This window comes from Coralliovum pocilloporae (assembly GCF_030845175.1).
Classification (GTDB): Bacteria; Pseudomonadota; Alphaproteobacteria; order Rhizobiales; family Cohaesibacteraceae; genus Coralliovum; species Coralliovum pocilloporae.
In genome coordinates, this window is the sequence record NZ_CP132542.1 from 689,600 (window position 1) to 804,942 (window position 115,343).

The 115,343-nt window shown below is 55.0% G+C and carries 111 protein-coding genes and 2 tRNA genes (2 of these 113 running past the window's edge); 54 read left to right on the forward strand and 59 right to left on the reverse strand.

Going from position 1 to position 115,343, the window contains the following annotated elements:
• The 6 genes from RA157_RS03240 to RA157_RS03265 form a co-directional block, all read right to left on the reverse strand.
• Positions 1-336: the 5' portion of a molybdenum cofactor biosynthesis protein MoaE gene (locus RA157_RS03240; protein WP_350335041.1), read on the reverse strand. It extends 135 nt beyond the left edge of the window; the window shows 336 of its 471 coding nt (coding positions 1-336); its start codon is at positions 334-336; its stop codon lies beyond the left edge, outside the window.
• 3 nt (positions 337-339) lie between these two features.
• Positions 340-591 (reverse strand): molybdopterin converting factor subunit 1, encoded by a 252-nt coding sequence (gene moaD, locus RA157_RS03245; RefSeq protein ID WP_350335042.1) that lies wholly within the window; start codon positions 589-591, stop codon positions 340-342.
• Positions 588-1,163 carry a CDP-diacylglycerol--glycerol-3-phosphate 3-phosphatidyltransferase gene (gene pgsA / locus RA157_RS03250; RefSeq protein ID WP_350335043.1) on the reverse strand — a complete coding sequence of 192 codons (576 nt, stop codon included), beginning with the start codon at positions 1,161-1,163 and terminating at the stop codon, positions 588-590. The genes moaD and pgsA overlap by 4 nt, the downstream gene beginning before the upstream one ends.
• 65 nt (positions 1,164-1,228) lie before the next feature.
• Positions 1,229-3,166, reverse strand: a complete 1,938-nt coding sequence (gene uvrC / locus RA157_RS03255; protein WP_350335044.1) for an excinuclease ABC subunit UvrC — start codon at positions 3,164-3,166, stop codon at positions 1,229-1,231.
• Complete coding sequence (locus RA157_RS03260) at positions 3,163-3,924, reverse strand: SDR family oxidoreductase (RefSeq protein WP_350335045.1); 762 nt, start codon at positions 3,922-3,924, stop codon at positions 3,163-3,165. The genes uvrC and RA157_RS03260 overlap by 4 nt, the downstream gene beginning before the upstream one ends.
• Before the next feature lie 37 nt (positions 3,925-3,961).
• Positions 3,962-4,909: a calcium/sodium antiporter gene (locus RA157_RS03265; protein WP_350335046.1), complete on the reverse strand. Its 948-nt coding sequence runs from the start codon at positions 4,907-4,909 to the stop codon at positions 3,962-3,964.
• A 296-nt stretch (positions 4,910-5,205) separates the two neighbouring features.
• Here RA157_RS03265 and RA157_RS03270 point away from each other — a divergent pair, with 296 nt between their 5' ends.
• Positions 5,206-5,841 (forward strand): outer membrane protein, encoded by a 636-nt coding sequence (locus RA157_RS03270; protein WP_350335047.1) that lies wholly within the window; start codon positions 5,206-5,208, stop codon positions 5,839-5,841.
• Between the two features lie 60 nt (positions 5,842-5,901).
• Here RA157_RS03270 and RA157_RS03275 read toward each other — a convergent pair whose 3' ends face one another.
• The 9 genes from RA157_RS03275 to RA157_RS03315 form a co-directional block, all read right to left on the reverse strand.
• Entirely contained in the window at positions 5,902-6,762 is an 861-nt protein-coding gene (locus tag RA157_RS03275; protein WP_434058465.1) for an AIM24 family protein, read from the reverse strand.
• A 9-nt stretch (positions 6,763-6,771) separates the two neighbouring features.
• Positions 6,772-7,374 carry a glutathione S-transferase family protein gene (locus tag RA157_RS03280; RefSeq protein ID WP_350335048.1) on the reverse strand — a complete coding sequence of 201 codons (603 nt, stop codon included), beginning with the start codon at positions 7,372-7,374 and terminating at the stop codon, positions 6,772-6,774.
• 31 nt (positions 7,375-7,405) lie between these two features.
• Positions 7,406-8,065, reverse strand: a complete 660-nt coding sequence (locus tag RA157_RS03285; RefSeq protein WP_350335049.1) for a ribonuclease T2 family protein — start codon at positions 8,063-8,065, stop codon at positions 7,406-7,408.
• A 9-nt stretch (positions 8,066-8,074) separates the two neighbouring features.
• Positions 8,075-8,923, reverse strand: coding sequence for a 23S rRNA (adenine(2030)-N(6))-methyltransferase RlmJ (locus RA157_RS03290; protein WP_350335050.1), 849 nt, complete (start codon positions 8,921-8,923; stop codon positions 8,075-8,077).
• 38 nt (positions 8,924-8,961) lie between these two features.
• Positions 8,962-9,318, reverse strand: coding sequence for a tRNA-binding protein (locus RA157_RS03295; protein ID WP_350335051.1), 357 nt, complete (start codon positions 9,316-9,318; stop codon positions 8,962-8,964).
• Positions 9,308-10,003 (reverse strand): TetR/AcrR family transcriptional regulator, encoded by a 696-nt coding sequence (locus tag RA157_RS03300; RefSeq protein ID WP_350335052.1) that lies wholly within the window; start codon positions 10,001-10,003, stop codon positions 9,308-9,310. The genes RA157_RS03295 and RA157_RS03300 overlap by 11 nt, the downstream gene beginning before the upstream one ends.
• A 77-nt stretch (positions 10,004-10,080) precedes the next feature.
• Positions 10,081-10,935 carry a pyrroline-5-carboxylate reductase gene (proC, locus tag RA157_RS03305; protein WP_350335053.1) on the reverse strand — a complete coding sequence of 285 codons (855 nt, stop codon included), beginning with the start codon at positions 10,933-10,935 and terminating at the stop codon, positions 10,081-10,083.
• Positions 10,932-11,432: a type III secretion system chaperone family protein gene (locus tag RA157_RS03310; RefSeq protein WP_350335054.1), complete on the reverse strand. Its 501-nt coding sequence runs from the start codon at positions 11,430-11,432 to the stop codon at positions 10,932-10,934. The genes proC and RA157_RS03310 overlap by 4 nt, the downstream gene beginning before the upstream one ends.
• Positions 11,433-11,614: 182 nt before the next feature.
• On the reverse strand, positions 11,615-11,866 hold the full coding sequence (locus RA157_RS03315; RefSeq protein WP_350335055.1) for an accessory factor UbiK family protein: 252 nt from the start codon (positions 11,864-11,866) through the stop codon (positions 11,615-11,617).
• Between the two features lie 168 nt (positions 11,867-12,034).
• On the opposite strand from RA157_RS03315, the gene lgt reads away from it, so the two are divergent.
• From lgt to RA157_RS03370, 11 genes are all read left to right on the forward strand, one after another.
• Complete coding sequence (gene lgt, locus RA157_RS03320; RefSeq protein ID WP_350335056.1) at positions 12,035-12,877, forward strand: prolipoprotein diacylglyceryl transferase; 843 nt, start codon at positions 12,035-12,037, stop codon at positions 12,875-12,877.
• Positions 12,874-14,001 (forward strand): class I SAM-dependent methyltransferase, encoded by a 1,128-nt coding sequence (locus RA157_RS03325; RefSeq protein ID WP_350335057.1) that lies wholly within the window; start codon positions 12,874-12,876, stop codon positions 13,999-14,001. Before lgt ends, RA157_RS03325 begins: the two co-directional genes overlap by 4 nt.
• 111 nt (positions 14,002-14,112) lie before the next feature.
• Positions 14,113-14,880: a peptidoglycan editing factor PgeF gene (gene pgeF / locus RA157_RS03330; RefSeq protein WP_350335058.1), complete on the forward strand. Its 768-nt coding sequence runs from the start codon at positions 14,113-14,115 to the stop codon at positions 14,878-14,880.
• A gap of 16 nt (positions 14,881-14,896) precedes the next feature.
• Positions 14,897-16,051 carry a M24 family metallopeptidase gene (locus tag RA157_RS03335; protein WP_350335059.1) on the forward strand — a complete coding sequence of 385 codons (1,155 nt, stop codon included), beginning with the start codon at positions 14,897-14,899 and terminating at the stop codon, positions 16,049-16,051.
• Positions 16,052-16,053: 2 nt separating this feature from the next.
• Complete coding sequence (locus RA157_RS03340) at positions 16,054-16,566, forward strand: hypothetical protein (protein ID WP_350335060.1); 513 nt, start codon at positions 16,054-16,056, stop codon at positions 16,564-16,566.
• 159 nt (positions 16,567-16,725) lie between these two features.
• Entirely contained in the window at positions 16,726-17,658 is a 933-nt protein-coding gene (locus RA157_RS03345; RefSeq protein ID WP_350335061.1) for a ribose-phosphate pyrophosphokinase, read from the forward strand.
• Between the two features lie 172 nt (positions 17,659-17,830).
• On the forward strand, positions 17,831-18,469 hold the full coding sequence (locus RA157_RS03350) for a 50S ribosomal protein L25/general stress protein Ctc (protein WP_350335062.1): 639 nt from the start codon (positions 17,831-17,833) through the stop codon (positions 18,467-18,469).
• Between the two features lie 32 nt (positions 18,470-18,501).
• Entirely contained in the window at positions 18,502-19,221 is a 720-nt protein-coding gene (gene pth, locus RA157_RS03355; protein WP_350335063.1) for an aminoacyl-tRNA hydrolase, read from the forward strand.
• Between the two features lie 34 nt (positions 19,222-19,255).
• A complete protein-coding gene (gene ychF, locus RA157_RS03360) occupies positions 19,256-20,353 on the forward strand; it encodes a redox-regulated ATPase YchF (RefSeq protein ID WP_350335064.1) in 1,098 nt (365 codons plus the stop codon).
• A gap of 135 nt (positions 20,354-20,488) precedes the next feature.
• Positions 20,489-20,938: a MaoC family dehydratase gene (locus tag RA157_RS03365; RefSeq protein WP_350335065.1), complete on the forward strand. Its 450-nt coding sequence runs from the start codon at positions 20,489-20,491 to the stop codon at positions 20,936-20,938.
• Positions 20,935-21,420 carry a MaoC family dehydratase gene (locus RA157_RS03370; protein WP_350335066.1) on the forward strand — a complete coding sequence of 162 codons (486 nt, stop codon included), beginning with the start codon at positions 20,935-20,937 and terminating at the stop codon, positions 21,418-21,420. Before RA157_RS03365 ends, RA157_RS03370 begins: the two co-directional genes overlap by 4 nt.
• On the opposite strand, the gene RA157_RS03375 is transcribed toward RA157_RS03370, so the two are convergent.
• The 6 genes from RA157_RS03375 to petA all read right to left on the reverse strand — a co-directional run bounded on the left by RA157_RS03375 (position 21,370) and on the right by petA (position 26,332).
• Entirely contained in the window at positions 21,370-21,960 is a 591-nt protein-coding gene (locus RA157_RS03375; RefSeq protein WP_350335067.1) for a hypothetical protein, read from the reverse strand. The genes RA157_RS03370 and RA157_RS03375 overlap by 51 nt on opposite strands.
• On the reverse strand, positions 21,960-22,505 hold the full coding sequence (locus RA157_RS03380) for an adenine phosphoribosyltransferase (protein WP_350335068.1): 546 nt from the start codon (positions 22,503-22,505) through the stop codon (positions 21,960-21,962). The genes RA157_RS03375 and RA157_RS03380 overlap by 1 nt, the downstream gene beginning before the upstream one ends.
• 22 nt (positions 22,506-22,527) lie before the next feature.
• Positions 22,528-23,403: an S-methyl-5'-thioadenosine phosphorylase gene (locus tag RA157_RS03385; RefSeq protein WP_350335069.1), complete on the reverse strand. Its 876-nt coding sequence runs from the start codon at positions 23,401-23,403 to the stop codon at positions 22,528-22,530.
• A gap of 227 nt (positions 23,404-23,630) precedes the next feature.
• Positions 23,631-24,482: a cytochrome c1 gene (locus tag RA157_RS03390; protein WP_434058485.1), complete on the reverse strand. Its 852-nt coding sequence runs from the start codon at positions 24,480-24,482 to the stop codon at positions 23,631-23,633.
• A 35-nt stretch (positions 24,483-24,517) separates the two neighbouring features.
• A complete protein-coding gene (locus RA157_RS03395; RefSeq protein ID WP_350335071.1) occupies positions 24,518-25,762 on the reverse strand; it encodes a cytochrome b in 1,245 nt (414 codons plus the stop codon).
• A 27-nt stretch (positions 25,763-25,789) separates the two neighbouring features.
• Positions 25,790-26,332 (reverse strand): ubiquinol-cytochrome c reductase iron-sulfur subunit, encoded by a 543-nt coding sequence (gene petA, locus RA157_RS03400; protein WP_350336148.1) that lies wholly within the window; start codon positions 26,330-26,332, stop codon positions 25,790-25,792.
• 285 nt (positions 26,333-26,617) lie between these two features.
• Here petA and RA157_RS03405 point away from each other — a divergent pair, with 285 nt between their 5' ends.
• Positions 26,618-27,082 carry a tRNA (cytidine(34)-2'-O)-methyltransferase gene (locus RA157_RS03405; RefSeq protein WP_350335072.1) on the forward strand — a complete coding sequence of 155 codons (465 nt, stop codon included), beginning with the start codon at positions 26,618-26,620 and terminating at the stop codon, positions 27,080-27,082.
• 10 nt (positions 27,083-27,092) lie between these two features.
• Here RA157_RS03405 and RA157_RS03410 read toward each other — a convergent pair whose 3' ends face one another.
• Positions 27,093-27,650 (reverse strand): TetR/AcrR family transcriptional regulator, encoded by a 558-nt coding sequence (locus RA157_RS03410; protein ID WP_350335073.1) that lies wholly within the window; start codon positions 27,648-27,650, stop codon positions 27,093-27,095.
• 113 nt (positions 27,651-27,763) lie between these two features.
• On the opposite strand from RA157_RS03410, the gene RA157_RS03415 reads away from it, so the two are divergent.
• Positions 27,764-28,534 carry an SDR family NAD(P)-dependent oxidoreductase gene (locus RA157_RS03415; protein ID WP_350335074.1) on the forward strand — a complete coding sequence of 257 codons (771 nt, stop codon included), beginning with the start codon at positions 27,764-27,766 and terminating at the stop codon, positions 28,532-28,534.
• 73 nt (positions 28,535-28,607) lie between these two features.
• Here the strand turns inward: RA157_RS03415 and RA157_RS03420 are convergent, their stop codons facing one another.
• Together RA157_RS03420 and RA157_RS03425 are read right to left on the reverse strand one after the other, a co-directional pair.
• Complete coding sequence (locus RA157_RS03420; protein WP_350335075.1) at positions 28,608-28,973, reverse strand: MmcQ/YjbR family DNA-binding protein; 366 nt, start codon at positions 28,971-28,973, stop codon at positions 28,608-28,610.
• On the reverse strand, positions 28,970-30,040 hold the full coding sequence (locus RA157_RS03425) for a hypothetical protein (protein WP_350335076.1): 1,071 nt from the start codon (positions 30,038-30,040) through the stop codon (positions 28,970-28,972). Before RA157_RS03425 ends, RA157_RS03420 begins: the two co-directional genes overlap by 4 nt.
• 137 nt (positions 30,041-30,177) lie before the next feature.
• On the opposite strand from RA157_RS03425, the gene hemF reads away from it, so the two are divergent.
• The 4 genes from hemF to RA157_RS03445 all read left to right on the forward strand — a co-directional run bounded on the left by hemF (position 30,178) and on the right by RA157_RS03445 (position 34,049).
• Positions 30,178-31,065, forward strand: coding sequence for an oxygen-dependent coproporphyrinogen oxidase (hemF, locus tag RA157_RS03430; protein WP_350335077.1), 888 nt, complete (start codon positions 30,178-30,180; stop codon positions 31,063-31,065).
• Complete coding sequence (locus RA157_RS03435; protein WP_350335078.1) at positions 31,062-32,069, forward strand: ADP-ribosylglycohydrolase family protein; 1,008 nt, start codon at positions 31,062-31,064, stop codon at positions 32,067-32,069. The genes hemF and RA157_RS03435 overlap by 4 nt, the downstream gene beginning before the upstream one ends.
• Positions 32,066-33,367, forward strand: coding sequence for a class I SAM-dependent methyltransferase (locus RA157_RS03440; protein ID WP_350335079.1), 1,302 nt, complete (start codon positions 32,066-32,068; stop codon positions 33,365-33,367). The genes RA157_RS03435 and RA157_RS03440 overlap by 4 nt, the downstream gene beginning before the upstream one ends.
• A 133-nt stretch (positions 33,368-33,500) precedes the next feature.
• A complete protein-coding gene (locus RA157_RS03445) occupies positions 33,501-34,049 on the forward strand; it encodes a hypothetical protein (RefSeq protein ID WP_350335080.1) in 549 nt (182 codons plus the stop codon).
• 5 nt (positions 34,050-34,054) lie between these two features.
• Here RA157_RS03445 and RA157_RS03450 read toward each other — a convergent pair whose 3' ends face one another.
• From RA157_RS03450 to RA157_RS03480, 7 genes are all read right to left on the reverse strand, one after another.
• A complete protein-coding gene (locus RA157_RS03450) occupies positions 34,055-35,104 on the reverse strand; it encodes a succinylglutamate desuccinylase/aspartoacylase family protein (RefSeq protein WP_350335081.1) in 1,050 nt (349 codons plus the stop codon).
• 111 nt (positions 35,105-35,215) lie between these two features.
• Positions 35,216-36,121 carry a 30S ribosomal protein S6--L-glutamate ligase gene (gene rimK, locus RA157_RS03455; protein WP_350335082.1) on the reverse strand — a complete coding sequence of 302 codons (906 nt, stop codon included), beginning with the start codon at positions 36,119-36,121 and terminating at the stop codon, positions 35,216-35,218.
• Positions 36,122-36,210: 89 nt separating this feature from the next.
• Positions 36,211-36,684, reverse strand: a complete 474-nt coding sequence (locus tag RA157_RS03460) for an ATP-dependent zinc protease family protein (RefSeq protein ID WP_350335083.1) — start codon at positions 36,682-36,684, stop codon at positions 36,211-36,213.
• Positions 36,665-36,949, reverse strand: coding sequence for a hypothetical protein (locus tag RA157_RS03465; RefSeq protein WP_350335084.1), 285 nt, complete (start codon positions 36,947-36,949; stop codon positions 36,665-36,667). Before RA157_RS03465 ends, RA157_RS03460 begins: the two co-directional genes overlap by 20 nt.
• 82 nt (positions 36,950-37,031) lie before the next feature.
• On the reverse strand, positions 37,032-38,249 hold the full coding sequence (locus RA157_RS03470) for a CCA tRNA nucleotidyltransferase (protein WP_350335085.1): 1,218 nt from the start codon (positions 38,247-38,249) through the stop codon (positions 37,032-37,034).
• A gap of 3 nt (positions 38,250-38,252) precedes the next feature.
• Positions 38,253-38,897 carry a CoA pyrophosphatase gene (locus RA157_RS03475; RefSeq protein WP_350335086.1) on the reverse strand — a complete coding sequence of 215 codons (645 nt, stop codon included), beginning with the start codon at positions 38,895-38,897 and terminating at the stop codon, positions 38,253-38,255.
• The gene (locus RA157_RS03480) at positions 38,897-39,499 is read right to left on the reverse strand and encodes a DUF1285 domain-containing protein (RefSeq protein WP_350335087.1); all 603 of its coding nucleotides are present in this window, start codon (positions 39,497-39,499) and stop codon (positions 38,897-38,899) included. Before RA157_RS03480 ends, RA157_RS03475 begins: the two co-directional genes overlap by 1 nt.
• A 220-nt stretch (positions 39,500-39,719) precedes the next feature.
• Here RA157_RS03480 and RA157_RS03485 point away from each other — a divergent pair, with 220 nt between their 5' ends.
• From RA157_RS03485 to RA157_RS03500, 4 genes are read left to right on the forward strand one after another with little or no spacing between them, the layout of a single operon-like run.
• Positions 39,720-40,727: an AAA family ATPase gene (locus RA157_RS03485; RefSeq protein ID WP_434058466.1), complete on the forward strand. Its 1,008-nt coding sequence runs from the start codon at positions 39,720-39,722 to the stop codon at positions 40,725-40,727.
• A 4-nt stretch (positions 40,728-40,731) separates the two neighbouring features.
• Positions 40,732-41,643, forward strand: a complete 912-nt coding sequence (locus tag RA157_RS03490) for a DUF58 domain-containing protein (RefSeq protein WP_350335088.1) — start codon at positions 40,732-40,734, stop codon at positions 41,641-41,643.
• Positions 41,640-44,390, forward strand: coding sequence for a DUF4159 domain-containing protein (locus RA157_RS03495; RefSeq protein WP_350335089.1), 2,751 nt, complete (start codon positions 41,640-41,642; stop codon positions 44,388-44,390). Before RA157_RS03490 ends, RA157_RS03495 begins: the two co-directional genes overlap by 4 nt.
• A 3-nt stretch (positions 44,391-44,393) precedes the next feature.
• The gene (locus tag RA157_RS03500) at positions 44,394-46,466 is read left to right on the forward strand and encodes a hypothetical protein (protein ID WP_350335090.1); all 2,073 of its coding nucleotides are present in this window, start codon (positions 44,394-44,396) and stop codon (positions 46,464-46,466) included.
• A gap of 41 nt (positions 46,467-46,507) precedes the next feature.
• Here the strand turns inward: RA157_RS03500 and RA157_RS03505 are convergent, their stop codons facing one another.
• Positions 46,508-47,041 carry a GNAT family N-acetyltransferase gene (locus RA157_RS03505; RefSeq protein WP_350335091.1) on the reverse strand — a complete coding sequence of 178 codons (534 nt, stop codon included), beginning with the start codon at positions 47,039-47,041 and terminating at the stop codon, positions 46,508-46,510.
• Positions 47,042-47,388: 347 nt separating this feature from the next.
• Between RA157_RS03505 and RA157_RS03510 the strand changes: the two genes are divergently transcribed.
• The gene (locus RA157_RS03510; RefSeq protein ID WP_350335092.1) at positions 47,389-48,366 is read left to right on the forward strand and encodes a glutathione S-transferase family protein; all 978 of its coding nucleotides are present in this window, start codon (positions 47,389-47,391) and stop codon (positions 48,364-48,366) included.
• Positions 48,367-48,377: 11 nt separating this feature from the next.
• On the opposite strand, the gene RA157_RS03515 is transcribed toward RA157_RS03510, so the two are convergent.
• A complete protein-coding gene (locus tag RA157_RS03515; protein ID WP_350335093.1) occupies positions 48,378-48,860 on the reverse strand; it encodes an NUDIX domain-containing protein in 483 nt (160 codons plus the stop codon).
• 89 nt (positions 48,861-48,949) lie between these two features.
• Here RA157_RS03515 and RA157_RS03520 point away from each other — a divergent pair, with 89 nt between their 5' ends.
• The gene (locus RA157_RS03520; protein ID WP_350335094.1) at positions 48,950-49,849 is read left to right on the forward strand and encodes a metallophosphoesterase family protein; all 900 of its coding nucleotides are present in this window, start codon (positions 48,950-48,952) and stop codon (positions 49,847-49,849) included.
• A 6-nt stretch (positions 49,850-49,855) separates the two neighbouring features.
• Here RA157_RS03520 and RA157_RS03525 read toward each other — a convergent pair whose 3' ends face one another.
• Complete coding sequence (locus tag RA157_RS03525) at positions 49,856-50,413, reverse strand: hypothetical protein (protein WP_350335095.1); 558 nt, start codon at positions 50,411-50,413, stop codon at positions 49,856-49,858.
• Between the two features lie 127 nt (positions 50,414-50,540).
• On the opposite strand from RA157_RS03525, the gene mtnA reads away from it, so the two are divergent.
• Entirely contained in the window at positions 50,541-51,635 is a 1,095-nt protein-coding gene (mtnA, locus tag RA157_RS03530) for an S-methyl-5-thioribose-1-phosphate isomerase (RefSeq protein ID WP_350335096.1), read from the forward strand.
• A 31-nt stretch (positions 51,636-51,666) separates the two neighbouring features.
• Here the strand turns inward: mtnA and RA157_RS03535 are convergent, their stop codons facing one another.
• Positions 51,667-52,452, reverse strand: a complete 786-nt coding sequence (locus RA157_RS03535; protein ID WP_350335097.1) for an alpha/beta fold hydrolase — start codon at positions 52,450-52,452, stop codon at positions 51,667-51,669.
• A gap of 182 nt (positions 52,453-52,634) precedes the next feature.
• Here RA157_RS03535 and RA157_RS03540 point away from each other — a divergent pair, with 182 nt between their 5' ends.
• From RA157_RS03540 to RA157_RS03550, 3 genes are all read left to right on the forward strand, one after another.
• A complete protein-coding gene (locus tag RA157_RS03540; protein WP_350335098.1) occupies positions 52,635-54,053 on the forward strand; it encodes a lipopolysaccharide biosynthesis protein in 1,419 nt (472 codons plus the stop codon).
• A gap of 60 nt (positions 54,054-54,113) precedes the next feature.
• Complete coding sequence (locus RA157_RS03545) at positions 54,114-55,106, forward strand: GlxA family transcriptional regulator (RefSeq protein WP_350335099.1); 993 nt, start codon at positions 54,114-54,116, stop codon at positions 55,104-55,106.
• 124 nt (positions 55,107-55,230) lie between these two features.
• The gene (locus RA157_RS03550; RefSeq protein WP_350335100.1) at positions 55,231-56,766 is read left to right on the forward strand and encodes a trimethylamine methyltransferase family protein; all 1,536 of its coding nucleotides are present in this window, start codon (positions 55,231-55,233) and stop codon (positions 56,764-56,766) included.
• Between the two features lie 83 nt (positions 56,767-56,849).
• Here RA157_RS03550 and cysQ read toward each other — a convergent pair whose 3' ends face one another.
• The 3 genes from cysQ to RA157_RS03565 all read right to left on the reverse strand — a co-directional run bounded on the left by cysQ (position 56,850) and on the right by RA157_RS03565 (position 58,754).
• Positions 56,850-57,623: a 3'(2'),5'-bisphosphate nucleotidase CysQ gene (gene cysQ / locus RA157_RS03555; RefSeq protein WP_350335101.1), complete on the reverse strand. Its 774-nt coding sequence runs from the start codon at positions 57,621-57,623 to the stop codon at positions 56,850-56,852.
• Positions 57,624-57,673: 50 nt separating this feature from the next.
• A complete protein-coding gene (locus RA157_RS03560) occupies positions 57,674-58,147 on the reverse strand; it encodes a response regulator (protein WP_350335102.1) in 474 nt (157 codons plus the stop codon).
• A 142-nt stretch (positions 58,148-58,289) separates the two neighbouring features.
• Positions 58,290-58,754 carry an Lrp/AsnC family transcriptional regulator gene (locus RA157_RS03565; protein WP_350335103.1) on the reverse strand — a complete coding sequence of 155 codons (465 nt, stop codon included), beginning with the start codon at positions 58,752-58,754 and terminating at the stop codon, positions 58,290-58,292.
• Positions 58,755-58,874: 120 nt separating this feature from the next.
• On the opposite strand from RA157_RS03565, the gene RA157_RS03570 reads away from it, so the two are divergent.
• Positions 58,875-59,156: a DUF6356 family protein gene (locus RA157_RS03570; RefSeq protein ID WP_350335104.1), complete on the forward strand. Its 282-nt coding sequence runs from the start codon at positions 58,875-58,877 to the stop codon at positions 59,154-59,156.
• 43 nt (positions 59,157-59,199) lie between these two features.
• On the opposite strand, the gene RA157_RS03575 is transcribed toward RA157_RS03570, so the two are convergent.
• The 3 genes from RA157_RS03575 to RA157_RS03585 all read right to left on the reverse strand — a co-directional run bounded on the left by RA157_RS03575 (position 59,200) and on the right by RA157_RS03585 (position 61,675).
• Complete coding sequence (locus RA157_RS03575; RefSeq protein WP_350335105.1) at positions 59,200-60,087, reverse strand: HpcH/HpaI aldolase/citrate lyase family protein; 888 nt, start codon at positions 60,085-60,087, stop codon at positions 59,200-59,202.
• A gap of 110 nt (positions 60,088-60,197) precedes the next feature.
• Entirely contained in the window at positions 60,198-60,662 is a 465-nt protein-coding gene (locus RA157_RS03580; protein ID WP_350335106.1) for a flavodoxin family protein, read from the reverse strand.
• Positions 60,663-60,667: 5 nt separating this feature from the next.
• A complete protein-coding gene (locus RA157_RS03585) occupies positions 60,668-61,675 on the reverse strand; it encodes an NADPH:quinone reductase (protein ID WP_350335107.1) in 1,008 nt (335 codons plus the stop codon).
• Positions 61,676-61,882: 207 nt separating this feature from the next.
• Here RA157_RS03585 and RA157_RS03590 point away from each other — a divergent pair, with 207 nt between their 5' ends.
• The 9 genes from RA157_RS03590 (at position 61,883) to RA157_RS03630 (ending at position 73,985) form a co-directional block, all read left to right on the forward strand.
• Positions 61,883-63,055: a homogentisate 1,2-dioxygenase gene (locus RA157_RS03590; protein ID WP_350335108.1), complete on the forward strand. Its 1,173-nt coding sequence runs from the start codon at positions 61,883-61,885 to the stop codon at positions 63,053-63,055.
• A gap of 27 nt (positions 63,056-63,082) precedes the next feature.
• Positions 63,083-64,105 carry a fumarylacetoacetate hydrolase family protein gene (locus tag RA157_RS03595; RefSeq protein ID WP_350335109.1) on the forward strand — a complete coding sequence of 341 codons (1,023 nt, stop codon included), beginning with the start codon at positions 63,083-63,085 and terminating at the stop codon, positions 64,103-64,105.
• Complete coding sequence (locus RA157_RS03600; RefSeq protein ID WP_350335110.1) at positions 64,089-65,048, forward strand: MBL fold metallo-hydrolase; 960 nt, start codon at positions 64,089-64,091, stop codon at positions 65,046-65,048. Before RA157_RS03595 ends, RA157_RS03600 begins: the two co-directional genes overlap by 17 nt.
• A complete protein-coding gene (locus RA157_RS03605; RefSeq protein ID WP_350335111.1) occupies positions 65,045-65,716 on the forward strand; it encodes a pseudouridine synthase in 672 nt (223 codons plus the stop codon). Before RA157_RS03600 ends, RA157_RS03605 begins: the two co-directional genes overlap by 4 nt.
• Positions 65,717-65,917: 201 nt before the next feature.
• Positions 65,918-67,696 carry a sulfoacetaldehyde acetyltransferase gene (gene xsc, locus RA157_RS03610; protein WP_350335112.1) on the forward strand — a complete coding sequence of 593 codons (1,779 nt, stop codon included), beginning with the start codon at positions 65,918-65,920 and terminating at the stop codon, positions 67,694-67,696.
• 524 nt (positions 67,697-68,220) lie between these two features.
• Complete coding sequence (locus tag RA157_RS03615; RefSeq protein ID WP_350335113.1) at positions 68,221-70,167, forward strand: PrkA family serine protein kinase; 1,947 nt, start codon at positions 68,221-68,223, stop codon at positions 70,165-70,167.
• A 99-nt stretch (positions 70,168-70,266) separates the two neighbouring features.
• Positions 70,267-71,574 (forward strand): YeaH/YhbH family protein, encoded by a 1,308-nt coding sequence (locus RA157_RS03620; protein ID WP_350335114.1) that lies wholly within the window; start codon positions 70,267-70,269, stop codon positions 71,572-71,574.
• A 43-nt stretch (positions 71,575-71,617) separates the two neighbouring features.
• Positions 71,618-73,147 (forward strand): SpoVR family protein, encoded by a 1,530-nt coding sequence (locus RA157_RS03625; RefSeq protein ID WP_350335115.1) that lies wholly within the window; start codon positions 71,618-71,620, stop codon positions 73,145-73,147.
• A 148-nt stretch (positions 73,148-73,295) separates the two neighbouring features.
• Entirely contained in the window at positions 73,296-73,985 is a 690-nt protein-coding gene (locus RA157_RS03630; protein WP_350335116.1) for a GntR family transcriptional regulator, read from the forward strand.
• 23 nt (positions 73,986-74,008) lie between these two features.
• On the opposite strand, the gene RA157_RS03635 is transcribed toward RA157_RS03630, so the two are convergent.
• Together RA157_RS03635 and mnmA are read right to left on the reverse strand one after the other, a co-directional pair.
• A tRNA-Met gene (locus RA157_RS03635) sits at positions 74,009-74,085 on the reverse strand.
• A gap of 275 nt (positions 74,086-74,360) precedes the next feature.
• The gene (gene mnmA / locus RA157_RS03640; protein ID WP_350335117.1) at positions 74,361-75,542 is read right to left on the reverse strand and encodes a tRNA 2-thiouridine(34) synthase MnmA; all 1,182 of its coding nucleotides are present in this window, start codon (positions 75,540-75,542) and stop codon (positions 74,361-74,363) included.
• 355 nt (positions 75,543-75,897) lie between these two features.
• Between mnmA and RA157_RS03645 the strand changes: the two genes are divergently transcribed.
• The 10 genes from RA157_RS03645 (at position 75,898) to RA157_RS03690 (ending at position 87,275) form a co-directional block, all read left to right on the forward strand.
• Positions 75,898-77,571, forward strand: coding sequence for a flagellar hook-length control protein FliK (locus tag RA157_RS03645; RefSeq protein WP_350335118.1), 1,674 nt, complete (start codon positions 75,898-75,900; stop codon positions 77,569-77,571).
• Positions 77,572-77,601: 30 nt separating this feature from the next.
• Complete coding sequence (locus RA157_RS03650) at positions 77,602-78,258, forward strand: flagellar hook assembly protein FlgD (RefSeq protein ID WP_350335119.1); 657 nt, start codon at positions 77,602-77,604, stop codon at positions 78,256-78,258.
• Between the two features lie 153 nt (positions 78,259-78,411).
• On the forward strand, positions 78,412-78,687 hold the full coding sequence (sciP, locus tag RA157_RS03655; RefSeq protein ID WP_350335120.1) for a CtrA inhibitor SciP: 276 nt from the start codon (positions 78,412-78,414) through the stop codon (positions 78,685-78,687).
• A gap of 308 nt (positions 78,688-78,995) precedes the next feature.
• The gene (fliF, locus tag RA157_RS03660) at positions 78,996-80,678 is read left to right on the forward strand and encodes a flagellar basal-body MS-ring/collar protein FliF (protein WP_350335121.1); all 1,683 of its coding nucleotides are present in this window, start codon (positions 78,996-78,998) and stop codon (positions 80,676-80,678) included.
• A gap of 11 nt (positions 80,679-80,689) precedes the next feature.
• Positions 80,690-81,727, forward strand: a complete 1,038-nt coding sequence (gene fliG, locus RA157_RS03665; protein WP_350335122.1) for a flagellar motor switch protein FliG — start codon at positions 80,690-80,692, stop codon at positions 81,725-81,727.
• Positions 81,728-81,729: 2 nt separating this feature from the next.
• A complete protein-coding gene (locus tag RA157_RS03670; protein WP_350335123.1) occupies positions 81,730-82,464 on the forward strand; it encodes a FliH/SctL family protein in 735 nt (244 codons plus the stop codon).
• A gap of 2 nt (positions 82,465-82,466) precedes the next feature.
• Entirely contained in the window at positions 82,467-82,799 is a 333-nt protein-coding gene (gene fliN, locus RA157_RS03675) for a flagellar motor switch protein FliN (protein WP_350335124.1), read from the forward strand.
• A 50-nt stretch (positions 82,800-82,849) separates the two neighbouring features.
• A complete protein-coding gene (gene flbD, locus RA157_RS03680) occupies positions 82,850-84,229 on the forward strand; it encodes a sigma-54-dependent transcriptional regulator FlbD (RefSeq protein WP_350335125.1) in 1,380 nt (459 codons plus the stop codon).
• Positions 84,230-84,263: 34 nt separating this feature from the next.
• Complete coding sequence (flhA, locus tag RA157_RS03685; RefSeq protein ID WP_434058467.1) at positions 84,264-86,378, forward strand: flagellar biosynthesis protein FlhA; 2,115 nt, start codon at positions 84,264-84,266, stop codon at positions 86,376-86,378.
• A 90-nt stretch (positions 86,379-86,468) separates the two neighbouring features.
• Positions 86,469-87,275 (forward strand): pentapeptide repeat-containing protein, encoded by an 807-nt coding sequence (locus tag RA157_RS03690; protein WP_350335126.1) that lies wholly within the window; start codon positions 86,469-86,471, stop codon positions 87,273-87,275.
• A 4-nt stretch (positions 87,276-87,279) separates the two neighbouring features.
• On the opposite strand, the gene RA157_RS03695 is transcribed toward RA157_RS03690, so the two are convergent.
• The 3 genes from RA157_RS03695 to fliI all read right to left on the reverse strand — a co-directional run bounded on the left by RA157_RS03695 (position 87,280) and on the right by fliI (position 89,622).
• Positions 87,280-87,720 (reverse strand): paraquat-inducible protein A, encoded by a 441-nt coding sequence (locus RA157_RS03695; protein ID WP_350335127.1) that lies wholly within the window; start codon positions 87,718-87,720, stop codon positions 87,280-87,282.
• A 137-nt stretch (positions 87,721-87,857) separates the two neighbouring features.
• Positions 87,858-88,268 (reverse strand): flagellar export protein FliJ, encoded by a 411-nt coding sequence (fliJ, locus tag RA157_RS03700; protein ID WP_350335128.1) that lies wholly within the window; start codon positions 88,266-88,268, stop codon positions 87,858-87,860.
• 31 nt (positions 88,269-88,299) lie between these two features.
• Entirely contained in the window at positions 88,300-89,622 is a 1,323-nt protein-coding gene (gene fliI / locus RA157_RS03705) for a flagellar protein export ATPase FliI (protein ID WP_350335129.1), read from the reverse strand.
• Between the two features lie 381 nt (positions 89,623-90,003).
• Between fliI and ctrA the strand changes: the two genes are divergently transcribed.
• Positions 90,004-90,705, forward strand: coding sequence for a response regulator transcription factor CtrA (gene ctrA, locus RA157_RS03710; RefSeq protein ID WP_350335130.1), 702 nt, complete (start codon positions 90,004-90,006; stop codon positions 90,703-90,705).
• A 159-nt stretch (positions 90,706-90,864) separates the two neighbouring features.
• Here the strand turns inward: ctrA and RA157_RS03715 are convergent, their stop codons facing one another.
• The 7 genes from RA157_RS03715 to RA157_RS03745 form a co-directional block, all read right to left on the reverse strand.
• Positions 90,865-91,734 carry a CheR family methyltransferase gene (locus tag RA157_RS03715; protein WP_350335131.1) on the reverse strand — a complete coding sequence of 290 codons (870 nt, stop codon included), beginning with the start codon at positions 91,732-91,734 and terminating at the stop codon, positions 90,865-90,867.
• Positions 91,731-92,945: a protein-glutamate methylesterase/protein-glutamine glutaminase gene (locus RA157_RS03720; protein ID WP_350335132.1), complete on the reverse strand. Its 1,215-nt coding sequence runs from the start codon at positions 92,943-92,945 to the stop codon at positions 91,731-91,733. Before RA157_RS03720 ends, RA157_RS03715 begins: the two co-directional genes overlap by 4 nt.
• Positions 92,946-92,972: 27 nt before the next feature.
• Positions 92,973-93,338, reverse strand: coding sequence for a response regulator (locus RA157_RS03725; RefSeq protein WP_350335133.1), 366 nt, complete (start codon positions 93,336-93,338; stop codon positions 92,973-92,975).
• 26 nt (positions 93,339-93,364) lie between these two features.
• A complete protein-coding gene (locus tag RA157_RS03730) occupies positions 93,365-93,838 on the reverse strand; it encodes a chemotaxis protein CheW (RefSeq protein ID WP_350335134.1) in 474 nt (157 codons plus the stop codon).
• Positions 93,835-96,615, reverse strand: a complete 2,781-nt coding sequence (locus tag RA157_RS03735; RefSeq protein ID WP_350335135.1) for a hybrid sensor histidine kinase/response regulator — start codon at positions 96,613-96,615, stop codon at positions 93,835-93,837. The genes RA157_RS03730 and RA157_RS03735 overlap by 4 nt, the downstream gene beginning before the upstream one ends.
• A gap of 258 nt (positions 96,616-96,873) precedes the next feature.
• Positions 96,874-97,515, reverse strand: coding sequence for a histidine phosphotransferase ChpT (gene chpT, locus RA157_RS03740; RefSeq protein WP_350335136.1), 642 nt, complete (start codon positions 97,513-97,515; stop codon positions 96,874-96,876).
• A gap of 176 nt (positions 97,516-97,691) precedes the next feature.
• Positions 97,692-98,189, reverse strand: a complete 498-nt coding sequence (locus RA157_RS03745; protein ID WP_350335137.1) for a YHS domain-containing (seleno)protein — start codon at positions 98,187-98,189, stop codon at positions 97,692-97,694.
• 129 nt (positions 98,190-98,318) lie between these two features.
• On the opposite strand from RA157_RS03745, the gene RA157_RS03750 reads away from it, so the two are divergent.
• From RA157_RS03750 to RA157_RS03760, 3 genes are all read left to right on the forward strand, one after another.
• Entirely contained in the window at positions 98,319-98,897 is a 579-nt protein-coding gene (locus RA157_RS03750) for a DUF1134 domain-containing protein (protein WP_350335138.1), read from the forward strand.
• Positions 98,898-99,068: 171 nt separating this feature from the next.
• Positions 99,069-100,301 (forward strand): coiled-coil domain-containing protein, encoded by a 1,233-nt coding sequence (locus tag RA157_RS03755; RefSeq protein WP_350335139.1) that lies wholly within the window; start codon positions 99,069-99,071, stop codon positions 100,299-100,301.
• A 120-nt stretch (positions 100,302-100,421) separates the two neighbouring features.
• Positions 100,422-101,462 (forward strand): trans-3-hydroxy-L-proline dehydratase, encoded by a 1,041-nt coding sequence (locus RA157_RS03760; protein WP_350335140.1) that lies wholly within the window; start codon positions 100,422-100,424, stop codon positions 101,460-101,462.
• 73 nt (positions 101,463-101,535) lie between these two features.
• On the opposite strand, the gene RA157_RS03765 is transcribed toward RA157_RS03760, so the two are convergent.
• The 6 genes from RA157_RS03765 to RA157_RS03790 form a co-directional block, all read right to left on the reverse strand.
• Positions 101,536-102,663 (reverse strand): polysaccharide biosynthesis/export family protein, encoded by a 1,128-nt coding sequence (locus RA157_RS03765; protein ID WP_350335141.1) that lies wholly within the window; start codon positions 102,661-102,663, stop codon positions 101,536-101,538.
• A gap of 316 nt (positions 102,664-102,979) precedes the next feature.
• Positions 102,980-104,377, reverse strand: a complete 1,398-nt coding sequence (locus RA157_RS03770; protein ID WP_350335142.1) for an aminotransferase class I/II-fold pyridoxal phosphate-dependent enzyme — start codon at positions 104,375-104,377, stop codon at positions 102,980-102,982.
• On the reverse strand, positions 104,378-111,904 hold the full coding sequence (locus RA157_RS03775) for an SDR family NAD(P)-dependent oxidoreductase (protein ID WP_350335143.1): 7,527 nt from the start codon (positions 111,902-111,904) through the stop codon (positions 104,378-104,380).
• A 343-nt stretch (positions 111,905-112,247) separates the two neighbouring features.
• Positions 112,248-113,183, reverse strand: coding sequence for an AraC family transcriptional regulator (locus tag RA157_RS03780; RefSeq protein ID WP_350335144.1), 936 nt, complete (start codon positions 113,181-113,183; stop codon positions 112,248-112,250).
• Between the two features lie 214 nt (positions 113,184-113,397).
• Positions 113,398-113,472: transfer RNA gene (locus RA157_RS03785), tRNA-Glu, on the reverse strand.
• A 63-nt stretch (positions 113,473-113,535) separates the two neighbouring features.
• Complete coding sequence (locus tag RA157_RS03790; RefSeq protein ID WP_350335145.1) at positions 113,536-113,904, reverse strand: hypothetical protein; 369 nt, start codon at positions 113,902-113,904, stop codon at positions 113,536-113,538.
• Here RA157_RS03790 and RA157_RS03795 point away from each other — a divergent pair.
• Positions 113,903-114,928, forward strand: coding sequence for an RluA family pseudouridine synthase (locus tag RA157_RS03795; protein ID WP_350335146.1), 1,026 nt, complete (start codon positions 113,903-113,905; stop codon positions 114,926-114,928). The genes RA157_RS03790 and RA157_RS03795 overlap by 2 nt on opposite strands.
• Before the next feature lie 122 nt (positions 114,929-115,050).
• On the forward strand, positions 115,051-115,343 hold the 5' portion of the coding sequence (rpoH, locus tag RA157_RS03800) for an RNA polymerase sigma factor RpoH (protein ID WP_350335147.1). The gene runs 616 nt beyond the window's last position; only the first 293 of its 909 coding nucleotides appear in the window; its start codon is at positions 115,051-115,053; the stop codon falls past the right edge of the window.

Genomic DNA, 115,343 nt, shown 5'->3' on the forward strand with positions numbered 1-115,343 from the left:
AGACTGAAAGGCTGCCCGACGATGGCGGGACGCTGTCAGGACAAGGACAATATCCGAACACGGATCAAGCTTGCCGTAACGATGGATGACTGTGATACCCTGAAGCGGCCAGCGCTCGGCGGCCTGCTCGGCCACACGCTGAATCTCGGCTTCAGCCATGCCCGGATAATGCTCCAGCTCAAGCGCATTCAGGCTACCTTCCTCATCCCGGCATATTCCAGTGAAGGATACAATGGCGCCGATATTCGTACGACCGGCCCGCAAAGCATTGCTTTCGGCAACACAGTCAAACGCCTCGGTCTGAACAGCAATCTTGATCGGGCAGTCATCACTCATTGTTCAGCCACCTGTCATGGGTGGGAAAAAGGCCACTTCACGCGCCTGCCCAAGCGGGTCTGCATGATCTGCGTGGGTCTGATCAAGCGCGACACGCACCAGTTCCGCCTGCTCAAAGGCATAGGCATAGGTTTCATCACGGGACCTGAGCCAGGAGAGCAGATCCGCTACTGTCTCAACGCTGTCCGGCAGTTCCACCTCTTCGTCTCCGACACCAATCCGCTCACGAATCCAGGCAAAATACAGCAGCTTCACTGGTTCTCTCCAATCAGATGGCTAACGCCAACCCTGAAATAGTCATACCCGGTATATAGGGTGATCAGAGCCGAAACCCAAAGAAGCCACAGGCCGATTGTCACCGTTCCTGGCAGCACAACCTCTCCAGCGGGTCCGACCAGCAGAAACCCAAGCGCAAGCATCTGCACTGTCGTCTTCCATTTGGCCACCTGGGTGACCGGGACACTGACGCGCAACTCGGCCAGAAATTCACGGAGGCCCGAGACAAGGATTTCCCGGCAGAGAATAATAATGGCTGCCCAGAGAGACCATCCGCTTATCGTTCCATCCGCCGCCAGCATCAGCAGGCAGGCCGACACCAGCAGCTTGTCAGCAATCGGGTCCAGCATCCGGCCAAGACTGGATTGCTGGGACCAGGCACGGGCCAGATAACCATCGAAAAAATCTGTAATCGCTGCAATGACAAACAGTCCGAGCGCCACCCAACGACTGAAGTCTCCCGGATAGTAGAAACAGGCGACCACTGCGGGCACCGCAAGAATGCGCCCGTAAGTCAGGATATTCGGTATGCTCAGTGCCGGATGGAACATGCAGACAGACGTTTCATTATTGGTATAGCGTTCAGGTTCTTAACTGCACCAAGCGCACGCCGCCGTCAACGCCCGCTACCATCACTATCATGAAAATAGTCATAGATATTTCGGGCCATCTGCTTGCTGATCCCCGGAACAGCTTCCAGGTCAGCGAGATTGGCACGGCTGACAGCCTTGGCTGTACCGAATGAACGGAGCAGCTCTCTCTTCCGCGCCGGCCCGATCCCAGGCACATCATCCAGCCCGGAGCGGGTCATCTGCTTGCTGCGCCGAGCCCTGTGCGAGCCGATGGCAAACCGGTGCGCTTCATCGCGCATCCGCTGCACAAAATAAAGCACCGGGTCGCGCTCCGGCAGCATGAATGGCTGCTTGCCGGGTACAAAGAACTGCTCGCGGCCCGCATTCCGGTCCGGCCCCTTGGCGATACCAACAAGAGCCACCCCTTCAACGCCAAGCTCCTCCAGAGTTTCACGAACCGCATTCAGCTGACCAAGACCGCCATCGATCAACAGAAGATCCGGCCAGAGAGATATATCATCCTTGCTATCCCTCTGATCACCCTTGGGGCCGGTCTCTTTCATCAACCGGCGGAAACGCCGCCCCAGAACTTCCCGCATCATGCCATAGTCATCACCGGGTGTCAGATCATCAGACTTGATGTTGAACTTGCGATAATGTCCCTTTGCAAAACCATCGGGGCCAACCACAATCATCGCACCAAGCGCATTGGTCCCCATAATGTGACTGTTGTCGTAGACTTCGATGCGGCTCGGCACAGAAGGCAGGTCAAATGACTTGGCAACCCCTTCCAGCAGACGGGTCTGCGACGATGTTTCAGCCAGCTTGCGCCCAAGAGCTTCCCGCGCATTGGACAAGGCGTGATCCGTCAGCATGCGTTTTTCACCACGGACAGGCACAAGACACTGAACCTTGCGGTCCGCCCGGTGAGACAAGGCTTCAGCCAAAAGCTCCCGCTCCTCATAATCATGGCTCAGGAGGATAGACTTCGGCGTCGGCTTGTCATCGTAGAACTGTGACAGGAAAGACCCGAGGATTTCACCCTCATCAAGAGACTTGTCTGCCTTCGGGAAATAAGCCCGGTTACCCCAGTTCTGCCCTGTCCTGAAGAAGAAGACCTGGATACAGCTCACGCCGCCTTCCTGGGCAATGGCAAACACATCGGCCTCTTCCACCGTATGCGGATTGATTCCCTGATGAGACTGAACATGACTGAGCGCACTCAGCCTGTCGCGGTAAACAGCGGCCTGCTCAAAATCCAGCGCTTCTGCGGCAGCCTCCATCTGCTGGGCCAGATCCTGCTTGATGGCCCGGCTCTTGCCATCCAGAAAGGCCGTTGCCTCAGAAACAAGCCGCGCATAGTCCTCAAGCGAAATCTCACCGGTGCACGGCCCTGCGCATCGCTTGATCTGGTAAAGCAGACATGGACGACTCCGCGCCTCATAGACCGCATCCGTACAGGTTCTCAGCAGGAAGGCCTTCTGCAAAGCTGTAATCGTCCGGTTGACAGCACCGGCTGAGGCGAAGGGTCCGAAATAGCGCCCCTTCCTTTTTCGCGCACCCCGATGTTTGACGATCAGCGGCGCATCGTGATCCCCCGACATGAAGATATAAGGAAACGATTTGTCATCCCGGAGCAGCACATTGAAACGCGGTCGCAGCCGCTTGATCAGATTGGCTTCCAGCAGCAGCGCCTCGGTTTCCGTCGTGGTCGTGACGAATTCCATAGTTGCTGTCGCCTGGATCATCCGGGCAATACGGTTCGACTGCCCGGCAATACGGGTATAGTTCTGGACACGCTTCTTCAGGCTGCGCGCCTTGCCCACATAGAGCACATCCCCGTCCGTATTGATCATTCTGTAGACGCCCGGTGAATTGGGCAGCCTGCGGACAAAATCCGCGATAACCTCAACGCCGGTCACAGGTGGCGTGTTCTCCACCGGTCCGGAGCTGACGACCTGATCATCATCTTTGTCCGTCATTCGGAAATCCCGACCACATCAGCTGTATACCAGTTCAGATGCTGACCACTGTCTACGGCGATCATCTGCCCGGTAACAGACGGCATTTCGATCAGATACTGGGCCGTACGTGCGATATCCATAGGCTTTGACGGTCGCTCCAGAAGAACACTGGACGCCTGTTTCTGGAAATCCGCCATGCTCTGTCTCTGATTGCTCAGTGTTGGTCCCGGCCCGATCGCATTGACCCTTATGGCTGGTGCCAGCGATTGAGCCATAGTCTTGGTCGCAGTCATCAATGCTGATTTTGACAGGGTATAAGAGAAGAATTGCGGCGTCAGTTTCCAGACCCGCTGGTCAATGATGTTGATGATCACCCCTTCAGCATCTCGACTTCCGACACTGGCGGCAAAAGCTTCTGCCAGGAAAACCGGAGCCTTGACGTGCAGCGCCATATGCGTGTCCCAAAGGTCCGGGTCAAGCCCGCCAAGCTTGTCATCCTCAAAAACAGAGGCATTGTTAATCAGCACATCAAGCGGTGTACCAAGGGCGCTTTCAGCCTGGCCGATCAAGCTGCTGACGGCGGCCTGATCCCTGAGATCCGCCTGAACCGAAACAGCCCGCCCACCATCGGCAACAATGTCCGCAACAACCGCTTCTGCATCAGCCTGTGAGCGATTGTAATGCACGACGATAGAATAGCCCTCTGATGCCAGATAGAGCGCAATCCGCTTGCCGATGCGACGCGCGGCACCAGTAATAAGGACAGTCTTTGACATGGTATTTCCCAACCAACCGAGTCGACCTCTAAGTAGATTAGGCTGATGTCCCGAACCAGTAAACCAGAGCAATATAGAGAATATAGGCACCGACAAACAGGCTGCCGGTCCTCCGGCCAATCGGACGGCAGGCAAACACGAACGGAACCAGCAACAGGGTTGTCGCAACCATAACCCAGATATCAAAACTGAGAATCTCGGCAGGAACCGGGACAGGAATGACGACGGCTGTTGTACCAATAATCGCGAGAATATTGAAAACGTTCGAGCCTATGACATTGCCAATGGCAACCGCCGCATGCTTTCGGATGGCTGCCATAAGACTTGTCGCAAGCTCTGGCAGAGATGTACCAAGAGCAACGACAGTCAAGCCGATTGCCGTTTCCGAGACGCCCCAGAGGCGGGCAACATGAACAGCCGCATCAATTGTAAGCTTGGCACCTAGGGGCAAGCCAACAAGGCCAATCACCAGGAGCACGATAACCAGGGTGAGAGATTGCGGTATATCGCCGACTTCATCCAGTTCGTCTCCACCCCCATGACCACTTCTGGCCGAATGGATATTCCAGAGCAGATAGAAAACCAGCAACCCCAGCAGCACGACACCATGAAACAGGCCAAGCGGCCCTGTGAACAGCATCACAACGAAAAGCGCTGTCACCATCAGCATGAAGCCGAACATCTTCTCGCAGCCGGACTTCGAACAATCCGTTGTAGCAATCAGAGCAGGCATACCGAGAACCAGCAGAACATTGGCAATGTTACTGCCAACAATATTGCCCACGGCAATACCACCGGATCCGGACAGGGCGGCTTCCAGGGAGATCACCAACTCAGGGGCGGAGGTGCCGAAAGCAACAACGGTGAGGCCAATGATTAATGGGGGAATACCAAGACGCTCGGCCACACCGACCGCACCGCGCACAAGCACATCGCCTGCCACAAACAGCATCACCAGACCGCCGATCAATTGCAGATAGATCATGTCCCCCGGCTTCTTTCTTCTGTTTTTCGACATGAACAGGCCATGGCCAGCTACAGTCAGCCAATGCCCCGCGGTGATATTGCTCTTCGGCGAAATATAGGAACTCTTACCCTAAACCAACAGATTTACACCCTTTCTGGAGCGCTTCAAATAAGCGTTATCCTGCCAGAATGCCAGACTTGTTTGGAAAATTTCCAAATTCCCGCCACGGACTCTCCACAGTTCCTCAATGATGCCGCCCTATTCCGTTTGCATAACCCCGTTTGAGGCAATCAATTTATATTTGGAGTAACGGAATGAAGAAACTGATTTGTACCAGTCTTATATTGCTGGCGGGTATCCAGATGAGCCATGCGGCCGACCTCCCATCAGAACCGGAATATGTCGCGCCGGTTCCCATTTCCAAATCAAAAGCCAATCTCTGGGACGGAGCCTATATCGGTGCCCTGATCGGGTATGGCTGGGCCCAGTTTGACAATACAGGGGTTGCAAGTCCGGATTCAAACGGCATCCAGGGCGGCCTCTTTGGAGGGTACAACTTCCAGGTCGACCAATATGTCTTCGGTATTGAGACTGACTTTGTTTTCACTGATTTCGAGAACCGCACAGGCACATTGACCGCATCATCGGACTGGACATCCACTGTCAGGCTGCGGGCCGGTGTCACACTGGACGAGACCATCCTGATTTACGGAACCGGTGGTCTGGCCCTTGCCGAAGCCGAGCTCGACAATGTGGCAGTCAGCCATAGCCAGGTGCTTTTCGGTTATACTATTGGCGCTGGTGTCGAGACGTTTCTTACGGACAATGTCATCTTCAGAGCAGAGTACCTCTACACCGATTTCCAGGATGACGACTTCGTGCTTGCCCCCGGCGTCAAAGGCGAATTTGACAGCCATTCCATCCGCATGGGTGTCAGCTATAAATTCTAGCAAGACAATGTCGGGGCATCTGATCACGATGCCCCGACACGGTTTTACGTGGCAGCAGGACTATCGGTTATCGCCGTCCAATATGTTGCCGATCCCACCGAGAAGCGACCCCTCGCCCACATCCCGGCCACCGGCCTGAGGAGCAGCCGCCCACATACGGCCAGCCAGACGGGAGAACGGCAGACTTTGCAGCCAGACCTTGCCCGGTCCCTGCAGACGGGCAAAAAACACACCTTCACCACCGAAAATCATCGACTTGATCGACCCGGCACGGACAATGTCAAAGTCCACATCGGCAGTATGAGCGGCAACACAGCCTGTATCCACATGGAGTTCCTCACCGGCTGCCAGCTCCCGTTCAACAACGGTACCGCCCGCATGCACAAAGGCCCAACCATCGCCATCCAGCCGCTGCATGATAAAGCCTTCACCGCCAAACAGGCCCGTCATGATCCGCTGCTGGAAGTGGATGCCAATAGACACGCCTCTCGCAGCACAAAGGAATGAGTCCTTCTGGCAGATCAGAGAACCGCCCAGCTCATCCAGCTTGATTGCCAGAATATGGCCGGGATAGGGCGCAGCAAAGGCAACCCTGGCCTTGCCTGAACCCTCATGGGTATAGACTGTGGTGAACAGACTCTCACCGGTAATCAAGCGCTTTCCTGCTCCCACAAGCTTGTCAAAAAGCCCGCCACGACCGGAGCCAGAAGACCCATCGCCAAACACCGTGTCCATGGTGATTGAGGCATCCTTGAACATCATTGAACCGGCTTCAGCAACCGCTGATTCACCCGGGTCCAGCTCGACCTCAACGAACTGCATCTCAGTGCCGCGAATCTCAAAATCAATGTCGTCTGCAACCTGACTTGAGCGGTTGTGTCGCGCGGTTGGCACAGATGGAACAGATCCGAAAACCATCATGATCTCCTGTTAACTTGGTCGCGTTTTGCCGAAAGACGGCACAGCTGCCTCAAAAGCATCCAGCCAGGCGACAAGGCCAGGCCAGGTCTCGCGCCACTTGCCGTCGAACCGCAGATCAAGATAACCGAGCACACACGCCAGTGCGATAGCATCAACCATCGGTGTTTCGCCGATCTCCGGGCGATCTGCATCAAGCGCGGCCAGGCCGCGTTCGATCTTGCCCGCCTGCAGAGACAGCCAGTCCGATGACTGATGCTCTTCTGCACGGAGGCGTCCTTCATAGACGGTCAATAACGCGGCATCGCAAACACCATCGGCAAGAGCGGCACGTGTCAGAACCTTATACCGGTCCGCCGTCTTCGGGATGATGTTGCCTTCAGCTGACAGACTGTCGAGATATTCAAGAATGATCCTTGAATCATAGATCGCACCCCCGTCTTCCAGGACAAGAATAGGAATCTTACCAAGCGGGTTCTGCTGCCTGAGGCTGTCTTCCGGATTGGTGGTGTCTGCCAGCTCTACGGTGATCCTGTCAGACAGGCCAAGGATCGCTGCGGCAATCTTCACCTTCCGGCCAAACGGAGACGGTGGAGAGGAACGAAGTATCATCATAGTCGGGGTCCTTCCGGGAGCATTCGGGAATTCAACGAACAGGTGGCATCACCACGCGACGCTTGCGGCAGGCGCGCGTATCAACAGCATGGCACGGGCGAAACTCCAGATCCCTGGTGAAACAGATCCGGACTTCCCGGAGGCGGCGCCGGTCACACGTCACGGCAATGCCATCCCCTGGCAGATCGGCATTGATCTTGAGAAAACTCTTTTCAACCTTGATCGGGTCAACAGTCAGATAACGATCAATCCGCGCGAATGCCTCGGGAATGCGCACTTTGTCATAAGCCTTCCGCAGATGTTCGAGATACCCGTCTCCCGACAGGCCCGAACACGTTCCATGCTTCTGCCACTCATGACGAACAAGGCCTGGGCTTGGGACAATATCCAGAACACTGTCCACTTGCGAGCGGGTCAGACGCCCTGCATCCCGGTCACAATATTGCGGCCAGCCGCGCTCATATTGAGGCCAGAGGCCGTGAACAACAAAGGAAAACCGGCGACCGGACGAACATTGGAGCCGATTTGCCCTGTCACCTGCAGCATCGCAATAGCTTGGAGACCAGGACAGGGCCAAAACATAATAGTCGAACTCTCCGGGCACCCCCCGCGATGAGCGGTCTGCAGCATGTGCATTGCCAGCGGAAAACCAAAGTGCCAGGGCCAGCCAGGATATCCAGAGACTGCGCATTCCGTTCCCCTATTCGCCTGCCAGCTCCGTCACAGTCCATGATGCACCGTTATCCTGCGCCAGCAGTGTTTTCAGATAAGGCAGCAGGATAGACAGTTCCTCACCAAGGTTCCATGGCGGGTTTGCAATCACAAGACCGGATCCGGCAAACACATCCCGCCCACTTAACGGCTTCACGGAGAGTTCCACAGCCAGCAGTCGCTTGATTTCACTGCGTTTAAGCGTCTCGTGGAACCGTCGGATCTGGGCTCTGTCCTTAACCGGGTACCAGAGCATATAAACACCATTCGGCCAACGTCTGTGGGCTTTGATAAAACCATCAGCCAGGTTGGAGAACTCGTCTCTGCTCTCAAAAGGAGGATCGACCAGAACAAGACCGCGTTTTTCTTTCACCGGCACGAAAGAGCCAAGCGCCAGCCAACCGTCCAGATGAACAATCCTGGCCTGATAATCATCCGTGAAATGACCCGACAAGGTCTCATAATCCTCAGGATGCAGCTCTGTAGCGGTCAGCCTGTCCTGTTTCCGAAACAGGGCACGGGCCAGAAGCGGCGAACCCGGATAGGCCATCAGTTCCCCGTCCGGATTAAGGTGTTCAATCACCGAGCGGTATGGCTGCAGCAGGTCCTTGACAGCGCCCGTGGGTTGGTCCGCCATAAACCGGCCAATCCCGGCTTGCCATTCTGCGGTCTTTCCAGCCTCAATACCTTTCAGATTATAGCGACCGATACCGGCATGGGTATCGACCACCCGAAACGCCTTGTCCTTGCGCTGGAGATAGGTAATGAGACGAGCCAGAACCACATGTTTTAGCACATCGGCAAAATTGCCCGCATGGTAGGCATGGCGATAATTCATGAAGACCGGCTCTTTTCTGTTTGAAAACGAGCCTGTGTTTAATGCATTCGCGAGCCGTTGGGAACAGGTCGTTCCGGCTGAGACAGCACAATCCGCCCTTCCGCGTCCGCATATCCCAGTGTCAGAACTTCTGACATGAAGGGCCCGATCTGTCGGGGCGGGAAATTCACCACCGCCATGACCTGACGCCCAACCAGACTGTCACGGGTATAAAGATCGGTAATCTGTGCCGAGGTTTTCCTGACACCTATCTCTGGCCCGAAATCAATCCACAGTTTGAAGGCCGGTTTCCGTGCTTCCGGAAACTCCTGTACATCAATGATCGATCCGACCCGGATATCAACTTTCATGAAGTCATCAAAAGAGATGTCCGCAGACAGCGTATCAGTGGGCATCAGCCAGATCCTCTTTCCGCTCATCGGAAGACTCTTCCGACTTGTCCTTTGTCCGGCCTTTCAGCATCCGACCGATGGAAAACGCCGTGGATACAAATGTTTCCGCCACACCTGACATACGGTCCATCCGTCTGAGAGCCGTATCACCCTGTTCCAGCATCCGGTCAAGCGCTGCCATGGTTCTTGCAAGACCAGGGTCATCATCATCGAGCCATGTGGAGACCACCCGTGAATAGCCAATCACCAGCCCCTGGGTCTTGAGGGCGCCTCTCCGGCCTCTGGTCTCGATCCCGGCTGCGGTCAGCATCCATGACATGGAACGCAGGGACAACCGGTTGAACCGGGCGGCAAGTGCCAGATCAGCCCGGGCGGCATCCATCAGCGCCCTGATAGCAGGCTTCCCGTCTTCAAGCAGTTCAAGACGCTTGATCAGCACGTCAAACAGACGGTCCCGTGCTGGTTCCTCGTCCATATCAGCATCAAGGTCAGACAGAACCTTCTGATCAATCTCTGCTGTAAAGTCAGCCAGAATATCCAGCCGAGAGCCATAGGCATCCCGTAAAGTGGCAAGATCAATACCAGCGCGTTCAGCAATAGCCCACCGGTTCGCAGCCTCCCATCCTCCATCTCCCAGGAGAGCGAGAAACGCCTTGATGACAGCAGTTCTGGTTTTCTTTGTTGCCATGACAACCTCTGGAACCCAATATCTGAACCTTATTCAGATCTTACGTCGAAACAAGCCTATCGGATCCTGTGAGGCAATCAACCGGCCAATTCTCGGGAGCGACGGGCTGCCGCAGCAACGGCGCGCTCCAGCAAGGGCTGGAAACCATCATCAGCCATCAGAACTGAAAGTGCGGCTGCTGTCGTGCCACCTGGCGATGTCACATTCTCCCGCAATGTTCCCGCAGCCAGATCTGATTGCCGGAGCAACTCTCCAGCGCCTGAGACCGTTTCACGCGCCAGACGCCGCGCCATATCCTCAGGCAGCCCGGCCGCCACACCAGCCTTCGCCAGTTCTTCAGCCAGCAGAAACACATAAGCCGGACCACTGCCTGATACGGCAGTCACCGCATCCATCTGCTCTTCAGAGCTAAGCCACTGAACAGAGCCAATACTCTCAAGCAGAGCATCAATGGTGGCCCGCATGTTGTCAGGGAAATGGTCATTGCCGATAACAGCCGAAATTCCCCGCCCGACCTGTGCAGGCGTGTTCGGCATAACCCGGACAACAGCCGTCTGATCTCCGAAGATATCTTCAAACTGACGAATAGGCGTGCCCGCAGCGATGGAAACAACAACGCTATCCGGCCCGGCAAGGGCCGCCAATTCAGGCAGCACATCAGCCATCATCTGCGGTTTAACAGCAACAAGCAGAACACTGGGCGTCACCGAAAGCCCTGTAACAGATTGCCTGACAGCGACCTTGTGACACTCGCAAAGAGACTGCATCTCTGAAGACAGGAACGGATCAACAACCGTGACCTGCTCTCCGTCAAGGCCGCCAGCCAGCCAACCGGCCAGCATGGCACCACCCATTTTCCCTGCACCAATCAGAACAAGCGGCAGGGAGCGGGATAAACTCGCCCCGGATGAACTCAACTGGGTCTGACTCATGCTTCTCCGGCCGTTTCAAACAAAGCACTCTCCACCGCTTCTGACGCTGTTTTCCCGGCCCAGACCACAAACTGAAATGCCTGATAATAACGCTCGCAGGCTTCCAGAGCTGCGGTCAGAAGTCCTTCAACCTGGGTTTCACTCGGCTCGGCTCCGCCAGTCAGCAGAAGCGCATGGCGATACATGACCACACCTTCCTGCGTCCAGAGATCGAAATGACCGACCCACAGTCTTTCATTCACAATAGACAAGAGCCGGACAAGTTCCGTCCGTCTGTGTTCGGATATCTTCAGATCAAAGGCACAGGCCAGATGAAGCGCCTCGAAATCCTCCATCCAGGAGAATGAGACGTGGTAGTCACTCCAAGTACCTGCAATGGAAATGGTGATTTCATCTTCACCGCTGCGCTCGAAACTCCAGTCCCGAATAGCAGCGACCTGCTCGATGATGTCTACCGGATGAAGGGACCGGTCGATGGGTATTTCGGTGAGGCTCATTCGCACTACCCCGCACGTTTAGCCACGCAACAACCCGCGCAACACTGAAACGGAACCCGAACCCCTAAAAACAACACATACGAATCAACAACAATTCCACACGAATCCCGTTCATGTGCGAATATATAGTGCTTTGCCCTGATCACACACACATTTTATGCGCTTGTGGACAGCTGGACGGATCAGTCCTTTGAACGGGCTTCCAGCTCTTCGATACGCGCCTTCAGCACATCGATTTCGTCCAGAGCACGTGCAGCCATATCCCGGACGGCCTCAAAGTCATCACGAGGCACCATATCCATATCAGACATCACCCGCTCGAGCTGGGCACGCATGGCTGTTTCCGCTTCCTTGCGCACACCCTGGGCAACACCTGCGGCGTCTGTCATCAGCTTGGCGAAATCATCCAGCAAACGATTGGATGTCTGTGTCATGGCTCTTCTCTCCATTTCAGAAGGTGGCGGCACAATGATCAAATTTGCGTGCCAGCGCAAGCCCCGGAATGTCGCATCCCCCGGCAAAATGCCAGGAAACGAAAGTTCAGCACTGCGACCAGCTCTTGCCAAGTCCGCTATCCCTCAATAGGACTTGTGCAAAGTATTATGAAAGGTGTGCCCGTGCCGGTTTTCGCCCTCCCCTTCCCTGCAATCGATCCTGTTCTGTTCGAGTTCGGGCCAATCGTGATCCGCTGGTATGCGCTCGCCTATATCGCGGGCATCTTCATCGGCCTGTGGTATGCAAAACGTCTGGCAGCCCACACGCGTCTTTGGCCGCAGAACACACCGGCCTATACACCGGTTGATCTGGATGACTTCCTGCTCTGGGCCGCGCTGGGGGTTATCCTCGGTGGGCGAGCCGGTTATGTACTCTTCTACGATTCAGGCTCCTATCTGGAAAATCCGCTCGAAATCATTGCCGTCTGGAATGGTGGCATGGCCTTTCACGGAGGGTTTCTGGGTGCCACGCTGGCCATGATCCTTTTTGCCCGACGGAGGGGCAAATCTGTCCTGAGCCTGTTTGATCTGTTTGCTGCGGCCGTTCCGTTTGGTCTCTTTTTCGGGCGCATCGCCAATTTCATCAATGGCGAATTGTTTGGTCGCGTAACGGATGTTCCATGGGCCGTGGTCTTTCCCCATGGCGGACCTCTGCCAAGACACCCGAGCCAACTGTATGAAGCCGGGCTTGAGGGGCTGCTGACGTTCGTTCTTCTGATGATTGCCGTAACACGCTTCAGAACGCTTCATACCCCCGGCCTCACCGCAGGCCTCTTCACCGCGCTTTACGGCCTGTTCCGCTTCACCGTCGAGTGGTTCAGAATGCCCGACGCCCATATTGGTTATCTGTCAGGCGGACTGACCATGGGCATGCTTCTGTCCCTGCCGATGATTCTGGCTGGCCTTGTTCTGATGGGCTACGCGAAGCGATCTGCCAGAGCCCGGGCATGACGGCCGCTTCAGAAGAAAAGACACCCGCTCTTCTGTCCTTTCTGGAAAACCAGATTGTCACGACAGGCCCAATCTCAGTCGCGGACTATATGACACTCTGCCTCGGACACCCGCAACACGGCTATTACGTGACCAGAGACCCTTTCGGCGCAGACGGAGATTTCACCACCGCCCCTGAAGTCAGCCAGCTCTTTGGAGAACTCATCGGCATCTGGCTGCTCAGCGTTGCCGAAACCCTGCCCGAAGCTGACACACTCAATCTGGTGGAGCTTGGCCCCGGGCGCGGAACCCTGATGGCAGACATCCTCCGCACCATCAGAAAACTGAACCCGGACCTGAAGAGAAGATTATCGGCCCATCTTGTGGAGATGAGCCCGGTTCTCAGAGAGTTACAACGCAAACGCCTTGCTGCTGAGGAGACCACTCTCCAATGGCACCATGATATCTCCACATTGCCGGAGAACGGACCGCTTCTGATCGTGGCCAACGAGTTCTTTGATGCCCTGCCCATTCGACAGTTCATCTATTCAGGGGCAGAGTGGCATGAACGCGGCATCCGGCTTTCAGATGACAGTCAACTGACCTTCTGCCACAAACCCGCCTCGCTTGACCCGACATTATTCAGAGATCTGCCAGACCCGAAAGCTGGCGACATCCTTGAGACATCTCCCACCTCTCAGGCAATCATCAGCGAACTCTCAGAACGGCTTCAGCAGCAGGGGGGTGCCGCTCTTCTGATTGATTACGGCTACACGGCACCGGGTTATGGAGACACGTTTCAGGCACTGTCAAAGCACCAGTATGCCGACCCTCTGACCGCTCCCGGCGAGAGAGATCTGACTGCTCATGTGAATTTCGCAGCCCTTGCAGAAACTGCCGGACAGGCAGGGCCTGCAATCCATGGTCCGGTGACACAAGGCGATTTCCTGTTGGAAATGGGCCTTCTGCAACGTGCCGGACAATTGGGTTATGGCAAAACGTCAGAAGAGCAGGATCGTATCCGTTCCGATGTGGAACGGCTGGCAGCGGACGATCAGATGGGCCGTCTGTTCAAGGTTCTGGCTCTTTCAGGGCCTGGCAAAAACAACCCGCCACCCGGCTTTGAAACATCACAATCATCGTGATGAGCAAAGCAGATACGGGCAGCAACAAATTACACATTTGATGAAAACGGCTTTTCATCCGTTCCGCAAATCCCTAAGCTCGCAGGTCGCGAAGCAATATTTGGCAGTTCCATGATTGAAGCAGACAGTCTGAAAACGGCCTCCGGCACTATACGCCATGGTTTCTTTACGCGGCAGAACGGCCAGTCGACGGGCCTCTATCACAGCCGCAATTGTGGTCTCGGCTCGGGCGACGAGCGAGAAACCGTTGTCAAAAACCGGGAATCGGTTGCCCTGGCACTGGGTGTCGATGGTGATAGTCTCGCAACACCTTATCAGATTCACGGCATCACTGTTCATGTGGCCGATGGCCCTGTTGCTGAAGAAGCGCGCCCGAAAGCCGATGCCATTGTCACCAAAACACCCGGGCTGGCCATTGGCATTGTCACGGCTGATTGCGGACCGGTTCTGTTTGCAGACCCGGACGCGCAGATAGTTGGAGCGGCTCACGCTGGCTGGAAAGGTGCTTCATCCGGTGTTCTCGAGGCAACCATAGACACTATGGTCGCACAGGGCGCTGAACGGCATCGTATCACGGCAGTTCTCGGGCCAACGATTTCCCAGCGCAATTATGAAGTGGGTCCGGAATTTGTTGAGCGCCTCCTGACGCTGGATGAAGATAATTCAGCATTCTTCATTCCATCCACCCGTGCCGACCATGCCATGTTTGATCTGCCGGGATATATTCTCAGCCGTTTACGTGGATGCGGTCTTGCGTCTGCAACGGCGACAGGTCATTGCACATATGAAGACGAAACTGCTTTCTTTAGTTATAGACGCGCAACCCACCGGTCAGAGCCAGACTATGGACGCCAGATTTCCGCAATAGCACTGCAATAACAGGGGAGGTGCTTTGATGGTTTTACATTTCAGTCAGGACGAGTTTGTTCGTCGGAAGTCACAGACCCTTGCTCAAATGGAAGCAAACGGTCTCGATGCATTGCTGATGTTTGCTCCCGAAAGCATGTACTGGCTCACCGGGTTTGACACATTCGGCTTCTGCTTCCTGCAATGTCTGGTGTTGCGCAAATCCGGCGAAATGACCCTGATGACCCGTGCGCCCGATCTTCTGCAGGCCAAACACACATCCGATATCAGCGACATCCGTATCTGGGTCGACAGGGATGAATCAGGCCCGGTCATCCAGCTGCGAGATATGCTTGATGATATTGACCTGCTGGGCTGCAAGCTCGGGGTGGAATACGGCACGCAAGGATTCACGGCCCAACAGGGTATCGCCTTTAACGAGCTGATGCGCAGCTTTGCCTCTGTTGAGGATGCATCCGACATCATCCCGCGCCTCAGGTCCGTCAAGAGCTTTGCAGAAATCGAATATATGCGTGAAGCCTCACGCCTGTCCGATCTGGCATGGAACGCTGCCCTTCAGGAAACCGCATCCGGTGTCAATGAAGGCCGGATCCTGGCTGCCATGCAGGGAGCTGTTCTTGAGAATGACGGTGATTACCCGGCCAATGAATTTGTTATCGGCTCTGGCGCTGATGCCCTGCTCTGCCGGTACAAGTCAGGCCGCAGGACACTGGATGCGCAGGACCAGCTGACCGTGGAATTCGCCGGAGCCTACCGGCACTATCATGCTCCGGGCATCCGCACTCTGATTATCGGTCGACCGACCCCCAGACATCTGGAATTCTATGATGCCTGTCGCGCCACGCTGACCCGGATGGAAGAGGCCATGCGTCCCGGCAATACCTTCTCGGACGTCTTCGTGGCCCATGCCAACGAACTTGATTCCCGGTCCCTTTATCCCAATCGGCTGAACGCCTGTGGATACAGTGTCGGTGCGCGTTTTGCACCAAGCTGGATGGACTGGCCGATGTTCTACCGTGATAATGAAGCCATAATTGAGCCTCATATGGTTCTGTTCGGACACATTATCCTGACAGACAGCGATACAGGCACAGCCATGTGTCTCGGTCGTACATATCTTACAACAGACGGCGCACCGGAACCCTTGTCGGATGCGCCTCTCGATCTCGTCGTCAAGGCATAGACATGCGTATTACAACACTCACGGCCAGTTTCAGTTTTCTGCTCACTCTGGCGGCCTGCAGCAGTGGATCGCTTCCCACTGCAGACATCAGTGTCGGACCGACCACCGCACCAGCCGCAGCCGCACCGGAAACCTTTGAAAACAGGCAGAATGCGGCTTATGTCTTCGAACCACTGGTCGGCGCACCCCAGGAAGTCGGCACACAGCTTTCCCAGAGACTGGCTTCTACCGCTGAACAGCGAGGCGTGAAAATCCTGCCTCCGACACTGGGTGAGCCAACCCACAAGATCAAAGGCTACCTGAGTGCGGTGAACAATGGTGCCGGAACTCTGGTCAACTACACCTGGGATATTCTGACGCCCGACAATCAGCGGGTGTTCCGCATCAGGGGAGAAGCGCTGGGAGACCAGTCGAGTGACCCATGGAGCGGGGTCACCTCCCAGACCGTTGCTGACATCGCATCTGACACGATTGATCAGATCAAACAATGGCAGACCAGAAATCCTCAACCATGATCCGGGAACACGGGCCCGTAAGCATCTGAATCTCTCATTCACCGGTTTACATCCGGGCCGTTCCGTGGTTACAAGGCGACCTCTCATCATAAACAGCGCATTCAGGCGGGAATGAAGGCTCTCGTGGGATGCTGAAACAGTACCGAGGGCATAAGGCCAATGAAACTGGTTGCCGGTAACTCCAATCACAAGCTGGCGGGGGCCATCGCCGCTTATCTGAATGTGGAAATGACGAACGCCTCAGTCCGCCGCTTTGCGGATCAGGAAGTCTTCGTCGAAATCCATGAGAACGTCCGCGGCGAGGATGTGTTTGTCATCCAGTCGACATCCTATCCCGCCAATGACCATCTGATGGAACTTCTGATCCTGATTGATGCTCTGAGACGCGCTTCTGCCCGCCGTATCACAGCCGTTCTGCCCTATTTCGGCTATGCCCGTCAGGACAGAAAGCCAGGCCCCAGAACGCCGATTTCTGCCAAGCTGGTTTCTAACCTGATCACAAATGCCGGTGCGGATCGCGTTCTGACGCTTGACCTGCATGCCGGTCAGATCCAGGGCTTCTTTGACATCCCGACCGACAACCTTTTCGCAGCACCGATCATGGCGCGCGATATCAAGGAACATTACACCACTGACAACGTCATGGTCGTATCCCCTGACGTCGGCGGCGTGGTTCGTGCTCGTGCCCTGGCCAAACGGATCGATGCTCCGCTGTCCATCGTCGACAAGCGCCGCGATCGTCCGGGCGAATCGGAAGTGATGAACATCATCGGTGAAGTGGACGGCAAGGATTGTATTCTTGTTGATGACATCATCGATTCAGGCGGCACGCTGTGTAATGCGGCAGAAGCTCTTTTGGCCAAAGGCGCAAACAGCGTAACAGCCTATATTACCCATGGCGTTCTGTCCGGCGGTGCAGTTGCCCGTATCACGTCTTCCAAACTCAAGGAACTGGTCATCACCAATTCCATCGAGCCAACGGAAGCCATCGAGGCCGCTCACAACATCCGGGTGCTGTCTCTCGACAATCTGCTGGGTGAAGCCATTGCACGGACGGCGGACGAACAGTCCGTTTCATCTCTGTTCGACTAGGTTCAGTCTGGCGGAAGTCTCTCGGATTTCCGCCAGATTCTGGCAATTGCGCGCTTGTCATCCTTCCCAGAGTGGATTATAAGCGCGCCAGTCCGTGTTGATCACCCTTGGAGGAGACACGGCAGGTGGGCCGCGCCGCGGCCTTTTTTATTTCTGTTTAAGGAGAATACCGATGGCTCAGACATCAGACCTGACCGCCACGGTGCGTGAACGGGCCGGCAAGGGGGCCGCTCGTGAAGCACGTCGCAACAACCTGGTACCAGCTGTAATCTACGGCAACAAGCAGGACCCGCTTTCCATTCAGCTGCCTTACAAAGAAACCGCAATGGCCATCTTTGGCGGCGGCTTTCTGACCAACGTCATCACCATCGACGTTGACGGCAAGAAAGAGAAAGTCATCCCGCGCGATTACCAGCTTGATCCGGTTCGCGACTTTGTCATGCATGTGGATTTCCTGCGTGTTGGCCGCAACACGGTTGTAACCGTTGAGATCCCGGCTGAATTCATCAACGAAGAAGAATGCCCGGGTCTGACCCGTGGTGGCGTTCTCAACGTTGTCCGTCACGCTATTGAAGTAAACTGCCCGGCTGACAGCATTCCGGACACCATCGTCTGTGACCTGAAAGGTCTCGACCTCGGCGACGGCCTGCACATCTCTGCAGTCAACCTTCCGGAAGGCGTTGAGCCGACCATCACCGATCGTGACTTCACCATCGCCACCATTGCCGCTCCGGCTGGCCTGAAAGAAGAGAGCGATGACGAAGACGGCGAAGCTGAAGCAGAAGCTGTAGAAGCACCGTCTGAAGACTAAGATCTGTTTGTGCCGGTCAACGGAGAGCCACCATGCTGATCTTTGCAGGGCTTGGTAATCCCGGTGCCAAATATGCGGGCAACCGGCACAATATCGGCTTCATGGCGGCGGACGAAATCGCCCGTCGCCATAACTTTGGCCCCTGGCGCCAGAAAATGCAGGCGGAAATCGCCGAAGGCCAGCTCGCAGGTGAAAAGATCCTGCTGATCAAACCCCAAACCTATATGAATGAGTCAGGCCGCGCCGTTGGCGAGCTCATGCGGTTCTACAAGCTTTCCCCGCAGGATATCGTCGTTTTCTATGACGAGCTTGACCTTGTCCCAGGTAAGGTCCGGGTCAAGACAGGCGGCGGCAGTGGCGGCCATAATGGCATCAAGTCCATCGATGCCCATTGCGGCAAGGACTATCATCGCGTGCGCATCGGCATTGGCCATCCCGGCTCCAGGGAACGGGTGCATGGATATGTTCTGGGCGATTTTGCCAAGGCTGACCAGGAGTGGCTGGACCCCTTGCTTGATGAAATCAGCCGCAACGCCGATTATTTGGCCCGCGGCGACGCCCCCGGTTTCATGACCCGGGTGGCCGAGGCAACGCGAACCTCGAAACCGGTGGCCTCGGAGACAAAGCCAGCTCAGAAGTCAAAACAGAAAAGTCACATACACCAGGCACGGACTTCCCAGTCTAAGCCGAGGATTCCTGAAAAGGGACCGATGGCTGACATGCTGAAGAAACTGTTTGGCGACAAGGATTAACGCCCCAACGGGCACAAGAACAGGACCGGGACCGATGGGTTTCAAGTGCGGTATCGTCGGATTGCCGAATGTGGGCAAATCCACCTTATTCAATGCTCTGACCAAAACTGCGGCAGCACAGGCTGCCAATTATCCGTTCTGCACAATTGAGCCGAACACAGGGGATGTTGGCGTTCCGGATCCGAGACTGAAAGACATTGCCTCGATTGCCAGTTCCGCCAATGTCATCCCAACCCGGCTGACCTTTGTTGATATTGCCGGCCTCGTGCGCGGCGCGTCCAAAGGCGAAGGTCTGGGCAATCAGTTTCTGGCCAATATCCGCGAAGTGGATGCCATTGCCCATGTGCTTCGTTGTTTTGAAGATGGCGATATCACACACGTGGATGGCAAGGTCGACCCGTTGGCTGATGCGGAGACCGTTGAAACCGAGCTGATGCTGGCTGATCTCGAAAGTCTTGAGCGTCGTGTGGCGGGTCTGCGCAAACGCGCAACCACTGGCGACAAGGAAGCCAAGACGCAGGTGGTTCTGATGGATGCGGCAATCGAACTGCTTCAAGATGGCAAACCGGCCCGTCTGCTGGATATTTCCGACGATCAGCAGAAGGATTTCAAGGCTCTGAACCTTCTCACCTCAAAGCCGGTTCTCTATGTCTGCAATGTGGATGAGGACAGCGCATCAGAGGGCAACGCATTCTCAAAGGCCGTACAGGAAAAAGCTGAGCAGGATGGGGCTGCATCTGTGGTCATTTCTGCTGCCATCGAAGCAGAAATTTCCCAGCTCTCCGATGAGGAGCAGGCTGACTTCCTTGAAACAATCGGCCTTGAGGAAGCTGGCCTTGATCGTCTGATCCGGGCCGGATACGGCCTTCTGGACCTGATCACCTATTTCACAGCCGGACCAAAGGAAACTCGCGCCTGGACAATCCGCAAAGGCACCAAGGCCCCGCAAGCCGCTGGTGTCATTCATACGGATTTCGAGCGCGGCTTCATCCGCGCCCAGACTATCGGCTTTGAAGACTACACTACACTGGGGGGCGAAAGTGCCGCTAAGGAAGCAGGCAAGGCACGCGATGAAGGCAAGGAATACATCGTCAAGGATGGCGATATCCTGCTCTTCAAGTTCAACACCTGATCGACAAGTTTCAAGGCGGCCTCTGAGCCGCCTTTTCTTCCCTTTCGGTACCCCCAACAAAGATCACCCATATCGACTTGAACCTGCTGCTGGTCTTTCCCATAAATGAAAGAGACCATTGGGAGCAGCCTCATCATGTATCGGACCTTTGACAGTTTCTCTGTCGGTGACGCCATAAGTCTTGGCACCTATGACGTTACACGCGAGGAAATCATCGAGTTTGCCTCGGAGTTTGATGCGCAACCTTTTCACCTTGATGATGAGGCTGGCAAAGCATCCATGCTGGGTGGCCTTGCCGCATCCGGCTGGCACACATGCTCCATGTTCATGCGCATGCTGGCGGATGGACTTCTGAAGAATTCAAACTGTCAGGGGTCTCCCGGTGTCGAACAATTGCGCTGGTTATACCCGGTCTATCCTGACGACACTCTGTCCGCCGAAGCAGAGGTCCTTTCAAGTCGCCTCCTCGAAAGCAACCCCCATCTCGGCCTTGTGACATTTCACTTTGTTATCAGGAACCAGAATAAAAAGCCGGTAGCGGAGCTGACCAACTCCATACTCTTCAGGCGCGGGGCAGAGCAATGAGCTATTTCGAGGACGTACAGATCGGCCATGAAATCATGCTTGGCGAGCATCACTTTACCGAGGACGCAATCACCGCCTTTGCACGGAAATACGACCCACAGGATTTTCACCTGAACCCTGATGCAGCTCGGGAAAGTGTGCTCGGGGGCCTTTGCGCATCCGGCTGGCACACAGCGTCTGTATGGATGAAACTGATGGTCGCTCACATGAAAAGAGAAATGAAGACAGCCGTAGCAGAGGGTCGTCCGATGGCAGCTCTCGGACCATCTCCCGGACTTCGGGACCTGAAATGGATCAAGCCTGTTTATGCCGGAGACACGATCACCTACAGCTCCACCATAATCGCCAAGCATGAAAGCCGCTCAAAACCTGACTGGGGTGTGATCGACAACCGGAATACCGGCACCAACCAGAATGGCGAATTGGTCTTCTCATTTATTGGCAGCGTGTTTATTCAACGCCGCCCTGATGTGAACAGCTAGCGTCATCAGCAAAAGCGCGCGAACAAACAGGCCCTGCAGGTGACTGGACAAGCTGGGAGCGCCATCAAGCAGCACAAGCGCCATAAAATCTGCCGCGCTGAGGAACCGAGCCACAATCTGGATTGGCAGACCATCAAAAAGAAACAGATAGTAGGTGTAGTAGACTTGGGGCGCGAGAGACAGGGCGAGCCAGCACAACACGACCGTCAGCGCCAGATCGCCCAGCACAGACAGAACAGCACTGTTTGTCAAACGGAGCCGTGAAAACAGCTTTCTACCCAACCAGGCTTTTAAAGCTGCAATGAAAATGATCAGCAGACAGGACAGAAGAAGCAATCCCGCCTGCCCTATGGGTGACAGGGTATAGGCAGAATCCCCCGCATAACCAGAGGAAACGGCATTCAGGAAAGCAGGTGACATCAGCGCAGAAACAGCAAGCGCCAGGAAGAGCCAGAGCATCAGCCGAAGCAGGTGCCCGAGCTGGTCATAGACAGCCACAAGGCCATCGCCTGTCCCCTTGCTCGCTGCGCTGTCCGCCATCAGTCCCCTTCAAAGTCAATCAGAGTATGAACGTCCACATCAATGGCACGCAGACGGTCTGCGCCACCAAGATCCGGCAGGTCAATCACGAAAGCGGCCGCAACAACAGTTCCACCACAACGGCGGATCAGCTCGATACCGGCCTGTGCCGTGCCACCCGTCGCGATCAGGTCATCGACCACCAGAACGCGTTCACCCGGCTGAATAGCATCCTCATGCATTTCGACCCGGTCCATACCATACTCAAGGCTGTAATCCTGCCCGATGGTCTTGTAGGGCAGTTTGCCCTGCTTGCGGATAGGCACAAACCCCTTACCAAGCTGATGAGCAACCGCCCCACCCAGGATGAACCCCCGCGCTTCAATCCCGACGACCTTGTCCACACCCGCGGTCAGATAGGGCCAGACAAGCTGATCAACGGCGGCACGCCAGCCAACCGGATCGGCAATCAGCGTTGTGATATCCCGAAAAATGACTCCCGGCTTCGGGTAATCAGGTATCGAGCGGATAAAGGTTCTGAGGTCCAGGGACTTGGCGTTTGTCATAATGTGGCTTTCCAGGTTTACCTTAGCGATTGAGAACGCGGCCAGCCACCGCATCCAGTTTGGCCACGAGTTCCGGATCGCGAGCGTCTGGAGCTGTCATAATGGCAAATTCAAGGGCCGTGTCTGATCCAACAGGGCAGGCCTGATGATCACGCGGGAAATCCCGGGCAATACGGGCCACAAGCCGCTGGGCCTTGTCCTTGTTGTTGTTCAGCGTTTCGATGATCTGGGTGATATCAACCGCACCATGGTCCGGATGCCAGGAATCATAATCCGTCACCATGGCGATCGTGGCGTAGCAAAGCTCTGCCTCACGGGCCAGCTTGGCCTCCGGCATGTTGGTCATGCCAATCACCACGCAGCCCCAGTCCCGGTAGAGATTGGATTCGGCAAGGGACGAAAATTGCGGACCTTCCATGGCCAGATAGGTTCCGCCACGGGCATACTCGATCTCTTCCGCCCTGGCAGCGCCTTCAATCACATCCACGAGCAATGGGCTCACGGGATCAGCAACAGATACATGCGCCACGCATCCGGCCCCGAAAAAGCTCTTCGGACGGGCAAAGGTGCGATCAATAAACTGATCCACCAGCACAAAAGTACCTGGTGCATGTTCTTCCTTCAGCGATCCACAGGCAGAAACGGAGATAAGGTCCGTTACGCCAACCCGCTTCAGGATATCGATATTGGCCCGGTAATTGATGTCCGATGGCGCAAATCTGTGCCCACGTCCATGACGCGGCAGGAACACCACTTTCAGGCCATCCACCTCACCGATGCGGACTGCATCACTCGGCTGACCCCATGGGCTCTCGACCGTGACCCATTCCGCATTGTCCAGACCAGGCAGATCATACAGGCCTGACCCACCAATGATACCAAGAACCGAACGTGTCATACGCCCTCTCCAGCATGAAAAACCCGGCACTGCTTAGCTCAAAACCCTGAACAAAGCTACCGGTCAAAGAGTCTTTCCAACCAGCGCTGTGCCGCTGAAAATACTCGACCTTGTTGTTTGAAAGCCAATTCCTGGCTGAAAAGTCTATCAGCTTTTCAGGAACGCGCTTTGAGACAAAAGAAAGCCCGGCACTGGGCCGGGCCTTCAAGAATTTATCCGCTTGTCAATCAGTGATCGACATTGGACCACAGCTTGCGCTTGGACGCGTAAAGCAGGCCGGCGAAGACAATCAGGAAGATCAGAACCTGGAAGCCGATACGCTTGCGGGCTTCAAGATGCGGCTCAGCCGTCCACATCAGAAACGCTGTTACGTCGCGAGAATACTGCTCAACCGTCATCGGTGTGCCGTCAGTATACTCAACCAGCTCGTCAGACAGCGGCGGTGCCATAGACAGGAAGTTACCCGGGAATGCCTCGTTATAATACTGGCCTTCCGGAGCTTCCTTGTCTTCATTGTAACCGGTCAGAAGCGCGTGAAGATAATCCGGACCCGATTCCTGATAATTGGTGATCGTGTGCCAGATAAAGCGTGTCAGATCGGTCAGAGGCTCCACATGGACATCCGGACCGGCAACACCGGTACGGGCCTTCGCGATCAGGGACAGATCCGGTGGCATGGCACCATTGTTCGATGCACGGGCTGCCTGTTCGTTCGGGAACGGAGCCGGGAACCTGTCAGCCAGGATAGCCGGACGTACTGTCGGCTCCCCGTCTTCATCCGGCTCACCAGGAACTTCGAATTCTGCCGCAATCGACTTGATTGCTGCTTCATCAAATTCCGGGCCGCCTTTTTCAACGAGGTTACGGAACGCTACAAGATCCATGGAGTGGCAGCCTGCGCAGATCTCTTTATAGACCTGGAAGCCACGCTGAAGCTGACCACGGTCGAAATGACCGAAGATACCGCCAAACGTCCAATCCTGTTTCTCAAGGTGGGGGCCAACGCCTGCGGCCATGGCTCCACCGGTTGAAAGCGCAATCGTCAGGGCTGCTGCGATTGAGCGAAACGAGCTCTTCATGAGCATGGGTATGTCTCCCTTAATCCAATCAGCCATTATTCAGCCGGAACCGTATCTTGTTTCTTCTTCAGAACAGCTTCCGAGATCGAAGACGGTAGCGGTTTCGGATTCTCAAAGAGGCCGAGCAGAGGAAGAATGACAAGGAAATGGGCGAAGTAGTAGATCGTCAGGATCCGGGCTGCGATGACATAGCCACCTTCAGCCGGTTTGCCACCGAGCCAGCCGAGGCCGACACAGACAATGGCAAAAATCCAGAAGAACTGCTTGTACAGAGGACGGAAGACAGCCGACTTGACCTTGGATGTGTCCAGCCATGGCAGGAACAGCAGGATCGCAATCGCCGCAAACATCAGCAGAACACCGCCCAGCTTGTCCGGAACGGCACGCAGGATCGCGTAGAACGGCAGGAAGTACCATTCCGGGACGATATGTGCCGGTGTCACCAACGCGTTGGCCGGGATGTAGTTGTCCGGGTGACCCATGAAGTTCGGCAGGAAGAACACGAACCAGGCGAAAACGATCATGAAGCAGATGATCGCAAACAGATCCTTCACCGTGTAGTACGGGCTGAATGGAACTGTATCCTGGCTGGTCTTCGGCTCGATACCGGCCGGGTTGTTGTTACCGGCAACGTGGAAGGCCCATATATGAAGGCCAACAACACCGGCAATCATGAACGGCAGCAGGTAATGCAGAGAGAAGAACCGGTTCAGGGTCGGATTATCAACTGCAAAGCCGCCCCACAGCCATGTCACGATCGGATCGCCGACCAGCGGAATGGCAGAGAACAGGTTGGTAATAACCGTTGCACCCCAGAAGCTCATCTGTCCCCATGGCAGAACATAGCCCATGAAACCGGTTGCCATCATCAGAAGGAAGATGATTACACCCAGCATCCAGACAATCTCACGCGGGCTCTTGTAGGAACCGTAATAGAGACCACGGAAAATGTGGATGTAGACGGCGACAAAGAACATGGAAGCGCCGTTTGCGTGGATGTAACGCAGTAGCCAGCCATAGTTCACATCGCGCATGATGTGCTCAACAGAAGCGAAAGCCAGGTCGACATGCGGGGTGTAGTGCATCACAAGCACAATGCCTGTGAGGATCTGACAGACCAGCATGAATGCCAGAATGCCGCCGAATGTCCACCAGTAGTTCAGGTTCTTGGGAACCGGAAATGCGATGAAGGAAGAATGGACAAGACCGCCAATCGGAAGACGATCCTCCACCCACTTCATAATGCCGTTTTGCGGCTGATAAGTAGAATGCCCGCTCATTGGGTGCTCCTCGAACGTCCGTCGGGATTAACCGATCTTGATCGTGGTCTCGCTGATATAGCTGAAGGTCGGAACGTCAAGGTTCCGAGGTGCCGGACCTTTGCGGATACGGCCAGACGTATCATAGTGCGATCCGTGACATGGGCAGAACCAGCCACCGAAATCTCCAGCCTGTCCCAGCGGCACACAGCCAAGGTGGGTACAGATACCAACCATCACGATCAGTGCTTCATTGGTCGGAGATGCGCGGTTCACATCAGACGCATCTTTCCCAGGTGCGTTTGCGTTCCGAGCATCCTGATCCGGCAGATCACTCAACGAAACATTGTTGGCTTCAGCAATTTCCGCTTCCGTCCGATAACGGATGAAGACAGGCTTGCCACGCCATTTCACGGTCAGGGACTGACCGGCTTCCAGTGACGAAACGTCCACTTCAATAGATGCAAGCGCCAGGGCGGATGCATCCGGGTTCATCTGGTCAATAAACGGCCAAGCAAGTGCGGCTGCGCCTACTGCCCCTACTGCGCCAGTCGCGATATACAGAAAATCGCGGCGGGTTGGTTCTTCCATTTCCGTGCTAGCCAAAGCCTGTTCCTCTCGAAACCTACACAGGTGATCCTCAACGCCTATAATGCGATACCCTCCGGCAGCCTCATCAGATCAGCGCCAAACGGTCGCACCAAGGCACATTTTATTTGTGTCCCGGTATCGGTGACGTTCTTTATGCATTATGAATGCGTCTTGTCCAGTCTCACATAAGGATTACGGGCAGATTGTCGCACAAGCGCGCACTTATCTGCCGATCCCCGTGATACAGGCACTGTTCGAATCATCCCCCTCATTTGCCGAACCGTCATGCAGATTGCACTCTATCAACCTGATATTCCACAGAATACTGGAACGATTCTACGTTTGTCAGCCTGTTTGAACGTTACAGTTCATATTATCGAACCTGCAGGCTTCATCCTGAGAGACAAGGATCTGCGCAGAGCAGCCATGGATTACCTGGCAAGGGCCGACTATCAGCGTCATCTCTCATGGGACCATTTTCTGGAATATCTCAAGGACAGGGACTCGCGACTGATTCTCCTGACCAGCACTGCAGAGGTCAGCTACACAGACATCGCGTTCCGCCCGTCAGACGTTCTGCTTCTGGGACGGGAATCGGCTGGCGCTCCGCCTGAAGTCCACGCACGCGCAGACGAGCGGATCCGCATTCCCATGGCTGAAGGTGCTCGTTCCCTGAACATCGCCATGGCCTGTTCCATGGTTCTGGGCGAAGCCCTGCGCCAGACAGGTGGTTTTCCAGTCAAGCTATAAGGAACAGGTCCTAAGTTTTATCAGCAAGCAGAACACGATACTTCAGCTCTGTAGCGACCGTAGTAAAGATACATTTATCATCCATAGCCCGCGATAGGATCATCGCCCCTTCAAGGGTTGAAATGACCAACAGTGCTTCCTGCTCTGCTCGAGATGCGGGCATATGTGCCCCGAAGGCAGATTTAAGCCAACTGATATTCCGCTGAAAAAAAGCCTTGCTTTCATCACGGACAATATCCGGCAAGGACAGTGTTTCCGCACCCAGCATGCCACAAAGACAAAGCATATCATCATCAAGAAGAGCTGTTCTGAATAAATCAGAATAAAGATCAAGAGCCTCCTCAAGTCCCAACCCCTCCGGCTCGCCAAGGGCACCCATCAGGCGTTCCGTATACCGTCGGGCCACTTCCCCCCCCAACTCAGCCTTTGACGGGAAATGATAGTGAACGCTGGCACTCTTGATACCAACCACCTCGGCAATATCTCTGAAACTGAATGCGTTGTAGCCCCCTTGACGGATCATCTGTTCCGCAGCCAGCACTATGTCATCACGTTTGGTCTTACTCAAAGGATCGCCCCCAAATCTACCTTCTGATAGATAGCTCTTGACAGAAGGGAAATCCATATCAATATATCTACCTACTACTAGATAGATAAATCAAGAAATGGAGTTTGCCACCAATGAACACGAGACAGACAGCGATCATTATCGGTGGATCGTCAGGTATGGGGCTCGCTACAGCCGAACGCCTCGCGTCACAGGATCTGGACCTGATCATCATTGGGCGAAACAACGATAAGCTGAAGGCCGCAGATGAGCGCCTCAAAAGTATCAGCTCGGGTACTATCGAGACCATACAAGCGGATCTCTATGAGGAAGCATCAGTACAGAATCTCATCCGCACGCTGTCAACGGCGAGGCCTTCCGTCCGATATCTGGTAAATGCCGCTGGTTACTTTTACCCCAAACCTTTTCTCGATCACGAAGCAGAAGATTTTGACCGCTATCATCAGCTGAACAAAGCCTTATTCTTCCTTACGCAGGCAGTTGCCAGATTGATGGCGAGCAATGGTGGGGGTTCTATCGTCAATATTGGCTCGATGTGGGCGAAACAGGCCATCAAGGCAACACCCTCTTCTGCCTATTCCATGGCAAAAGCTGGTTTGCATGCGCTTACCCAACATCTGGCGATGGAGCTTGCTGACAACAATATTCGCGTCAACGCAGTCTCTCCTGCAGTTGTGGCAACACCGATCTATGGGGCATTTATCCCTGAAACGGAGATTGAGGAAACACTGACTGGTGGTTTCGACGCATTTCATCCGGTTAACCGGATCGGTCGACCACTGGATGTCGCCCATGCAATCGAGTTTCTTCTCTCTGATAAAGCCAGTTGGGTAACCGGAGCAATATGGGATGTCGATGGCGGCGTGATGGCTGGCCGCAACTAATCAGAATCAACAAACTTCCAACAAGGTCAGATCAAGACCCGATTACAAATAAGGTCCTGGTCTGACCGACCTGTCAGCCTTGATTGAGGTCAAGTTCCTTTTGGAGTTTTTTCGTCAGCCCCAGCGACACAATACGATGGGACTCGACCAGATAGCTTTTCAGATCATCATCGTTCAGTCCCGGCCTGGCATAGTGCTGGATCCATTTCATCCCGCGAGAGGCCAGATAGGGTGCCGGACGCAAACCATCCTGATCTTTCAGGAGGTCATAGGACATCTCAGAGGTCTTGAACGTGATATGGGATTCGTCTCCGTCATCCCAGCCGCCAATCGCGAAGACCTTGCCGCCGACCTTCCACACATGGGAACCACCCCACTGGACAACATGTGTGGTGGCAGGAAGCGAGCCGCAGAACGCGTTATACTCGTCATAAGTCACTGGCTTTCGTCCTGTTTCAAATCTCCAGCCTCAAACAACGCCCGGTGCGCATCAACCTGATTGGCAAGGCAGACACTATGCCGAGCAATCTCGGGGATTGTCGCCAGCCAGTCATCAGTCTCAGACCGCGCCATGGCAGCCCTGCGAAAGGCCGACTGGCGCGCTCTTTTACTGGCGAGAAAGCGCTCCTGGCCGATCACGCTTTCAAGGGGTGAATCAAGGCGGATAACCTCGTAATAACCGCCTGTCAGAGCCAGCATGGTCATCGCACAGGCTTTCTTATCTGAACCACAACTCCGCTGACAGAAATCAGCAACAGGACGTGCCGCCTCCGACCTGAGAACCCAGTTCTCAACATATTTGTACCAACGATTATCCGGCGAAAGCGATCCATAACCAAAGCCAAGAGCCAGCAATCCTGCCATACTCAAGGTTTCAGGATCATCCGGTGAAACCAGATCAGGCGTGCGCGGTTGAACAATCCAGCGCAGCGCTGCAATCCCGTCCCCGCGCGGCTCGGGAGCAAGCCGGTTATAAAGCACATAAGGCACCAGTTCCGGCAGAACCAGCTTCTCATCAAGCAACAACTGGCGTAGGCCATGCGTCCCATAAAGCGCGGCAATACGCGTTGGATGATCTGTTGCCTGCAACTCACCGGCGTCACGAAGGCCGCGGATGAGCTCAACATCGACCTGAGGGCGACCGGCCATCTGCAGCATCCGCGCAAGTGCATTCTTCTTCTGCATTTCAACCATCAGCCAGGATGGATGAAACCGGCCACCATCTGAACGGGGGCGGAACAAAGCCAGTCTCTGCTGGTCAGACAGGGTGCGCACATAGGGAGACGGGCCACGATCTGTCCGCTCAATCCTGCTCAGTAACAGACGGGCAGCAACATTCCCGTCCTCAGCGAGGCGGGCGAGCTCCGGGAGGCTGTGCCGATCATCATCGTCGAGCCACAGTGCCACCGCCTTTCGAAAGTCCGGATCAGATGCGCCCGGCAAAGCCATGGCCTGCGACATCAGACCAAGGCTGAACACCCAGACTACCAACAGGATGCGGATCATGTATCTCCCCCGTTCAACCAGACTTGAAGTCTCAGAACAAATGACACTATCAGATTGTCTTTGCGCCCTGCAAATGCACAGAGTAGTGTCCGAACAAAGCCTATCTGACGTGCCCGGAAAGAACAGACGAGTCCCCCATGTCCCTACCCGATGACCTTGAAACCAAGAAACAGACCGCAACCGCCTGGTTTGCGGAATTACGGGATTCGATCTGCGCAGCATTCGAGGCTCTGGAAGATGAGTTCGACCATACAGATGGTGCTCATCAGCCCGGCAGGTTCGAGCGCACGCCCTGGGACCGGACAGACCATTCCGGCGCCAAGGGCGGCGGCGGTGTCATGTCGCTGATGAAAGGTCGTGTGTTTGAGAAAGTCGGCGTCCACGTTTCCACCGTTCATGGTGAATTTTCACCCGAGTTCCGAGACCAGATCCCCGGGGCCTCGGAAGACCCGCGTTTCTGGGCATCCGGCATCTCGCTGATTGCCCATCTCTGGAACCCGAACGTGCCAGCCGTGCATATGAACACACGCATGGTCGTCACCACAAAACAATGGTTCGGCGGCGGTGCTGACCTGACACCGGTTCTCGATCGTCGGAGAACGCAGGACGATCCGGATACACAGGCGTTCCATGCTGCCATGCAGGCCCCTTGCGACGCCCATGACTGCGCCGATTATGACAAGTACAAGGCTTGGTGTGACCGGTATTTCTATTTGCCGCACCGGGATGAGCCGCGTGGCACTGGCGGCATTTTCTATGACCACCACAATTCCGGCGACTGGAATGCTGACTTTGCGTTCACTCAGGATGTGGGTCGTGCCTTCCGGGACATCTATCCCGAACTGGTTCGCCGCAATGCAGAGAGCACCTGGACAGATGAGGACCGGGAAGAACAGCTGATCCGCCGTGGCCGATATGTGGAGTTCAACCTGCTCTATGATCGCGGCACGATCTTCGGCCTGAAGACCGGAGGCAATGTTGCGTCAATCCTGTCATCCATGCCGCCAGAGGTGAAATGGCCGTGAGCACGCCCTCAGATCTTCACACAGAACAACAGCCTGAAAAACAGGACAAAAAACGGACCAGACAACAGGCTGCCCTGCTCGGCCTGTTTGTGGCAGATGCAGCAGCGCTTGGCCTCCACTGGCTTTACGACCCTGAACGTCTGGACGCGCTGCAAGAGGCCCATCGCAGCCTCGCTTTCAGACCGGTCACAGATGAAGCCTATAAAGATGCAAAAGGCATTTTTGTTCATCATCAGAGGCATACCGGCACTCTCAGCCAGTATGGCGAGACAGCCCGCCTGGCCCTTGAAGTATGGGGCCGGCAAGAGCAGGAAAATGCCCCTTCGGCCTTTCAGGCGGAATATGTCCGGCATTTTGGACCCGGCGGAACGTATAACGGCTATATTGATCGCCCGACACGCGCGACCCTTGATGCCGTAGCTGCTGCTGGCGACACCCCATCCCTCCTCTCAGGTGCAGATGACGACCAGCTCCCTGCGGTCATTACAACAGCTGCGACCACACTTGCGCTCGGAGCAGCCGACGCCACCACATTGGAAACAATGACGCGGATCACCAACAACAATGATTTTGCAACAGGGGCGGCGCAAATACTGGGGAATTGGCTCCACAATACAATAGAGACCGGAGACAGCACGTTCTCAGAAAGCTTCCTGACATCAGAGAAAAGCGAACTGAGCAACCGGTTGGCCGATGCAGCGTCATCCGGGCAGACTGTTTCAGAAGCAGCCGAACATTATGGCCGGGCCTGTAACCTTATCCAGGGCTTTCCCCTCGCTCTCACCATTCTGAGGAATACACAATCCTATCGGGAGGCAATTGAAGCCAATATCCACGCTGGTGGCGATTCCTGTGGTCGTTCGATGATAATTGGCCCGATTGCGGGAGCCCGCTGGGGATTGGGCGGAGAGAACGGAATTCCCCTCGACTGGATCCTGCAGCTCAGTGATGCAAGAGACATCTGGAACAATATTCAGACTTTGACCCGGCAGGCGTCCAAATGACAGACAAGCATGTGAAGGCCGTTGGCACTGTAACCGCAGCGCTTGCTCCCCATCTCGACATCAATGCGAGCGTTGAACTTTGGGACGGCAGCCGCCTGCCGCTCGGAACAAATGTCAGCAATGATCTCGCCATACGGATCAAGAGCCCGGGGACCATCGCATCCCTGCTCAAGCGTCCGACCCTGGATCGGTTCATCCTGCACTATATCCATGGCGATGTGGATCTGACCGGCGGCAACCTGTTTGATCTTGGCGATCAACTTGCCCTCAAAAAAACAGGGCGGGCTCTGAAAAAGGCCGGGCGCAGCACAATCCTGAAAGCCCTGCTGCCGTTCCTTCTGGTCAAGTCATCAAAGCCGGGAGAAAGCCGTGGCTTTGGAAAGGAAATAACCGGCGAAAATCGCGCACAGGCCGACAACAAGGATTTCATCCAGTTCCATTACGACCTGTCGAACGATTTCTACAAACTCTTCCTCGACCGGGAGATGCTCTATTCCTGCGCCTATTTCACGGACTGGGGCAACAGCCTGGAACAGGCCCAGTTCGACAAGCTCGATATGATCTGCCGCAAGCTGCGTCTCAAGGAAGGTGAACGTTTTCTCGATATCGGTTGTGGCTGGGGAGCGCTTGTCTGTCACGCTGTCCAGCACTATGGCGTCACAGCCCACGGCGTAACCTTGTCAGAAGAGCAATTGGCGCTCGCCCGGGCCAAGATCAACAGTCTGGGTCTTTCTGACCGGATTACGCTTGAGCTGAAAGATTACGCTCATCTGGAAGGTCAGTTCGACAAAATAGCCTCTGTGGGCATGTACGAACATATCGGCTCCGACAATATTCCGCTCTATATGAGCACGGTCAAACGGCTGCTTGCTGACGATGGCCTGTTTCTCAACCACGCGATCACCCGACGTGGCAAACAGGGCAAGAAGAAGAAATTCTCCAAACGGGCCGAACAGAAAGCACTGCTGAAATATATCTTCCCCGGCGGCGAACTGGACGATATCGGCAATACCCTGCTGAAATTCGAGACCCACGGCTTTGAGGTTCATGATGTGGAAGGTTGGCGTGAGCATTATGCCCTGACCACCCGCTATTGGTATCTGCGTCTTGAAGAAAACAAGGAACAGGCAATCGCACTGGTGGGAGAAGAGGCCTACCGCATCTGGGCCGCCTATCTGATGGGTGTGTCTCTCGCTTTCACACGAGGGACCGCACGGATTTACCAGACCCTGGTGTCAAAGGGAGCAAAAGGTCCCGCACCTGTGCCACCGTCCCGCGCCGATCTTTATCGGGATTGAACTCAGGACAAAGAGAGCTGAAGCGAACCAAATAAAACGGGCAATCGGGTGTTTTCCGTTAAAGCACGCTCCTGAAAAGCTGACATATTTTCAGATTAAGAGTGTGCTCCGAAACGTGACCTGAAGCAGCCGCATGACACTTCTACAAACAGCACTCAAAGAAGCCCGCCTTGCGCGTGACGTTGTCGAACTCCAACGCGACACGCTTGGTGCAGGCGTCATCACCGGAAAAATCACCTTCGTCAATGACACAATCATCCAGATAGAACGCCTGACTGACGGCGGCCACTATGACGGTGTCACCGTGATACGGACCGATGACATAACCCGTCTTCGAAGAGGAACATCTGAGCTTAAGTTCATTGGGTCGCTGTCAGAGAACAATCACCAGCATCGTGTTGTCTCACTTTCAGAAGCACAGACGCTCTGGTCCTGTGTTCAAAGCATGCAGACGCTATTCAGTTATGTATGTCTGGGAATAGAAGATCTGGACCCCGATATCCTTATCATCGGTCAGCTCGACGGCCATGATTCCAACTATGTCAAACTGGCTGAATTTGGCCGCTTCAACTCAGGTGAAACAAACGAGTTGATCCTGGCCAAAGACGAAATCACCATGGTTGAAGCGGATACGCCCTATTGTCGCGGGCTGCTGGAGAAGATGCAGCCTCGCCAGCCATAAGCCGCTTAGATAATCTCATCCTCATCAAACAGAGGATCAGCATCAAGCTGGGCAACCAGACTGTCGATGGTTGCTTCCGGGTTATCTTTCTGATGGATGGCCGCGATGTGGAACAGGCCGTCACCTTCATTGACGATAGGCAGATTGGTCCGCCCGATCAGAAGGCCGGGCTCATCGGTGATGACTTCTGTCTCCACTTCACCAAACGGATCAGAAATCACGCCGAGGACATCGCCTGCAGCAACGTCTTCGCCAATTGTCCGATAAGTCCGGAGAAGCCCGCCAGCAGGCGCGCGCAACCATGAACTGGACACAGAGGTGATCGGTTTGGCGCGCGGTCTGGTAACACCCTTGCCGGAGATCATGTCCAGTTTGCGCAGAACCCGCAGAATACCGGACACACCGGTACGCACCGCAAATTCATCAAACCGAAGCCCCTCGCCAGCTTCGTAGAGCAGCACCTCCACATCCATGTCGGAAGCCATGGCCCGGAGAGACCCTTCCCGAAGGCTGGATGTGAGAATGAAAGGTGCGCCGAATGCTTCCGCCAGCTCCATCGCCCCCGGCTTACCTGGAGAAACCCGTATCTGTGGCAGGTTGGTCCGGTGGATAGCCGCAGAGTGAAGATCAATGCCGACGTCCGAACGCTCGACGATTTCCTGCCGGAAGATATCCGCTAGACGAGATGCAAGAGACCCTCTCGGGCTACCCGGGAAAGACCGGTTCAAGTCGCGCCGGTCCGGGAGATAACGGGAATGGTTCATAAAGCCGAACGTATTGACAATCGGCACAGCAAGAAGCGTTCCCTTGAGATTATCGAGATTGGGCGCGCGCAGAAGACGGCGGACAATCTCAACCCCTATCACCTCATCCCCGTGAATGGCCGCACTGACGAACACGACCGGACCCGGTCGCCGTCCGTGAATAACATGAGCCGACAGTGTGACCGGCGTGTGGTCAGACAGCACACTGACCGGGAGGTCGACAGTCTCGCGCGCACCGGGCGCTATCCGGCGGCTGCCGATCTGAAAGGATGATCTGGGATGTTTGGGCATAAGATATGACTTCTGGAGAACTCGGCGTCACATATCTGAAGGAAAAGGTCTTGTTTTTCAAGCACACAAACAGAACGGGCGGGTAGATCCCGCCCGGTCATTCTTTCGATATCAGCCCTTGCCGCGGGTTTTGGTTTTACCCGGCTGCGCCTTCTTTTCAAGGAAGTCGATCACCATCCCGGCAATGTCGATACCGGTGGCCTTCTCGACGCCTTCAAGACCGGGTGAGGAATTCACCTCCATGATCACCGGCCCATGATTGGAACGCAGCAGGTCCACACCACAGACATTCAGTCCCATGGCCTTGGCCGCGCGCACCGCAGTAGACCGCTCTTCCGGAGAGATCTTGATCGGGCGTGCACTGCCACCGCGATGCAGATTGGAGCGGAATTCCCCTTCAGCCCCGCGCCGCTGCATCGCCGCGACCACTTTGCCACCAACAACAAGAACACGGATATCTGTGCCACCGGCTTCCTTGATGAATTCCTGCACAAGGATGTTAACCCCGGCCCCGCGGAAAGCCTCAACAACCGACTTGGCTGAGCGGTCCGTATCCGCAAGAACCACACCAATACCCTGGGTACCTTCCAGCAGCTTGATCACCATCGGTGCACCACCGGCCAGCTTGATCACTTCTTCAGTCTGCTTCGGATCATGGGCAAAAGTGGTCACCGGCAGGCCAAGGCCGTCACGGGCCAAAAGCTGCATCGATCTCAGCTTATCGCGAGACCGGCCGATGGCCACGGACTCATTCAGCGGAAAGACGCCCATCATTTCAAACTGTCGCACAACAGCCAGACCATAATAGGTCACAGATGCACCAATACGCGGGATCACAGCATCATACAGCGGCAGTTTTTCGCCGTTGTAATAGATTTCCGGTCGCCGGGACGCGATGTTCATGTAACAGCGAAGAGTGTTGATGATATCCAGCTCATGCCCACGCTCTTCAGCAGCTTCTTTCAAGCGCTTGTGGGTATAGAGATTCGGGTTACGGGCCAGCATCGCTATTTTCATTAGACTTCCTCTCCCCGGGGACCAGCCCCTGCAACTTCATTGTTATGTCCGGGCCCGACCCGGATCGCCTCATCACACTCCCGGCCTCTTCAGGCCGACTTTTCCAAATCCACCATTCCCGGCAGTCCCAGCAGGAAAGACCGGCCTGGATTGACCAGCAATCCCCGGCGACGAATGGCCGTACGCCCGAGGATCAGCTCAAATCCCATATTGGCCCTGTCTGCCAGCGACAACTCAATGGGCCATCGCCGGGCACCCATAATCAGCGTTGTCTCAATCACAAACCGCTTTGCAGGGACGCCACTTGTATTCTTGATTTCCCTTTGATCCAGCAGAGGGGAAACAACCGTTTGCTTACGGTTTTTACCCGGCAGCCGGATCGAGAATTCAACATAGTCCTTGCCATCCTGCACAAACGCACGCATTCCGCTTGCATGGACAGCAGATGTTCGAGCGCCGGTGTCTATCTTGGCCTTCAACTCCGGCAAACCCAAATCAGGCAGAGCAATCCACTCACGCCACCCGATTTCCTGCTTTGGTACCCTAGAGCTCTTTTTTGCCATAGGCAGGGTCCAGACTTTCTTCATTCGCTCTGCGATAATTTCCGAATGTTCCGACACTCAGGACCACAAAAAAAGCGTCCATATCGATCAGAACATAACCGCGTTCCAGCATGGAGCGGCTCAGAGCCTGTATATCATCTTCGTACAATCTACGACGACCGGCAAGCTTGCGAACAAGCTTGGTCGCAATCCGGTAGCGTCCGGTATCTTTGCCGCCGAACGGCTCCGTATAAAGGGCGCAAAGCCGTTCGGCGACATCGTCCATATACCGCATCTCCATTATGAAGCGCCTTATATCTACAAAAATAATTTTGTCTATAGAAAAATATTATCTTCTATAGACAAAATTATATCATCAAAATCAGATCGTCCGCCGTCAATCGGAATCCACTCTCAATCCAGGTATCTTCAAGACGCTGAAGGGTGCCCCCGACATCCGGGCCTCTGTTCACGCCCCGGGCAATCAAGTGTTTGCCGCTCAAGGGAAAAACCGGGATGTCAAAATCACACGCAAATCGATAAGCCTCCCGCATCAACGGCACAGAATATTCATCTTCCTGCCTCGCCAGCCAGAGGTCGAGACCAAGGCTGAAGCTCTCCCGGCCATGCTGATAAAGCAACCGCTTCCAGAGGTCTTCACCATCATCAAGGCGATTATCTGCCACCAAAACTCCCGCCCGCATCAGAACCGTGTCTTTCTTGGACAGACGAAGTCTCTTCGACAGAACAGCCGTGTCCTCAACAGTCCGGCACCAAAGACAGGTCAGCCCGGCCAAAGGATCCGACTGGCGACCAGTCTCGTGAAACCAGCTGGCAAGCCTTGCCAGATTCAAGGTGTGGGCCGGCAAAGGGACAAGAGCATCAAGAATGCCCGCATCCCCCATAATCCGGACCACATGGGCCATGTTGGGTGCGGCCATCAGCTTCTTCATCTCCTGCTGAATGCGCTCTGCTGAGAGACGTTCAAGCCCTGCCCGTTCCTCAACACAGGCTCTCAGGCCAGCGGGATCAAGCTGGAGGTCACCATACTGGGCAGAAAAGCGAAAGAACCGCAGGATTCTCAGATAATCCTCCCGAATGCGATCCGCTGCGGTTCCAATGAACCGTACCTTCCGCGCCTCAAGGTCCTGATAACCGCCCACATAATCATGAACCCTGCCGGTCCGGTCGACGTAAAGCGCATTCATGGTGAAATCCCGACGGAGGGCATCCTCACGCCAGTCCTGTCCGAACCTCACTTTTGCCCGGCGCCCGTCAGGCTCCGCATCATGCCGCAAGGTGGTGACTTCATAGGTCTGCCCATTCGAAATCACGGTGACCGTACCGTGATCAATACCGGTCGGCACAACACGCAATCCACCAGCCTTGCAGCGCTTCATCACAACATCCGGACGGGCTGTAGTCGCAAAATCTATATCCGTAATCGGCTGACCGAGAAGAGCATTGCGAACGCACCCACCCACAGCGCACAAGCTGTCGCCATCAACCTCAATGAGATTGAAAAGGGCCTGTACATCAGAGGTGAACAGCCAGTCTGCGGAAGACAATGAAGGAAGCCTGTCCATCTCTCAGCCATAAAGCTCCAGATAAATCGAGCGGATGATTCCTGCGGTCACGCCCCATATGTAATGGCCGTCATAGGGCATCTCGTAGAAAAAGCGTTCATTGCCCTGCCAGATGCGGCTGGTCTTTCTGTGCTGGTCCGGATCCATAAGGAAGGATAAAGGCACCTCAAACGCCAGCTCAACCTCTCCCTCATTCAAAGCAAGGTCATAGCCTGGTTCAATCAGGCCAATAACCGGCACGATCCGGTAGCCTGATCGCGACTGATAGGTCGGCAGAGCACCATGAACGGTAATCAGATCTTCAGGGATACCGATTTCTTCCTCCGTCTCACGAAGGGCTGCATGAACAGCAGATGCATCAGACGCATCAATCTTGCCACCCGGAAAGGCCACCTGGCCCGCATGGGATGGCAGATGATTGGTCCTCTGGGTCAACAGAACCTTTGGCTCCCCCGGATAACTGACAATCGGCACAAGCACCGCGGCATCACGCAATTGCGCAGCCTCCATTGGAGGCAGGCCAGGATTGATCATGTGGTCACCATAAGACGAGGCAACCAGAAAAGGATCGTCAAGACGAACCCGACTGACGCTTTCAAGGAAATTCGTGAGCATCTCCGCTGGATCAGAGCCAGCACAGATTGCCATTATCCGATCTCCTCTTCGATCTCGTCCAGCCTGGCAATCGGGAAAAAGTGATCCCGGCTTTCAACGCCAAACCACTGAACCCCATCCACATCACGCTCAACAGCATGCTCAAGCAACTGGTGAACCACGGGACGGGTCAGCAACGCTTCCAGCCCATGCCGGACCATGACATAGGGCTTGAACCCGGCTGTCCTGTCATCATGAGAAAACCGCAAGGGGTGACTGTCATCAACAGTCACCACATCTCCCACATTGGTCCGGAACACCAGTGCCCTGTCCTCATCACTCACCTCAAGCTCAACAGCCGTAAAGGCGGCATCCTCGACGTCTATACCATAGCATTCAACCGGCGTTACAAGCACATGACGACCATCCGTCTCACGGCGCAGAATAGTCGAGAACAGGCGCACCAGAGCATCCCGTTCGATCCGCCCGCCCTGATAGTACCAGCTGCCATCCGATGCGATCCGCATATCCAGCTCACCGGTATAATCCGGCTTCCACAAATGAACCGGTGCCGGCTCTTTTGGGTCGCCGGAGCGTTCAAGAAACGCCTTCATGGCAGAAGAAAACTCTGTTTTCCGGGCTCTTATGTCGGTCATCTTCTGTCTTTCTTCCGGCTAGGAGATTCATCCATTCAGTGGGACATTTATCTGTAACAAATATTCAATGTCCACACAGCCTTGTCGAACACCAGTCACACACAATCTCTCTATTTGGGCTTCCGCCCATATCATGCCAAGATGCCGGTGCAGAACCAAGTTCAGGTTTTGAATCGTAACCACCAGATAACCACCCTGGGCAATGGATGGAGCCATACGGATGACGGACACCAAGGATATCCCGGAAACCGACATGTCTGACCTGAGCGTGGCAACGGCGCAGATGTCGAAGAAGCTCCAGAGTGCCAAAGATGCGCTTGGTTCCGTAATTTTCGGCCAGGATGCCGTTCTTGATCTGGCTCTGATCACGGTTCTGTCCGGCGGTCACGGGCTGCTCGTTGGCCTTCCCGGCCTCGCCAAAACCCGTCTGGTGGAAACCATGGGAACTGTGCTCGGGCTTCATGCCCAGCGCGTCCAGTTCACCCCTGATCTGATGCCGTCCGATATTCTCGGCAGTGAGATTCTGGAAGAGGATGATTCTGGCAAACGCACGTTCCGCTTTATTGAGGGACCGGCCTTCTCGCAATTGCTCATGGCCGATGAAATCAACCGGGCCAGCCCGCGGACCCAGTCCGCCCTGCTGCAGGCGATGCAGGAACATCAGGTCACAGTCGCTGGCCATCATTACGACCTGCCGGCGCCGTTCCATGTTCTGGCGACCCAGAACCCAATCGAGCATGAGGGAACCTATCCCCTGCCGGAGGCCCAGCTCGATCGTTTTCTGGTGCAGATCGATATCACTTATCCCGACAGGGCATCAGAACGGCGGATGATGATCGAGACCACCGGTTCGGATGACACCGCCGTCACTGAAGTTCTGTCGACACGGGATTTGCTGGATGCACAGTCACTGGTTCGCCGTCTCCCCGTCGGCGACAGCGTGGTCGACGCCATTCTTGATCTGGTCAACTGGGCACGCCCAGGCTCTGAGAATGATCTGGTCGGAGAAAGTCTCGAATGGGGACCAGGCCCCCGTGCCAGCCAGGCCCTGATGCTGACGGTAAGAGCCCGCGCCCTTCTACAAGGACGATTGGCACCTTCAATCGATGATGTCATCGCCATGGCGGGTCCGGTTTTGAAACACCGCATGGCCCTGACATTTTCCGCCAGAGCTGACGGTCAGACCATTGACGCGCTGATTGAGACACTCACGGAAAGGCTGGCATGATCGCATGAGCCAGGGCGCCGCACAGCACCTGTCCCAGATGCAGGCCATCGAAAACCGGACTCTGGACAATGCCGTCCGGCTTTCGAAACGGCTGCCGCAGCTGGTCATTCGCGCCCGCCAACTGGCAACCTCATTCAGCCAGGGCTGGCATGGGCGACGGCAGACCGGTATCGGGACAGAGTTCTGGCAATACCGCCCATACAGCTTTGGCGAATCCCGGCGACGCATCGACTGGCGACGAACCGCCCGCGATGACGTGGCGATTGTTCGGGAACGGGAATGGGCTGCATCCCATACAATCTGGCTGTGGTGCGATCTGGGCCCCTCAATGTATTACGGTTCGTCTCTGGCAGACGAAAGCAAGGCAGAACGGGCATTGCTGCTGCTTCTCGCGCTGGCAGAACTCTTGTCTGCATCCGGCGAAACCATCGGCCTTGTTGGTCATAAGACATTCGGCTTTAAAAACCGCGGTGCGGAGCGGCTGGCAGGTGTGTTGAACGCACGCGCCCTGTCGCCTTTGCCGTTGATGCTTCCGAGCAATGCCCGGCGACACAGCGACCTCATCCTGATCAGCGACTTCCTCGAACCCGCTGACCGACTGTCTCAAACGCTCTCTCCCTTTATCAGCAAAGGCATGCATATTTCTGCACTGCAAGTGCTTGATCCAAGCGAGGAAAGCTTTCCATTTTCCGGACGGGTACATTTTCTGGATCCGGGCGGTGCAAATCCCCATGAGGTGCAGCGTGCGGAACTGATCAAGGCAACTTATCAGGCCCGCCTTGTGGCCCATCGCCAATCTGTGGATCAGATCCTGAGGAAATCCGGACGCAGGCTTCAGTGCCATCATACAGACCGGTCTGCATCCACGCCGATCCAGGCCATTCTGAACCAGATTGAGGCGGGGAGATCAGCATGATCGGATCCTTGCCTCTCGCCTTCCAGACCCCCTGGCTGCTGGCCGGATTACTGGGCCTCGCCCTGCTCTACTGGCTGTTCCGACTGATCCCGCCACGGGCGAAGCGCATCCTGTTTCCGCCGCTACGCCTTCTCAGAGATATTGAGCCCAAAGAAACAACACCACGAACTGTACCATGGTGGCTGATTGCCCTGCGCCTGACGTTAACAGCGCTGATCATCATGGCTCTGGCAGGGCCGATCTGGCAGCCATCCGCCACTGCGATACCCTCAAAGCCTGTTCTAGTCATTTTGGAAAATGGCTGGACAACAGCCGCTGACTGGCCGGACCGCCAGAAAACGCTGGGCGATATCCTGCGCCGGGCTGCAGCCGGACAGCAACCGGTCACACTCCTTGTGAGCAATCCAGAAACCGATACCATTCGGCAAGGGCTGTCAGAAGATCTGGAAAGGCTTATTCCCGGCCTGTCGCCTTCGGCACTCCCAACAGATCGGGCTCGTCTTGTTGATGCTCTTTCGAACATCAGGGATGACTTCGGCATCATTCATTGGCTTGCAGCACCACAGCAGACAGGTGCTGCTGATGAACTGTCTCAGTCCCTCGCCAACCGGGCCGCGTCTGTTGTCACCTATCTCGGTCAGAAACCTGTCTATGGCCTCCTGCCCCCGAAAAGAACATCTGACGGGCTGAAACTCAGTCTGGCCCGCCTTCAGGAAACGGGGGATAGGGACATTCTTCTGACAGGACGGGATCGCGAAGGCCGTATTCTCTTCTCCGAGACCGCGCAATTTTCCAGCACAGAGACCGCAACAGAAACGGACCTCAAACTGCCCCTGGAAGTCAGGAACGATCTCAGTCAGCTTTCCATTGCTGATGTACCGCTCACTGGCGCAGTTCAGCTTCTCGACAATCGCTGGAAACGTGGCAAAGCACTTATTCTTGCGCCCGGTGAAGACAATGCCAGCGATTCCCTGCTCAGCGCATCCTACTATCTGGAACGGGCTATCATTCCCTATGCCGATCCGGCAACGCAAAGCGGTGATCTTGCGGCAAAGCTCGGTACCAACCCCAACCTGGTCGTCATGGCTGATCAGAGCCAACTGACCGATCTGGACCGGCAGGCTCTGTCCGCATGGGTGAAAGAGGGCGGTGTGCTGGTGCGCTTTGCAGGTCCCAGACTGGCCAGACGCAGCGGTCTTGACGACAATCTGCTGCCGGTCCGTCTCCGCCCCACAGAAAGAACCATCGGCGGACGCCTCAACTGGGAAGAGCCACAAAAGCTCACCCCTTTCCCGGAAGGAAGCCTGTTTCAGGGTCTGACGGTTCCCGACGATGTCAGCATCAGCGGGCAGGTTCTTGCCCGGCCTGAAGATGCCACCCAGGAACGCGTCTGGGCCAGCCTGGCGGACAACACCCCCCTGGTCACCGCCCGTAAGGATGTAGCGGGCTGGCTGGTTCTGTTCCATGTAACGGCTGATACAGACTGGTCCAACCTGCCGATTTCCGGCCTCTTTGTTGAGATGATGGAGCGGCTGGTCAATCTGTCACAGAATGCATCGGCACCATCTGCCATTGATACAGATGAAGGGCAGACACTGACCGCAAAACGCCTGCTGAACGGGTTTGGCGAACTGCTCCCGGCACCGGCAGACACACCTGTGCTGACGCAAGAAGATCTCAGGTCCTCAAAGGCAAATCCCGGTTATTACCGAACGGGTTCTGTTGAAGTAGCCATAAATCTGCTTGACGAAAACACACATCTGCAGCCCCTCTCACTCGAACTGGTGCAAGGCGATATTCTCGCTTATGCGGACGAACAGACGATTGACCTGACCGGATGGTTCCTGCTCATTGCCATTCTGCTGTTCATCATTGACGGCATGGTCTCCCTGTTCTCCCAGTTGCGGCCTTTCTCCACCCGTCTTGCCAGTCTGCTTGCAACGGCCGGCATCGGGCTGACGCTCATTCTTGCCGCAACAGACGGACACGCCCAGCAGGAGGCGATTGACGAACGCCTGCTTGATGCGGCACTGGACGCACGGCTGGCCTATGTGAGAACCGGTAATGACGAAACCGACACCATCGTCAGGCTGGGTCTGACAGGCCTTACCAAAGCCCTGAACAACCGCACGGCTTTCGAGCCCGCCCTGCCCGCAGGGCTCGACCTTGAAACGGATGAGCTGTCTTTCTACCCGTTCATCTATTTTGCTGTTGAACCCAGCGCACCTCGCCCATCGCAGAGAGCCATGCGGCGGCTGGACGCGTTCATGAAGAATGGCGGCACAGTCCTGTTTGACACACGGGATGCGGTCTCGGCCAGAACCGGCACGGCTACACCGGCCGCCGAACTGCTGCGTGACATGCTGTCCGATCTGGACATTCCGAGGCTGGAACCAGTCCCCGGCAATCATGTCCTCACCAAGACGTTCTATCTGCTTGATCTCTTTCCGGGACGCTTTTCAAGCGGTGAACTTTGGGTGGAGGTCACAGAGACAGAGGCTGATGCCAATAAACCGGTCCGGGTTGACGACAGCGTGTCCTCCATTCTGATCACCGGCAACGACTTTGCAGGAGCCTGGGCCATTGACCAGACCGGACGGCCTTATCTACCTCTGGGTGAGAATGCACCATGGCAAAGGGAAATCGCCTTGCGCGCTGGTATTAACATCATCATGTACACACTGACCGGAAACTACAAATCCGATCAGGTCCATGTTCCCGCCCTACTTGAACGACTAGGGCAATAGATCATGCCAATCAGTTTTCAGCCACTTATTCCCGATCTTCCGTTTTTCGCTGTTCTGGCAGGTCTCGCCATTCTGGCTCTGGCACAACTCGGACTGAGCAAGGGGCGAAACTGGCATCGTCCTCTGGCAGCGGTCGTTCTGGCCCTGCTGCTGTCCAATCCCGTCTGGCAGAATGACAAGACGGAGATCCTGCCCAACACACTCCTTGTTGTAGAAGACAGGTCTGAGAGCCAGACACTCGGCGACCGTGCTGACACCACCACAAAGGCCCGCGATCACATTCTCAAACAGGCCGAACGCCTGCCGAATATCACGGTTCAGACTGTTACGGTTTCCCCTGAAACGCTCGACGGAACACCGGGTAGCCGTATTCTGGAAGCGCTGGAAAAGGCTGCTGGTGAAATACCCGAGCGACGGCTGGCGGGCGCTGTCATTATCAGTGACGGGCGCATTCATGACACGGAAACCCTGCAGGAGAACCTCACTCTCAACGCACCACTCCATGCCCTTGTCACAGGCACGGACGAAGAGATTGACCGACGCCTGACACTGGTATCCGCTCCCAAATTCGGCATCGTTGGCGAAGAACAGACAATCCGCTTCAGGCTGGATCAGCAAGGCCGCGGAAATGCTCTTGAGGAAACCTTACGCGTTACCATCAAGAGAGACGGTAAAATCATCAACGAACTTCCGGTCCGTACAGGCGTTGATGCGGAGGTAAAGGTTGAGATTCCCCATCGCGGCAAGAGTCTGTTTGAGCTGTCCGTGGCACCATTCCCCGGAGAACTGACAGACCTCAACAATCAGCTGATCGTTCCAATTGAAGGCATTCGCGAAAACCTGCGCGTCCTGCTGGTCTCAGGTGCCCCACATCCAGGCGAACGAACCTGGCGCAATCTGCTGAAGTCCGACGCCTCCGTCGATCTTGTCCATTTCACCATCCTCCGCCCGCCCGACAAACAGGATGGCACCCCGGTCAACCAGCTCTCACTGATCGCCTTTCCGACCCGGGAGCTGTTCGCCGAGAAAATCAACCAGTTCGACCTGATCATCTTCGACCGCTACAAGCGTCGGGGTGTTCTGCCCCTGCTTTATTTCGACAATATCGCCAGATATGTGCGGGAAGGTGGTGCAATCCTTGTGGCGGCTGGCCCCGAATATGCGGAATTCGGTTCGCTGAACGAGACAATCCTGTCAACCGTTCTGCCGGTCAGGCCATCAGGCGGTATCCTTGAAACACCGTTCAAGGCCAGAACGACTGATATTGGCCGGAAACATCCGGTCTCCAGAAGCCTGCCGGGCGACGCTGACAGCCCAAGTTGGAGCCCCTGGTTCCGGGTGGTGGATTCAGACCCCACCAGCGGCGACACAATCATGAAAGCCGCAGATGACCGGCCTCTTCTCATTCTTGATCGGGTAGAAGAAGGTCGTATTGCCGTACTTCTGTCTGATCATGTCTGGCTCTGGCAGCGTGGATTCCAGGGCGGCGGCCCCTACCTGCCACTGCTGCGCCGGGTTGCCCATTGGCTGATGAAAGAGCCTGACCTTGAAGAGGAACGTCTCACAGCAAAACAACAAGGCCGGACACTGCAGGTGGAACGCCAAAGCCTGAAGGATGACCTGCCCCTGCTTCAGGTCACTCATCCCGACGGCACGACAACCAGCCACACCCTTGCAGAAGCCGGTAGCGGCAAATGGGTCACCACACTAACAGGGCTGAAACGCGGGCTTCACACACTCAGGAATGGAGATCTGACCTCCACTGTCATTTTCGGACGCGGCGCAGAGCTTGAATATCGGAACCCGTTGTCCACGCTGGAGTTTCTGTCTCCCCAAAGTGACAAGACAGGTGGCGTAACACGACGGCTGGCAAACGGTGACAGTCTGGCACTGCCATCGCTTTCGGTCATGTCTCACGGGCGTCGTAACTATTTCGGGTCCGGGTGGCTGGGGCTTCTCGAAGCGACTGAAGAAAAGGTGCTGGAAGTCCGGCGGGTGCCCATATTCGCGGGCTGGGTCGGCCTGCTGATCGCCTTCTCAATGCTGGCATGGATGTGGCGCAGGGAAGGTCGCTAGGGTCAAGACCCGTTGCTGACGCCTATTCTGCGATAGCAATTCTATCGCCCGGCTTTGATGGAGGCCTTCACAGTGCCACCCAACTCCCTGGCGCTCAGATTACCAAAGCAACAGGCGAGCACGCGGTGGGGGTCGACTGGTGCGGGAAACAGGACGGTTCCGAATCCTACCGGGTCAAACCCAAGTGGCCGATAATAGGGAGCATCTCCCACCAGAAGCACAAAATCGAGCCCTGCAGCTTCTGCAGCTTCAATCGCAAGATAGACCAGCTTCCGGCCAATCCCCCGCCCTTCATGATCCGGCAGGACAGCAAGTGGCCCCAGAAGAGCGCCTTTGTGACCACCGACGGTTACACGGGTCTGGATGACAGACCCGACCAGCCGCCCGCCTTCAACCGCCGAGAAACTCAGATCCCGGTCATGCTCCACGCCCTCACGCACCTTAAAGGCCGCACGGGTAAAACGCCCCGGACCAAAAGCCAGTTCATGCAGCGCAAGAACGTCTGAAGCATGGGAAGAATGATCAGCAACGAATGAAAGAGACGGGGCGAGCATGGTGTCGATCTCGTGTATCATTGGATACCTGATAAGCAAAACGGTTGGCATCCGTTCAATGGTCAGGGGCCGGACAGATCCGATTGTCAGAGGTGGAACCTCAAAAAACACCAAAACTCATCGTCGGAGAACCAACATATCAGCCATCTCTATAAATCTTATGCTTTCAAGAGATTTATCATCAAAATATTATTCGTCAATATAAAAAAATACAGAATATCCTTCTGAGAAATTAAAATTGCCCGTAAAGGCTCTCTAGACGAAACGGAGCGTTCACCGAATGAGCTCTCGTATTTCCAATCCACGATCGCGACATTGCAATAAGAATTCAGACGAAAACAACCCGTACGACCAGAAGGGACAGAATTATGGGGCTTTTGGTGGATGGTGTCTGGCACGACACCTGGTATGACACGAAATCATCCGGCGGCCGCTTTGTCCGCCAGGATGCCGGGTTCCGCAACTGGGTCACAAAAGACGGTTCTCCTGGTCCGTCCGGCCAAGGTGGGTTCAAGGCTGAGCCGGGCCGATACCATCTTTACGTCTCCTATGCATGTCCATGGGCGCATCGAACCCTCATCTTCCGCGCGCTGAAAAAGCTGGAAGATGTGATCAGCGTTGATGTTGTGCATTATCTCATGCGGGAGAAGGGTTGGACCTATCAGGCAACGGATGCTGCGACGGGCGACCGGCTGAACGGCTTTAACTATCATTATCAGGTCTATCAGGCGGCAAAACCGGATTATACCGGGCGTGTCACTGTTCCCGTATTATGGGACAAACAGACGGGCACTATTGTCTCCAATGAATCGTCCGAAATCATTCGTATGCTGAACTCGGCCTTTGACGAATGGGGTGATGCCGGTCTGGACTTCTGGCCGGAAGACCTCCGCGATGACATTGAAACAGTCAATGACCGGATCTATCACACGATCAATAACGGAGTTTATCGCTGCGGCTTTGCAACGACACAGGAGGCCTATGACGAGGCATTCGGGGAACTGTTTTCAACACTGGACTGGCTGGAGGATCGCCTCTCAAACCAGCGCTACCTCATGGGTGATCGCCTGACGGAAGCGGACTGGCGGCTGTTCGTTACGCTTGTCCGTTTTGACGCCGTCTATGTGGGACATTTCAAATGTAATCTCAGGCGGATCGCTGATTATCCCAACCTCAGCGGCTTCGTCCGGGAGCTCTATCAGGTGCCCGGTGTTTCAGATACGGTCAACATGCACCATATAAAACACCACTATTATGCCAGCCATGAGACAATCAACCCGACCGGCGTGGTGCCGAACGGGCCCGAGCTGGACTTCACCTTGCCACATGGCAGAGGTCATCTGTAGACAAGAGTGTTTTACCAGATTTCCGGCAGGGCACTGGCATTGTCGTTCTGCCGGATTTCTGAGAGCCGCCGACGCGTCGCCTCTGTGGTGTCCTCAGGCAGGTCATCGAGAGGAAAGAAACGGGCCTCGGCGATTTCGTGATCGGGCCTGCGCGGACTGTCCTGCACAAAGTCACGAACGATGTAGAGTGCCACATGATCCCGCGCGTATTCGCGCCTGTTCTGATAGACAGCAAACAGGTCCGGAGCACCTGTCAGCCGAATATTACCTTCCTCGCTCAATTCCTGTTTCAAGGCCGTGAGGAAACTCTGTCCGGCCTCTACACCACCTCCCGGAAGATACCAGCCGGGCAGGTAAGTATGCCGGACGAGGAAAACCTGTCCCTCACCATCAAGAACAACGGCTCGTACACCCAGTGTTGCCCCGCGCTTTAACAGCCAGAAGCGAAAGATAAGCGGCTTCATCACCTTGAAAAGGCGGTGGAAGGCAGTCATGGAGCAATCCTTTTCTGGACAGGATGAACAGTTCCGATAAGAACAGCAATGAGTCTTGACCCTAACCATCTACCAGAATAGCGTCATCCATGTTTCGCCTTGCTCACATATCCGATCCGCATCTTGGTCCCCTTCCGGACCCGTCCGGCATCGAACTCGCGTCCAAGAGAGTCCTTGGCTATATCAACTGGCGGAAAAACCGGGCCCGCACCCTGACCAATACGTTTCTGGACGGTCTGCTGGATGATATGCGCCAACACAGCCCCAATCATATTGCGGTAACGGGTGATCTCGTCAATCTTGCGCTCAAAGCGGAATTCAAGCCAGCCAGGCAATGGCTGACCACACTCGGCAAGCCCGCTGACGTCTCCGTCGTTCCAGGTAATCATGATGCCTATGTTCCAGGTGCCCTGGCAGAGGCGGAACGGTGCTGGCACGACTACATGTGCGGTGATGGTCATCCAAACGGCCTGCGCCCCACCTATCCCTATGTGCGGATAAGAGGCAATGTTGCACTGATTGGCGTATCCAGTGCTCGGGCCACGGGGCCTTTCATGGCAACCGGCTATATTGATTCCATTCAGGCCCGGCATCTCACCGAATTGCTTGCACACCTGAAGGACGAGAGGCTCTTCCGGGTGGTCATGATCCATCACCCGCCCATCAGAGGTGCCACCCATTGGCACAAGAGGCTGATTGCAGCCTCCCGTTTCCGGACAGCAATCAAGAAATCAGGCGCTGAGCTGGTCCTCCACGGACATACACATCTCGCCACCCGCATGAGCCTGCCCGGACCAGAGATGGATGTACCCGTTATCTGCGTTCCGTCCGCCTCAGCATCCCCAGGTGGCAGACGCCCGGCCGCCCGCTATAATCTCTTCGAAATTGATGGCGATGCCGGGAACTGGTCCTGCACAATGATTGAGCGCGGTTTCAGTCAGGAAAATCGGACGGAGGTTCAGGAACTCGGGCATCACATCTTGCTTTAGGGTCGGTCACCCCTGATAGAAGAACCAGGCATAGGCAAACAGCCCCCCTGCCCCGGCAAGAAGCCCGATAAGCAAACCGGCAAAGGCAGAGCGGAGTGCGACCCGCCGCCTCTCACGCTTCTGCAGCTCAGTACGCGCACCAAGTTTGGTCAACAGAAGATCACTTTCCTTGGTTTTCTCAAACTCGATGATCCGCCTGGCGACCATCTCGGTGATCTCATCTGCCACCTTGTCGACCTTATCACTTTCCAGCAGCACAATACGTCCAAGGCCGGTATCCTTGAGTATCCGATAGATCCGATGATCCCGGTTCATCGCCACATGGGTGGTGATATCAATCCAGAAACGCGGAGGATCGGCAGGCTGCAGTGCCATCGGGAAGCGGTCCCGGTCCTGAATTTGCGCTGTGACGGGCCGCAATTCGTCCTCAAGGACCCGCAATCGTGTCAGTGCCAGATCAGCAAGATCAGACACAGCATCATCCCTGTCCGCCACAGAGGAACGGATCTGCTTGATCGCACCTTCAAGACTGCGCGTCTTTTTTTCCTGTTCTGGTACACTCATTCACTGTGCCTGACATTGACAGGTCGACCGTTTCAACTCTACAGGGTCCATGCGATGCGTGTTGCCATTTTCCGCATCACATGCGTCAATATTAAAGTCCTTTGGTATAAGCTCAACGGAGCCGGATATGAAAATTCGTGGACAGCACTATCGCACAATCTGGCTGAACGATGATGGCTGGTCTGTCGACATCATTGATCAGACCAAATTCCCCCATCTGTTTGAAGTCACATCTCTTCAAACTATGGAGCAGGCAGCCGTCGCCATCAAGGACATGCTGGTTCGTGGCGCCCCACTGATCGGGGCGACCGCAGCTTATGGCCTCGCCCTGCAGATGCGTTCGGACAGCAGCGACGCGGCTCTGGAGCAGGCTTATCAGACACTGCACGCCACACGCCCGACGGCCATCAATCTGAAATGGGCGCTGGATCGCATGATGGCAATCCTGAAACCGGTCCAGCCACAAGACAGGACAGAAGCCGCTTACAAGGCTGCTGCTGATATCTGCGATGAAGATGTTGAGATCAATGCAGCCATTGGCAGAAACGGCCTTGAGATTATTCGCCGGCTTTCTGAAGCCAAGGGCGGAGCACTGGTCAACATTCTCACCCACTGCAATGCAGGCTGGCTGGCCACAGTCGACTGGGGTACGGCTACCGCACCTGTCTACATGGCCCATGATGCGGGGATTCCGGTTCATGTCTGGGTCGATGAGACCCGCCCGCGAAACCAGGGGGCATCACTGACCACCTGGGAGCTGGGCAATCATGGTGTTCCCAACACGGTGATCGTTGACAATGCCGGTGGTCATCTCATGCAGCACGGACAGGTGGACATCGTCTTCGTCGGCACAGACAGAACCACCGCCAATGGTGACGTGTGCAACAAGATCGGCACCTATCTGAAGGCCCTCGCAGCCTATGACAACAATGTGCCGTTCTACGTAACGCTTCCCTCACCCACCATCGATTTCACGGTGCATGACGGTGTCAGGGAAATCCCGATTGAAGAACGGTCCGGACTGGAAGTCAGCCATCTCACCGGCAAGACAGAAAACGGCTCCATTGAAACCATCCAGATTGTTCCGGATGGAACAGAGCTGGCCAACCCCGCTTTTGACGTCACCCCGGCCCGTCTGGTTACAGGGCTTGTGACAGAACGTGGCGTTGTCGAGGCCAGTGCCGAGGCTCTCGCAAAGGCCTTCCCGGAGAGAGCAAGCTAGGGTCAGGACCTAGATGTGAGGCAGAGACCCGCTATTCAGAACGAACATTTTCAAGGATAAGACGGGTCACTTCTGCCGGGATCTCATGATGCGGCATATGGCCGACACGTTCGAAGATATGTGTGGCGATGGTACCCGGCAGCTTATGGGACTGGCGCGTTGGCAGAACCCGGTCCTGCGTGCCCCACACGACCTTGACCGGACAGCCGATATCCGCCAGCTCCGCGCGCGGCAGAACCTTCTGATTCCGGTCATCAATGATCGCTTCGGCAATCTTGCACAGGCTTTCCGTGACACCAGGACGGGCCCGTTCTGTCACAACCTGGTCGATCAATTCGTCAGGCAGCAGAAATTCCCAGCCATAGAACTGCTCAAGCAGAACGAGAAGCCCGTCGGGGTTCTGTGCGCGGGCGAATGACCGGAGCAGCCGGTGATTAATCTCTGGCCCGAAACCGCCTGGCGCAAGAAGCGTCAGAGAAGCGGCTCTGTCCAGCGCACGCAAACCGATCAGCGAGGCAACGGCACCGCCCATGGAATGGCCTACAAAGTGAGCCTTTCCGATTTCAAGCGTATCAAGCGCAGACAGAACCGCCTTTGCGGCCACAACAGCATTGCAGGTCTCGGGATAGTCAAGAGACGCCCCATGACCTGGCAAATCAAACGCCAGAACCTGTCGCTCCGCCGACAAGGCTGGCAAGAGCCGTTTCCAGCCATCGGCAGTACCACCAAATCCATGCAGGAGAACAACCGGCGCCCCTTTCTTGTCTCCACGTCGAATAAAGCCGAGACCTTCGGTGTTTCCATCACATGTCGTCATAACGTTTCCATCGTCTGAATCGATTACATTTGGCACAAGCATACTGACAAGACAGGGTCTTTTCTAACGAAACAGCCGGATCTTAAAGAGATATTTACCAGGAAACTCATCAGCCTGAATTTGCACCGGGCTTTAACGCCTTTTCCCTAGACTGGCCAGAACCCATCGAGGCATCAAAGCATATGACCATTACCGATACCAAGCAGGACCAACAGACCAGTGGCGCAGCAGCGCGTGCAGTCGCTCGTCTGACCGCCCTGCTTCACGTGCTTCGGCATGGTAAAGGAGATGATGCGGAAACGCAGAGACAGGCCGTTCTGACATTCCTCATTCGAGTGATGAGTGCTGGCATTCTCTATATCATGCAGGTCTGTCTGGCCCGCATGATGGGTTCCACCGAGTTTGGCATATTTGCCTTTGTCTGGACCTGCGTCACCATCCTCGGATTGTTCTCCTGTCTTGGTTTCAACGTTTCGGTCAAACGCTTTCTGATCGAATATCTGACACGAGATGATCACGACAGCGCCCGCGGCTGGTTGCGCTACATGTATGGTATCGTCCTTGCCTCATCGGTCGGCCTGTCCCTGCTGGGGCTCATGGGCCTGCAATTCTTCGGTGACTGGGTCGCCAGTTACTATGTCATGCCCTTCTATCTGGGGCTGATCTGTATCCCGTTGTTTGCACTGACGGATATTCAGGAAGGCCAGGCAATCAGCCAGTCAAAGGTCTCTCTCGGCCTTGTGCCACCTTATATTCTCAGGCCCTTGTCTATCCTGGCCTTCATGATAGCCATGATCCTCATGGATTTCCCCGCAACGGCCGAGACCGCTCTGACCGCAGCCATTCTGGCGACCGCTTTTGCCTGCCTGTTCCAGTCAGTGCGGCTCTATGCTCACACCCGGAACGATATTCCGCGCGGCCCCAGAACCTATGCCAGCCGGACATGGCTGAGCGTTTCGCTACCGCTGTTTATTGTTGAGGGATTCTATCTGCTCGCAAGCTATGCAGATATTATCATTCTCGGCCGCTTTGTCGGCCCGGACCAGATCGCCATCTACTATGCCAGCATCAAGACCATGGCACTCGTGGCCTTTGTTCACTACGCACTGGAGCAGGTATCCGCTAGCCGGTTCACCCAGTTTGCTACGCGTGATGACAGGGAAGGCCTTCGGACGTTCTTCCAACAGACCATCAACTGGACGTTCTGGCCATCCTTGGCGGCGGCGATTGTTATCATTGCAATCGGCAAACCGGTTCTCTGGGTCTTCGGGCCGGAGTTCACTGAAGGGTATCCGATTATCCTGATGCTCGCAGTCAGCCTGCTGCTTCAGTCTGCAGCCGGACCGGTCGCACCTCTTCTCAGCATGACCGGACATGAAAGACTGATCCTCTGGGCAACCGGAAGCGCGATGCTGATCAATATCACGCTGAACTTTGTTCTGATCCCGCATATCGGCCTGTTTGGAGCGGCCGCAGCAACAGCAACGGGATCAATTGTCCAGACATTGATCCTGGCTCGTTTCACACACAAGAAATTCGGCATTGATGTACTGTTCTGGCGCCACAGGACATCTGACCATAAGACATTGGACCCGGTCTAGGGTCAGGACTCATTAATTTCGTTCATTCCACTCTCCGTCAAACTGGTCTAGAACGGTTATGTGTCAACAGCTCATATGCGACCCACCATGCCGGACCGGACCAGAATTGGTTTTTTCCTGACCCAGAACTTCCCGATTGTGACGTTCTCGTCTGCGGTGGAGCCAATGCGTGCTGCCAATGAGGTCCAGCGTGCTGATCTCTATCGCTGGTCCATTTATACCGATGGTGGAACACCCGTACGGTCAAGTTCTCATATCCTCGTGACACCGGACGGGGACATTGAGGATATCACTGAAGAACTCGATATCCTGTTTGTCGTCGCGGGTGTCCCTGAAGAGCTGACCGGGCTTGACCGGCTTATCAACAAGCTGCGTTATCTGTCGCGGCGCGGCATTATCATTGGCGCCATTAGCGGGGGCGTTTTTCCGCTGGCCGAAGCCGGGCTACTGGATGACCATCGCTGCAGCGTCCACTGGTACTACCAGAGTGCCTTCAAAGAACGCTATCCACGCGTGGAGGCCACCTCTCGCCTGTTTGAGATTGACCGCAGCCGCTATACCTGCGCGGGAGGCACAGCAGCTCTGGACCTGATGCTGACCCTGATGTCCGATGATCTCGGTCACACAGTCAGCAATGAAATCTCAAGCTGGTTCCAGCATGATCGCATTCGCAATGTGAATGATGAACAAAGCCTGTCAGTTCAGAAGACTCTCAGTGTGAATTCGATACCGGTCACGAAGGCTATCTCCCTGTTCCGACAGAATATCGAAACCCCACTCTCGATGAGTGATGTGGCGGACAATGTGGGGGTCACGGTGCGACAGCTCGAACGGCTGTTCAAGATCCACCTGCAGAGTTCACCAGCGCAATATGCCATGAAGCTGCGTCTGGCCCGTGCTCGTGAGCTGCTGCTCTATTCCAGCATGCCGGTCTCGGAGATTGCACTAGCAGCCGGTTTTGAGTCTCCATCCCATTTCTCGCGCAACTATCGCAGAGAATATGGCTGCGCCCCGAGTGAGCACAGACGCCAGCGCGTTTCAGGCCAGGGCTGAGGCCCCAAGGCGGGAACCACAACGTCGCGATTTTGAAACTTGACCACAATCCCGGTCGCAAACCGCCAAGTTTATGGAGACGCAACTCCTAACGTGAACAGACTGACCACGATGGAGAGTTTCTATGTCACGCCGCCGCGCCAGATCCGGCCCAAGATCAAGAGCCCAGACACCTGAAAAACTGCCCCAATTACCATGGCAGTCCGTTCAGAATCCCTATCAGCCTCTTGATATCCTGTCAGACGACCAGCTTGAGGCTATCCATCAGAACTCTCTCCGGATCCTGCAGGAACTGGGCATTGAGGTCATGAGCGCAGACGCTCTTGAGCTTTTCCGCGAAGCCGGAGCTGAGATTGACGACGCAACCATGACCGTACGGCTCGCTCCTGAGATTGTTGAGCAGGCTCTCAGCACAGTGCCGTCACACTTCACATTGACACCACGCAACCCGGACCGACAGATAACACTGGGTGGCAATCATCTGACATTCGGCCTCGTGGCCGGGCCACCAAGCGTCCATGACTGCATCAATGGACGCCGCAGCGGCAATCTTCAGGATTATGAGAACTTTATCCGCCTGGCTCACCATTTCAACGCAGTACATATGATCGGCAATCAGGTCGTTGCGCCGGTGGAGCTGCCTGCACCCAGTCGACATCTGGACACTTACAACGCCAACATCACTTATTCCGACCTTTCCTATCACTGCACCGCAATCGGGCGCGAAAGAGCTGTGGATGGCATCACCATGATGGCTATCAGCCGTGGCATGACACCAGAGCAGATGATGGATGATCCCGGTGTCATGACCATCATCTCGGTCAACAGTCCGCGGAAATTTGACGACGCCATGAGTGATGGCCTGATTGCCATGGCTGAATATGGCCAGGCTGTCTCAGTCACGCCGTTCACACTGATGGGCGCAATGACGCCGGTTACGCTGGCCGCTGCGCTGTCGCAACAGAATGCCGAAGCCCTGTTCGGCATTACGCTGGCTCAGCTTGTCCGTCCTGGCACCCCAGTCATGTATGGCGCTTTCACATCCAATGTCGATATGAGGTCCGGCGCTCCCGCCTTCGGAACTCCGGAAAATGCCAAGGCGAATGCCGCGAGTGGTCAGCTCGCCCGGAAATACGGTATCCCCTACAGAACATCGAACGCCAACGCCTCAAATTGCGCCGACGCTCAGGCCGTCTACGAAACCCAGATGGCGCTTTGGGGCGCGGTGCTCGGTCATGCCAATATTGTCTATCATGGAGCAGGCTGGCTCGAAGGCGGTCTGACAGCATCCTATGAAAAGTTCATCCTGGACGTGGAAATGATCCAGAACATGATCGAATTCCTCAAACCGCTGGATACGAGCGCAGATGAGCTGGCGTTTGACGCTATCCGCAATGTTCCCACCGGCGGACATTTTTTCGGCGAGGCCCATACGATGGAGCGCTACGAAACCGCTTTTTACAGACCGCTGGTCTCTGACTGGCAGAACCATGAGAACTGGGAAGCCGCTGGCAGTAAGACCGCAACAGACCGGGCAACAGAAATCTGGCAGCAGGCCCTTGAGGAATACGAGCAGCCACAAATGGATGCTTCAATCCGTGAAGAGCTGGATGCCTATATCGCCAGACGCAGAGAAGCCTTGTCGGCAAAGACATTTTAGGGTCAAAACTCATTGCTCACGTCCATTCTGTTCATCAGGGAAGGGCAGAATGGGCGCAAACAAAAGCGCAGGACAGGTGGATCCTAGGATTCAGACTGAACAGAACCCCAGGCAATGAAAGCGCCATTTCTGTATTCAGGCTTGCCATAGAGGAACGGCGACTTGTCCGGATTGGTGACACGACCACCGGCTGCGCGCAAAACAGCATCTCCGGCAGCTGTATCCCATTCCATGGTTGGTCCGAAACGAGGATAAACATCCGCTTCACCAGACGCGACCAGGCAGAACTTGAGAGACGATCCGATAGAGATCGTCTCAGAAATACCGTGATCTTCAAGCCATTGATTGGTTGCCTCATCCCGGTGAGATTTACTGGCAACAGCCACAGCGCCGGTTTCAGGCACCGCGCGCAAGGCAAGGGCACGCGTCACGCCACCGGATGTTTCCTCGGCTCCCGTCTCTTCTGAGCCTGAGAACAGGCGATCCAGAGCAGGTGCATAAACAACACCGAGAACCGGCGTACCACCCCGGACCAGAGCAATGTTGACGGTGAATGACCCCTGCCCGTCACGACGCAGGAATTCCTTGGTCCCATCCAGCGGATCAACCAGAAAAAATTCATCCACCGCCGCAAGGGCATGGCTGTCGGCATTCTCTTCAGACACAACGGGAATATCAGGCGCAATCTCAGACAGAGCCTTGAGGATGACAGCCTCCGCAGCCTGGTCTGCCACGGTTACAGGAGAGCCATCCGACTTGAACGATGCATCCGCACCTTCAGCGTAAACTTCCATAATGCGCGCACCCGCTTCCCGGACAACAGCGTGAAGCGGCGACAACAGAGATTGCAATGTCATGGACTATCCAGATCTTGAAACGTTTAAGAGATGCAGCAGAAGCTCGTCTATCAATCGACGTAATAGAGATGCGAAGTATGGAACCAGTAATCCACAATGGTCTGCATAATCCGCATCATACCGTCTTTTGACGTTGCCTTGGTGATAACCGAATTGGCCCCGATTTCATAGGCCTTGCGCACAACATCCGGATCATCACTGGTGGTGACCACAACAGCAGGAATTCTTGAAAAGACCGGATCAGCCCGCAAGTGACGGAGGAATGTTGCACCATCCATTGTCGGCATATTGAGATCAAGCAGGATCAGATTGACAGCATCCACAGACTGCTCGGCATTCTGCTCGCGCAGCAAATGAAGTGCTTCTTCACCATTATTCGCCACATCAAGCGCGATGCTCATTCCGGTCGCGTTCAGGGCTCGCTTCATCAGGAAAATATCATCCGGATCATCTTCCACCAGAAGAATCCGGATATCGTGTCCTGCTATCCCGGCCCCATCCCGGATATTGGAGTTCGATACCATCAAAGCGCCCCTACGGTCGGCAAACAATCGCCTCATCATGCATATAGGCACGCAAACCCAAAACAGAAGAGCCTGCGCGCATTCGTCCCACCTACCACACTATGGGAAAGTTCTTAAGAATTTTTCCAAACCGTGGAAAAGTCTACACAGGGTCAACGGGTATCTCAGTGGTGTCTTTCAAAGTTTCCATTGAAATATAAGAGGTTACATCAAAGAGTGGCGCCGCTTTGACAATCTGTTTATAGACCCGGTCATAATCCTTGATGTCACAGACCGCCAGCTTCAGCATATAGTCTACATGCCCGCTCAGACGGTGCAGTTCTATAACTTCAGGAATACGCCGTACCGCGGATGAAAACTGATGAAACCAGTTGTCATCATGCTGATTGGTTCGCACTTCCACAAAAACCGTCAGAGCCTTGTTCACCTTCTCCCGGTCAACCAGAGCCACCCGCCCACGGATATATCCATTCTCTTCAAGCAACTTGATACGACGCCAGCATGCATTGGCGGACAGATTGACGGCCTCAGCAATATCCGCGTTGGTTCTGGTCGCGTCGGCCTGCAGGCAGGCGAGGATTTTTGCATCGATGTTATCTAATCTCATAAAATCCTCATATATTGGGATGGAATTAGAATAATTAGAAATTAAATGTGATTTTTGGGAAAAATTCAATCACAATATGGCGTAGACTCTCCAAAGACTTCAAAAGAAGAGAGTGACACCATGAAAACCTTGCTGAAAGACCTGTTCGTCACCCATCCGGAAAGCGTCGACGAGACCTATTTCGAGCATATGGGCCAGGCCCTCTCCTTTGCAGGAACCATGGCCAAAGGCATGCTGATGGCTCTGGTCCACGCCTTTATCCCGGGCCTGTTTGAGAAAAGCGCCAGCCGCCTGGTTACAGGACTGCATGACCGGATGGTCACCAATCGCGTACGCGCACCCCAGACGCAGCCACAGACGCTGCCCCAGGGCAACGCTGTTTCAGTCACCCACAAGGGTTAGGGTTCAGTCCCATAGATACAGGCCATAAATTCAGGCCATAAATTCAGGATCGCCCTGCGATGGCATCCGCAATGGCAACCATATCACGCGCCATATCCGCATGCAGTCGCTCGACCATGCGCCCGTCCAGACGAAGCGCACCCCTGGTTTGATTTTCAGGGCGGGAAAAGGCTTCGATAATCTTACGGGCAAAGGCTACATCGTCCGGCATCGGTGAGAAGATCTGATTACAGATCTCCACCTGCCGCGGATGGATCAATGTCTTGCCGTCAAACCCCAGCTCGAGGCCCTGCTGGCATTCCGCTGCAAAACCGGCATAGTCATCAATATTATTGAACACCCCATCAAGAACTGAAAGACCAAACGCTCGCGCGGCCGCAAGGCATGTCTGAAGCCATGGCAGCATCGTATAGCGGTCTCCGACCAGATGAGCCTTGGTATCCTTTGCCAGGTCATTAGTCCCGGCCACGAAGCAGGAAAGCCTGCTGCCAGCATCCGTTTTTGCCGTTGCGGCAATATCCCGAGCATTGAGAATGCTAAGCGGTGTCTCGATCATCGCCCAGAGTTTGACGTCAGCGGAACATCCCACTTTGTCGAGAACAGCCTGAGACGCAAAAACGTCGTCCTGTTCGGAGACTTTCGGCACCAGAATAGCATCTGGAGCAGCATTGGCAGCCGCCTCAAGATCAGCCTCTCCCCATTCAGTGGTCAGAGCATTGATGCGGATCACCACTTCCCGATGGCCATAGGCTCTCGACTGCGCTGCACGACAGACCTGCTCCCGGGCCAGTTCCTTCGCATCAGGAGCAACTGCATCCTCAAGATCGAAGATCAGCACATCTGCATCAAGCCCCTTCGCCTTTTCAAGCGCACGGGCGTTGGAACCCGGCATGTAGAGGACAGAACGGCGTGGGCGAACAGTATGGGACATATTGGAACTCGTCTGGCTGATTGTTAAACGAGACCATAATCAACCGTGCTGCACCGCACCACTGGTCATTGGACCAATAGAGCGTGCGATGAAACAGCAACCTTTGGGGCTCAGAAAATTCCAGCCTCAAGCCCTGCAGCTACCGCCATGCCCAGCTCTTCGCACTGATCCACGAAAGCCTTGTCCCAGTCTCCCTTGCACAGCAGAGGCTCCTGAACAGCACGCCAGCGCAGGCCGGTGACAATTCTCTGAACACCGATCCGGGTTCCTGTGCCATCCAGCCCGGCCCGTATATAGAGCGCATAGGCAAGGCCCTGCTTCTTCTCAAGAACCGGGTAATAAACCCGGTCAAAGAAGTCCTTCAGGGCTCCGCTCATATAACCCAGGTTTTCCGTGGTCCCGAGAATAATGGCATCAGCTGCCAACACATCCTCCGGGCTGGTGTCAAAAGGTGACTGGGCAATGACGTCAATGCCATCAATATCATCCGATGCCGCCCCGCGCTGTACGGCATCCCGTAGAGCCTGAGTATTTGGGGACGGCACATGCCCGACGATCAGAAGGCGTTTTGGCATCGCAATTATCCGGCGGCTATCTGAAGCACCACATTGCCGGTCAACCCACCGGCCTCAACAGCCTCATGAGCTTCCGCAATCTGCTCAAACGGATAAGTCGCTGCAACAAGCGGAGCAAGCGCACCATCCCTCAGGAACGCATTGATATCTTCAATCGCCGCCCATTTGGCATCATCCGGCATAGCATAGACAAACACCAGACGGATCGTCGTATTGTTGAACATGGCCTGATAGAAAGGCAGGGACGGTTCCGGCGCTCCCATGGAGGCATAAGTCGCAATGACGCCATTCCGTTTCAGGATTTGCGGCGTCAGGGACACATGGACCCCGAAGTCCACATCAACCAGACGGTCAACACTGTTGGCGCCGAATTCTTCAACGATCCGCGCTGCCAGATCCTCCGTCCTGTAATTGATAACCAGAGCCGCACCTGCCGCACGTGCCAGCGCAGACTTCGCATCATTGCTCACAGTAGCAATCACAGTAGCACCAGCCGCAGAGGCCATCTGGACGGCAAGCAACCCCACAGAACCAGCCCCACCGGTCACCAGAACAATCCGCCCATCCACAGGACCGTCAGCAAAAACAGCCCGGTGCGCGGTCATGGCAGGCACACCGAGACAAGCACCCTCATCAAAACTCACACCGTGGGGAAGCGGGGCGGCGAGATCTTCCGAACAGATAATCTGATCCGCAGCGGTCCCGTTTGCACCTTGTGCCATTCCATCTTCAGAGCGGTTGATATTGAACAGCCAGACATGCTCACCAATACGACGCTCGGAAACCCCGTCTCCCACAGCATCAATGATGCCCGCGCCATCATTGTGAACCATGACTTCATCAGCCGGAAGCGGCCCTTGCGCCCCTGCCCTCACCTTCACATCTGACGGATTGACGCCGCTTGACATGACCTGCACGCGAACCTCACCGGCACCCGGTTCAGGGGACGGACGATCTTCAATCGTTATGACATCACGAGCAGCACCACGGCTTCTGGTTACAGCAACACGCATTCTTGCCTCCGGCAGACTGATTCAGTTTCTTATTCCGGAGTTAACCGACCACATATGCCCCAAAAAGAAAAGGACCTTCTCCCTGTTACACAATCGCCCGCCTGTCGCTGACGGAGGCATTTCACCCGGCTGATAGCGTAGAATTTGACATTAGTTACATATGTAACTATCTATCAGTCAGAGAAACCACTACTCCGGGAGGCTTCAATGGGATCTGAGCACATTTCTTTTCCACGCAGACAGGGCCAGGCATCCCGCCAGGCCCATGCGGACCTGCCGGATGGAACCTTCGAACGGGAGCTGGGCAAGGAAGGGTTCTTCGGTCCGGCAACCATGATGTATCACACACATCCGCCAACCGGCTGGACCAGCTGGTCCGGCCCATTGCGCCCGCGTGCCTTCGATCTCAACCGGATCGACGATCATTCCTCTTCTGTCTGGGATGCATCCGTCATCCTGCACAACAGCAGTGTCATCATGCGTCGCTGGTCGCTGTCCGGAAAGATGGACTACCTCGCACGCAACGGCGATGGCGATGAGCTGCTGTTCATTCACCGAGGCAGCGGTGATCTGTTTTGTGACTATGGCCACCTGCCTGTCTCCCAGGGCGATTATGTGGTTCTGCCTCGCTCCACCATGTGGCGCATCGAGGCCACCTCGCCAATCGACATGCTGCTGTTTGAATGCACGAATGGCAGCTATCGCATGCCCGAAAAAGGCATGGTTGGACGCCATGCAGTCTACGATGCAGGTGTGCTGCAATCTCCCGAAATAAACGAGGCCTTTCTGGCCCAGCAGGGCAATGACGAATGGCATGTGAAGATCCGTCGCTCAGGGGAAATCTCGACGGTGGTCTATCCGTTCAATCCGCTGGACGCTGTGGGATGGCAGGGTGATCTCGCACCGGTCAAACTCAATGTAAAAGACATCCGACCACTGATGTCCCATCGCTATCACCTGCCGCCATCCGCCCACACAACATGGGTTGGCAATCGCTTTGTGATTTGCACCTTCGTGCCCCGTCCGTTCGAGACAGACCCCGGCGCACTGAAGGTCCCCTTCTTCCACAACAATGATGATTATGACGAAGTGCTGTTTTATCACGATGGGGACTTCTTCAGCCGCGACAATATCGAGGCTGGCATGGTCACCTGGCACCCCTGCGGCTTTACCCATGGCCCGCACCCCAAAGCACTCCAGAGGATGTTCGAGCAGCCAAAGACGATGACTGATGAATACGCGGTCATGCTCGACACCCGTGACGGCCTCAAAATGGGAGAGGCCGCCGCGTCCGTGGAAGTTGCGGAATATGCGGATTCCTGGAAGGCCTCGGGCGGCCCGCTGACACCACCATCGATCCCCAAAGATGCAGCGGAATAACCGGGTTCACAGAGGCAGGGCTTATCAATGAAACTCGCCACACTCCGGGATGGAAGTCGGGACGGATGCCTGGTTGTCGTATCGCGGGACCTCAGCCGCATGGACGATGTGTCCGAGATTGCACCCACCCTCCAGAACGCACTGGACAACTGGACGGAGCTCGCGCCTGCCCTGCACGAGCGCTTTACGGCGCTTGACAACAACCCGGAAAGCGGCACTCCGCTCAATCAGGCCGACTGCCTCTCCCCATTGCCCCGTGCCTATCAATGGGCTGACGGGTCTGCCTATGTAAACCATGTGGAACTGGTTCGCAGAGCCCGCGGTGTCGACATGCCGACGCATTTCTGGACAGACCCCCTGATGTATCAGGGAGGCTCAGACAGCTTCATCGCACCCCATGATGATATTGTCATGGGAGACGAGAGCTGGGGCATCGATTTTGAGGGCGAGATTGCAGTCATCACCGGCGACGTTGCTATGGGAACATCAGAACAGAACGCGATGGAAGCCATCAGGCTTATCATGCTGGTCAATGATGTGTCCCTGCGGGGTCTGATCCCCAGGGAACTGGAAAAGGGCTTCGGCTTCTTTCAGTCAAAACCCTCATCAGCCTTTTCTCCCGTGGCTGTAACGCCGGATGAACTGGGTGCGTCGTGGCGGGATGGCAAGATCCATCATCCGCTCCGGGTTACATTCAATGACCAGCCCTTCGGCAAGGCCAATGCCGGGCTTGATATGACATTCAACTTCCCGACCCTGATTGCCCATGCGGCCAGAACCCGACCTCTGACTGCCGGAACAATCATCGGATCAGGAACCGTATCGAACAAAAAGGACGGCGGCCCCGGCGCATCCATTATCGATGGCGGCGTTGGATATTCCTGTCTTGCTGAGCAGAGAATGGTTGAAACCATTACCTGCGGCACCCCTAAAACCCGCTTCATGCGGTTTGGCGATCACATTCGTATCGAAATGCTTAACGAAGACGGTGGCACAATATTCGGGTCAATTGACCAGAAAGTGGTGAAGCACCGTGGCCCAGGATACTGAAGCAACCAAAGACAGTGATCTGAAGCAGATCAGTTCCGAGGAAATCGGCAAGAACTGCTATGCGCTGATGATTGAAGGTGGACCAACATCCGGCTTCATCGTCGGGGAAGACAGTATCCTGATGATCGACGCAGCGGCAACAACAGCACTGGTCGGACACGTTCTCGACCATATCCGCACGATTTCAGACAAGCCAATCAAGCATATGGCCTTCACCAGCTATCGAGCCTGTCGAACGCTGGGTGCCCGTGGTTTTGAGGCGGGGGATGTGATCTCATCTGACCTCACAAGCCAGATGCTTGATGATCGCGGGGAGCAGAACCGCGCTGCCGAACGCCACCGTATGCCAGATCTGTTTGAAGGAGCGGGCAGTCGTGCTGACATTGCCAGACCGACGCTGACCTTTTCAGCCTTCATGTCCATCTATCTCGGAAAACGGCAGGTCAGGCTGATGAATCTTGGACGGGGTCAGACCACGGGCGACACTGTCATCTGGCTGCCTGACGAAGCTATTCTGTTTTCCGGGGACCTGGTTCCCAACAAATCCGTTCCCTTTTGTGATGACGCCAATTTCAGAGACTGGCCTTCGACACTCGACAGATTGCGCACCCTGCGCCCTGAAGTCCTCATCCCCGGCTCCGGTGGGCCACTAACGGATGCAGACGCTATTGACGACATCCTGTCCTCAGCCCGTGATTTTGCCTTCACGCTCTACTGGTCCGTATCGGAAAGCGTCAGTCGCCACCGGTCCCTGAAAGAAGCCTATGAAGCCTGCCGGGAGGCAATGGACGATAAATTCTCATCCTTCAGCCACTACGATGAACGCCTGCCGTTCTGTGTGGCTCGCGCTTTTGACGAGGCAACCGGACAGGAACATCCTCGACAATGGTCCGAGAAAAGGGATCGAGAAATTCTCGATGATCTGCTACAGCAGAGCGAATGACGACCCCTGCCCACACACTAGTTCATTATGCTCCACCCCTGGACCCATGGCTGGACGTCCTGCATCAGGACGAGCACATACTCGTGCTGTCCAAGCAAAGCGGCCTGTTGAGCGTGCCCGGCAAGGGCGAACATCTCGCTGATTGTCTCGAAGCACGGGCGCAGGAGGCCTATCCGGAAGCCCGTACGGTTCATCGCCTGGACCGGGACACATCCGGCGTCGTCATCATGGCCATGACGAAGGACGCGCACCGTCATCTCGGTTTGCAGTTCGAGCGACGCAAGACCGAAAAAACCTATATTGCGAATGTGTATGGCCAGGTCCGAGATGATGTCGGCCGGATAAGCCAACCGCTTATCTGCGACTGGCCCAACCGCCCGCGTCAGATGATCGACCATGAACGCGGCCGGGAAGCCATCACATTCTGGCAGGTGATCGAACGTGGTGAGACATCAACTCGTATGTGCCTTAAGCCGGAAACCGGACGCTCCCATCAGTTGCGCGTGCATATGCTGCATCTCGGCCACCCGATCCTCGGGGACAATTTCTACGGCTCGGAGCAGTCTCGCGACGCGGCGCCGCGCCTGATGCTCCATGCAGAAAGCTTGACAGTGCATCACCCCTCTGACGGCGAACGGATGACCTTTCACAGCCCCTGCCCATTCTAGGGTCAAAACTCAATCTGGCTCTATCAACGGCCCCTCTGGAACCATATCTGACAGAAACTGGCTCTACATTTTCTGATCCATTTCCCCCTTTCTGAAGAAGACCAAGAGAATGGACGCCACGCTTGCATCCATCTGGATATCACTCTATCGGGAAAGATCACCAGATCCGGCGCAGGCTGAGCTGAAGGAAGGGAAACAGATATGAAAATGACAACGGAAGAGGCCTTTGTAAAAGTCCTCCAAATGCATGGAATTGAACACGCTTTTGGAATCATCGGCTCAGCCATGATGCCGGTTTCTGATCTGTTTCCACAGGCCGGGATCACATTCTGGGACTGCGCTCATGAATGTAACGCTGGCATGATGGCCGACGGGTTCACCCGCGCGTCCGGCAAAATGTCGATGATGGTGGCACAGAACGGCCCGGGTATTACCAATTTCGTGACCCCGGTTAAAACCGCTTACTGGAACCACACGCCCCTGCTCCTTGTGACACCTCAGGCCGCCAACAAGACCATGGGTCAGGGCGGCTTCCAGGAAGTCGAACAGATGGCGCTCTTTGCAGACATGGTCGCCTATCAGGAAGAGGTTCGTGACCCGACACGCGTAGCCGAAGTTCTCAACCGGGTTATCCTTCAGGCCAAACGCGCTTCAGCTCCGGCACAGATCAACGTCCCCCGCGACTTCTGGACCCAGGTCGTTGATATTGACCTTCCGGCAATTGTCGAGTTTGAGCGCCCATCCGGCGGCGATGATGCTGTGACCGAAGCGGCTGCCCTTCTGTCGAGCGCCAAGTTCCCGGTCATTCTCAACGGTGCAGGTGTGGTTATTGGTGGCGCCATTGAGGACTCCATGGCTCTGGCCGAACGCCTTGATGCACCGGTCTGCTGCGGCTACCAGCACAATGACGCTTTCCCGGGCTCCCACCCGCTTTTTGCTGGCCCTCTCGGCTACAACGGCTCCAAGGCCGGCATGGAACTGATCGCCCAGGCCGATGTCGTTCTCGCCCTCGGCACCCGCCTCAACCCGTTCTCCACCCTTCCGGGATACGGCATCGACTACTGGCCGAAGAATGCCAAGATCATTCAGGTTGACATCAACCCGGACCGAATTGGCCTGACCAAGCCGGTAACTGTTGGCATCGTCGGTGATGCGAAAAAGGTTGCAAACGGCATTCTGAACCGGTTGTCCGACACAGCGGGCGACGCAGGTCGCGAAGATCGCAAGGCCGAGATTGCCAAGCGCAAGTCAGCCTGGGCCCAGGCGCTTACCTCCATGGATCACGAGGACGACGATCCGGGCACCACATGGAACGAGCGGGCACGCAATGCCAAGCCGGATTGGATGTCACCGCGCATGGCATGGCGCGCAATCCAGGCCGCTCTTCCGAAAGAAGCCATCATTTCCTCTGATATCGGCAATAACTGCGCCATCGGCAACGCCTATCCTTCTTTTGAAGAAGGTCGGAAATATCTGGCTCCTGGCCTGTTTGGCCCTTGCGGATATGGCTTCCCGTCCATTACCGGTGCCAAGATTGCCCAACCGGACACGCCGGTTGTCGGCTTTGCCGGTGACGGCGCCTTTGGTATTTCCATGAACGAAATGACAGCGGTCGGGCGTGGTGACTGGCCTCCGATCACCATGGTCGTTTTCCGCAACTATCAATGGGGTGCTGAAAAGCGAAACACCACCCTTTGGTACTCAGACAATTTTGTCGGCACCGAGCTGAACGAAGATGTTACCTATGCCGGAATTGCACAGGCCTGCGGTCTGGTGGGTGTGCAAGTCAGAACCATGGACGAGTTGACTGATGCACTCGCCAAGGCAATCGATGATCAGATGAACCATGGCAAGACCACATTCATCGAAGCGCTGATCAACCAGGAACTGGGCGAACCGTTCCGCCGCGATGCCATGAAAGCACCGGTAGCCGTGGCAGGCATCAGCCGGGAGGACATGCGCCCTCAGAAAGGTGCATGATCCACGACCGTCCAACGACACGTAGAGATAGGGACAGCCATGGCTGTCCCTTTTTTTATGGACACCAATTTTCACAGTCTGTTCAGGTCGGAGAAAAATACCTTCCATATCAAAGATAAGATCACCACATAAATATGAGGCTAGTAGTCAAATTAACTGGAGAAAAAATAAGTCGCATCAAATTACCACCAAATGAAAAAACATCGATAGAGAGCAGTAATAGAATGATCGGTTTTATATATGTTTTAAAACCAAGAAAATTCTGCCATTCCTAACTAATTTTTACATAGGAAAACTAGAGATAATTTCAAAAATTTCGAAATAACTGTAGTTATACTAAGTGGTTCATGTTAGGATTCGGCAAGCAGAATCAATTGCATAGAGGTTTTTCGCTCAAGAGCAGATTTAAAACAGGTGCAGATGCATAACTGCGCATAAGAGAAATTCAGGGGGCTGGAAATCGTCGAAACCAATCCGACAGCCCGTTGAAGAACGAGCCGTCGGACAAAGAGAAGGTGAGATCTATGTCCGTCGCAGCAGATGTTTTTGAACACTATTCCGAGCATTACGATCGACATCGGATCGAGGAGATGACACTCCGGGATTACCTTCAGTCCTGCAGCTCCGATACCTCTCTTTATGCCAGCGCGCCAGAGCGTATGATCGCCGCCATCGGCGAGCCGGAACTGATCGATACCTCAAAAGACGAACGCCTTGGCCGGATCTTCATGAACCGGACCATCCGCCGCTATGAGTGCTTCAGGGATTTCCATGGCATGGAAACGACAATCGAGCGAATTGTCGGTTTCTTCAAACATGCGTCCCAGGGCTTGGAAGAGAGCAAGCAGATTCTTTATCTTCTGGGCCCCGTCGGCGGCGGCAAGTCATCCATTGCCGAGCGGCTGAAACGCCTGATGGAAGACCAGCCTGTTTACGCCCTTAAGGCCGGTGACGAGATCAGTCCGATCTTTGAGAGCCCGCTGGGCCTTTTCTCACCGCGCACCATGGGTGACCTCGTGGAGGAGAAATACCAGATTTCCCGTCGCTATCTCACAGGACTGATTTCTCCCTGGGCGGTGAAGCGCCTTGATGAGTTCAGCGGTGATATTTCCCGTTTCTCAGTGGTCAAGCTCTATCCATCCAAACTGCGCCAGATCTGTGTGGCAAAGACAGAACCGGGCGACGAGAACAATCAGGACATTTCATCCCTGGTTGGCAAGGTGGATATCCGCCAGCTTGAACATTTTTCCCAGGATGATCCCGACGCCTATTCCTATTCAGGCGGATTGAACCGGACCACACAGGGCCTGCTCGAATTCGTCGAGATGTTCAAGGCCCCGATCAAGATGCTGCATCCCCTTCTGACCGCCACTCAGGAAGGCAACTATATCGGCACGGAGACCATGGGCGCGATCCCCTTCTCCGGAATTATCCTTGCCCACTCGAACGAGGCAGAATGGCAGAGTTTCAAGAACAACAAGAACAATGAGGCCTTCATTGACCGTATCTTCGTGGTCAAGGTGCCCTATTGCCTGCGCAAGGACGAGGAAATGCGAATCTACGACAAGCTTCTGTCTGACAGCAAGCTCGGCGGAGCCCATTGCGCACCGGGCACACTGGACATCCTCTCCCAGTTTGGCGTCATGTCCCGGCTGAAGGAACACGAGAACTCAACTCCATACGCCAAGATGCGCGTCTATAATGGCGAGAACCTGCGCGACGTGGACCCTAAGGCAAAACCTCTGCAGGAATATCGTGATGCAGCAGGTGTCAATGAGGGCATGGATGGCATTTCCACCCGGTTTGCCTTCAAGGTTCTGGCTGAGACCTTCAACTTCGATACGGACGAGATTGCAGCCGACCCGGTTCACCTGATGTATGTGCTGGAAATGGCCATCATGCGTGAGCAGTTCCCTGAAGATACCGAGAAGAAATATCTCGAATTCATCAAAGGAACCCTTGCCCCCAAATATGCCGAATTCATCGGCAATGAAATCCAGAAGGCCTATCTGGAATCCTATTCGGATTACGGCCAGAACCTGTTCGACCGCTACATCGCCTATGCGGATGCCTGGATTGAGGGGCAGGATTACAAGGATCCGGACACGGGCCAGCTGCTTGACCCGAATATTCTGGATGAAGAGCTCAAGAAGGTTGAACAGCCCGCAGGCATTACCAATGCCAAGGATTTCAGAAATGAAGTTGTCAAATTCTCCTTGCGTATCCGGGCATCCAACAATGGAAACAATCCTGACTGGACATCATACGAGAAACTGCGCGACGTCATCGAAAAGCGCATGTTTTCCCGCGTCGAGGATCTGTTGCCCGTCATCAGCTTCGGCTCAAAACGCGACAGTGAAACCGAACAGAAACATCATCAGTTCGTCGAACGCATGACCGCACGCGGCTATAGCGAGAAACAGGTTCACCGATTGGTGGAGTGGTACATGCGCATCAATAAGGCCGGCTAAGAAACCAGATCAGCCCCGGCAAGCGCTATCCGGCGCCGGGGCCTAAGCCGACCCCAGACAGGAAAAGGCCTGGACACATCATGTAACGGGAACAGACACATGCATATCATCGATCGGAGGCTGAACCCCAAGGGCAAAAGCCTCGTCAACAGACAGAGATTTATCAGACGCGCCCGGTCCCAGATCAAGAAAGCCATCGAAGATGGGCTAAGAACCGGCAAGATCTCTGACATCGACTCCCAAGGGCGGATAACAATCAAAGGTGGCGACCGCCTTGCAGAACCTGCCTTCCGCCCTGACAGTCGCAAAGGCAAGCGATCGACGGTATGGCCAGGCAATAAGGATTTCATCCGCGGTGATGAAGTGAGAAAGCCGCCTTCCGGTCAGGGTCAGGGCTCGAAGGCCAGTGACAGCGGCGAGGGAGAAGATGCATTCCAGTTCTCTCTGACCCGGGACGAGTTTCTTGAATTCTTCTTCGAGGACCTCGAACTGCCGGATCTGGTCAAGCGCAGCCTGAAAGCTGAAAAGACCTATGAAATGCGCCGGGCCGGTTTCAGACGCTTCGGCACTCCGAGCGCTCTTGACCTGAAACGAACCATGCGCAACTCGCTGGCGCGCCGCATCTCCTTGCAGCGCCCGTCTGGCAGCAGGCTCGCTGAACTGGAAGACGAAATTGACCGACTGAAGGCTCTCGAGGAGCGCTCACCGGAGCAGGAAACTCAGCTGATAAGACTGACCTCATCCATCCGGAAAGCCAGCATCAAAATGCAGCGGATTCCCTATCTCGATCCGCTGGATGTGCGTTACCGCAATTTCGAACCTGTCGAAAAACCGGTCTCGCAGGCTGTCATGTTCTGTCTGATGGATGTGTCAGGTTCCATGAGCGAGCATCACAAAGATCTCGCCAAGCGCTTTTTCCTGCTGCTGCACCTGTTTCTGGAACGACAGTATGAACGGGTCGAACTGGTGTTCATCCGTCACACCACCCAGGCCAGCGAAGTGGATGAGGAAACCTTTTTCTATTCCCGTGAAAGCGGCGGCACCATTGTCTCCTCCGCCCTCCGGGAGATGATAGCAGTCATCTCAGATCGCTACCCGCTGGCCGAGTGGAACATCTATGCGGCACAGGCCTCTGATGGCGAGAATTTTGACAGCGACAACGGCAACTGTCTGGAGGCCCTGTCAGAGCATATTCTGCCGGTCTGCCAATATTTTGCCTATGTGGAAGTGGGCGAAGAAAGCGACCGTCAATTGTTCGGAACCTCAAAGGATGGTTCGGCACTCTGGCGGACCTATGGTCAGATCCAGGGCTTCGACCAGCGCTTTTCCATGCGGAAAATCAGCGACCCGGCCGACATCTATCCGGTATTCCGCGATCTGTTCGCCCGGCGCAGCGAAGCCGCCTGAGCCCAATCCGGCCCACAAGTGAGACCAAAGTCAGGAGTTTCTCGTGACAGCACATGCACAATCCGGCCCCGGCCATCTCTATGAAGGTGTCGACTGGTCCTTTCATACATTGCAGTCGGTCTATAATGCCATTGAGGACATTGCACTCGGCGAATTCGGCCTGGATGTCTATACCAACCAGATCGAAGTGATCTCGGCTGAGCAGATGCTGGATGCCTACTCCTCCATCGGCATGCCGCTGATGTATTCGCACTGGTCCTTCGGCAAGAGTTTCGCCCGCAATGAAATGCTCTATCGCAAGGGGCATCAGGGTCTGGCCTATGAAATCGTCATCAACTCCAACCCATGCATATCCTATGTGATGGAAGAAAACTCAATCACCATGCAGGCCCTGGTGATTGCCCACGCAGCTTTTGGTCATAACCACTTCTTCAAGAACAACCACCTGTTCAGGCAATGGACCGATGCTGATACGGTTCTCGACTTTTTCCAGTATGCCAAGCAGTTCACAGCTGATTGCGAGGAGCGCTATGGGATGGCCGAAGTGGAAGCTGTTCTGGATGCAGCCCATGCCCTGCAGTCCCACGCAGTTGACCGGTATCCACGCAAGACGTTGAGCGAGCACGAGAGAAAGGAACGTGCCCGCGCACGCGCCGAGTTTGAAACATCATCCTTCAATGATCTCTGGCGTACCCTACCGGATAGCACCCGGCGCCCTGAAAAGGATGGAGGCGAGCCCACCGGCTGGCTCGAGAGCCTGGACTTGCCCGAATCCAACATTGTTTATTTTCTTCAGCACTACGCACCGCGGCTCAGCACATGGCAGCGGGACCTGCTGGACGTCACCTGCAGAACTGCGCAATATTTCTACCCGCAGAAACAGACCAAAGTGATGAATGAGGGCTGCGCCTGCTATGCTCACTATCACATCATGCAGCGTCTGCACGAGAAGGGGCTGATTCCCGACAGTGCCATGCTCGAGGCACTACACAGCCATTCACAGGTTATCGCCCAGCCTGATTTCGATGATCAGCGCTTTGGTGGCATCAATCCATACGCTCTGGGGTTCGGCATGATGCAGGATATCCACCGCATCTGCATGGAGCCAACGGATGAAGACAAGGCCTGGTTTCCTGATATTGCCGGCAATGGTGACCCTCTCGGCACCCTGAAATATGCCTGGGAGAACTTCCGCGATGAGAGCTTCATCCTGCAATATCTGAGCCCGCATCTGATCCGTGACATGCATTTCTTCAAACTGCATGATGACACCAGAAAACCCGTTATCCGCATTGATGAAATCCATGACGAGCACGGCTACAGGGACGTCCGCAGAACGCTCGCGGCCTCCTATGCCATCAATGCCATGGATCTCGACATTCAGGTCACTGAAGTTGATCTGGACGGCGATCGGACCCTGACCCTGACCCACACCATGAAAGACGGCATCCCACTTGAGACCAAGGAAGCCAATATTGTCCTGTCTCACCTGGCGGAGCTATGGGGATATGATGTGAAGCTGGTCTCTATCGATCCGGAGACAGAAACCATCGAGCAGGAATTCGACATCTGACAGCAATGCCTAACCAATACACTCTGTATTTATCCCGTATACGATTAACCCGCACATCTGCGTGCCTGGCAGACTTGCGATCAGGCGGCAATTGCACCATAGTCGCTCCGGAAATCTGAATGAAAAGTTCTGGCCAGAGGAAGTCCTGATGCCATCCAAGTCGGGGAAAAGCGATCTTTATGATGATATCAAGCGCCGCGTTCTGACGCTGGAGCTGAAACCCGGCAGAGATCTGGACGAGGTTGCGCTCAGCCGCGAATTTGGCATTTCCCGCACGCCCCTGCGCGACGTCTTCCGTCAGCTCGCAGGCGAAGGTTATCTGGAAATCCGCAACAATCGCGGGGCCTGTGTCGCCCCCATGTCCCATCAGACCCTGCGCGACTTCTTCCTCGTTGCTCCGATGATTTATTCAGCCATCGGCCGCCTCGCAGCCCAGAATGCAACCAAAGAACAGCTGAAGGACCTGAAACAGGCCCAGACCGGCTTTCGCAACGCGCTGAAGACAGACCGGCCCGGCGACCTCGTCTATTACAATGATCGCTTTCACACCATCATGGGCGAGATGGCCGATAATGTCTTTCTGCTCCCCAGCCTTCGCCGTTTGCTGATTGATCACGCCCGTATCGGCCAGACCTTCTACCGCCCCAAGGATGACGGCATGAAAACTCGCCTCAGAACAGCGGCGGATCAGCATGACGAGTTCATCGCTCTCATTGAAGCCCGTGACGAAGATGGCGTTGCCCGACTGGTCGACAAGCACTGGGAATTGTCCCGCGACCACATCGAACTGTTCATTACCCCCGACGCCCTGCCGCTGGAACTGCCACAGAGCGCTTGAGAAAGTTTTTCTTTGGAGAAATCTGGTAGCGGAGGAGGGACTTGAACCCCCGACACGCGGATTATGATTCCGCTGCTCTAACCGACTGAGCTACTCCGCCAGACGCGTTGTTACGCGAGATGCGAGCGATATACGGGGATGGCGGGGCTCTGTCAAGGCGTTCAGGCCCGGTTCTTCAACAATCCACATGCTAAAGTATGTACGGTCTTTGTTGAATCGCTGAATGGCGCTTCTCCGGTCCATTCAGCAAGGGAAAGAACGCGGCTTGATCTAGCGATGAGAAGCGCTCCCTGACGACATCATGGAGTGGAAAATCCACCGAAACAGGAACCATTCCGGCCATTAAGTTCGCATACAAACAGAGGCTTATGCGAATTACTGGGCCGCGTTCGAAAAGGCGGGCTCCGACATAGTCAGGCCGCCGTTTGAAGCATCAGTGCCATCGATCCAGCCACCACCCAGAACCCGTGCAGCATCCCCCTCATCATCATAGAAGACACAAGCCTGCCCCGGGGCTACCCCGGCCTCTCCGCTCGTGAGCGTGACAGAATAGACACCGCCCTCACACGCAAGACGAGCTGGTGTTGGCGGGCGCGTGGAGCGGACTTTGGCGAAAATCTGCAGGCCCTCTTCAGGGATATCCTGATCGCCCAGCCAGTTCACATCCCTGAGGCGGATCGTATGGGTCAGAAGCGCTTCATAAGGGCCGACAATCACCCGGCGCTGTTCCGGTTCCAGTCGCACCACATAAAGCGGCTCACCGATGGCAACACCAATACCGCGCCGCTGGCCAATGGTGAAGTTGATAATGCCGTCATGTGTGCCGAGAACACGTCCATCCAGATGCACAATTTCACCGGGATCCCCGGCCTCGGGACGCAGTTTGCGAATGATGTCCGTATAGCGTCCGTCCGGCACGAAACAGATATCCTGGCTGTCATGCTTGTCTGCAATCTCCAGCCCGAACTCATGCGCCAGCTCACGGGTTTCCGGCTTGGTCATGCCACCAAGCGGAAAGCGCAGAAAATCCAGCTGCTCCTGTGTGGTCGCAAAGAGGAAGTAGCTCTGGTCCCGATCCAGATCCACCGGCCGGAACATGCCATAATGCCCATCCACCGGTTCAGTCCGGATATAGTGCCCCGTTGCCAGCACATCGGCACCGAGATTCTTGGCAGTCTCAAGCAGATCCTTGAACTTGACCGTCTGATTGCAGTTGATACACGGCACCGGGGTTTCCCCGGCCAGATAGCTGTCCGCAAACTGCTCAATCACCGTTTCGCGGAACCGGCTTTCATAGTCCAGCACATAATGGGGAATACCGAGTGTTTCGGCTACACGACGGGCATCATGAATATCCTGCCCCGCGCAGCAGGCTCCTTTGCGATGTACCGCGGCTCCATGATCGTAGAGCTGCAATGTAATCCCGACCACATCATAGCCCTGCCGCTGCAGGAGACCAGCCACAACAGAGGAATCCACCCCGCCCGACATGGCGACAACCACGCGCGTATCCTCAGGGCGGCTTTTCAGGCCGAGGCTGTTAATCTGATCGGTCATATGGCGATCTCGGGTCTCATGTTTCCTAAAGGCCAGGCACAGGCAGATCCGAAATTAATCTGCCTTGCGCACAGTCCGACATAAATAGTGAAATTTTACCGGATCCGCTAGCCGAAGATTTGCATACCAGCCAAATCCCCGCGTCATAGCCACAAAGCGAAGACCATCCAACCAGGCGGCAAGAACTGCCGGGCAAGTGGAAATTTTTGACCTCGACTTGCCTCGCCACACACAGCGCGTTCGCATAGTGCAAAATTTTTATCAATTTTTACAATGCATTAAGCATAAAACAAAATTGGCCCGCCTCTTGCTTACATGTTGTGACCAATCTGTTTTGCAGTCGAGTGAGCATCGCGTGAGCCTATTACTTGCACCCGGGACCGGCCTCCCCTCCTCATCGCCCTCAACGGCAACGGTAAATCCGTTGGCCGGAGCAGACGGCACAGCTACGTCTCCTTCAGGCAATACCCAGATCAATAAAGACCAGGCCAGTACAGGCCAGATCGGCACAGGCCAGATCGGCGCAGATCAGGCAAATCAGGATAGCATCTCCTCCTTTGAAGCTTTCCTTCAGGCAAAGCGGGAAACTGGAACAGGAAGCAGCATTTCAGGGGAACAGCCCTCACCCCGGAAAAAACCGGCCCCAGGTCAGGCTCAGTTGCCGCTCCAGCCGTCACCTGAAATCAAGACACCAGACCAGGCTGTCGCCGCTCAATCAACCGCTGGCGACACGCAAGACATTGCCCTGAACAGCAACACGGGTCAGCAGTCCGCAAAGACACCTGTCTATGCATCTCCAGTCCTGCAGCTTCAGGCCAAGACTGACACAGCGACGAATGCCGCGACCCAGAGCAACACGGAAGTATCAGGTGAAAGCGCCGAGGCAGCCTATCCTGGCCTTACCGGCTTGCCACCGCAGCTCGCACGCCATCTGGAACGTCACCTGCAGAATCTGCCGAAGGATCCGGCAACTCAGACATCACTGAAAGACACGAGTCAGCCAACACTGACGACCACCGAAGAGAGCGTAGAACAGGCAAATCCTGAAGCAGCGCTTCTGGCGGAGACGGAACAGACTGGCGTAACTGGAACGCTGAAATCTGATTCAGAAGCATCTGATGGCGCTGCAGCACAACAGCAGCCGTTAAACCCTGCCGCACAGTCTGAGCAGGCAAGACAGCCTCTTGATGGTGCCCGTCAGGCAGCTCTGGTCAACGCTGTGAAACCTGCAACACAGGGGAACGGTCCAAATCCGGCGGCATCTGATGCAGGCAACGCTGACCTTGGCGGCGACGCCTCTCTGTCAGACGACGGAGAAGGACGAGCCACAACAGCTGATACAGCCTTCAAAACGGCACTTTCCCGCGCAAATTCTGATACAACATCCGCGAAACTCGCAACAACAACCACCCAGACGGTCGAGCAATCGCTGACATCACAAGGGACCAACACTCAGTCAGCAGCCCCATCCGCTCTCTCTGCATTGGACAGCTTCCTGCCTGGAGATCAGGCTGCAGCCGAAGCCCAGCAAGCACAGACAAAACTTGATGCAGCAACGGCTTCTGCAAGGGTCGCCGACACCAACCGCCCTGCCCAGCTGCCTGAAACAGTTGCCAATCAACTGACGACACAGATCCAGCGGCAGATTCTTGACGGCAGCAGCAAGTTCAATATCAAGCTCAATCCGGTCGAACTGGGTCGCGTTGACGTCACGCTCCGGTTTGACCGGGATGGCAATGTGATGGCGCATCTGTTCGTTGAGCGGTCCGAAACCCTCGACATGATGCTCCGGGATTCACGCGCACTTGAGCGCTCTCTGGCAGAAGCCGGAGTTAACGTAAAGCAGGACGGCCTGTCCTTCTCGCTCAGTGATGGCAATGACACGGCTTCCGCATTCGGCGACAACACAGACCAGCAGGGTGGCAATGATGGGCAGGCCTCATCAGACGACACCCAGTCACTTACTGATCAGACAGCGGCACGAGCCGCACGACCAGCCAGTTCAAGTCTTCTGGATATCTCAATCTGATCCGCCAGCCACAGCACAAGGTGAGCAGCAATGGAAATTTCATCAACCAATCCGGCAGGCAACGGCCAGACCTCTTCTTCTCAGACGAGGTTAGCCGCCGATCTGGATACATTTCTCACATTGCTGACGACGCAATTGCAGAACCAGAATCCGCTCGAACCGCTTGAAGCGGAACAGTTCACCCAGCAGCTCACCCAGTTCACCGCCATTGAGCAGCAGATCCAGACCAACGACAAGCTTGATTCTCTGATCACAGCCTCAGCCACGCAGTTTGCCTCTTCCATCATCAATTATGTGGGCCGCACGATCACCGCAGATGGCTCCCGTGCCACTCTGGATGAGGGACGTGCCCAATGGACATTTGAATCAGATGAGGCAACCGACGACGGATTGGTTGCTGTCGTAAATGCCCGCGGGGACATAGTCTTTGAGCAGAAGATCTCCATCAAGGAAGGGCAACAGAATTTTGTCTGGAATGGCAAGAACGATGATGGTGAATTCGCTCCGGAAGGCACTTATCGGCTGGAGGTCATAGGTCGGGACAGCAATGGTCTACCTATAGATGTCAGCACGGAGATCAGCGGTACCGTATCAAAAGTCGATGTTACCAAGTCTCCACCGGAGCTGACTGTCGGCAGCGCCCAGGTCCCGCTGACAACGATCCAGTCTGTCGCCACAGGAAGCTAAGCCACCCCTGGTTTGCCGCCTCTCAGCAAGGAGGCAGGCGATGTTTTCAAGACAAAACAAATTCTTACCGAATCCTTTCTAACGGTTTAGGTAAAATTTAAGGCCCGTCGGTTACGATCACACTCATAGGTCAGGGTAGAGTGTGAGAGTACGATGACCGATCAAGCTCGTGCGCGAGTAAAATATGTCCTTGGACCGGACGGAAGCCCGCTGACAATTGCGGACCTCCCCCCGGCCAATACCAAACGTTGGGTAATCCGACGCAAAGCAGAAGTAGTGGCTGCTGTCCGCGGGGGTCTCTTGAGCCTCGAGGAAGCCTGTGAGCGCTACACGCTGACTGTGGAGGAATTCCTGTCCTGGCAAGCGTCCATCAACAGGCACGGTCTTGCCGGCCTGCGCACGACGCGCATCCAGCAGTATCGTCACTAGACGATCTGGCAGGAGCCTGAAGGGATTAACGCCCGCCTGAAAAGGCCGGGCGTTTTTTCTATTCTGCAACATGCTTTTTATACACAGATCGGACGGAATTTTTTTCCGCGCCTGAATTGGCTGTTTTACGCCATTCACAGCTTGGTGATATGGCGTGAGGTTACCATTCGTTAAGAGCCGTTAACCACTTGTTTACCATCCTCTAGGAAATTCTTGCCTAGCGGTTGGTCGGGTTCGCTTCGCCCTCATACAATCCCCTTAGGCGGGTTCGACCAACCACTTATCGGGGGCAACGCGTCAGGTGGAACGTGAAGGATTTTCTAGAGTTTCTTAAACAACTTGGACCAGCGCGGCTTGCCGCGATGGGTGTTGTTGCGGCTCTCTTGGTCGGCTTCTTCGCCTTCATCATGATGCGGGTCGCCGAACCACGGATGACCCCGCTCTACACAGATCTGTCATTTGACGATGCAACTCAAATTACCAATGAGCTCGAAAGCGCTGCTGTCCCGTTTGAATTCCGGGCAGGTGGCACCACCATTGTAGTACCGGATGATCAGGTTCTTCGCCTCCGCATGACCCTTGCTGAACAGGGTCTGCCCACAGGCGGCGGCATTGGTTACGAAATTTTCGACAAATCCAACGCCCTCGGCACGACAAGCTTCGTCCAGAATATGAACCACCTCCGGGCGATGGAAGGCGAGCTGGCCCGAACCATCCGCTCACTAAGACGCATCCGGTCTGCCCGCGTTCACCTTGTCATTCCTGAGCGCCAGCTGTTCGAGAGAAACAAAAAGGAGCCCACCGCTTCTATCGTTCTCGATATTCGTGGCACGCTGGACACATCTCAGATCAGAGCCATCCAGCATCTGGTTTCTTCTGCCGTCGAAGGCCTGAAGCCAACCCGCGTTTCAATCGTTGACGGCAGCGGCCGTCTTCTGGCAGCCGGCACCGGCGACGAGGATAACGGCCTGATCGCCTCATCTCTTGAGGAGCGTCAGACCAAGATCGAAGGCAAGCTGCAGTCTCAGATCGAGCAGATCATTTCATCAGTCGTCGGGCCAGACCGCGCCCGTGTCAAAGTCACAGCGCAGCTCGACTATAACCGCCTGACCGAAAGCCAGGAAATCTATGATCCCGATGGCCAGGTTGTCCGGTCCCAGCAGTCCAAGACCGAAAACGCCTCATCAACCGAAGGCGCAGACAACGACCAGGTCACCGCAGGCAACCAGTTGCCCAATGCTGGCGCCGACGCCAATGGCGGCGGATCCCAGGAAGCCAGCAATACAGAAGAGGAAACCGTCAACTACGAGATCTCCCGCACCACCAAGACGGAGATCAAGGAAGCCGGACAGATCGAACGTATCTCGGTCGCTGTGCTTGTGGACGGCGTTTACACACAGAATGCAGACGGCGCGCTGGAATACGCCCCTCGCCCTCAGGAACAGCTTGATCAGATTGCCTCTCTGGTCAGAACCGCTATCGGTTTTCAGCAGACACGCGGCGATACCGTGGAAGTGGTCAATCTGCAGTTCGCAGAAGGCCCGTCAACCAATCTTGCTGGCCTCGAAGAGCCGGGCCTGTTTGATTTCACCCGATCTGATCTTCTCTATTTGATCGAGCTTGGTGTCATCCTGCTGATGACCCTGATCGTAGTCTTTGTCGTGGTCCGGCCATTGCTGAAACGCGCCATTGGTGCCGAAGAAACAGAAGAAGGTGCAGAAGGCGCTCCAGAGGGTGAACTGATCGTCCAGGAAGATGGCACCGTTGTCCGCCAGATTGTCCAGGAGGACGGTACTGTCACATCCGTTCCGGCCACAGCCCAGGATGTAGAAAAACTTGAGAACCCGATGGGTTCCGCCATCGAGCTTGCCATCGCACAGGGTGAAGTGCAGGCCGGTTCCATTCGCCAGATCGGTGATCTGGTGGCCGACAATCCGGACGAAGCTGTCAAGCTGATCCGCAACTGGCTTCTTGAAGCCGAACCAGCCTAGGGAAACATCACATGTCCGCAGGTGCACTGGTAGTCCAGCAAGGCGCAGAAGATCGGGAACTGGTAGGCCCGGAACGCGTTGCCGTTCTCCTTCTGGCACTTGGCGAACAGTATGGTTCACCGATCTGGGATCGGCTCGATGATATGGAAGTGAAGCAGGTTTCCACGGCAATGGCGAAGCTCGGCCCGGTAACCGGCGACATGCTCAATGAGCTGTTTGTCGACTTCGTAACGGCCCTCACCTCCAAGGGTGCCGTCATGGGCAACTACGATTCCACAGAGCGCCTGCTGCAGTCCTTCCTGCCGAAAGACAGGGTCAGCACCATCATGGAAGAAATTCGCGGCCCCGCTGGCCGAAACATGTGGGAAAAGCTCTCAAACGTTCAGGAAACCGTTCTCGCCAACTATCTCAAGAACGAATATCCGCAGACCGTTGCCGTGGTCCTTAGCAAGATCCGCTCGGATCATGCCTCCCGTGTGCTTGGAATCCTGCCCGAAGACTTCGCCCTCGAAGTGGTCAACCGCATGCTGCGCATGGATGCCGTCCAGAAGGATGTTCTCGACAAGGTGGAACAGACATTGCGTGTCGAATTCATGTCCAACCTGTCACACACCACCCGCCGGGACTCCCACGAGCTGATGGCTGAAATCTTCAACAATTTCGACCGTCAGACCGAGGCGCGGTTCATTACAGCTCTCGAAGAGGAAAACCGCGACAGCGCCGACAAGATCAAGACGCTGATGTTCACATTCGACGATCTCGGCAAGCTGGATACCGGCAGCGTCCAGACACTTCTTCGGAACGTGGAAAAAGACCTCCTCTCTGTCGCCCTCAAGGGTGCAAACGAGAGTGTGCGAGAATTCTTTTTCTCCAACATGTCCACCCGCGCCGCCGCTCTGCTTGAAGAAGACATGGCAGCCATGGGACCGATCAGGCTGCGGGACGTGGATGAAGCCCAGGGCACCATGGTCAATATCGCCAAGGATCTGGCGGCCAAGGGTGAGCTGATCATCATGAAGAATAACGGCGACGACGAGCTGGTTTACTGATCATGACAAAACCTGCACGCTATCTCTTTGAACTGGATTTTGCGGCTCCGCCAGAGCCGGATCCCGAACCTGTGGTCGAGGTTGAAGAAGAAGAGATTGTCGTGCCAACCATTGAGTTGGCCAAGCATGAACAGCTTCTGGAACAGGCCCGAGAGACTGCCTTTGAGCAGGGACGTCTGAAAGGTCTTGAAGAAGGCCGGACCGCTGAGGAAAGCCAGGCAGCGCACAGTCTTGCAGCGGAAGCGGCCCGGTTGGCCGATGCGGCACAGTCTGTCATGGCCGCGATTGACGCAGATCGTCTGCGCACCGAGAAAGAAGCCGCTGCTCTTGCGTTCAAGGTCGCACAGACACTGGCAACAGAACTTGTTGCGCGGCAACCGGAAGCCGAGATAGAGGCACTTCTGAGTGAGTGCCTTGGCCCCTTGCGGACAACACCGCACCTGGCGATACGGCTAGCAGCCGACCTGGCAGACCGGCTGCGTGACACGCTTGAAGCCATGGCACAGGAACGGGGTTTAAGCGGACGCCTGATGGTGATTGGCGAGCCTGACCTTGACGCCGGGGATTGCCGGATCGAATGGGCTGATGGCGGCATCATTCGCGACATGGCAGCGCTTGAAGAGCAGATCAAGAATTCTATCGACCACTATTTTGACGCCAAAGAAGAGGCACTTGGCCAGAACGCGTCTGAAGATGAGCCATCAACAGATGGCAACGCTGAGACGCTTGGAGAATAGGCATGAGTGAAGCAGACGAAATCCCCCTGGAAGAACAGGTGCCGGATACGACAACCGGTGAACCCGGCGAAGACAATGAAGGTCAGCACGGCGCGTCCGAGCTGGAGGCGGTCTTTGACGTTCCAGTCAAGGTTTCTGCCATACTGGGGCACGCCCGCATGAAAGTGGCAGAGCTCCTGAAGCTCGATACCGGCAATGTGCTTGAGCTGGACCGCAAGGTGGGCGAAGCCATTGATATCTATGTGAATGACCGGCTCGTGGCCCGTGGTGAAGTGGTGCTTGTGGAAGAGCAACTCGGCATCACCATGACCGAAATTATCAAGACCGATAAGTAAGCGCCCTTCGGGGCTGCCAAGACCGCAATGACGATGACGGAGTAAAAGAGATGAGACTGCTGATCGTTGGAACACTTCAGGGCCAGTTGTCCGCGGCGACCAAGATCGCCATGGATCGTGGTGCCAAAGTCATGCAGGCCATGTCTGTCAATCAGGGGCTTGAAACGCTCCGGTCAGGTCGGGGTGCCGATCTTGTCATGGTCGATGTCAATCTGGATATCGGGCAGCTGATCGAAGGCTTGTCCAACGAGCATATTCATGTGCCTGTTATTGCCTGCGGTACAGAAGCCGATGCCCATGCAGCGGTTGCCGCAATCCGGGCCGGTGCCAAGGAATATGTCTCTCTCCCGCCTGATCCGGAAATCATTGCAGCTGTTCTGGCCGCGGTTTCCGACGATGACAGCGCCCTGATCGTCCGCGATGCGGCAATGGCTTCTGTTGTTCAGCTGGCCGAGCAGGTGGCACCATCAGAAGCCAGTATTCTGATCACCGGCGAATCCGGCACCGGCAAGGAAGTCCTCGCCCGTCACGTCCACAAGAAATCTACGCGAGCCAGCAAACCGTTCATCTCTGTCAACTGCGCCGCCATTCCCGAAAACCTGCTCGAGTCTGAGCTTTTCGGTCACGAGAAAGGTGCTTTTACCGGTGCGATAGCACGCCGTATCGGCAAGTTCGAAGAAGCTGATGGCGGTACACTGCTACTGGATGAAATCAGCGAAATGGATGTACGTCTGCAGGCAAAGCTGCTGCGCGCCATTCAGGAACGGGTTGTTGACCGGGTTGGCGGAACGAAGCCGGTCAAGGTCAATATCCGGATCATTGCCACCTCCAACCGCAATCTGGCGGAAGAGGTCCAGAACGGTACATTCCGCGAAGATCTGCTCTATCGGCTGAATGTGGTGAACCTCAATATTCCGGCCTTGCGCGACCGACCCGAAGACATCATCACACTGGCCAATCATTTTGTGCGCAAATATGCGAAAGCCAACGGGCTGCCGCCACGGACTATCTCGCTTGACGCCAAACGGCAACTGTCAGCCGGTCGCTGGTCCGGCAATGTGCGTGAACTTGAAAACACCATGCACCGTGCCATTCTTCTGGCCATGGGAGACGAGATTGGCCCGGAAGCCATCCGCAGCCCCGACGGCAGTCGTCTGGACGACGTGATGATCGGAACGGCCACAGGCCCGGCGGCTCAAGTGGTGCTGACCGCAGAAGCCGTAACCCGCAGCATGGTGGGCCGGACCGTTGCCGCAGTAGAACAGGAGCTGATCCTTGATACTCTGGATCATTGCCTCGGCAATCGGACCCACGCCGCCAACATTCTTGGTATTTCCATCCGCACCCTGCGCAACAAGCTCAAAATCTACGCAGATGACGGGGCATCGATTCCCGCTCCGGGCGAAAGCCGCATGGCTGCAGGTTTCTAGAACCAGATCTCCGATCGAAACAGGATCCAAATAAATGTCGGATACAGCGGCAGGCGAAGGCGGTCAGGGCGGGTTCAGCATTCTGAACATGATTTCAAAGCGCGGCGATATCGGCCTTGCGCTTGGCGTCATGGTTATTCTCGTTGTCCTCATCATGCCGCTTCCGGCTGCTGCTCTGGACTTGTTTCTGGCCATCTCGATCATCTTTTCCGTCTTGATCCTGATGACCTCACTGTTCATTCAGACACCACTGGAATTCTCCGCCTTCCCAACGGTTCTGCTGATTGCAACAATGATGCGGCTGGCACTGAACCTCGCATCAACACGACTGATCCTCGCCTATGGCCATGAAGGCCCGCATGCCGCAGGAAACGTGATTGAAGCCTTCGGCAATTTTGTCATGCGCGGCAATTTTGTTATCGGGATCATCGTTTTTGCTATCCTGATCATTGTCAACTTCATCGTCATCACCAAGGGTTCCGGGCGTATCGCCGAGGTCGCAGCCCGTTTCACTCTGGATGCAATGCCCGGCAAACAGATGGCGATTGATGCCGACCTATCAGCTGGCCTCATCAACGAAGACGAAGCACGCACCCGCCGTAAGAACCTTGAAGATGAATCAGCTTTCTTCGGTGCCATGGACGGTGCCTCGAAGTTTGTGCGCGGTGACGCCATTGCCGGCCTCTTGATCACCTTCATCAACGTGATTGGCGGCATTATAATCGGCGTTGCGCAGCAGGACCTGAGTATGGGTGAAGCCGCACAAAGCTACACGCTGCTGACGGTCGGCGACGGTCTTGTATCCCAGATCCCTGCGCTCATCGTTTCAACAGCCGCTGGCCTGCTGGTTTCAAAAGCCGGCGTGAGCGGCGCAGCTGACAAGGCTCTGGTCAAACAATTGTCGGGCTACCCCAAGGCGCTCGGCATGTCCGCCTTTGTGATGGTCATCATGTCGGTCCTGCCAGGCATGCCTATGCTGCCGTTTCTCTTTCTCGCAGGAGGTGCTGGCTGGCTGGCCTGGTATGCCGACAAGCAGCACAAGGCCGAAGCGGCTCAGGCCGCGTTCAAGAAAGCTCAGGATGAGCAGGCTCTGGTGGAAACCGAGGCCAAGGAACCGCCAATTACCGACACACTCAAGATGGACGATCTCCGGCTTGAGCTTGGCTATGGGCTTCTGACACTGATTAACGGCAAAAACGGCCAGGATATCCTCAGCGAACAAATCAAGGCTTTGCGTCGTCAGTTGGCCACTGACATGGGCTTCATCATGCCCTCTGTCCGTATCCTCGATAACGTCCAGATGCCGCGCTATGACTACATCATCAAGGTGAAGGAAGTCGAAGCCGGTCGCGGTATGGTCCAGCCGGATCAGTTCATGGTCATGGATCCGCAAGGCAACGAGATCACCCTGCCCGGCGAGAAAACCACCGAACCCACCTTCGGCCTGCCTGCCACCTGGATTGACGCCAGCCTGCGCGAAGAAGCGGCGATCAAAGGCTACACTGTGGTGGATGCGCCAACGGTTGTTGCAACTCATATCACTGAACTCATCAAGGGCCATATGCCTGAGCTTCTGTCTTACGCGGACGTACAGAATCTGCTCAAGGAGATCCCGGCAGAGCAGCAGAAACTGGTGGAAGATATCGTTCCGGGCCAGATTTCGATTTCCGGCATCCAGCGTATCCTGCAGATGCTGCTAGCTGAGCGCGTTTCTATCCGCGACCTGCCGACAATTCTCGAAGGCATTGCAGAAGCCACCGGCTTTACCAACAATCTGCAGTCAATCACCGAGCACGTAAGAGGTCGTCTGGCCCGTCAGATCTGCGCGGCCAGCCAAGCCCCGGGTGGTTATCTGCCAATCCTGGCCATGACACCGGACTGGGAAATGGCCTTTGCGGAGTCCCTGGTTGGCGAAGGAGATGACCGTCAGCTTGCCATGGCACCCTCAAAACTCCAGGAGTTTGTGGAGGTCGTTCACAAGGCCTATGAAGACGCTGCTCTCCAGGGAGAAGTTCCGGTTCTGCTGACAAGTCCTGGCACCCGGACCTACATCCGGTCGATTGTCGAGCGGTTCCGCCCAATGACAACAGTCATGTCACAAAATGAAGTTCACCCCAAAATGCGCCTGAAAACGGTAGGTATGGTGTAAACTGGAGCTCTGTTTTTCGCCCCGAACAAGGGATGAAATGGTCAAATTCATCCCCATATAAAACCCAGATAGTGATCTGAGGAGATCTGGATGAAGACCGCAGTCTTTGCGTTGATAACCGCTGCTTTGACAAGTACCGCAGCAGCCGTGGACCGCGCCGATGTATTGGCTGCCGGTGGATGTGAGAATTGCGACCTCAACCTCATGACCCTGAGGGAAGTCAATATCAAGAACGCCAACTTCTCTGGTGTCATCTTTCGCGAAGCTGATTTGAAAGAGGCAAAACTGCCCGGCGCGAATTTCAAGGGCGCAGACCTGAGGCGCACCGAGTTTGAAAAGTCCGTTCTGACTAAAGCCATCTTTGATGGTGCCCAGATGCGCGGCATTGATCTGGAGAAATGTAACCTCGAAGAAGCGAGTTTCCTTGATGGTGTCGATCTCCGCTCAGCGGATATGGCCGGGGCCAATTTAAGCAAGGCACAATTTACCGGTGCAGACATGCGGGACGCTCATCTTCGGCGTTCTGACATCACCGATGCCAATTTCAGCAATACGAAACTGGTCAAATCCGATTTTGAGCGGGCAAATGGTCCGCGCGCCAACTTCTCCGGGTCTGATCTAAGTGGATCAGACCTCAGCCGCATCAAGGTGGCTGGTGGCTCATTCCGCGGAGCCAATCTCCGCCATACAGATCTGTCCCATGGTGATTTCAGAAACACCGATCTGACGGACGCTAATCTGTCTTACGCGATTATGCGGCAGACCAATTTTTCCGGCGCCAATCTGGAAGATGTAAGCGGCCTGAGCCAGTCTCGGCTTGATGTGGCTTGTGGAGATGAGAACACCCGTCTGCCTGATGGTTACACCATCAAGATCTGCAGTTCTTCGAAATACTGAAGCCCTACCGGCGGATAAGAACACTGCACAAGGCTGCGCCGATTGCAGAGCCGCTGTAGAACCACAATCCGATCTGGGATGAAGCAACCGCAAGGCCACTGGTCTTGGCGGCGAAAATAACCAGTGCCACAAGCAGCACATCCATCATCGACCATTTGCTGACCAGAGAAACGAGACGCAGCGCCCGTGCCTTGCGCGCCTGAGCGCGCTCAAAGGACGCAAGAAAGAGCGCAAGGATCTTCAATCCGGGAAACAGAACGGAAAACAGGAAGACAAGCAGAGCCAGGCCACCTTCCCCATCCGCATGCAGGCCCAGAATAACCTGAACAAGCGATGGCTCTTCTGTGAAGACCAGCAGTCGGTCCAGCCGCATGATCGGCAACACCAGGCCAAGTCCGAAACTCACGCTGATCGCAAAAAGAATAACAGGAAGAATGCTGATCATGGTATCAGGCCCGCAATACGACCGAAGGGTAGAATCCACCCTTGCCCGGGCTTCATAATAGCCCGGAGCCAGATCAGTCAATCGAACGAAACATCGTCAGGACTGCAAAACGTCAGAGAAACACGCCCTGACGCAGCCTATCTTGAGCGAGCCCGCCGCGCGGCAACTTCATCCACTGACGCCTGTTCAACCCGCTCCTGCTCCAGCCGTGCCTGTTCCTGGTCACGGGCTTCCAGCAGTTCGAACTTCTTCAGTTCTTCAACCGCTGCCTGGAGCTCTTCCTGAGCATGATCAAGCTGAGCTTTCAGGTCATCAATGGAGACCTGCAGATTGTCTCGGCGCTGCATCGCGGCCTTCGCAAAGGTCGGATAGGCAAAATGCGCCACGTCGTGAATACCGGCCTTTTCCTGCTCATCAACAATCTGCTGATCGAGCTCTCTGGCCATACGCTGGAAGTCATCCATCATGACTTCGATCTGTGATACCTGCCGCCGCTTTTCGTCGACTTGAAATCGCTTCAAGCGGATCAGGGTCTCTCGTGACTTCATGACTCAATACTCCTAGTCGTGAGATCCCAAATCAAACACCATCCTCGAGTATCTCCTGCAGAAGACGATAGCCATCCTCAAGAGATGCGGCCGCCTCACTCTTGCTTTGCCTCAGATACGTTTCAAACGCATCGTTCAACTCAAGAGCCCTGTCGACCGTTGCATCAGATCCCTTCCGATACGCACCGAGCCGGATCAACTCCTCCATATCCGCATAAGCAGACATCAGGCGCTTGGCCTCTTGTACAACAGGCCAGAAATCCGGATCGGCAGAACCGGGAAGCGTACGCGAAACCGACTTCAATACATTAATTGCCGGGTAGCGTCCGCGTTCAGCGATCCTCCGCTCCATAACGATGTGACCATCCAGAATACCACGCACTGCATCAGCCACAGGTTCGTTATGATCATCACCTTCCACCAAAACAGTAAAGAGTCCGGTAATAGATCCAGATTCTTTTGGTCCGGGCCCTGCTCTCTCCAGCAAACGCGGCAATTCACTGAACACGGTAGGGGTATATCCGCGCGTGGTCGGCGGCTCTCCGGCAGCCAGACCAATCTCTCTCTGCGCCTGAGCAAAGCGGGTCACGCTGTCCATCATACAGAGAACATTCAGTTTCTGATCCCGGAAATATTCCGAGACAGCCAGAGTAAGGTAGGCCGCCTGGCGGCGCATAAGCGGTGTTTCATCAGACGTGGCCACGATCACCACGCTGCGCTTCAAACCTTCTTCACCCAGATCGTCCTCAATGAATTCCTGCACCTCTCGGCCACGTTCACCAATCAGACCGATAACAATCGTATCCGCGAGCGCATGCCGGGCAAGAATCGACATCAGAACAGATTTACCAACTCCGGACCCTGCAAAGATCCCCATGCGCTGGCCGATACTGCAGGTCACGAAAGTGTTAAGAGCCCGAACACCCAGATCAAGTGTGCCTCCGACCCGCCCGCGCGAATGAGCCGTCGGTGGCTGAGCCCGCAATGGATAGGCCTCAGCCCCATTCAGCAGAGGCCCCTTTCCATCAATGGGTTCACCCATGGCATTGAGCACCCGCCCCCGCCACAGATCACTGGGGCTGACTGTTGCGGCGTCTGCCTCAAGATAGGCTTCACATCCCCGGCGCACCCCCTCAAGTGGCGCAAAAGCAAGGCAAAGCGCCTTGTCACCCTCAAAACCGACCACCTCCACCTGGATAATCTGATCACCGGTGGAGCGAATAGCGAGACGCGCACCAATGCTCATGGCATGCACCGGACCAACGATTTCAACCAGCAGGCCCTGCACGGAAACAACGCGCCCGAACGTCCGGGTCGTCTTCATCTGTCCAATCGTGTGAATGAGTCCGTCCAAGCGATTCGCTCTTTCCGTTAACTTTTTTGCCCGTTGGTAACGATTCGTTTACGACCTGCGTTAATGATAGTTGATAAGGGCTTAAAGTCGATGAAGTCCAGTGCCGGAACCACGAGGGCGGGGAAGGCACGAGTCCGAAGAATCAGTTAAGAATTTTTCTTAAAGTAAAATGTTAAGAATTTTTCGACCTGATTTTTCAGCCTTTTCAACAGATTAGGCAGGATTATACACTTTATCGACCGAAACCCTTGCGGACGCGAATCAGTTTTTGTTAACCATTAGGAAGTAGCGTTTCATAATTGGGTTAACCGAAGTCCTTTCGCGCCAGCCGCTTACTTGGCCTGTGCGCCAAGCCCAGGATAGGCAGATAAGGGGATTGGCATGCGTGTTCTATTAATTGAGGACGATAGCGCCACTGCACAGAGCATCGAATTGATGCTCAAGTCTGAGAGCTTTAACGTTTACACGACCGACCTCGGTGAAGAGGGGGTCGATCTTGGAAAGCTGTATGATTATGACATCATACTGCTGGATCTCAACCTGCCGGACATGTCCGGTTATGAGGTGTTGAGAACCCTGCGACTGTCCAAGGTCAAGACTCCTATCCTCATCTTGTCCGGTCTTGCAGGCATTGAAGACAAGGTGCGTGGTCTCGGCTTTGGAGCCGATGACTATATGACCAAACCATTCCACAAGGATGAGTTGGTCGCCAGAATTCACGCCATTGTACGGCGTTCCAAGGGTCATGCTCAGTCGGTCATCCGTACCGGCGATCTGACCGTTAACCTGGACGCCAAAACGGTTGAAGTGAACGGCCAACGTGTTCACTTGACCGGCAAGGAATACCAGATGCTTGAGCTTCTGTCCTTGCGGAAGGGAACTACCCTCACCAAGGAAATGTTCCTCAACCATCTCTATGGTGGCATGGATGAGCCAGAACTGAAGATCATCGACGTCTTCATCTGTAAGCTTCGCAAGAAACTTGCTGCGGCAACAGATGGACGGAATTACATCGAAACGGTTTGGGGTCGCGGTTATGTGCTGCGCGAACCGGAAGATGAGTCGATGAAAGAGAGCGCTTAAACACAGCGTTTTCGACCAGAGTTGATCAAGGCCGTGACAGTTTCACGGCCTTTTTCTTTGCCTGGAGCCACCGGAGAATTTTGAATAGCACAACAAAAACCGCCGGCCCTGTGAAGAACCGGCGGTCTGTAACATTAGATATTCGATGTTGCCTTCAGGTCAGATACGTCCACCTGAAATCGCCCGGAGTGGCCGTGGCTCGCTCTTATCAGAAGAGGCTGGGGCCAGGGAATACAGCCCACGCGTACCGGCCACAGGCTTGAACCGGTCCGTCAGACCGACCACCGTCTCAGCAGCACCGAGGACCAGATACCCGTCTTCTGGCATCTGCTTGGCAATCCGCTCCAGAATGTCAATCTTCGTGGCCTGATCAAAATAGATCAGGACATTGCGGCAGAACACCACATCAAACTTTCCGAGCGACGTGTAACTGTCCAGCAGATTGAGAACCCGGTACTGAATCATCGCCCGCATATCCGGGTTGATTCGCCAGAGCTCACCTTCTTGGGTGAAATATTTCAGCAGGAGCTGAATAGGCAGGCCACGCTGCACTTCAAACTGGGTATAAACACCGCTTTTTGCTTTCTCCAGAACCTGGGTGGACAGATCCGTACCAATCATTTCAAACGACCAGCCCGAGGCCTTCGCACCCAGTTCTTTGAGACAGATGCCAAGCGAATACGGTTCCTGACCGGTGGAGGCGGCAGCGCACCAGATACGCAGCTTCTTCTGCATCCGGCGTTTTTCCATCAACTCCGGCAGCATCACATCCGTAAAGTTGTCAAACGGCGTCTTATCACGGAAGAAAAACGACTCATTCGTCGTCATCGCTTCGATAACCTGACCCGCCAAAGACCCTCGTGGATCCGTCTTGATCTTTGCAGCTAGCGTGTCAACAGAATCCAGATTGGCCTTCCTTGCGATCGGCATCAGACGGCTCTCGATCAGGTACTGCTTATCATCGGCAAGCACCAGACCGGATCGCTGTTTCAGGAATTCCTGAAGGAACTTGTATCCTGTCGCATTCATGGCCGTCCCCCCTTCAGAACGGTTTCTATTGTTGTTGCAATCTTGTCCAGAGGCAGAACGGCTGAGCACATTCCGGTTTGGGCCGCTGCGCCCGGCATACCCCAGACAACACTGGTTTCTTCATCTTGTGTCACGACCGACCCGCCAGCTCCGGCAATCATCTTGACCCCCTGGGCACCGTCATGTCCCATGCCGGTCAGAATGAGACCAAGTATGGCACTGCCATAGGTAGCCGTGATGGATTCGAACATCGGATCAACAGCCGGCTTACAGAAATTCACTGGAGGACCGTCATTCAGTTCAATCGTTGGCGTGCCGCCGATCGATTTAATCAGCATATGCTGGCCGCCGGGCGCGATGTAGATACGACCAGCCTGAACCTGCTCGCCATGCTCACCTTCCCGTGCTTCCACACCGGTTGCCTTGGTGATGTGCTCGCCGAGAATACGGGTAAAGGTTGGCGGCATATGCTGGGTAATCACGATCGGAACAGACCGCAGAACCGTTGCGGAGATTCCCTTCAGCACCGTTTGCAGAGCCTGAGGTCCGCCTGTCGAACTGCCAATCGCCAGAACGCGCGGACGAACGGATGAATATGGCCGGAGAGAAATTGCCGCCGATGCGCCAGACTGACCGGGTAACGTTGCGGCTGCAGCAGGCGCCCGCGCTGATGCGGGAGCAGCTGGTGCTGCAGGCCTTCCCGGCGCAGCATTGGTAGATCCAAAATCCGGCTGTGCCAGGCCAAGCCGCTGGCGCCGCCGGGCACCAAGTGTCTTCACTTTAGCCGTAAGATCTCTGCGGAAGCTCGCTGAGGTGGAAATTTCACTGTTGGATTCCGGCTTCGGAATATAGTCACTTGCCCCCAGAGACAGAGCACGCAAGCTGATTTCCGCGTTTCTCTGCGTCAGGGTTGAGGACATGATAATAGCGACATTGCGACGCTTCTGGATCAACAGCGGCAATGCTGTCATGCCGTCCATCTCCGGCATGTCAATATCAAGAACGATAACATCGGGCTCACAGCGGTCTACATCATCAACAGCAAGCTTGCCGTTGCGGTGACTGCCGACAACGCTGATGCCCTGCTCCTCTTCGAGCCACCGCCCGATAAGACCGCGAATGACAACGGAATCATCAACGACCATGACACGCAATGAGTCAGTCCCCTGCGCAGTTGCAGCAGCGGTTGCTCCAGAAGTTCCGGTTACCATCTAATCAATCCAGGTTTGTCACAAAGCTCAGATCAGGCCGACTTCATGAAATTTTGCTTCAACAATTTCGCGGTCAAACGGCTTCATTATGTATTCATTGGCACCCGCTCGAATGGCCTTTGCAATATGGGCCACATCATTCTCCGTCGTGCAGAAGACGACCTTGGGTGCTTCACCACCATCAATGGCTCGAAGTGCCTTGAGAAACTCCAGACCGTCCATGACAGGCATGTTCCAGTCGAGCAGAACGGCATCCGGCATGTTGTCGCGACACTGATCAAGCGCCTGGCGGCCATCTTCAGCCTCGGAAATCTCAAACTTGAGATCTTCAAGGATACGACGGGCCACCTTTCGGATGACGCTCGAATCATCAACTACAAGACAATGTGTCATTTAGGTCTCCCTGACCTGCACTTCAGTTAAGCGGCAATCGCATCGATCATGGCGCCAAGAACCCGCTCCACATCGAGAATGACAAGAAGCTGGCCATCCAGACGATGAACACCGGCTGAAATTTCAGCCCAGCGCGGATCAAGGTTTGCCGGGTTAGCCTCACGTCCGGATACCGGAAGCGTCAGAACCTCACCCACACGATCAATGATCAATCCGTACGATTCACCTTTATATTCAATGCCGACCGCCATCTGACCGGCACCTTCAAGAACCTCGTGAACGTTCAGTCTTTCACGCATGTTGATTGCGGTGACAATCCGTCCACGCAGGTTCAACACGCCTGCGACTTCTGCCTGCGCCAGCGGCACCCGTGTCATGTTCTCGGGAACGAACACATCATGGACTTTCTCGATCGGAAGTCCGAACAGCTGGTCAGAAATGACCACGGTCACATATTGTGTGGTTTCACCGTCAATTGCATTTTTCTGGTGGTCACTCATGCTGCCATCCCCATTTCAACAGTCTGTTCTTTCAGCGCCGCGATCAGACCTGGTCTGTCGAACTTCGCAACATAGTCATTGAAGCCGGACTGCCGCGCCCGCTCAATCGCCGCAGGCGATGTGAGAGAGGACAGAGCAATCACTGGCACATTGCGGAGGCGTTCTGATCTGCGGAGGATCTCGGCAAACTCAAATCCGTTGATTTCCGGCATCTCGATATCGCTGACGATCACATCAAAGTGGCGACCTTCATCAAGATGCGCAATGGCCTCCTTGGCAGATGCACAGATCGTCACGGAGTAGCCAGCGGACTTGAGAACCGGACCCAGCATGTTCCGGAAGAAGGACGAGTCATCAACAAACAGCAGAGACTTGGTCAGCGCATCTTCAGACATTTCCTTGCGCTGCAGCCAGTCTTCAAAGGCCATCGGCAGATAATGCCCGACATCGATCACTTCAGTCGCTTTGCCCTTGATCACTGCAGAGCCAAGCACACCGGCTGTGTCGGACTGGACTTCAATGTTGAGTTTGTCTTCGACGATATCAACGATTTCATCGACCACAAGGCCCATGGAGCGCCCGGCGTCAGTGAACACCAGCATCGGCTGTGTGCCTTCCTGCTTCAGCGTCACGGACGGGTCAACATAGACCAGCGGCATCAAGGCACCGCGGTACTGAACAAGGTCACGTCCGGTCGAGCGTTCAATGGTTTCCACATCAAACTCTTCAAGGCGTGTAACCAGAGACAACGGCACCGCTTTCGGTTCCGAAGACCCGGCACGGAAGAGCAGCATGGAGAGCATGTTGCTATCGGCAATGGAGACTTTCTCCTGCTCATCGCCAATTTCTTCCAGATCAGTGCCAACATGGGAACCAACCGCCTGGGCAATACCGTTCGGATCAATAATCATGATCACGCTGCCATCACCCAGAATGGTGTTACCTGAGAACATCGTCAGGTGCCGCAGCATGGTCGCCATCGGCTTGACCACGATTTCCTCAGTGTGGAAGACGCCATCGACAACGATGCCGAATGTCTGGGAGCCGACCTGCATGACCACGATGAAACCTTCATCCTTGGCCATCAGGGTTTCGGTATCCGTCTCACCGGCAATCGCATCCGGATGCTCGATATCAAGCAGAGCCCGCATATGGATGAGCGGCAGCAGCTTGTTACGCAAACGCAGAACCGGCGTATCCTTAATCCGCTCGATCTTCAGATCGGAGTTCGACTGAACCCGAACCAGCTCAACCACGGAAAGCTGCGGAATTGCGAAACGGTCACCGGCTGATTCGATAATCAGGGTCGACACAATCGCCAGCGTCAGCGGGATCTTGATCATGAAAGTTGATCCCTTGCCGGGAATAGACTTCAGATCGACTGAGCCGCCAATGATCTCGATATTGTTGCGGACCACATCCATGCCAACACCGCGACCGGAAACATTGGTCACTTCCTTGGCGGTGGAGAAGCCGGCTGCAAAGATAAACTTGTTGACCTGCTGGTCGTTCAGCTTTTCAAGTTCAGCCTCCGTGACAACACCGTTCTCGACAGCTTTCTTTTTGATGGCGTCCGTATTGAGGCCCCGGCCATCATCAGCGATCTCGATGATGATATGACCGCCTTCATGATACGCAGCCAGTCGGATTGTACCTTTTTCAGGCTTGCCAGCAGCGCGACGCTCATCAGGCATTTCAAGACCGTGATCCGCAGAGTTACGTACCATGTGGGTCAGCGGATCTTTGATCAGATCCAGAACCTGGCGGTCAAGTTCGGTCTCAGCGCCGACCATGTCCAGTTCGATCTGCTTATCAAGTTCCTGAGCCAGGTCGCGTACAATACGCGGCAGTTTCTGCCATGCATTGCCAATCGGCTGCATGCGCGTCTGCATGACGCCTTCCTGCAGTTCGGCTGTCACATTGGACAGACGCTGCAGCGGCACCTTAAATTCAGAATCTTCATGACGGCGAACAATTTCAAGCAGCTGGTTTCGGGTCAGCACCAGCTCGGACACCATCGTCATAAGATGTTCAAGCGTCTCGACATTCACACGAATGGACTGGTTGGAAACACTGGCACCCTTCTTGTCGCCAGCGGCCTTTTCAGGCTTCTTCTCAGCCTCAGCCTTTTCGCGTGCAGCAGCCGCTTCCGCTTCCATCTTGGCGGCTTCCGCCATCAGGCTGCCCGCATCAGCAACGGCTTCCGCAGCAGCTTCCTTCGCAGAAGCATCCGGATCAAATCCGTCAAGACCAGGCGTTTCCTGGAATACCCGCTCAAGCTCATCCAGAGGAACCTCGCCTGGCTTCAGTTCACGCTCAGCAACCTGGATATTCAGATTCTCTTCAACTTCAGGCTCTGGTTCAGCAGCTGGCGTCGGAGCTTCATGAACGGTGACAGCCTCACCCAGAGCCATTTTCTCAAGCTCCGAGATCAGGTCTGTATCAACCCCTTCCGGCTCGGTGCCTTCATTGGCTTCCAGCTCTTCCAGCAGCGCCTTAATGCGATCGATACTGGCGAGGATCAGAGAGACCGCCTCAGGTGTTACAGCAACGCCATCCCTGAACTTGCCCATCAGCGTTTCCGCCGCATGCGCCAATGATTCAAGTCTTGGCAATCCAAGGAAACCACAGGTTCCCTTGATTGTGTGTACCAGCCTGAAGATGTTGTCCAGAATCTGAGCGTTATTCGGTTCTTGTTCGAACTTGACGAGCTCTACATCAACAACATCAAGGCTCTCGTTCGTTTCCATCAGGAACTCACGAAGGAGATCATCCATTCTCGCACCCCTACCCAAACAGTTCGTGCTACAGCACAGAAATCGAAACGACTTCTGTAAGCCTGTTTCAGGATCAAGTGTCGAGCCAAAGAGTTAAGATAGATTGAAAGGATCAACCAATATTTGATTTATATACGCTTGCTGAAAATGAATGTCAGAACCGGATACATAAGAAAGTATTAACCATGTAAATAGCGCAAGCATCTCCATCGGACACTTGCGCTATCAAACCAAACAACTCAAAGTTCTAAATTCGGCTCACGCAGCATTCCGCGCTTCAATCCGAACCTGCTCCCCTTCAATGCTCATTGAAAGCTTGATTCCCGCTTCTCTCGCGAGGATACCCGTGTAAACCGGCTGAATGGAATGAGCATCAACAGTGCCGTCTGGTGGTGTTCCATCCAAAAGGGCTTCAACACCGTTTGGAATACGGGCGTGAGGACCGGTACATTCGATAACGAACTCCGCTCCCTTTTCATTGTCTTCAAGGCGAACGGCAATCGTACCGCCGCGCGGAACTGCGGAAATTGAAATCAAAATCAGATTAAGGACCAGCTTGACCCGGTTCTTGGGAACCAGAAGCCGCGGTCCTTCCCAGCTCAGGTCAGCTTTTTCAGACAGCATATAGCCCTTGGCTACGGATTCAGCATCACCTGTATCGATGTCTGCCCCAACAGATCCGGCCGCGCCAAAGGCAATTCGGGCGAACTGCAGCTTCGCTGAAGCCTGACGCGCGCTCTTGTGGATGAGGTCCATGGCGAACTCGCGCATATCCTCAGCCCCGTCCTCCTCAAGCACCTCCAGACCATTCGTAATAGCGCCAACCGGAGAAATAATGTCGTGACAGATCCGGCTGCACAAAAGGGCGGCGAGTTCATGGGCGGATATATTGAGCGTCATTATTCTGACCTGTTTTCTGTTCCTGATTCGGGAGCTATCCTAGGATATAGACCCGTTAATTTCATCTATTCTGTTATGACATCCTGAACTCACTGCGTGACGCTCACACTTCAGCAAAAGTATAGAGCGTGTCGCGTGAAACCCTTTCGGCGCAACTGGTTTTAGGGTTCTGAACCCTAGTGCACCAACAGCTTTCGCAATTTCGGCCAACCCTTTTCTGACAGTTCACAATGGTATTTCGGTTTTTGCAGCCAGACATACCGATTGGCTTCTGAATAAAAGAAGTAGAGCCTGTTGTTATACCGGGTCCAGATCTGAGGGCTGCCGGGCGTCAGTCGCCCGCGCGCTGCAGCCATGGCACCATAGCCACCAAGACGCGGCGCATAAACCTCGGGATCATGCCGGAATGCCTCAAGGTTACCTTCATTTGCAAAAAGCCAGACAACCCCGCACCAGACGAGCTGATGACGGTCTTTTCCTTTGCGCGCCTTGTTATCGACCGTATAGGCCACAGCGTCATAGCCACCAATCGCAATCGCTGTCCGAGGGTCATGGACATAAAGTTCCGATGTTGCGTTCAGAACACCAGGCCGCGGGCATGCGGCATAAGCTCCTGCTGAACCCAGAAGCCAGAACAGTGTCATTGCAGCTATAAAGCGGGCACGGCCTGTCATGATCTCACCAATTTATCGCACTAATACGCGTCGTCAGAACCCTAAGCTCTGAGTCGTGAGTGTTTCGTTAACCATGATCCGGCACATATGAGTGAGCCAGGGGGCGGATCAAAGACGGAGAAGTTTCTGATGAACAGATCACGGATCGCATCATGCATGCTGACGGCATTTCTGTATCTTGCCGCGGTCTTCATTATTCCGCTGCCGGCGTTTGCACAGGCGCCTAATCAATATACCAGCCAGCAGCTGGTCGCGAAGGGACACGAGTTCTTCGGGACTGTCGCAGGTGGTTTGGCCGGTGTCATTGAGGAAGCCGTATCCAGATACGGCCAGCCAAATGGCTATGTTCTCGGCGAAGAAGGCTCTGCAGCAATTATTGGTGGCCTGAGATATGGAGAAGGGCATCTGCACACACAGGGTAATTCCCGAAGGAAAGTCTATTGGCAGGGGCCATCCGTTGGTTGGGATTTTGGTGGTGACGGTGCCCGCACCATGATGCTGGTCTATAACATGCGCAGCACAGAAGACATCCACAAACGCTTTGTCGGCGTGGCTGGTTCCGCCTATCTGGTTGGTGGTTTTGGCATGACTGTTCTGAACAATCACGACATATATGTTGTGCCGATCAAGGCCGGTGTAGGTGCTCGCCTGGGTGTTAATGTGGGCTATCTGAAGTTCACCCCCAGCGCAACCTGGAACCCGTTCTAACCAGGCGTAAAAGCAGCAACAGCCCCTGGGATTCACCAGGGGCCTATTACGCTTTGTTATTTCACCACTTTTCCATTATAAGAGCCTAGGCTCAGGATCGGGCTGTTTCGTTGTAGAAGTGGGCAAATAACAGACCTGCCCTATTGGTAATAGAGTACACAGAGGCGTTTGATGATACTGGCCGCGATGTATTTTGCTCTGGGACTGTTTACAGCAGTTCTTATGGTCATCTTCGCCCTGCCCCGTATCTGGCGCCGTGCAGAGCGCCTGACTGCCCGACGTATTGAAGCCGAATTACCCGTTACCTGGTCAGAGATTCAGGCTGAAAAAGACCGCATCCGTGCCGATTATGCCGTGGAAACCCGCAAGGCCGAGATGGCCCGGGATGCATTGCGTGCAAAGTCCCTTGAACAAAGCCTCACTCTCAAGGAACGTCAGGACGAACTGAATGCGGCACACAAGCAGATCGTTATCCTTGAGGAAACAATTTCTGATTTCGAAGACCGACTTGAGGACGCTCGGAATACGTCGCTGGTCAAGGAAGATCAGGTTAACAGGCTCTCCGCGGACCTGAAGGACATCAGACGGTCAAAAGACAGCAGTGACACCAAACAGCGCGAGAAAAGCCAGCAACTGGATGCCGCTCAAAAAGATTATCACGAAAGCAAGCTGAAGATCGCTGCACTTGAAACCGAACTGACGACACTCACATCCAAATATGAGCAAGTCAAAACCCAGCAGAGTGCCGACAGCATCAAACAGGCTTCGCTGGAAACAGAGCTCGCTCTTGCCAAAGATAGCGCGAAGAGAGGCGATGAGCGGCAGGTCGTGCTCCAGGCGGAAATTGACGAACTCGCGTCAAGACTGGCCTCTCGTGATGAGAAAATCACTGAGCTTGAAACCCGCAAGCCAAGTATCCCCGCTGCCACGGAAACACCGCCTGAGCTTCATGAGCTGGAAGACAGGTTGCGCACCTCCGAAATGCGGCGCCTGGAAGCAGAGGCAAGGCTGGCTGCCCTGACATTGCGATCATCCAATCTGCTGGTCGATGATGATCAGGAGCTGGATGCCATTACAGCCCTTGAGAAAGACCGCCTCCAGCTCACCGAGCGTCTGGAAGGCGCAGAAGCCAAACAGAAATCTCTTGAAGATGTCATCGCGGATCTGAAGAGCAAGCCAACAGCCAAAACCGCAGTGTCCCGCGCAGTGAAAACACAGGAAGAGGTTCTCACGCGCATCAACGATATCGCGGCCCATGTCATCAGGATCGCAGCGGCTCAGGATAGTACATCAGAGAAAACCCAGCTCACCGACAAGATTTCGGAACTGAGCAGGAACCGCCCATCAGGAACCGGCTCCAGACGCGGCTTGAAAACGCTGACTGACACGATACTCTCAAAATAGAGACCGCACTGAGTCTGGTGCTTTAACATATTGTTTTCAAAGCGAGCTTGTACCCGAAAAGTCTGTCAATTTTTCGGAAGCGCGCTTTAGTCTTCTTTCTTGAGCAAGGAGTGGGCCGTTATGCGCGCGTCACACACCATTCATGTTGTCAGCTGCCATGCGGAAGGTGAGGTTGGCGATGTTATTGTAGGCGGTGTCGCGCCTCCTCCAGGAGCCACAATCTGGGAACAGTCCCGCTGGATAGCCAGCGATCAGACCTTGCGTAATTTTGTCCTCAATGAGCCGCGAGGCGGCGTCTTCCGTCATGTAAACCTGCTGGTCCCCCCCAAACATCCCGATGCGGATATGGCATGGATCATCATGGAGCCGGAAGACACACCGCCGATGTCGGGCTCCAACAGCATGTGCGTCTCGACAGTCCTGCTTGAGACCGGAATTCTGCCCATGTCTGCCGAAGGCCCCACGGAGCTGACGCTTGAGGCTCCAGGAGGTCTGATAAAGGTACGGGCTGACTGTGCCAACAGCCAGGTCAATCAGGTCACCATCACCAATGTCCCTTCCTTCGCAGACAAGCTGGACGCCCATCTGGAGGTGCCCGGCATAGGAACACTGACCGTTGATACGGCTTATGGCGGGGACAGCTTCGTTCTTGCAGATGCCCAGGCCCTTGACTTCTCGATATCACCTGATGAAGCACGAGACATTGCTGAAATGGGTGTACGGATCACCAATGCGGCAAATGAGCAGCTTGGCTTTACTCATCCGGAACAGACGGACTGGGATCACATTTCCTTCTGTCAGCTGACGATGCCGATTGAACAGAAGGACGGCGTTACTGTCGGGCGCAATGCGGTGGCTATCCAGCCGGCAAAGCTCGACCGGTCTCCGTGCGGTACCGGATGCAGTGCACGGATGGCTGTTCTGAATGCCAAAGGCATACTTAAGCCGGGAGATCCCTTCAGGGGAGTTTCGATTATCAATTCCATCTTCAACTGCAGCATTGTCGATGAGACACAGGTTGGAGGCAGGAGTGCAATCATACCCGAAATTTCAGGGCGGGCCTGGATCACGGGCATACATCAGCACATGCTAGATCCTGATGATCCCTGGCCTGGCGGCTATCGGCTGTCAGATACATGGCCAAAGAAAATGGCACCCTGACAAGGGTGCCATAAACAGCAATTAACGTGTCCCTGCCAACGGCAGTATTTAAACGCGAGAGCACGCGGTCACTCTAGTTTCCAATTCCGTCAAATGTCCTTGCCGTCGAAAGCCCAGAGTTGATAATCGCAATAAACTTCGACAGCTCGCGACCAACCGAGTTGGCAACATAGACAACATCCTTGTCACGCAGGAACAGGGATTGGGCATAGAAATAGGCTTTCGGATCCCGCATCGTAATACGGTAGATCAGCGGCACACGCTCATGATCAAGCTGCGCTCCATCTTCCAGAAGAGCTGCCGCAACATTGGGATTTTCAAACCGGAAAATAAACACACCCATAGAGTCGGCACGATTATCATCCAGACCACCAACCCGGCCCAGACCTTCAATCAGAGACACACGATCCTTGCCGAACGGATATTCACCTACTTTCGGCACAGCCCCGAATGCAGTGAATGTCGGTGGTTCATGGCTGATAAAAAGCTGATCCTCGGGCTGAAGATAGATATTCTCGCCTGGCGACTCAATAATGCCTTTCAGCAGCATCGTCGCTTTCCGGCCCTCACGAACCAGCGTGACAGTCGTCTCACTGGCAATATGAGCATTACCACCCGCCAGCGCTATCGCATCAGTCACTTTACTGCCAAGAGCCGGGATTGGAAAACGACCAGGGGACCGGACATCACCGCTGACGGTAATCAAGGTACTCTGGCTTTCCTGAACTGTGACGATCACCTGAGGGTCAACAGCTTTGTCTTTCAACGCTCGGGTCAAGGTCGCCTGAAGAGCCTCAGGGGACAGCCCTCTAACCTGAACAGATCCGACATAAGGGATATTAATCGCTCCGGACTGGCCAACTGCAAAAGGACCCAGTTCCGCCCGAGACTGACCCGGCACACTGAACAGCTTGTTCTGCCCTGGCTCCCAGACAACAATGGAGAGAACATCACCGGTTCCAATTTGGGCACGACCCGGCTGCCAGACACGACCTGAGAACTGACGCCTGAGACCTGCAGGCTGGAATGAAGACAGGATCGATATCGCGCGATCATCCACGTCAACAATACGGTATCCAAAAGCCGCCGCTTCGCTGGCTGGATCCTTTTCCTGCTGTTCAATTTCAGATGTGATCGGCCCTGAAGACGGCAGAAACGAGCACCCGGAAACCACAGCGGAACAGGCAACAACCAGTGCCATGATATGCGTTCTTACTGACAAGTTACGGTTCCCCAAATACTCAGCTTCTTCACCCCTGAATCCGCCGCCCCTTTTACCCTGCTTTCTGCGGTCACGCAATGCCAGTTTCGTCCGTTAGCACTGGCCAGAACATAAATTCTGGCTGGCAAAGATCGCACAAGGCGGAAAGCAAAATATTGAATTTACGGACGTTTATTGGATTCAAGCAGTTACTCTCATAAAAACATCGACCAACAGATTAGCAATAGACCGGTTTCTGACACGTTAAATACAGCATATTGCCGCACCGTCCAAATTCGCCTGCCAGACAGAGCCGCTACTGGCTTTTGGCCTGCTGCTGAACGATTTTGGCAATGGACGACAGGCTGGGCGGGTTAGCCTCAAAAGCCTTCAGCTCTTCAGAAAGCAGACGCACCGCTTCCCGCATCTGGTCTTCCGTATGATAACATGTGACAAAGAACCTCAGACGAGCGGACTTCTCAGGCACGGCCGGGTAAATGATCGGCAGAACATTGACCCCTCGTTCCAGCATTCGTACGGCGAGAATGCCGGCTTTTGCTGAATCACCAAGCATGACCGGAACGACCGCATAACCCTGGCTTGGCCCTATATCAAACCCGGCGTCCTGCAAGGTCTCCAGAAGAAATCTGCCATTCCTCTGAACGTTCGCAACCCGCTCAGGCTCAGCAGTCAGAAGCTGGAGCGCCCGCAGAACGGAGGCCGCCAACAAGGGTGGCAAGCCCACACTGAACACAAACCCGGCAGCAGAATACTTGATCAGTTCAATCAGTTCCGCTGAACCGGCAATATACCCGCCGCATCCGGCAAGTGATTTTGAAAATGTGCCCATCCAGATATCAACCCTGGACGGGTCAACACCGAAATGCTCTGCAAGACCGCGACCCGTCTTACCCAGAACCCCCAGAGAATGGGCCTCATCAACCATCAGCCATGCATTGTAGCGTTCCTTAAGACCCAGCAGACGCGGCAGATCGGGGAAATCACCATCCATGGAATAAACACCCTCAACGACAATGAGGATGCGCTGATATTGAGACGCCCGTTCACTCAGAATCCGCTCAAGCGCATCATAATCCCCATGGGGGAAAACCTGACGCGCGGCACCGGACAAACGCGCGCCCGTGACAATGCTGTTATGAATGAAGGAATCATGCAGGATGAGATCCTGCTCCCCTAGCAAACAATCAATCGTCGAAACATTTGTCGCATGGCCGGAAACGAAGGCGACAGCGCTTTCCACATTGTAGAAATCCGCAAGTGCCTGTTCCAGTTCGGCATGGATCGGCCTTTCACCAGCAACGATCCGGCTTGCAGACGCAGAAATACCATACTGCGCCATGGCATCAGAGGCCGCAGCGAGAATTTCCGGATGCCCATTCAGGCCAAGATAGTCATAGGTTGAGAAATTCAGACACGTCCTGCCGGACATGACACTGGTCGCACCCGCCAGACCATCATGTTCCCGGAAATAGGGACTGTCCAGATTCAGTAACTGGCCGACCGTTTTCTGGAGCTGGAGTTCCTGATAGCTGGTCAATGTCTTGAAGTCAGCCATCCCGCTCCGCCCCGGGACAGTCTGCACACGCTCAGCCACCGCTCTCGTATCAGACTGCCCGGCACGGCTCTGTCGTGCCAGTTTCAAAGCCGCAGCCTTACGGTCTTCGGAGAGCTTTCTGCGATCACTTCTGGCCATCTACGCTCTCCCGGATACACTTCCACTGGCATCACGGACAACTGTCTTCAACGCAGCCTTGTCCACGTCATCAACGAGATGCTGATTGATCAGAACATCCATATCATCATCAGAATTTTGCGCACCACCAAGGGCTTTGGCAACAATCTGAAGAGCAAGATCATTCAATGTTGTCCCACCAGAAAGCGAGACAATCGGCAGGTTAATACCAATTTTCCGCTGCACACCCATACGGAGCTCAAGCCCCATCAGGGAATCCATACCGAACTCAGATAATGGTCTCTGAACATTGATATCCTCAAGCGGCAGTCGAAGAATCTGGGCCAGCTCGACAGCAAGCAGTTCAGCAACCAGCAGCCGCGCATCAGCTTCACTGTGACCGGAAATCAATTCAAGCAGATCAAGGCTACCTTCATCAGGACCGCGCAGGGACAATCCGTCCATGAAGTCAGCAAATCGTGGTGTCTTCACTACCGCTAGCTCATTTGCAGCCGTAGACCAGTCGATACGCCCGATATAGTAGACACCGGCTCCGTCAGTCTGTCCGTCGCGCACAAGCACAGAGCTCAGGATGTCCAGCCCTTCCCGGGCACCTATGGCAGCTTCGCCAAGTTTCTGGGACAGAATATCGCCCACATCCGTGTTGCGAGCGAGATACCCCACATCACCAATAGCGCCCCAACCAACAGCAAGACCAGGCAATCCAGCCTGCCGGCGTTTGCGCACCAGGCCTTCAAGATAGGAATTGGCAGCCACATAGTTGGCCTGCCCCGGATTACCGACCAGCGTTGTGGCTGAAGAAAACAGAATAAAGAAATCCAGGGCATCATCGCGGGTCAGAGCATCAAGATTGTCTGCACCAGCTACTTTCGGCTCAAGTACAGCCCGGAAACGGCTCTCATCAAGCTGGGTCAGCAAGGCATCATCCAGCACCATGGCAGCATGAACAATACCTGTGAGCGGCCCTTTGGCGCGCATGTCTGAGAGAACTGAATCAAGCGCTGCCCTGTCAGCCGCATCACAGGCCATAGCCTCTACATGCACACCACGGGCCTCGCAGGATTCGATAAGAGCCTGATGATCCTCTGATATCGTTCCTGATCGACTGGTCAGCACAACATGGTGGGCACCATTGTCGACCAGCCAGCGACAGATCTCCAGACCAAAACCGCCAAGTCCGCCAACAACCAGAACCGAACCATCCGGGCTGATTGCAAATTCCTCCCGAACAGCCTGCCCCGGCCAGGCCTCACGCCTTGGCGGCGTCACAACAATCTTGCCGATATGCCCTGACTGCTGCATAAGCCGGAATGCATCGATAACGGCTTCTCCGCCGAACTGGCGATAGGGAAGAGGAAACAGGTCGCCTGCGGCAAACAGATCCAGAACCTCGGAAAACAGTCTGGAGGCAAGCGCACGCTCATAGACCAGAAGCTGATCTGCATCGATACCGAAATAGGAGACATTGCGGCGGAACGGGCGCAGCGCGATCTTGGTGTTGCCGTAGTAGTCACGCTTGCCCAGTTCAAGGAAGCGCCCGAATGGCTTGACCAGGCGGATGCTGTGTTCCATCGCATCACCCGCGAGAGAGTTCAGCACAAGGTCAACACCCTCACCACCTGTCAGGTCCAGTATGTCATCGACAAACTGCAGGGATCTTGAATCAAAGACATGCTCAACTCCGAGCGTTCTCAGCAGAGCCCGTTTCTCAGGAGACCCTGCGGTCGCGATAATCCGCGCACCCTTGAGCTGGGCCAATTGAATGGCCGCAAGGCCCACGCCACCAGCGCCACCATGGATCAGAAGCCACTCATCCTCCTGAAGGCGCCCGAGATGATACAGCGCATAATAGCTGGTGAGGAATGTGACGGGTATGGTCGCGGCAGCAACCGGATCAAGGCCTTCCGGCAGCGAGACAGCCGCATAGGCAGGAACAATCGTGTGAGATGCGAAACAGGCAGATGCGAAGGCGACAACCATGTCTCCTTCCTGAAGATGGCTGACACCCTCACTGACGGAGACAACGCGACCACTGCATTCAAGCCCGAGGGTCGGTCCGGAAAAACCGTCTTCAAGAGCTTCATCCGGCAGAAGGCCAAGAGCCCACATGACGTCCCGGAAATTGAGGCCTGTTGCAAGAATTTCAATCTCGACTTCCCCGGCAGCGGGTGTCCGACGCTCCACAGGCTGCCAGTCAAGACGCGCAAGAGATCCGGCTCGGTCAAAGCCGAGGCACACCGCCTCCGCTGTTTGACCCGACTGTTGCGGCAACCCCTGAACAACGCGAGGAACCCGTAACTCGCCCGAGCGGACAAGCAACTCACTCTCTGAACCAAGTTCACCAAGCACGGATATAATACGATCAGCCGTTGCCTGCGCCGTCTCGCCGATTGCAAGATCAACACAGCGGAGATCCAGATCAGGTGCTTCGTTCTGCACAACACGCATCAGACCACTGATTGCAGCCTGTTGCGGATCAAGAACGGCAGCATTCTCCAGAAGATTCTGGTTCAAACCTGATGGAGCCAGCGCGATCACGCGCATATCCTGCCCATCGGCAGCGGAACAGAGTGCAGAGAAGAAGGCTCCACGTCTGGCCAGGGACGAAACCACATCATCCGCAGATGCAAAGGCTCCGTTCAAACCGATCAGGAAACGTTGATCTGCCTGCGCCCAGTCCGGCACAGCAAAGGCATCAGACCAGGTTCCCGACCGGGATAGAACATCCACATCACGACCATCGACAATAGTGACCGCGGCACCATGGGATTTCCAGTGCTCCGACAGAGCTTCGGCCACATCAAACCCGTAGCTGTCGTCAACAACAAGCAGGTAAGCCAGCCCATCCTGATCATGATCGGAATGCAAAGGCACCACATCCGCAGCGGTACGCTCAAAGTGACCTTTGAGGGTTGAGAATTTACGGCCTGATACAACAGTTTCTGAAGACACGACATCTGTTGCTCCCGCGTCTTCCAATACGGAGCGCCACTCCGATGCAGACCGCAAAGCGCCGATTGCATAACCAGCAACTGAGGTTTCAGAGAACCAGTTATCCAGCATGCCAAAGACAAGATCATGGAAACAATCAATGATCGGCTCTACGGCCACGATCGGTGCACCCGACGCCAGGACCGGCTTGAGGAATCTGAGGTCGGGCTGTTCAAGCGTGTGCAGATAGAGTCCACCGACCGAACAGACAAGATCGAATGGTCCCTTTGACTGGAGAATGCCGGTTGAACCGCTGATATCAATGATCTCTATCGGAAGGTCAGGATCAAGCCCGCCCTTCAGGCGCGACGCTGTCTGCGCATCCGTTTCAGCAACAACAATCTGGCAGTTGTCAATCGCCAGGTCATCAAGCAGCGCAATGGCCAGTTCCACCCCGGCTCCACCAAGATCCAGAATCCGCAAAGGCTCTCCGGACGCAGGCGTCTGAAGATAATGCCGAACCAGATCACGGCAATGCTCAATCCGGGCCTTTACATCCGGGGACCCCTGACAGAAGTGGTCAACAAGTGCCGTCGAGAACGCCTGATCGTCATGCTCACCAGCAAAGAGAGCATGCGCCCGTTCAACGGCTCGTGCCAACAGCGTGACAGAAGCGATCTCATCGGGATGATCTTCCAGAACCGTTGCAATCAGAGAGGCAAAATCGGGAATATCATCAGTGTCCGGCAGGAGCCAGACCCCATCCTCTACACTGGCAAATCCACCGTCTTCGAGATGCACCAGCAGTGAAGACGCATAACTCCGCAGAGTTGACGGTATCCGAGATAAATCGACAACCCCATCGTCACCGACCAACGGCAGAAGCAGTTCACGTGCGCCGCAGCGAGCAGCAAGCTCCACCAGAAGGCGGCTCTCCGACTCTTCATCTTCCTCAACCGGCAAAGCGGCCGCATCCCGCTCCACAAACAGAGACTGATGAACCTGATCCGGGCTGCGCAGCCGGAGAGAAATCTCACGATAAATCAGATCGTCACTCTTCTCGCGCCGACCAAAAGCCGCGGCCTTGAAGCGCGCGCCAGCAACTTCGGCAACCAGGTCTCCATCAGCGCCAAACAATCTGAAATCCGCAAGAATGGACTGGTTCGACTTGCGCCTGATTGAGATGTCACACCTGACAATAGCCTGGTCCTTCCTAAAGACCTGGATACCATCAAAGCGAACCGGAACATAAGCATCGGAGTCGTGCAGATCGGCATCACGGCCAAACAAGGCAAAGAGGCCATGAAAGCTGCTGTCGAGAATTGCAGGATGAAGAATGAAGTCCTGATCATCAGCGACCGGAACAGGCTGTTTCAATCTGACTTGTATCTGTCCCCCTGAAGACAGAGAGACCTGCTCTACAAGGCGGAAACAGGGGCCATACTGAAGGCCATGCGCCATTGCTCCGTCATACAGAACGTCACCGGAAACAGTTCCTTCTTCCGAGTAATCAACGCCTGCGTCAAAGCCGCCTGCCAATCTGTGCCGTCCCTCGAGAAGACGGCCTTTTGCATGCAGCGAATACTCGTCTCCTGACAGACGCTGACGGCTCATTATTTCAACAGTGCCAGTTTCTGGAGAAATCTGCGTACGGACCTCGAGGAGATGCTCCTCACTCAAAATCATCGGCTGAATGATATCAAGGTCGATCAACTCAATATCATCTGTCCCAAGCCATTCCTGACCCGCGGCCAGCGCCATTTCTACATAACCTGCACCGGGGAAAATGGTCAGATCATCGATCACGTGATCTGAAAGCAGCGGCAGGACGAGAACATCCACATGATTTTCCCACGCCAGCGCTTCAACATTCAAGCGCCATCCAAGCAACGGGTTCTTCAACCCCTGGAAGAGGCCTGTTGACCCCTCTCCTGTCAGCTTGAAGCGGAATGCCTGTGTCTGCCATGGATAGAATGGCAGCGGCAACGGCTTGTCCGGGGCCTTACCAAAAACATGCGCCCGGTCGAGAGAAACATCCTGGATCAGGGCGTCAGCGATAATCGCTCGGACCGGATCTCCGGCAAATTCCAGGTCACCAGCACGCGGTTTTACAAGACTATGTAACGCAACAGCCGGATGACCACCGGACTTGGCGATATCCCGAACATAGGATTTGAGAACCGGGCGCGGGCCAATCTCGACAAAAGACGTGCAGCCCTTTTCAAGGCTCGCGGACACAGCGTCCAGGAATGCCACCGGTTGGCGAACATTTCGCCACCAGTAGGCACCATCCAGTTCGGTCCCTTCAACGCACGCGCCGGTCACCGTCGACACCATGTCAACAATCGTCCTGGATGGATCAAGCTGCCCAACCAGATCCATAAAAGACTGTTCCGCAGGATCAATGAGAGAACTGTGGAACGGATAGTTCAGATCAAGCGCCTTGCAGATCCAGCCTGCCCCGTCAGCAACCTCGACCAACGCCTCAATCGAAGGCCGGGGGCCCGAGATGGTAACCGACTGCGCAGAGTTGACCGCGGCCACTTCGAGATCCGAAAGCTCCGCGTCTTCCAGCGCTTTACGGGCCGCCGTCTCAGACAGCATCAAAGCGGCCATGGTCCCGGTTCCAGCAATCAACTCCTGAGATGTGCTGCGCTGGAGGATCACATGGCAGGCCTGCTCTCTGGAGAGAGCACCGGAAATGCAGGCCGCAGCAACTTCACCAACACTGTGCCCAAGCACCAGATCAGGTTTAAGGCCTTCTTCTGACAGGGCATCCGTCAACGCGACCTGAACCGCAAACAACAAAGGCTGTGCAATCTCGGTTCGGAACAGATCGTCGGCAAGTGTGTCGCGCTGCAGTGCCTCGCGCAGGGACCATCCACTCAGATCCGAGAACAGTGCGTCCAAGGCGTCAAAAGACCGCCGGAACGTTGCATTGCGCGCATAGGCGTCACACCCCATGCCAGCCCATTGAGATCCATTGCCGGAATAGACAAAAGCAACTTTGCCCGCCCCGTTACCGCCTGTTCCCTGCCAAAGGCCAAGGCCTTCGGCATTTGCAATGTTATCCAGCGCCGCCGGGATATCATCAACAGCTGAGCAATCCACGACCAGCCGTTCGGAGAAGTGCTCCCTCCGCTGCTCGACGGCAGACGCAAGGAGTTGAGCAGAGATGCCCGGATTGTCGTTGAACTGCTGACCGACTGATGACGCCAGCTCTTCAAGTGCGTTGCGGGACTGTGCGGTCAGCATCAGATAGCCCCGGCCACCCTCACCACCAGAGCTCTTGCTGTCAGCTTCAGCATTCCCGATGGGCAATGGATCCGAGATGACCACATGCGCATTTGTCCCGCCAAAGCCAAACGAATTCACCCCGGCAAATCGACGCTTGCCGGTGCGCGGCAGTTCAACGGCCTCGGCTGCAACAGCCAGATTCAGTTCGTCAAAAGGAATGTCCGGATTTGGCTCTTCGAAATGGAGTGATTTCGGCAGCTTGTTGTGCTGCAGGGACAGAACGGCCTTGGCAAGTCCTGCCAGACCGGACGCCGGCTCAAGATGGCCGATATTGGTTTTGACCGAACCTATCGGCAACGGAGTTGAACGCTCTTTGCCAAGAACAGCGCCAATGGAACCGGCTTCAGCCGGATCCCCGACACGGGTTCCGGTACCATGAGCCTCAACAAAGGCCACATCATCCGCTTCAATGCCAAGGTCTGCATAAACGCTCTGCAAAAGAGCAGCCTGACGCTCTGCAGATGGCAAAGACAAACCACTGGTGCGACCGTCCGAGTTCACACCTGAGCCGACAATAACGGCATCAGTCTTCTGACCAGACCATCGCTCGGCATCGGGCCGTCGCAGAATGAAAGCAAAACAGCCTTCAGCGCGAACATATCCTGCGCCCTTGGCATCAAAGGCACGACACAACCCTTCAGGCGACAGCATCGTTGCCTGGGAAAAGCCCACAAACGGAAACGGGCTGACGAGCAGGTTCACGCCAGCAACAACTGCAGTCTCCACACGACCGGATTGAAGATCCTGCATCGCCTCATTCAGGGCAACAAGCGAAGACGAACAGGCCGTATCAACGGTAAAACTCGGACCGCGAAAATCAAAAATATAAGACAAGCGGTTAGACAGGATAGACAGGGTGTTCCCCGTCATGAAATGGGCACCGACAACACTCTGGTCCAGAAAAGCCTGGTTGGCATAATCCAACCCTGAGGCCCCGACATAAACACCGATATCATCACCCGCGAGCGCAGACGGTTTGACACCGGCATCCTCAAGCGCAGTCCAGATGACCTGAAGAGCAATTCTCTGCTGCGGATCCATCTGCTCCGCTTCTCGAGGCGACAGTCCCAGGACACCAGGATCAAAACCCCAGATATCCCGCATGACACCGGCACGAAACGTATAACTCTTGCCGGTTTCCTGGGTACGGGGGTGATAGAAGACCCGCGCATCCCATCGATCTCTCGGGATTTCCGTGATCGCGCACCGACCAGAGTTCAGCAAGTCCCAGAATTCAGACTTATTATCTGCACCTGGAGCCCGGCAAGCCCAGCCACATATTTCAATATGTGTTGTCAAAATAAGTCCCTAAAGTCTTCAAGCGTCCCAACCGCAAACCCGCCCAATGAATCAGGATGGCAGATTGCTGCTCATAAATCAGCAAAACATGCATTGCACAAGAGCTTATCACACTCCTGATGACCATGAATGTATAATCACAATTTCTGAAAGACACAAAGAGGTTGTTGCGCTGCAAAATTGATTAAACAGCAAGACAAATTCAAACATCTCGCTTATTGAATTCATTTACATGGCACGTCAGCCAAATGGCATCAGAGAACTGACGCCCTCAAGAAATTCAGGAAGCCAAGAAGAACCAAAAGGTTAGCGTCTTAGGGTCGAACCTCATTGCCCACAAACGTCAGGATGCAAGCACATGAGCCCGTCGGAAATGCGACGGCCCGACACCGGTGACCTTCTTGAAAACCCGGCTAAAGGCAGCGGTCGATTCATATCCTGCAGCTTCAGCAATGATTTCAATGGAATCCGCCCCATCCTGCAGCATGCGTTGCGCGCGCCTGATACGCCATGTGGTCATATACTGAAGCGGCGTCATACCGACCAGATCCCGGAACCGGCCCACATAGACAGTCCTTGACATGCCAGCGACCCGCGCAAGCTGCTCAAGACTCCATTTCCCGGCAGGGTCTGCATGAAACTTCTGCAAAGATCGGCCGATCTGTTTATCAGAGACCGCCGCCACAAAGTTCCCGGTTCTCTGACGATCCCGGCTCCAGACACGAATGGCCTGAATGAAGAGGATCTCTGAAAGGCGCTGGACTGATGCTGAACCACCCGGACGATCAGCGCGCGATTCATAGGCCAGACATTTCAAGGCCTCATTGAACCAGGAAAATTCCACAGCATCCTGACCCCGGATTACAATATAGTCAGGCAATTGCTCAAAGAGCGGATGATCATACCCGGGATCATACTCGAAGTGGCCACAAACAAGATCCGTTGTTTCTTCCTCGCCGCTGCCGAGAACCATGATCCCTTCACCAGTGAAACCTGATTCCCGCAACGCCTCATCAAGACTGAATGCACTTCGTCCTGGCTCATCATGTAATGTATGAGAAGAGCCGTTCGGAATGAGGATCAGATCCCCCTCCATCAGCTGCACTTCCTCGGTTGCGTCTCCGACCCGGACCCAACAGGTGCCCGAAATCGCCAGATGAAACCGAACAACATTGTTATATTCAGGAACAGCCACGCCCCAGGGCGGGTGAAATTTGGTGGTAAAGTAAAGGCAACCGCGGAAGCGGAATGTATCCAAAATATCGCTGAGTACATCCATAACATTCAACCTGTTCTAAGCGTTCCCGGTTGCCCCGATTTCAGAAGAACATAAGGGCCACTCTATCTGCACAAATTATAGGCAGCAGAGCGCGCAGCAACAAGATGGCCGTACGATCAGTCAAAAAAACAGGACGAACGAGCACAAATCAGACAGTAGAAATGCGTAAGGAACACAGATCTTACGAGATGAAACGACAATGTTCTGGGAAGAATGGCACGCCCAAGGGGAATCGAACCCCTGTTTCCGCCGTGAAAGGGCGGCGTCCTAACCGCTAGACGATGGGCGCGCAGCTGCGTTTGACCGCAGGCCGGACTTATAAGCGGCACTTGCAGGCAAATGCAAGTCCTTTCTAGCGATTTTCGCTTTGAAGGATCAGTTTTCCGGCAATTGACCAGTCTGCCCTGTTGATAAGCAGAACACCGTTTCCGCCATCACCTGCTTTAAACGAGACCGCCAGTTCTTCCCCATTCAAAGCAATGCCGGTAACCTCAGCGCCTTGCGGCAATGCCTGCTCGACAAGACGGGTTCCGATCGCTGCGCGCGAGACATCACTTTTCGAAGGACCCAATGTCTTGTAAAGAATGGCTCCAAAGACGGCAATGAAGCCAACAAACATGATGAGACCGGAGCCGAGCAGAAGCCTGCGCATTTTTCTGTGCAGCTTCTCAGCCGCCGGATCCAGAGGTTTTTCCTCTTCATCATCCAGATGATATGACATGTACGAACCTGATTATGATACCCTTCCGTCAAACGAGACGGATCACATTACGCTTTACGCCGACGAGGACAGTGACGGCAAGAGGCTTGATGTCTTCATTGCCTCAAAAACCGACAGGCTCAGCCGCAGCCGTTACAAAACGCTGATCAAACAGGGCCAAGTCTCCATTGACGGCGCGACGATAAAAGAGCCGAACCATCGGGTCAATCCGGGGAATCAAATTGATATCCTCATGCCGGCTCCTGAAGACCCCGAACCGATGGGCGAAGACATTCCGCTCGACATCACTTACGAAGATCAGGACCTCATCGTCATCAATAAACCTGCAGGCCTTGTGGTTCACCCCGGGGCAGGCAACTGGACAGGCACACTGGTCAATGCCCTTATCCATCACTGCGGTGAAAGCCTGTCGGGCATCGGCGGCGTGAAGCGCCCGGGCATCGTGCACCGACTGGACAAGAACACCTCCGGTCTCATCGTTGTCGCCAAACATGACGAGGCCCATAACGGCCTGACCCGACAGTTCGCAGATCATGGGCGAAGCGGCCCTCTCAAACGGTCCTATCATGCTGTTGTCTGGAATGTTCCCTCACCCCGTTCCGGCACAATTCGCACCAATATCGCTCGCGCAACCAACAATCGCCTCCGCATGGCTGTCAGCAAATCCGGGAAAGAAGCGATTACACACTATCGGGTGAAAACCGTTTTCCCGAGCAAGGGCACGGATGAAACCGCAAGCCTGGTCGAATGCAATCTGGAGACGGGCCGAACACATCAGATTAGAGTTCATATGACCCATCTTGGGCACCCGCTTCTCGGTGATATGGAATATGGCTCCGGCTACGCATCCAAGGCCAAGAGCTTCCCGGAGGAAATCCAAGGATTTGTATCAGACTTCAAGCGTCAGGCGCTTCATGCCTTTCGCCTTGGTTTTGAGCATCCTGTCAGTGGTCAAACCATGCTGTTTGAAGCGGATTTACCCCAGGATATGAAGCATCTTGTTGAAAACCTGTCCAAACTTTAATGATTTTTGCCATTAAATCGGAATAAACAAAGCCTATATTATGCGGGTTGTCGGACGGGACTGTAGGCAATGAAATCGACCAGCAGGTGATTTCAACACGCAATCAGGAAAGGGGCGCTTTGATGGCCCAGGGTAATATTCCGGTACTGAGTGGTGAAGGCGGGCTCTCTCGCTATCTGAGCGAGATTAGACGCTTCCCGATGCTTGAGCCACAGCAAGAATACATGCTCGCCAAGAGTTATCTTGAGCATGATGACCGGGATGCCGCGCAGAAACTCGTGACCAGCCATCTGCGGCTTGTAGCCAAGATTGCCATGGGATACCGCGGTTATGGACTACCCATCGGCGAAGTGATCTCTGAAGGGAATGTCGGTCTGATGCAGGCCGTAAAACGGTTTGAGCCGGATAAAGGCTT

Coding starts and splice junctions, on each gene's coding strand:
- RA157_RS03525 (WP_350335095.1), bottom strand. CDS start 50,413: ATGAGTGTACCAGAACAGGAAAAAAAGACGCGCAGTCTTGAAGGTGCG.
- RA157_RS03480 (WP_350335087.1), bottom strand. CDS start 39,499: ATGACCGACATAAGAGCCCGGAAAACAGAGTTTTCTTCTGCCATGAAG.
- RA157_RS03510 (WP_350335092.1), top strand. CDS start 47,389: ATGGGGCTTTTGGTGGATGGTGTCTGGCACGACACCTGGTATGACACG.
- RA157_RS03395 (WP_350335071.1), bottom strand. CDS start 25,762: ATGAGCGGGCATTCTACTTATCAGCCGCAAAACGGCATTATGAAGTGG.
- ctrA (WP_350335130.1), top strand. CDS start 90,004: ATGCGTGTTCTATTAATTGAGGACGATAGCGCCACTGCACAGAGCATC.
- RA157_RS03300 (WP_350335052.1), bottom strand. CDS start 10,003: ATGGCAACAAAGAAAACCAGAACTGCTGTCATCAAGGCGTTTCTCGCT.
- RA157_RS03760 (WP_350335140.1), top strand. CDS start 100,422: ATGCGCGCGTCACACACCATTCATGTTGTCAGCTGCCATGCGGAAGGT.
- uvrC (WP_350335044.1), bottom strand. CDS start 3,166: ATGACGGACAAAGATGATGATCAGGTCGTCAGCTCCGGACCGGTGGAG.
- RA157_RS03560 (WP_350335102.1), bottom strand. CDS start 58,147: ATGGTATCGAACTCCAATATCCGGGATGGGGCCGGGATAGCAGGACAC.
- RA157_RS03270 (WP_350335047.1), top strand. CDS start 5,206: ATGAAGAAACTGATTTGTACCAGTCTTATATTGCTGGCGGGTATCCAG.
- RA157_RS03310 (WP_350335054.1), bottom strand. CDS start 11,432: ATGAGCCTCACCGAAATACCCATCGACCGGTCCCTTCATCCGGTAGAC.
- RA157_RS03615 (WP_350335113.1), top strand. CDS start 68,221: ATGTCCGTCGCAGCAGATGTTTTTGAACACTATTCCGAGCATTACGAT.
- RA157_RS03670 (WP_350335123.1), top strand. CDS start 81,730: ATGACAAAACCTGCACGCTATCTCTTTGAACTGGATTTTGCGGCTCCG.
- fliG (WP_350335122.1), top strand. CDS start 80,690: ATGTCCGCAGGTGCACTGGTAGTCCAGCAAGGCGCAGAAGATCGGGAA.
- RA157_RS03745 (WP_350335137.1), bottom strand. CDS start 98,189: ATGACAGGCCGTGCCCGCTTTATAGCTGCAATGACACTGTTCTGGCTT.
- RA157_RS03465 (WP_350335084.1), bottom strand. CDS start 36,949: ATGGACGATGTCGCCGAACGGCTTTGCGCCCTTTATACGGAGCCGTTC.
- pth (WP_350335063.1), top strand. CDS start 18,502: ATGCTGATCTTTGCAGGGCTTGGTAATCCCGGTGCCAAATATGCGGGC.
- RA157_RS03780 (WP_350335144.1), bottom strand. CDS start 113,183: ATGGATGTACTCAGCGATATTTTGGATACATTCCGCTTCCGCGGTTGC.
- lgt (WP_350335056.1), top strand. CDS start 12,035: ATGAAAGGTGTGCCCGTGCCGGTTTTCGCCCTCCCCTTCCCTGCAATC.
- RA157_RS03550 (WP_350335100.1), top strand. CDS start 55,231: ATGTCACGCCGCCGCGCCAGATCCGGCCCAAGATCAAGAGCCCAGACA.
- flbD (WP_350335125.1), top strand. CDS start 82,850: ATGAGACTGCTGATCGTTGGAACACTTCAGGGCCAGTTGTCCGCGGCG.
- RA157_RS03505 (WP_350335091.1), bottom strand. CDS start 47,041: ATGATACACGAGATCGACACCATGCTCGCCCCGTCTCTTTCATTCGTT.
- mtnA (WP_350335096.1), top strand. CDS start 50,541: ATGAAAATTCGTGGACAGCACTATCGCACAATCTGGCTGAACGATGAT.
- RA157_RS03520 (WP_350335094.1), top strand. CDS start 48,950: ATGTTTCGCCTTGCTCACATATCCGATCCGCATCTTGGTCCCCTTCCG.
- RA157_RS03280 (WP_350335048.1), bottom strand. CDS start 7,374: ATGATGATACTTCGTTCCTCTCCACCGTCTCCGTTTGGCCGGAAGGTG.
- pgsA (WP_350335043.1), bottom strand. CDS start 1,163: ATGTTCCATCCGGCACTGAGCATACCGAATATCCTGACTTACGGGCGC.
- cysQ (WP_350335101.1), bottom strand. CDS start 57,623: ATGACATTGCAATCTCTGTTGTCGCCGCTTCACGCTGTTGTCCGGGAA.
- RA157_RS03345 (WP_350335061.1), top strand. CDS start 16,726: ATGAAACTGGTTGCCGGTAACTCCAATCACAAGCTGGCGGGGGCCATC.
- RA157_RS03565 (WP_350335103.1), bottom strand. CDS start 58,754: ATGAGATTAGATAACATCGATGCAAAAATCCTCGCCTGCCTGCAGGCC.
- RA157_RS03390 (WP_434058485.1), bottom strand. CDS start 24,482: ATGAAGAGCTCGTTTCGCTCAATCGCAGCAGCCCTGACGATTGCGCTT.
- RA157_RS03650 (WP_350335119.1), top strand. CDS start 77,602: ATGGAAATTTCATCAACCAATCCGGCAGGCAACGGCCAGACCTCTTCT.
- RA157_RS03380 (WP_350335068.1), bottom strand. CDS start 22,505: ATGACAAACGCCAAGTCCCTGGACCTCAGAACCTTTATCCGCTCGATA.
- RA157_RS03415 (WP_350335074.1), top strand. CDS start 27,764: ATGAACACGAGACAGACAGCGATCATTATCGGTGGATCGTCAGGTATG.
- RA157_RS03495 (WP_350335089.1), top strand. CDS start 41,640: ATGATCGGATCCTTGCCTCTCGCCTTCCAGACCCCCTGGCTGCTGGCC.
- rimK (WP_350335082.1), bottom strand. CDS start 36,121: ATGAAAATAGCGATGCTGGCCCGTAACCCGAATCTCTATACCCACAAG.
- RA157_RS03730 (WP_350335134.1), bottom strand. CDS start 93,838: ATGAGTGACCACCAGAAAAATGCAATTGACGGTGAAACCACACAATAT.
- hemF (WP_350335077.1), top strand. CDS start 30,178: ATGTCCCTACCCGATGACCTTGAAACCAAGAAACAGACCGCAACCGCC.
- mnmA (WP_350335117.1), bottom strand. CDS start 75,542: ATGACCGATCAGATTAACAGCCTCGGCCTGAAAAGCCGCCCTGAGGAT.
- RA157_RS03340 (WP_350335060.1), top strand. CDS start 16,054: ATGCGTATTACAACACTCACGGCCAGTTTCAGTTTTCTGCTCACTCTG.
- RA157_RS03350 (WP_350335062.1), top strand. CDS start 17,831: ATGGCTCAGACATCAGACCTGACCGCCACGGTGCGTGAACGGGCCGGC.
- RA157_RS03425 (WP_350335076.1), bottom strand. CDS start 30,040: ATGATCCGCATCCTGTTGGTAGTCTGGGTGTTCAGCCTTGGTCTGATG.
- RA157_RS03720 (WP_350335132.1), bottom strand. CDS start 92,945: ATGGTAACCGGAACTTCTGGAGCAACCGCTGCTGCAACTGCGCAGGGG.
- fliN (WP_350335124.1), top strand. CDS start 82,467: ATGAGTGAAGCAGACGAAATCCCCCTGGAAGAACAGGTGCCGGATACG.
- RA157_RS03735 (WP_350335135.1), bottom strand. CDS start 96,615: ATGGATGATCTCCTTCGTGAGTTCCTGATGGAAACGAACGAGAGCCTT.
- RA157_RS03405 (WP_350335072.1), top strand. CDS start 26,618: ATGCAGATTGCACTCTATCAACCTGATATTCCACAGAATACTGGAACG.
- RA157_RS03535 (WP_350335097.1), bottom strand. CDS start 52,452: ATGACGACATGTGATGGAAACACCGAAGGTCTCGGCTTTATTCGACGT.
- RA157_RS03725 (WP_350335133.1), bottom strand. CDS start 93,338: ATGACACATTGTCTTGTAGTTGATGATTCGAGCGTCATCCGAAAGGTG.
- RA157_RS03470 (WP_350335085.1), bottom strand. CDS start 38,249: ATGGACAGGCTTCCTTCATTGTCTTCCGCAGACTGGCTGTTCACCTCT.
- RA157_RS03275 (WP_434058465.1), bottom strand. CDS start 6,762: ATGATGGTTTTCGGATCTGTTCCATCTGTGCCAACCGCGCGACACAAC.
- petA (WP_350336148.1), bottom strand. CDS start 26,332: ATGGAAGAACCAACCCGCCGCGATTTTCTGTATATCGCGACTGGCGCA.
- RA157_RS03575 (WP_350335105.1), bottom strand. CDS start 60,087: ATGTCCCATACTGTTCGCCCACGCCGTTCTGTCCTCTACATGCCGGGT.
- sciP (WP_350335120.1), top strand. CDS start 78,412: ATGACCGATCAAGCTCGTGCGCGAGTAAAATATGTCCTTGGACCGGAC.
- RA157_RS03540 (WP_350335098.1), top strand. CDS start 52,635: ATGACCATTACCGATACCAAGCAGGACCAACAGACCAGTGGCGCAGCA.
- RA157_RS03570 (WP_350335104.1), top strand. CDS start 58,875: ATGAAAACCTTGCTGAAAGACCTGTTCGTCACCCATCCGGAAAGCGTC.
- RA157_RS03460 (WP_350335083.1), bottom strand. CDS start 36,684: ATGGCAAAAAAGAGCTCTAGGGTACCAAAGCAGGAAATCGGGTGGCGT.
- RA157_RS03755 (WP_350335139.1), top strand. CDS start 99,069: ATGATACTGGCCGCGATGTATTTTGCTCTGGGACTGTTTACAGCAGTT.
- RA157_RS03630 (WP_350335116.1), top strand. CDS start 73,296: ATGCCATCCAAGTCGGGGAAAAGCGATCTTTATGATGATATCAAGCGC.
- fliJ (WP_350335128.1), bottom strand. CDS start 88,268: ATGAAGTCACGAGAGACCCTGATCCGCTTGAAGCGATTTCAAGTCGAC.
- RA157_RS03770 (WP_350335142.1), bottom strand. CDS start 104,377: ATGGCCAGAAGTGATCGCAGAAAGCTCTCCGAAGACCGTAAGGCTGCG.
- RA157_RS03515 (WP_350335093.1), bottom strand. CDS start 48,860: ATGACTGCCTTCCACCGCCTTTTCAAGGTGATGAAGCCGCTTATCTTT.
- RA157_RS03585 (WP_350335107.1), bottom strand. CDS start 61,675: ATGCGTGTTGCTGTAACCAGAAGCCGTGGTGCTGCTCGTGATGTCATA.
- RA157_RS03475 (WP_350335086.1), bottom strand. CDS start 38,897: ATGGCAATCTGTGCTGGCTCTGATCCAGCGGAGATGCTCACGAATTTC.
- RA157_RS03315 (WP_350335055.1), bottom strand. CDS start 11,866: ATGACACAGACATCCAATCGTTTGCTGGATGATTTCGCCAAGCTGATG.
- ychF (WP_350335064.1), top strand. CDS start 19,256: ATGGGTTTCAAGTGCGGTATCGTCGGATTGCCGAATGTGGGCAAATCC.
- RA157_RS03750 (WP_350335138.1), top strand. CDS start 98,319: ATGAACAGATCACGGATCGCATCATGCATGCTGACGGCATTTCTGTAT.
- RA157_RS03450 (WP_350335081.1), bottom strand. CDS start 35,104: ATGCCCAAACATCCCAGATCATCCTTTCAGATCGGCAGCCGCCGGATA.
- pgeF (WP_350335058.1), top strand. CDS start 14,113: ATGATTGAAGCAGACAGTCTGAAAACGGCCTCCGGCACTATACGCCAT.
- RA157_RS03485 (WP_434058466.1), top strand. CDS start 39,720: ATGACGGACACCAAGGATATCCCGGAAACCGACATGTCTGACCTGAGC.
- RA157_RS03290 (WP_350335050.1), bottom strand. CDS start 8,923: ATGAATTATCGCCATGCCTACCATGCGGGCAATTTTGCCGATGTGCTA.
- RA157_RS03605 (WP_350335111.1), top strand. CDS start 65,045: ATGACGACCCCTGCCCACACACTAGTTCATTATGCTCCACCCCTGGAC.
- RA157_RS03325 (WP_350335057.1), top strand. CDS start 12,874: ATGACGGCCGCTTCAGAAGAAAAGACACCCGCTCTTCTGTCCTTTCTG.
- proC (WP_350335053.1), bottom strand. CDS start 10,935: ATGAGTCAGACCCAGTTGAGTTCATCCGGGGCGAGTTTATCCCGCTCC.
- RA157_RS03260 (WP_350335045.1), bottom strand. CDS start 3,924: ATGTCAAAGACTGTCCTTATTACTGGTGCCGCGCGTCGCATCGGCAAG.
- RA157_RS03620 (WP_350335114.1), top strand. CDS start 70,267: ATGCATATCATCGATCGGAGGCTGAACCCCAAGGGCAAAAGCCTCGTC.
- RA157_RS03790 (WP_350335145.1), bottom strand. CDS start 113,904: ATGTCATATCATCTGGATGATGAAGAGGAAAAACCTCTGGATCCGGCG.
- RA157_RS03445 (WP_350335080.1), top strand. CDS start 33,501: ATGACACTTCTACAAACAGCACTCAAAGAAGCCCGCCTTGCGCGTGAC.
- RA157_RS03285 (WP_350335049.1), bottom strand. CDS start 8,065: ATGCGCAGTCTCTGGATATCCTGGCTGGCCCTGGCACTTTGGTTTTCC.
- RA157_RS03335 (WP_350335059.1), top strand. CDS start 14,897: ATGGTTTTACATTTCAGTCAGGACGAGTTTGTTCGTCGGAAGTCACAG.
- chpT (WP_350335136.1), bottom strand. CDS start 97,515: ATGACGCTCAATATATCCGCCCATGAACTCGCCGCCCTTTTGTGCAGC.
- flhA (WP_434058467.1), top strand. CDS start 84,264: ATGTCGGATACAGCGGCAGGCGAAGGCGGTCAGGGCGGGTTCAGCATT.
- RA157_RS03490 (WP_350335088.1), top strand. CDS start 40,732: ATGAGCCAGGGCGCCGCACAGCACCTGTCCCAGATGCAGGCCATCGAA.
- RA157_RS03365 (WP_350335065.1), top strand. CDS start 20,489: ATGTATCGGACCTTTGACAGTTTCTCTGTCGGTGACGCCATAAGTCTT.
- RA157_RS03265 (WP_350335046.1), bottom strand. CDS start 4,909: ATGATCTATCTGCAATTGATCGGCGGTCTGGTGATGCTGTTTGTGGCA.
- RA157_RS03580 (WP_350335106.1), bottom strand. CDS start 60,662: ATGCCAAAACGCCTTCTGATCGTCGGGCATGTGCCGTCCCCAAATACT.
- xsc (WP_350335112.1), top strand. CDS start 65,918: ATGAAAATGACAACGGAAGAGGCCTTTGTAAAAGTCCTCCAAATGCAT.
- RA157_RS03375 (WP_350335067.1), bottom strand. CDS start 21,960: ATGGCGGACAGCGCAGCGAGCAAGGGGACAGGCGATGGCCTTGTGGCT.
- RA157_RS03595 (WP_350335109.1), top strand. CDS start 63,083: ATGAAACTCGCCACACTCCGGGATGGAAGTCGGGACGGATGCCTGGTT.
- RA157_RS03440 (WP_350335079.1), top strand. CDS start 32,066: ATGACAGACAAGCATGTGAAGGCCGTTGGCACTGTAACCGCAGCGCTT.
- RA157_RS03385 (WP_350335069.1), bottom strand. CDS start 23,403: ATGACACGTTCGGTTCTTGGTATCATTGGTGGGTCAGGCCTGTATGAT.
- RA157_RS03715 (WP_350335131.1), bottom strand. CDS start 91,734: ATGAATGCGACAGGATACAAGTTCCTTCAGGAATTCCTGAAACAGCGA.
- RA157_RS03690 (WP_350335126.1), top strand. CDS start 86,469: ATGAAGACCGCAGTCTTTGCGTTGATAACCGCTGCTTTGACAAGTACC.
- RA157_RS03370 (WP_350335066.1), top strand. CDS start 20,935: ATGAGCTATTTCGAGGACGTACAGATCGGCCATGAAATCATGCTTGGC.
- RA157_RS03590 (WP_350335108.1), top strand. CDS start 61,883: ATGGGATCTGAGCACATTTCTTTTCCACGCAGACAGGGCCAGGCATCC.
- RA157_RS03795 (WP_350335146.1), top strand. CDS start 113,903: ATGTACGAACCTGATTATGATACCCTTCCGTCAAACGAGACGGATCAC.
- RA157_RS03500 (WP_350335090.1), top strand. CDS start 44,394: ATGCCAATCAGTTTTCAGCCACTTATTCCCGATCTTCCGTTTTTCGCT.
- RA157_RS03765 (WP_350335141.1), bottom strand. CDS start 102,663: ATGGCACTGGTTGTTGCCTGTTCCGCTGTGGTTTCCGGGTGCTCGTTT.
- RA157_RS03695 (WP_350335127.1), bottom strand. CDS start 87,720: ATGATCAGCATTCTTCCTGTTATTCTTTTTGCGATCAGCGTGAGTTTC.
- RA157_RS03295 (WP_350335051.1), bottom strand. CDS start 9,318: ATGCCCACTGATACGCTGTCTGCGGACATCTCTTTTGATGACTTCATG.